The 112,824-nt window shown below is 42.0% G+C and carries 113 protein-coding genes, 3 tRNA genes, 3 pseudogenes and 1 other annotated feature; of the genes and pseudogenes, 54 read left to right on the forward strand and 65 right to left on the reverse strand.

The window, feature by feature from the left end; translation table 11 throughout:
• Positions 1-238: 238 nt before the first annotated feature.
• The 24 genes from nrdG to argR all read right to left on the reverse strand — a co-directional run bounded on the left by nrdG (position 239) and on the right by argR (position 21,710).
• A complete protein-coding gene (gene nrdG / locus E4T82_RS05890; RefSeq protein WP_135181937.1) occupies positions 239-835 on the reverse strand; it encodes an anaerobic ribonucleoside-triphosphate reductase activating protein in 597 nt (198 codons plus the stop codon).
• Positions 832-1,335, reverse strand: a complete 504-nt coding sequence (locus E4T82_RS05895) for a GNAT family N-acetyltransferase (RefSeq protein WP_135181938.1) — start codon at positions 1,333-1,335, stop codon at positions 832-834. Before E4T82_RS05895 ends, nrdG begins: the two co-directional genes overlap by 4 nt.
• Before the next feature lie 87 nt (positions 1,336-1,422).
• Positions 1,423-1,560, reverse strand: a complete 138-nt coding sequence (locus tag E4T82_RS12495) for a hypothetical protein (protein WP_167753580.1) — start codon at positions 1,558-1,560, stop codon at positions 1,423-1,425.
• Complete coding sequence (nrdD, locus tag E4T82_RS05900) at positions 1,538-3,748, reverse strand: anaerobic ribonucleoside-triphosphate reductase (RefSeq protein ID WP_135181939.1); 2,211 nt, start codon at positions 3,746-3,748, stop codon at positions 1,538-1,540. The genes E4T82_RS12495 and nrdD overlap by 23 nt, the downstream gene beginning before the upstream one ends.
• A gap of 149 nt (positions 3,749-3,897) precedes the next feature.
• Positions 3,898-5,442, reverse strand: coding sequence for a quinol oxidase (locus E4T82_RS05905; protein ID WP_135181940.1), 1,545 nt, complete (start codon positions 5,440-5,442; stop codon positions 3,898-3,900).
• 261 nt (positions 5,443-5,703) lie between these two features.
• Positions 5,704-6,954 carry a bifunctional folylpolyglutamate synthase/dihydrofolate synthase gene (locus E4T82_RS05910; RefSeq protein WP_135181941.1) on the reverse strand — a complete coding sequence of 417 codons (1,251 nt, stop codon included), beginning with the start codon at positions 6,952-6,954 and terminating at the stop codon, positions 5,704-5,706.
• 378 nt (positions 6,955-7,332) lie between these two features.
• The gene (locus E4T82_RS05915) at positions 7,333-8,262 is read right to left on the reverse strand and encodes a helix-turn-helix domain-containing protein (protein ID WP_135181942.1); all 930 of its coding nucleotides are present in this window, start codon (positions 8,260-8,262) and stop codon (positions 7,333-7,335) included.
• Positions 8,263-8,552: 290 nt separating this feature from the next.
• Complete coding sequence (locus E4T82_RS05920) at positions 8,553-8,858, reverse strand: DUF1292 domain-containing protein (RefSeq protein WP_135181943.1); 306 nt, start codon at positions 8,856-8,858, stop codon at positions 8,553-8,555.
• 10 nt (positions 8,859-8,868) lie between these two features.
• Complete coding sequence (gene ruvX, locus E4T82_RS05925; protein WP_135181944.1) at positions 8,869-9,288, reverse strand: Holliday junction resolvase RuvX; 420 nt, start codon at positions 9,286-9,288, stop codon at positions 8,869-8,871.
• Positions 9,288-9,554, reverse strand: coding sequence for an IreB family regulatory phosphoprotein (locus E4T82_RS05930; protein WP_075099514.1), 267 nt, complete (start codon positions 9,552-9,554; stop codon positions 9,288-9,290). The genes ruvX and E4T82_RS05930 overlap by 1 nt, the downstream gene beginning before the upstream one ends.
• Positions 9,555-9,732: 178 nt before the next feature.
• On the reverse strand, positions 9,733-10,131 hold the full coding sequence (gene spx, locus E4T82_RS05935) for a transcriptional regulator Spx (protein WP_135181945.1): 399 nt from the start codon (positions 10,129-10,131) through the stop codon (positions 9,733-9,735).
• 184 nt (positions 10,132-10,315) lie between these two features.
• Positions 10,316-11,461, reverse strand: a complete 1,146-nt coding sequence (gene recA / locus E4T82_RS05940) for a recombinase RecA (protein WP_135181946.1) — start codon at positions 11,459-11,461, stop codon at positions 10,316-10,318.
• A gap of 36 nt (positions 11,462-11,497) precedes the next feature.
• Complete coding sequence (locus E4T82_RS05945; protein WP_135181947.1) at positions 11,498-12,700, reverse strand: competence/damage-inducible protein A; 1,203 nt, start codon at positions 12,698-12,700, stop codon at positions 11,498-11,500.
• Between the two features lie 84 nt (positions 12,701-12,784).
• Positions 12,785-13,456: a CPBP family intramembrane glutamic endopeptidase gene (locus E4T82_RS05950; RefSeq protein ID WP_135181948.1), complete on the reverse strand. Its 672-nt coding sequence runs from the start codon at positions 13,454-13,456 to the stop codon at positions 12,785-12,787.
• Positions 13,429-13,725: a hypothetical protein gene (locus E4T82_RS12500; RefSeq protein WP_167753581.1), complete on the reverse strand. Its 297-nt coding sequence runs from the start codon at positions 13,723-13,725 to the stop codon at positions 13,429-13,431. Before E4T82_RS12500 ends, E4T82_RS05950 begins: the two co-directional genes overlap by 28 nt.
• Positions 13,686-13,826: a helix-turn-helix domain-containing protein gene (locus E4T82_RS05955; RefSeq protein ID WP_135181949.1), complete on the reverse strand. Its 141-nt coding sequence runs from the start codon at positions 13,824-13,826 to the stop codon at positions 13,686-13,688. The genes E4T82_RS12500 and E4T82_RS05955 overlap by 40 nt, the downstream gene beginning before the upstream one ends.
• A gap of 111 nt (positions 13,827-13,937) precedes the next feature.
• Positions 13,938-14,501: a GNAT family N-acetyltransferase gene (locus E4T82_RS05960; RefSeq protein ID WP_228065074.1), complete on the reverse strand. Its 564-nt coding sequence runs from the start codon at positions 14,499-14,501 to the stop codon at positions 13,938-13,940.
• The gene (locus E4T82_RS05965; protein WP_135181950.1) at positions 14,494-15,060 is read right to left on the reverse strand and encodes a DNA-3-methyladenine glycosylase I; all 567 of its coding nucleotides are present in this window, start codon (positions 15,058-15,060) and stop codon (positions 14,494-14,496) included. Before E4T82_RS05965 ends, E4T82_RS05960 begins: the two co-directional genes overlap by 8 nt.
• Before the next feature lie 11 nt (positions 15,061-15,071).
• Complete coding sequence (gene ruvA, locus E4T82_RS05970) at positions 15,072-15,662, reverse strand: Holliday junction branch migration protein RuvA (protein WP_135181951.1); 591 nt, start codon at positions 15,660-15,662, stop codon at positions 15,072-15,074.
• Positions 15,663-15,675: 13 nt separating this feature from the next.
• The gene (gene mutL, locus E4T82_RS05975; RefSeq protein ID WP_135181952.1) at positions 15,676-17,604 is read right to left on the reverse strand and encodes a DNA mismatch repair endonuclease MutL; all 1,929 of its coding nucleotides are present in this window, start codon (positions 17,602-17,604) and stop codon (positions 15,676-15,678) included.
• A gap of 102 nt (positions 17,605-17,706) precedes the next feature.
• Positions 17,707-18,153: a DUF3021 domain-containing protein gene (locus E4T82_RS05980; protein ID WP_135181953.1), complete on the reverse strand. Its 447-nt coding sequence runs from the start codon at positions 18,151-18,153 to the stop codon at positions 17,707-17,709.
• Positions 18,150-18,593, reverse strand: coding sequence for a LytTR family DNA-binding domain-containing protein (locus E4T82_RS05985; RefSeq protein WP_135181954.1), 444 nt, complete (start codon positions 18,591-18,593; stop codon positions 18,150-18,152). The genes E4T82_RS05980 and E4T82_RS05985 overlap by 4 nt, the downstream gene beginning before the upstream one ends.
• 134 nt (positions 18,594-18,727) lie before the next feature.
• Positions 18,728-21,259, reverse strand: coding sequence for a DNA mismatch repair protein MutS (gene mutS / locus E4T82_RS05990; protein WP_135181955.1), 2,532 nt, complete (start codon positions 21,257-21,259; stop codon positions 18,728-18,730).
• A gap of 10 nt (positions 21,260-21,269) precedes the next feature.
• Entirely contained in the window at positions 21,270-21,710 is a 441-nt protein-coding gene (gene argR, locus E4T82_RS05995) for an arginine repressor (RefSeq protein ID WP_135181956.1), read from the reverse strand.
• A 111-nt stretch (positions 21,711-21,821) separates the two neighbouring features.
• Here argR and argS point away from each other — a divergent pair, with 111 nt between their 5' ends.
• Positions 21,822-23,510, forward strand: a complete 1,689-nt coding sequence (gene argS, locus E4T82_RS06000) for an arginine--tRNA ligase (RefSeq protein ID WP_135181957.1) — start codon at positions 21,822-21,824, stop codon at positions 23,508-23,510.
• 39 nt (positions 23,511-23,549) lie between these two features.
• Here argS and E4T82_RS06005 read toward each other — a convergent pair whose 3' ends face one another.
• Positions 23,550-23,996, reverse strand: coding sequence for a hypothetical protein (locus E4T82_RS06005; RefSeq protein WP_135181958.1), 447 nt, complete (start codon positions 23,994-23,996; stop codon positions 23,550-23,552).
• Positions 23,997-24,113: 117 nt separating this feature from the next.
• Positions 24,114-25,658 (reverse strand): 4-alpha-glucanotransferase, encoded by a 1,545-nt coding sequence (gene malQ / locus E4T82_RS06010; RefSeq protein ID WP_135181959.1) that lies wholly within the window; start codon positions 25,656-25,658, stop codon positions 24,114-24,116.
• A 269-nt stretch (positions 25,659-25,927) separates the two neighbouring features.
• On the opposite strand from malQ, the gene E4T82_RS06015 reads away from it, so the two are divergent.
• The 6 genes from E4T82_RS06015 to pulA all read left to right on the forward strand — a co-directional run bounded on the left by E4T82_RS06015 (position 25,928) and on the right by pulA (position 33,494).
• Complete coding sequence (locus E4T82_RS06015) at positions 25,928-27,181, forward strand: extracellular solute-binding protein (RefSeq protein WP_135181960.1); 1,254 nt, start codon at positions 25,928-25,930, stop codon at positions 27,179-27,181.
• A 193-nt stretch (positions 27,182-27,374) separates the two neighbouring features.
• The gene (locus tag E4T82_RS06020; RefSeq protein ID WP_135181961.1) at positions 27,375-28,667 is read left to right on the forward strand and encodes a carbohydrate ABC transporter permease; all 1,293 of its coding nucleotides are present in this window, start codon (positions 27,375-27,377) and stop codon (positions 28,665-28,667) included.
• A 1-nt stretch (position 28,668) separates the two neighbouring features.
• Positions 28,669-29,511: a sugar ABC transporter permease gene (locus tag E4T82_RS06025; protein WP_075105145.1), complete on the forward strand. Its 843-nt coding sequence runs from the start codon at positions 28,669-28,671 to the stop codon at positions 29,509-29,511.
• A gap of 128 nt (positions 29,512-29,639) precedes the next feature.
• Positions 29,640-30,434, forward strand: a complete 795-nt coding sequence (locus tag E4T82_RS06030) for a hypothetical protein (protein WP_228065075.1) — start codon at positions 29,640-29,642, stop codon at positions 30,432-30,434.
• A gap of 9 nt (positions 30,435-30,443) precedes the next feature.
• Positions 30,444-31,427, forward strand: a complete 984-nt coding sequence (locus E4T82_RS06035) for a LacI family DNA-binding transcriptional regulator (RefSeq protein WP_135181962.1) — start codon at positions 30,444-30,446, stop codon at positions 31,425-31,427.
• An 18-nt stretch (positions 31,428-31,445) separates the two neighbouring features.
• The gene (gene pulA, locus E4T82_RS06040) at positions 31,446-33,494 is read left to right on the forward strand and encodes a type I pullulanase (RefSeq protein WP_135181963.1); all 2,049 of its coding nucleotides are present in this window, start codon (positions 31,446-31,448) and stop codon (positions 33,492-33,494) included.
• A 67-nt stretch (positions 33,495-33,561) separates the two neighbouring features.
• Here pulA and nrdI read toward each other — a convergent pair whose 3' ends face one another.
• The 8 genes and pseudogenes from nrdI to E4T82_RS06080 form a co-directional block, all read right to left on the reverse strand.
• Positions 33,562-34,026: a class Ib ribonucleoside-diphosphate reductase assembly flavoprotein NrdI gene (gene nrdI / locus E4T82_RS06045; protein WP_135181964.1), complete on the reverse strand. Its 465-nt coding sequence runs from the start codon at positions 34,024-34,026 to the stop codon at positions 33,562-33,564.
• 95 nt (positions 34,027-34,121) lie between these two features.
• Positions 34,122-34,988 (reverse strand): annotated as a pseudogene (locus E4T82_RS06050) (YitT family protein); the annotation flags it as partial.
• 61 nt (positions 34,989-35,049) lie between these two features.
• On the reverse strand, positions 35,050-36,801 hold the full coding sequence (gene aspS, locus E4T82_RS06055) for an aspartate--tRNA ligase (RefSeq protein ID WP_135181966.1): 1,752 nt from the start codon (positions 36,799-36,801) through the stop codon (positions 35,050-35,052).
• 198 nt (positions 36,802-36,999) lie between these two features.
• Positions 37,000-37,911 (reverse strand): aldo/keto reductase, encoded by a 912-nt coding sequence (locus E4T82_RS06060; protein WP_135181967.1) that lies wholly within the window; start codon positions 37,909-37,911, stop codon positions 37,000-37,002.
• A 12-nt stretch (positions 37,912-37,923) separates the two neighbouring features.
• Positions 37,924-38,937 (reverse strand): glycosyltransferase family 2 protein, encoded by a 1,014-nt coding sequence (locus E4T82_RS06065; protein ID WP_135181968.1) that lies wholly within the window; start codon positions 38,935-38,937, stop codon positions 37,924-37,926.
• Positions 38,938-39,006: 69 nt separating this feature from the next.
• Complete coding sequence (locus tag E4T82_RS06070) at positions 39,007-41,406, reverse strand: glycoside hydrolase family 3 C-terminal domain-containing protein (RefSeq protein WP_135181969.1); 2,400 nt, start codon at positions 41,404-41,406, stop codon at positions 39,007-39,009.
• A gap of 250 nt (positions 41,407-41,656) precedes the next feature.
• On the reverse strand, positions 41,657-42,136 hold the full coding sequence (locus tag E4T82_RS06075) for a GtrA family protein (protein ID WP_135181970.1): 480 nt from the start codon (positions 42,134-42,136) through the stop codon (positions 41,657-41,659).
• Positions 42,137-42,189: 53 nt separating this feature from the next.
• Complete coding sequence (locus E4T82_RS06080) at positions 42,190-45,087, reverse strand: glycoside hydrolase family 3 protein (RefSeq protein WP_135181971.1); 2,898 nt, start codon at positions 45,085-45,087, stop codon at positions 42,190-42,192.
• Positions 45,088-45,277: 190 nt separating this feature from the next.
• Between E4T82_RS06080 and E4T82_RS06085 the strand changes: the two genes are divergently transcribed.
• Both E4T82_RS06085 and E4T82_RS06090 read left to right on the forward strand, forming a co-directional pair.
• On the forward strand, positions 45,278-45,991 hold the full coding sequence (locus tag E4T82_RS06085; protein WP_135181972.1) for a LytR/AlgR family response regulator transcription factor: 714 nt from the start codon (positions 45,278-45,280) through the stop codon (positions 45,989-45,991).
• A complete protein-coding gene (locus E4T82_RS06090) occupies positions 45,988-47,298 on the forward strand; it encodes an ATP-binding protein (protein ID WP_228065076.1) in 1,311 nt (436 codons plus the stop codon). Before E4T82_RS06085 ends, E4T82_RS06090 begins: the two co-directional genes overlap by 4 nt.
• Positions 47,299-47,508: 210 nt before the next feature.
• Here E4T82_RS06090 and E4T82_RS06095 read toward each other — a convergent pair whose 3' ends face one another.
• From E4T82_RS06095 to mnmA, 12 genes are all read right to left on the reverse strand, one after another.
• On the reverse strand, positions 47,509-48,852 hold the full coding sequence (locus E4T82_RS06095) for a metallophosphoesterase (RefSeq protein ID WP_135181973.1): 1,344 nt from the start codon (positions 48,850-48,852) through the stop codon (positions 47,509-47,511).
• 239 nt (positions 48,853-49,091) lie between these two features.
• A complete protein-coding gene (locus E4T82_RS06100; RefSeq protein WP_135181974.1) occupies positions 49,092-50,606 on the reverse strand; it encodes a flavocytochrome c in 1,515 nt (504 codons plus the stop codon).
• A 190-nt stretch (positions 50,607-50,796) separates the two neighbouring features.
• Positions 50,797-51,408: a 30S ribosomal protein S4 gene (gene rpsD / locus E4T82_RS06105; protein ID WP_075099233.1), complete on the reverse strand. Its 612-nt coding sequence runs from the start codon at positions 51,406-51,408 to the stop codon at positions 50,797-50,799.
• A gap of 221 nt (positions 51,409-51,629) precedes the next feature.
• Positions 51,630-52,070 (reverse strand): hypothetical protein, encoded by a 441-nt coding sequence (locus E4T82_RS06110; protein ID WP_135181975.1) that lies wholly within the window; start codon positions 52,068-52,070, stop codon positions 51,630-51,632.
• A gap of 28 nt (positions 52,071-52,098) precedes the next feature.
• A complete protein-coding gene (locus E4T82_RS06115; RefSeq protein WP_135181976.1) occupies positions 52,099-52,350 on the reverse strand; it encodes a Veg family protein in 252 nt (83 codons plus the stop codon).
• A gap of 2 nt (positions 52,351-52,352) precedes the next feature.
• Positions 52,353-53,708, reverse strand: a complete 1,356-nt coding sequence (gene dnaB, locus E4T82_RS06120; protein WP_135181977.1) for a replicative DNA helicase — start codon at positions 53,706-53,708, stop codon at positions 52,353-52,355.
• A gap of 32 nt (positions 53,709-53,740) precedes the next feature.
• The gene (gene rplI, locus E4T82_RS06125) at positions 53,741-54,193 is read right to left on the reverse strand and encodes a 50S ribosomal protein L9 (RefSeq protein WP_075105124.1); all 453 of its coding nucleotides are present in this window, start codon (positions 54,191-54,193) and stop codon (positions 53,741-53,743) included.
• Positions 54,194-54,204: 11 nt separating this feature from the next.
• Positions 54,205-56,166 carry a DHH family phosphoesterase gene (locus E4T82_RS06130; protein WP_135181978.1) on the reverse strand — a complete coding sequence of 654 codons (1,962 nt, stop codon included), beginning with the start codon at positions 56,164-56,166 and terminating at the stop codon, positions 54,205-54,207.
• Between the two features lie 98 nt (positions 56,167-56,264).
• Positions 56,265-58,181: a tRNA uridine-5-carboxymethylaminomethyl(34) synthesis enzyme MnmG gene (mnmG, locus tag E4T82_RS06135; protein ID WP_135181979.1), complete on the reverse strand. Its 1,917-nt coding sequence runs from the start codon at positions 58,179-58,181 to the stop codon at positions 56,265-56,267.
• Positions 58,178-58,651: an NUDIX hydrolase gene (locus E4T82_RS06140; RefSeq protein WP_135181980.1), complete on the reverse strand. Its 474-nt coding sequence runs from the start codon at positions 58,649-58,651 to the stop codon at positions 58,178-58,180. The genes mnmG and E4T82_RS06140 overlap by 4 nt, the downstream gene beginning before the upstream one ends.
• A gap of 129 nt (positions 58,652-58,780) precedes the next feature.
• Positions 58,781-59,413 carry an RpiB/LacA/LacB family sugar-phosphate isomerase gene (locus E4T82_RS06145; protein ID WP_135181981.1) on the reverse strand — a complete coding sequence of 211 codons (633 nt, stop codon included), beginning with the start codon at positions 59,411-59,413 and terminating at the stop codon, positions 58,781-58,783.
• Positions 59,414-59,448: 35 nt separating this feature from the next.
• Positions 59,449-60,570: a tRNA 2-thiouridine(34) synthase MnmA gene (gene mnmA, locus E4T82_RS06150; protein ID WP_135181982.1), complete on the reverse strand. Its 1,122-nt coding sequence runs from the start codon at positions 60,568-60,570 to the stop codon at positions 59,449-59,451.
• Positions 60,571-60,779: 209 nt separating this feature from the next.
• Between mnmA and sdaAB the strand changes: the two genes are divergently transcribed.
• The 3 genes from sdaAB to E4T82_RS06165 are packed head-to-tail and all read left to right on the forward strand — an operon-like array spanning position 60,780 to position 62,896.
• Positions 60,780-61,451, forward strand: coding sequence for an L-serine ammonia-lyase, iron-sulfur-dependent subunit beta (sdaAB, locus tag E4T82_RS06155; RefSeq protein WP_135181983.1), 672 nt, complete (start codon positions 60,780-60,782; stop codon positions 61,449-61,451).
• A 12-nt stretch (positions 61,452-61,463) separates the two neighbouring features.
• Positions 61,464-62,336: an L-serine ammonia-lyase, iron-sulfur-dependent, subunit alpha gene (sdaAA, locus tag E4T82_RS06160; RefSeq protein WP_135181984.1), complete on the forward strand. Its 873-nt coding sequence runs from the start codon at positions 61,464-61,466 to the stop codon at positions 62,334-62,336.
• Positions 62,333-62,896: a histidine phosphatase family protein gene (locus E4T82_RS06165; RefSeq protein WP_135181985.1), complete on the forward strand. Its 564-nt coding sequence runs from the start codon at positions 62,333-62,335 to the stop codon at positions 62,894-62,896. Before sdaAA ends, E4T82_RS06165 begins: the two co-directional genes overlap by 4 nt.
• Before the next feature lie 44 nt (positions 62,897-62,940).
• On the opposite strand, the gene E4T82_RS06170 is transcribed toward E4T82_RS06165, so the two are convergent.
• From E4T82_RS06170 to yfmF, 8 genes are all read right to left on the reverse strand, one after another.
• A complete protein-coding gene (locus E4T82_RS06170) occupies positions 62,941-63,648 on the reverse strand; it encodes a LysM peptidoglycan-binding domain-containing protein (protein ID WP_135181986.1) in 708 nt (235 codons plus the stop codon).
• A 144-nt stretch (positions 63,649-63,792) separates the two neighbouring features.
• The gene (locus tag E4T82_RS06175; RefSeq protein WP_135181987.1) at positions 63,793-64,587 is read right to left on the reverse strand and encodes an energy-coupling factor transporter transmembrane component T family protein; all 795 of its coding nucleotides are present in this window, start codon (positions 64,585-64,587) and stop codon (positions 63,793-63,795) included.
• Entirely contained in the window at positions 64,580-65,422 is an 843-nt protein-coding gene (locus E4T82_RS06180; protein ID WP_135181988.1) for an energy-coupling factor transporter ATPase, read from the reverse strand. The genes E4T82_RS06175 and E4T82_RS06180 overlap by 8 nt, the downstream gene beginning before the upstream one ends.
• A complete protein-coding gene (locus E4T82_RS06185; protein WP_135181989.1) occupies positions 65,398-66,234 on the reverse strand; it encodes an energy-coupling factor ABC transporter ATP-binding protein in 837 nt (278 codons plus the stop codon). Before E4T82_RS06185 ends, E4T82_RS06180 begins: the two co-directional genes overlap by 25 nt.
• Positions 66,234-66,773, reverse strand: a complete 540-nt coding sequence (gene pgsA / locus E4T82_RS06190) for a CDP-diacylglycerol--glycerol-3-phosphate 3-phosphatidyltransferase (RefSeq protein ID WP_135181990.1) — start codon at positions 66,771-66,773, stop codon at positions 66,234-66,236. Before pgsA ends, E4T82_RS06185 begins: the two co-directional genes overlap by 1 nt.
• An 8-nt stretch (positions 66,774-66,781) precedes the next feature.
• Entirely contained in the window at positions 66,782-67,642 is an 861-nt protein-coding gene (gene rodZ, locus E4T82_RS06195; RefSeq protein ID WP_135181991.1) for a cytoskeleton protein RodZ, read from the reverse strand.
• 78 nt (positions 67,643-67,720) lie between these two features.
• Positions 67,721-69,001, reverse strand: coding sequence for an EF-P 5-aminopentanol modification-associated protein YfmH (gene yfmH / locus E4T82_RS06200; protein ID WP_135181992.1), 1,281 nt, complete (start codon positions 68,999-69,001; stop codon positions 67,721-67,723).
• 5 nt (positions 69,002-69,006) lie between these two features.
• Complete coding sequence (gene yfmF, locus E4T82_RS06205; RefSeq protein WP_135181993.1) at positions 69,007-70,257, reverse strand: EF-P 5-aminopentanol modification-associated protein YfmF; 1,251 nt, start codon at positions 70,255-70,257, stop codon at positions 69,007-69,009.
• 73 nt (positions 70,258-70,330) lie between these two features.
• On the opposite strand from yfmF, the gene E4T82_RS06210 reads away from it, so the two are divergent.
• Positions 70,331-70,717 carry an RNA-binding S4 domain-containing protein gene (locus E4T82_RS06210; RefSeq protein WP_135181994.1) on the forward strand — a complete coding sequence of 129 codons (387 nt, stop codon included), beginning with the start codon at positions 70,331-70,333 and terminating at the stop codon, positions 70,715-70,717.
• A 2-nt stretch (positions 70,718-70,719) separates the two neighbouring features.
• Complete coding sequence (recF, locus tag E4T82_RS06215; RefSeq protein WP_135181995.1) at positions 70,720-71,811, forward strand: DNA replication/repair protein RecF; 1,092 nt, start codon at positions 70,720-70,722, stop codon at positions 71,809-71,811.
• A gap of 119 nt (positions 71,812-71,930) precedes the next feature.
• On the opposite strand, the gene E4T82_RS06220 is transcribed toward recF, so the two are convergent.
• The 5 genes from E4T82_RS06220 to E4T82_RS06240 all read right to left on the reverse strand — a co-directional run bounded on the left by E4T82_RS06220 (position 71,931) and on the right by E4T82_RS06240 (position 77,748).
• Complete coding sequence (locus E4T82_RS06220; RefSeq protein WP_135181996.1) at positions 71,931-72,794, reverse strand: GRP family sugar transporter; 864 nt, start codon at positions 72,792-72,794, stop codon at positions 71,931-71,933.
• Between the two features lie 290 nt (positions 72,795-73,084).
• On the reverse strand, positions 73,085-74,566 hold the full coding sequence (guaB, locus tag E4T82_RS06225; protein WP_135181997.1) for an IMP dehydrogenase: 1,482 nt from the start codon (positions 74,564-74,566) through the stop codon (positions 73,085-73,087).
• Between the two features lie 212 nt (positions 74,567-74,778).
• The gene (gene trpS, locus E4T82_RS06230) at positions 74,779-75,825 is read right to left on the reverse strand and encodes a tryptophan--tRNA ligase (RefSeq protein ID WP_135181998.1); all 1,047 of its coding nucleotides are present in this window, start codon (positions 75,823-75,825) and stop codon (positions 74,779-74,781) included.
• A 94-nt stretch (positions 75,826-75,919) separates the two neighbouring features.
• Positions 75,920-77,065, reverse strand: a complete 1,146-nt coding sequence (locus tag E4T82_RS06235) for a tyrosine-type recombinase/integrase (RefSeq protein WP_135181999.1) — start codon at positions 77,063-77,065, stop codon at positions 75,920-75,922.
• A 179-nt stretch (positions 77,066-77,244) separates the two neighbouring features.
• The gene (locus tag E4T82_RS06240) at positions 77,245-77,748 is read right to left on the reverse strand and encodes a helix-turn-helix transcriptional regulator (protein ID WP_135182000.1); all 504 of its coding nucleotides are present in this window, start codon (positions 77,746-77,748) and stop codon (positions 77,245-77,247) included.
• Positions 77,749-77,970: 222 nt separating this feature from the next.
• Here E4T82_RS06240 and E4T82_RS06245 point away from each other — a divergent pair, with 222 nt between their 5' ends.
• From E4T82_RS06245 to E4T82_RS06330, 18 genes are all read left to right on the forward strand, one after another.
• Positions 77,971-78,156: a transcriptional regulator gene (locus E4T82_RS06245; RefSeq protein ID WP_135182001.1), complete on the forward strand. Its 186-nt coding sequence runs from the start codon at positions 77,971-77,973 to the stop codon at positions 78,154-78,156.
• A 36-nt stretch (positions 78,157-78,192) separates the two neighbouring features.
• Positions 78,193-78,849 (forward strand): BRO family protein, encoded by a 657-nt coding sequence (locus E4T82_RS06250; protein WP_135182002.1) that lies wholly within the window; start codon positions 78,193-78,195, stop codon positions 78,847-78,849.
• A 43-nt stretch (positions 78,850-78,892) separates the two neighbouring features.
• On the forward strand, positions 78,893-79,357 hold the full coding sequence (locus E4T82_RS06255) for a hypothetical protein (protein WP_135182003.1): 465 nt from the start codon (positions 78,893-78,895) through the stop codon (positions 79,355-79,357).
• Positions 79,350-79,535, forward strand: coding sequence for a hypothetical protein (locus tag E4T82_RS06260; RefSeq protein WP_135182004.1), 186 nt, complete (start codon positions 79,350-79,352; stop codon positions 79,533-79,535). Before E4T82_RS06255 ends, E4T82_RS06260 begins: the two co-directional genes overlap by 8 nt.
• A 141-nt stretch (positions 79,536-79,676) precedes the next feature.
• Positions 79,677-79,895: a hypothetical protein gene (locus E4T82_RS06265; protein WP_135182005.1), complete on the forward strand. Its 219-nt coding sequence runs from the start codon at positions 79,677-79,679 to the stop codon at positions 79,893-79,895.
• Entirely contained in the window at positions 79,892-80,104 is a 213-nt protein-coding gene (locus E4T82_RS06270; RefSeq protein WP_135182006.1) for a hypothetical protein, read from the forward strand. The genes E4T82_RS06265 and E4T82_RS06270 overlap by 4 nt, the downstream gene beginning before the upstream one ends.
• A complete protein-coding gene (locus tag E4T82_RS06275; RefSeq protein WP_135182007.1) occupies positions 80,094-80,333 on the forward strand; it encodes a hypothetical protein in 240 nt (79 codons plus the stop codon). Before E4T82_RS06270 ends, E4T82_RS06275 begins: the two co-directional genes overlap by 11 nt.
• Complete coding sequence (locus E4T82_RS06280; protein ID WP_135182008.1) at positions 80,323-80,517, forward strand: hypothetical protein; 195 nt, start codon at positions 80,323-80,325, stop codon at positions 80,515-80,517. The genes E4T82_RS06275 and E4T82_RS06280 overlap by 11 nt, the downstream gene beginning before the upstream one ends.
• Before the next feature lie 11 nt (positions 80,518-80,528).
• Positions 80,529-80,807: a helix-turn-helix transcriptional regulator gene (locus E4T82_RS06285; RefSeq protein ID WP_135182009.1), complete on the forward strand. Its 279-nt coding sequence runs from the start codon at positions 80,529-80,531 to the stop codon at positions 80,805-80,807.
• Positions 80,800-81,315 carry a hypothetical protein gene (locus E4T82_RS06290; protein WP_135182010.1) on the forward strand — a complete coding sequence of 172 codons (516 nt, stop codon included), beginning with the start codon at positions 80,800-80,802 and terminating at the stop codon, positions 81,313-81,315. Before E4T82_RS06285 ends, E4T82_RS06290 begins: the two co-directional genes overlap by 8 nt.
• Positions 81,308-82,726, forward strand: a complete 1,419-nt coding sequence (locus tag E4T82_RS06295) for a virulence-associated E family protein (protein WP_228065077.1) — start codon at positions 81,308-81,310, stop codon at positions 82,724-82,726. Before E4T82_RS06290 ends, E4T82_RS06295 begins: the two co-directional genes overlap by 8 nt.
• A gap of 289 nt (positions 82,727-83,015) precedes the next feature.
• A complete protein-coding gene (locus tag E4T82_RS06300) occupies positions 83,016-83,261 on the forward strand; it encodes a hypothetical protein (RefSeq protein ID WP_135182011.1) in 246 nt (81 codons plus the stop codon).
• 11 nt (positions 83,262-83,272) lie between these two features.
• Positions 83,273-83,509: a hypothetical protein gene (locus E4T82_RS06305; protein WP_135182012.1), complete on the forward strand. Its 237-nt coding sequence runs from the start codon at positions 83,273-83,275 to the stop codon at positions 83,507-83,509.
• Positions 83,510-83,656: 147 nt separating this feature from the next.
• On the forward strand, positions 83,657-83,827 hold the full coding sequence (locus E4T82_RS06310; protein WP_135182013.1) for a DUF2292 domain-containing protein: 171 nt from the start codon (positions 83,657-83,659) through the stop codon (positions 83,825-83,827).
• Between the two features lie 165 nt (positions 83,828-83,992).
• Entirely contained in the window at positions 83,993-84,568 is a 576-nt protein-coding gene (locus E4T82_RS06315; RefSeq protein WP_135182014.1) for a hypothetical protein, read from the forward strand.
• A complete protein-coding gene (locus E4T82_RS06320; RefSeq protein WP_135182015.1) occupies positions 84,565-84,996 on the forward strand; it encodes a hypothetical protein in 432 nt (143 codons plus the stop codon). Before E4T82_RS06315 ends, E4T82_RS06320 begins: the two co-directional genes overlap by 4 nt.
• 309 nt (positions 84,997-85,305) lie before the next feature.
• The gene (locus tag E4T82_RS06325; RefSeq protein WP_135182016.1) at positions 85,306-85,527 is read left to right on the forward strand and encodes a hypothetical protein; all 222 of its coding nucleotides are present in this window, start codon (positions 85,306-85,308) and stop codon (positions 85,525-85,527) included.
• Between the two features lie 167 nt (positions 85,528-85,694).
• Entirely contained in the window at positions 85,695-86,033 is a 339-nt protein-coding gene (locus tag E4T82_RS06330) for a hypothetical protein (protein ID WP_135182017.1), read from the forward strand.
• A 58-nt stretch (positions 86,034-86,091) separates the two neighbouring features.
• Here the strand turns inward: E4T82_RS06330 and E4T82_RS12505 are convergent, their stop codons facing one another.
• Positions 86,092-86,268, reverse strand: a complete 177-nt coding sequence (locus E4T82_RS12505; RefSeq protein WP_167753582.1) for a hypothetical protein — start codon at positions 86,266-86,268, stop codon at positions 86,092-86,094.
• Positions 86,269-86,605: 337 nt separating this feature from the next.
• Positions 86,606-86,805: a binding site (T-box leader), on the reverse strand.
• 97 nt (positions 86,806-86,902) lie between these two features.
• On the opposite strand from E4T82_RS12505, the gene E4T82_RS06335 reads away from it, so the two are divergent.
• The 3 genes from E4T82_RS06335 to E4T82_RS06345 all read left to right on the forward strand — a co-directional run bounded on the left by E4T82_RS06335 (position 86,903) and on the right by E4T82_RS06345 (position 92,110).
• A complete protein-coding gene (locus E4T82_RS06335; RefSeq protein ID WP_135182018.1) occupies positions 86,903-87,775 on the forward strand; it encodes a YitT family protein in 873 nt (290 codons plus the stop codon).
• A gap of 65 nt (positions 87,776-87,840) precedes the next feature.
• Positions 87,841-89,463, forward strand: coding sequence for an ATP-binding cassette domain-containing protein (locus tag E4T82_RS06340; RefSeq protein WP_135182019.1), 1,623 nt, complete (start codon positions 87,841-87,843; stop codon positions 89,461-89,463).
• Positions 89,464-89,515: 52 nt separating this feature from the next.
• Positions 89,516-92,110 (forward strand): YfhO family protein, encoded by a 2,595-nt coding sequence (locus E4T82_RS06345; RefSeq protein ID WP_135182020.1) that lies wholly within the window; start codon positions 89,516-89,518, stop codon positions 92,108-92,110.
• A gap of 58 nt (positions 92,111-92,168) precedes the next feature.
• On the opposite strand, the gene E4T82_RS06350 is transcribed toward E4T82_RS06345, so the two are convergent.
• Both E4T82_RS06350 and E4T82_RS06355 read right to left on the reverse strand, forming a co-directional pair.
• A tRNA-Asn gene (locus tag E4T82_RS06350) sits at positions 92,169-92,242 on the reverse strand.
• A gap of 5 nt (positions 92,243-92,247) precedes the next feature.
• Positions 92,248-92,319: transfer RNA gene (locus tag E4T82_RS06355), tRNA-Glu, on the reverse strand.
• A gap of 302 nt (positions 92,320-92,621) precedes the next feature.
• Between E4T82_RS06355 and E4T82_RS06360 the strand changes: the two genes are divergently transcribed.
• A tRNA-Arg gene (locus tag E4T82_RS06360) sits at positions 92,622-92,695 on the forward strand.
• 18 nt (positions 92,696-92,713) lie between these two features.
• Here E4T82_RS06360 and E4T82_RS12960 read toward each other — a convergent pair.
• Genes E4T82_RS12960 through rlmH form a run of 3 tightly spaced genes read right to left on the reverse strand, consistent with a single transcriptional unit; the run spans position 92,714 to position 93,890 of the window.
• Positions 92,714-93,088, reverse strand: coding sequence for a DUF1275 family protein (locus E4T82_RS12960; RefSeq protein ID WP_265588310.1), 375 nt, complete (start codon positions 93,086-93,088; stop codon positions 92,714-92,716).
• A gap of 7 nt (positions 93,089-93,095) precedes the next feature.
• The gene (locus tag E4T82_RS12965) at positions 93,096-93,386 is read right to left on the reverse strand and encodes a DUF1275 family protein (RefSeq protein ID WP_265588311.1); all 291 of its coding nucleotides are present in this window, start codon (positions 93,384-93,386) and stop codon (positions 93,096-93,098) included.
• A gap of 24 nt (positions 93,387-93,410) precedes the next feature.
• Positions 93,411-93,890, reverse strand: coding sequence for a 23S rRNA (pseudouridine(1915)-N(3))-methyltransferase RlmH (rlmH, locus tag E4T82_RS06370; RefSeq protein ID WP_135182021.1), 480 nt, complete (start codon positions 93,888-93,890; stop codon positions 93,411-93,413).
• 174 nt (positions 93,891-94,064) lie between these two features.
• On the opposite strand from rlmH, the gene E4T82_RS06375 reads away from it, so the two are divergent.
• The 18 genes and pseudogenes from E4T82_RS06375 to E4T82_RS06460 all read left to right on the forward strand — a co-directional run.
• Positions 94,065-95,264, forward strand: a complete 1,200-nt coding sequence (locus E4T82_RS06375) for a S1C family serine protease (protein WP_135182022.1) — start codon at positions 94,065-94,067, stop codon at positions 95,262-95,264.
• A 56-nt stretch (positions 95,265-95,320) separates the two neighbouring features.
• Positions 95,321-96,085, forward strand: a complete 765-nt coding sequence (locus E4T82_RS06380; RefSeq protein WP_135182023.1) for a ParB/RepB/Spo0J family partition protein — start codon at positions 95,321-95,323, stop codon at positions 96,083-96,085.
• Between the two features lie 202 nt (positions 96,086-96,287).
• Positions 96,288-97,625 (forward strand): chromosomal replication initiator protein DnaA, encoded by a 1,338-nt coding sequence (gene dnaA / locus E4T82_RS06385; protein ID WP_135182024.1) that lies wholly within the window; start codon positions 96,288-96,290, stop codon positions 97,623-97,625.
• 184 nt (positions 97,626-97,809) lie between these two features.
• Entirely contained in the window at positions 97,810-98,946 is a 1,137-nt protein-coding gene (dnaN, locus tag E4T82_RS06390; protein WP_075105097.1) for a DNA polymerase III subunit beta, read from the forward strand.
• Positions 98,947-99,015: 69 nt separating this feature from the next.
• Positions 99,016-99,921, forward strand: a complete 906-nt coding sequence (locus tag E4T82_RS06395; RefSeq protein WP_135182025.1) for a diacylglycerol/lipid kinase family protein — start codon at positions 99,016-99,018, stop codon at positions 99,919-99,921.
• Positions 99,909-100,103 (forward strand): DUF951 domain-containing protein, encoded by a 195-nt coding sequence (locus E4T82_RS06400; RefSeq protein WP_135182026.1) that lies wholly within the window; start codon positions 99,909-99,911, stop codon positions 100,101-100,103. The genes E4T82_RS06395 and E4T82_RS06400 overlap by 13 nt, the downstream gene beginning before the upstream one ends.
• Positions 100,104-100,240: 137 nt before the next feature.
• Positions 100,241-100,608: pseudogene (locus E4T82_RS06405) on the forward strand (helix-turn-helix domain-containing protein).
• A 120-nt stretch (positions 100,609-100,728) separates the two neighbouring features.
• Positions 100,729-101,844: a redox-regulated ATPase YchF gene (gene ychF, locus E4T82_RS06410; RefSeq protein ID WP_135182027.1), complete on the forward strand. Its 1,116-nt coding sequence runs from the start codon at positions 100,729-100,731 to the stop codon at positions 101,842-101,844.
• A 70-nt stretch (positions 101,845-101,914) separates the two neighbouring features.
• Positions 101,915-102,484, forward strand: coding sequence for an aminoacyl-tRNA hydrolase (gene pth / locus E4T82_RS06415; RefSeq protein ID WP_135182028.1), 570 nt, complete (start codon positions 101,915-101,917; stop codon positions 102,482-102,484).
• Between the two features lies 1 nt (position 102,485).
• Positions 102,486-105,980: a transcription-repair coupling factor gene (gene mfd / locus E4T82_RS06420; RefSeq protein ID WP_135182029.1), complete on the forward strand. Its 3,495-nt coding sequence runs from the start codon at positions 102,486-102,488 to the stop codon at positions 105,978-105,980.
• A gap of 50 nt (positions 105,981-106,030) precedes the next feature.
• Complete coding sequence (locus E4T82_RS06425) at positions 106,031-106,321, forward strand: RNA-binding S4 domain-containing protein (protein ID WP_135182030.1); 291 nt, start codon at positions 106,031-106,033, stop codon at positions 106,319-106,321.
• Positions 106,290-106,661, forward strand: a complete 372-nt coding sequence (locus tag E4T82_RS06430) for an FtsB family cell division protein (RefSeq protein ID WP_135182031.1) — start codon at positions 106,290-106,292, stop codon at positions 106,659-106,661. Before E4T82_RS06425 ends, E4T82_RS06430 begins: the two co-directional genes overlap by 32 nt.
• Positions 106,658-106,777: an SP_0009 family protein gene (locus E4T82_RS06435; protein ID WP_135182032.1), complete on the forward strand. Its 120-nt coding sequence runs from the start codon at positions 106,658-106,660 to the stop codon at positions 106,775-106,777. The genes E4T82_RS06430 and E4T82_RS06435 overlap by 4 nt, the downstream gene beginning before the upstream one ends.
• Positions 106,778-106,790: 13 nt before the next feature.
• Positions 106,791-108,071, forward strand: coding sequence for a serine hydrolase (locus E4T82_RS06440; RefSeq protein ID WP_135182033.1), 1,281 nt, complete (start codon positions 106,791-106,793; stop codon positions 108,069-108,071).
• 2 nt (positions 108,072-108,073) lie between these two features.
• On the forward strand, positions 108,074-109,342 hold the full coding sequence (tilS, locus tag E4T82_RS06445; RefSeq protein WP_135182039.1) for a tRNA lysidine(34) synthetase TilS: 1,269 nt from the start codon (positions 108,074-108,076) through the stop codon (positions 109,340-109,342).
• 6 nt (positions 109,343-109,348) lie between these two features.
• A complete protein-coding gene (gene hpt / locus E4T82_RS06450; protein ID WP_135182040.1) occupies positions 109,349-109,891 on the forward strand; it encodes a hypoxanthine phosphoribosyltransferase in 543 nt (180 codons plus the stop codon).
• 21 nt (positions 109,892-109,912) lie between these two features.
• Positions 109,913-111,886 carry an ATP-dependent zinc metalloprotease FtsH gene (gene ftsH / locus E4T82_RS06455; protein WP_135182034.1) on the forward strand — a complete coding sequence of 658 codons (1,974 nt, stop codon included), beginning with the start codon at positions 109,913-109,915 and terminating at the stop codon, positions 111,884-111,886.
• A gap of 175 nt (positions 111,887-112,061) precedes the next feature.
• Positions 112,062-112,663: pseudogene (locus tag E4T82_RS06460) on the forward strand (transposase); the annotation flags it as partial.
• Positions 112,664-112,824: the final 161 nt, after the last annotated feature.

A 112,824-nucleotide genomic window follows, 5' to 3' on the forward strand; every position in this document is an offset into this window, starting at 1 on the left:
TTAAGGATACGCTGTTTGACCTTACCATCTTTACGATAGCCTTCTACAAGGTAAACATGCGTCCTACCTTCTTTGTTTGTTGTTGTTTTAATAAAAGCCATAGTTCATTATACCATACATAACCATATACAACAAGATAAGACGTTGAAATTTATTAAAAAACCTTACTCTACCAAGGGGGAGCAAGGTGGGGGGAAAAAACAAGTGATAAAGTCGGGATTATAGCATAATTTGGAGGCTATGGTTCATCCCGTTTGATTTGTTCATACTGATTCGTTCCGTCCTGCAATTTCTCCCAAATCACGACTTGATTTTGCGCTAAAGATTGCTGCACATCGATGATGCGCTGGTTGGACGATCCACGAAATTGCAACATGAGATTGCGTTTTGTGCGGTCGTAACGTCCATCAACTAGGATGTCAATATGGCGCAGTAATTCCAACTTATCAGGCGTCTCCAGCATCATTTCCTCCCAAGTATAGCCCGTCCAAGACCAAATGTCCTTATCAGGCAACTCTCTTCGAATCCGCTTGACCAAGGGAAGCAAAATCCCCGTATTCAAAAACGGCTCACCGCCTAGCAGGGTCAGCCCCTGTACATAGGGCTGGGCAAGGTCTTGCATGATTTGCTCCTCAAGCTCTTTGGTGTAAGGAATGCCCGCCTTAAAAGACCAAGTAGCCACATTATAACAACCCTCACAATGAAACATACAACCCGCGACATAAAGGGAATTGCGCACCCCTTCACCATCCACAAAGTTAAAGGCCTTGTAGTCAATAATCCTGCCTTGACTCAATTCTTCACTTTTCCACTCTTGTGGTTTGGGATTATTCATAGCTCCTCCATCTCAACCCAATACCGCTCCGTCTCCCCAACTTGATTTTCCAGCTGTCCACCTTGGGAGAGAATGGTTCTGCGACTAGCTTCATTGCCGACATGACAGGTCAAAAGCACCCGAGAAATATTTTTTCTCTTCGCTTCTAATAATCCTAGATGCAACTGCTCCTTAGCATACCCCTTTCCCCGCTCGCTGGGACGGATACTGTAGCCAAGGTGACCGCCGTGATTAAGCAAGTGTTCATTGAGCCGCAAGCGCAGATTAACAAAGCCCAGCGCTCTGCCTGTAGCATCAAAGGAGACATACTGGATATAGGGCATAAATCCAGCTGGAAGTCCCAAGCCCATCTCAGCAGTAGCGTTGGTTTCAAGCCACTCTTCATACTCAAACTTCTCTCCACCAAAAAAGCCATCCGTGGCACTCTTAGCCGTACGAAAGTCTCCCATCATCTCAAGAATCGCCACCTTATCTGCCAAGGTCGGTCGTCTCAATTCCATAGCCTACTCCTTGCTTATGATGTAAAGGCTGGGACAATCCCCAGCCTCATTTATATTGATCGTTCAGACAGATTGCCCCATCTCGTCTTATTTCCCTTGTTTTTTTAAAAATTGTTCCCGCAACTGGGCAATCTTGTCTGTTTTTTTGAAGCCACCTTTGGAATATTTCTCGTGGTAGCGTGTTACAAGGGCTCTACCCTTATCATCGAGTTGATACTTTCCCATTTTCATCTCCTTTTACATGTATCGTTGAGCCATTCATGTGTTTGACACGCGCAGCAATTTCCTTGTGACGGCCATTGACCATAGGTCTAGCCTGCGGATTGCCCAAATAGCCACAGGTCCGCTTGACCACATCGACAGTCTTTGGATCCGTATTGCCACAGTTTGGACACTTAAAGCCCCGTTCAGTCGGTGTAAAATCCCCCTCAAAATGACATTCATAGCAGCGATCAATTGGAGTATTGGTTCCCAAATACCCCACACGGTCATAGGCAAAGTCCCAGACAGCTTCCAAAGCCTTCGGATTTTGCTGCAAAACAGGATATTCACAATAATGGATAAATCCACCTGTCGCACCCGCTTCTGGATACTCTTTTTCAAATTCTAATTTTTCAAACGGAGTTGGATTCTTGCGCACATCATAATGGAAGGAATTGGTATAGTATTCCTTATCCGTAATATCCTTGACCAACCCAAACTTTTCTCGGTCTAAACGGCAGAAACGGTCTGTCAGACTTTCAGATGGTGTTGAATAAAGCGAAAAATGCACATCATACTCATCTGACCAAGCTCCAACACGCTCTTTCATCACCCGAATAATGTCCAAGGTAAACTCTTTGGCCGCTGGCTCGGTCTCCCAATCGCTACCATAAAAGACGGTTGCGACTTCATAGAGACCAATGTAGCCAAGAGAAATCGTCGCACGGCGGTTGGTGAAAAGTTGCCCTACCTCATCATCCTTGCCCAAGCGCTTGCCGAAAGCACCATACTGGTACAGAATCGGTGCATTGGCTGGACGTGCCTCCATGACACGATGCATACGATAAACCAAGGCGTCCTTGGCAATTCCCATCCGTTCCTCAAAAAGATCCCAAAACTTGAGCATATCTCCGCCAGATTCCATGGCAATCCGCGGAAGATTGAGGGTCACGACACCGAGATTCATTCGGCCAGAATTGACTTCTTCGCCATTTTCATCCAGCCATCCCTGTAAGAAAGAGCGACACCCCATCGGTGCCTTAAAAGAGCCCGTCAAGTCAATAATCTTGTCATAAGACAAGACATCAGGATACATCCGCTTGGTCGCGCATTCCAAGGCCAGTTGCTTGATGTCGTAGTTAGGACTACCTTCTTCCAGGTTCAAACCTCGTTTGAGGGTGAAAATCAATTTTGGAAAAATAGCCGTTCGCTCTTCGCTCCCCAAGCCCTTGATCCGAATCTGTAAAATCGCTTTTTGAATCTCCTGCTCAAACCATGATATTCCTAGACCAAATCCTAAGGAAGTAAAAGGCGTCTGGCCATTTGAGGTAAATAAGGTGTTAATCTCATACTCCAAGGACTGCATGGCATCATAGATGTCTTTTTGGGTCTTTTCACGGGCATACTCTTCCTGCTTTTCAGACAAGACCCACTGACTTGCATCCTTCAAATGCTTTTGATAATTCAACTCAGCATAAGGCGCCAGCAACTCATCCACACGGTCTGCCGTACAACCACCATATTGGCTTGAGGCGACATTGGCAATGATTTGTGAAATCTGCGCCGTCGCTGTCTGAATTGACTTAGGACTTTCTACCTCAGCATTCCCAATCTTAAAGCCATTTGCCAGCATACCCTTGAAATCAATCAAACAGCAATTGGTCATGGGCGTATAGGGACTGTAATCCAAGTCATGGAAATGAAGATCCCCCTTCTGGTGGGCGTTTGCCACATGGGCTGGCAAGAGCTTGAGCCCAATGGATTTGCCTACAATCCCCGCCGTCAAATCACGCTGGGTATTAAAAACATCACTATCCTTGTTAGCATTTTCATTGACCACCGTCTGATCTTTTGTCAAAAGCTTTTCAATCGTAAAATTGATGTCCATGGCTTGATGGCGCTCAAAATCCCGCTTGGTACGATACTGAATATACAGTTCTGCTAATTCATACAAGTGGGCTTTCAGCAATTCCTGCTCGACAATGGTCTGGATTTCATAAATCTGAATATCCTGATGAAAACGCCGACCAATCTCCGCTAGCACTGTCTGAGTCACTTGATCAAGGGCCGCTTGCGAACAAGGGTGTGCCATCTCATCATTGGCCCGACCAAGCGCCGCCAAAATCTTCTCCGCCTCAAAGGCTACTGTCCGCCCGTCTCGTTTTAATACTAAAATTTCTGGTACAATAACCCGTTCTGTTTGTACTACCATTTCACATTCTCTCCTTTCTCTGTCTTTCTATAGTGTATCACTTCGCTATCATAAAATCAACATCTAGTAGCAAAATTGTAATTTTTTTTAAAAAAACACAATATATAGATTGTTTTTATAATAAAAAATGACTGCTTACACAATCATTTTCATTCTTTTTTCTCGTATAAAGTCAACTGACTAGTTCCCAAATCTACTTTTTCGTAATTGCTTTCTATGTTCGATTTTACTCTATTCAACAGATCTACCTGCGTATTCACAACGATATACCGCGCCTTGTTCTTGTTCAAATCAAATGTCAGACCATCCTGATTGGCTTTAGAATCTAGGTAAGGCGTAGCTGTTAAAATTTCTCCTGCTGAAAGACGCTCGCTCTGGAGATAGATATGAGCGCTATCATCCCATGCATAGATTGTATCTGAACTTTCAGAACTCTCCTTGATATAGCGAGACACTTCTTGACGTTCCTGCATCACATCGTTCGTCATAACATAGGTAACAACTGGCTTCACTATTAAGAGGAGCAGCACAGCAAGTAATGGTAGATAGATATGAGATTGGAGGTAGGAATAATGCGCCATTTTTTTCGCTAAAAGTTCTTCATTGGAAACGCTAGAAGATAGCTCAATCAAGCCCATGATAAAGCCGTAGGGCAAGATGATAACCAAATGGCTCAACTCAAAGTGTCCATCTGCTATTAAAAATAGGAGCTGGACTGCAAAAGCCATCACAACAAGGACCTTGAAATACACCCATTTCCCCTGTCCCATTGACACGAGTAGCTGCAAGAGATTCTTTAAAAATCCTGATAGGAGCAAGAACAAAAAGATTTGAGCCAGCGTCCAAAGGATACCGCTATATGAAATATTCAAGGCAAACTCATAGAAGAAAGTCTGTTGAATAGCCGCTCCCAACACTTGCTCTACAAAGGTGTAATACCCTACAGAATAAACGATTAGAAGAAAACCAAAGATGGTCGCTAAGGCCTGATAGACCCCCCTTGCGAACTGTCGCTGGTTCGTATTATAAATGGTCAATACAAGGGTGGAAACTACCCACAACAAGATGCTCTTAGAATAGATTAAAAAAGCAATCGCGCCGTATACTCCATATAAAATGAACCCTTCATCCCGAGTCGCTCGTTCAAAATACCGTAACAAAAACCATAGACCTGCTAGTACAAACGGTAATGCAAACAAGCTGGCTTGAACACCGCCAACGCTCAAAGCTAGAATAAACAAGTAAAACCAGGTTTGTAATCTCGAGCTGACACGGCCTGATTGGCTGAAGTAACTGCAGATTTTATAAAAATAAATTCCTGCTGCCGAAAGCACAAGCCAGTGCAAGAAAACCAGCCCAAGTGTTGTCCCAAATGAAGAACCAACATATACTAATAAATAATAGAGCACTCCACTCGTACCAAAAAATTGACCGTAAGGACTCTGACCTGCGTGCATCGCGAATCCTGCATACAAATCCTGTGATTGCATGTTTGTCGCAAAGGAGGTCAACAAGGGATTGGCAACACTAAGCAAACTCAAAACTAAGCTCCACGATAAAGAAGGCATCATCTTGGTCTTTGGCATCTGGCGCTGAAATTCTTCATTAAATAGCGGTTGTCTACTCTTGCGAACACGACGACTGCGTCTTGAATAGCTCTCTGAACGACTGTATGTCACTTCTGTCTCTGTCATTGGATTCTCCTTACACAATTCATTTTATTATAACAAAAAGTATACCGTCTGTCATTTCTTATTTCGCTGGTTTACGATTCGAGCATACTGCTCTAATTCTCGAAAACGATGATAGGCTTGCTGTCAGAACCCCTCTAAAAAGAGAGCTATTCTTGATTTGTCATACCTATCCTATTCGTAAAAGAATTCTCTCACGCGAAACCGAACACTTTCCAGTCCTTTAAATATGGGTGGTTATCCTAACAACAGTACCCACTTTTTCTAACTAGCGAAAACGTCTTTCCACTGACGCCGAACCTCTGAAATAAAATAGAGCGACCCTGTAATAAACAATGCCTGGTCTGATGAAGCATTCTCTTCCCATTCTTTAATAAATTGCGTATAATCTGCCTCGTAATGCAGTCCTTCGGGACAGTCCATCTCATCAATACCACCGTCATAGGCAAAGCTTGTTAGTACCAATCTAGCCTGTGGCACATTTTTTTCGAGATACTCCAACATCTCTCGAAAATCTTTTCGCTTCAAAGCTGAAAAAAGAATCGTTACCCGTTCCACTGAAAGAGACTGGATAAACGCTACCAATCGTTCAATGGCAGGAAGATTATGGGCTCCATCCAAATAGATTTGTCCCTGCTGCCCCACTTTTTCTAAACGCCCTACCCACGTCGTTGTCGCTAATGCCTGACGCACAATCTCCATGTCAATTGAAACGTTTCGCTGTTCCAACAGGAGAAAAAAGGCCTGTAAAGCAAGAGCTGCATTTTCTTCCTGATGCTGCCCAACCAAGCCTAACCTTAGTCTCTCAAGCCTTTGTGTCGCATTGGTAAAGAGGCCATTCTGAAGGGAAAAATCCAACCCCTCACAGTAGATTGGCGCTTCTTGTAGCCTAGCCTGCCTACGGCAAATCTCTACCGCAGAAGATGGCAATGGGCCAATAAGTACAGGAACGTCTGGCTTTATTATACCTGCTTTTTGCTCCGCAATCGCTTCTAAACGATGACCGAGTAAGTCCTGATGATCCAAACCAATAGAGGTAATCAAGGTCGCTAAAGGCTCCACCACATTTGTCGTGTCCAGCAATCCACCGATTCCAACTTCAACCAGGGCAAAGTCCAACCCCTGGTCCTTAAAATAAAGAAGCATGATGAGAGTTATCACTTCAAAATAGCGAAAGGGTTCATAGACCTGCTCCACCTCTTGTTCCAAAGCAAAAATCTGCTCCGCCAATTTCTGGAAAAGTGCTTCTGGAATCGGCCGACCGTTGATACAAATTCGGTCATAAATCGTGACCATATGTGGAGAAACAAATGTTCCAACCCGAAAGCCTTGAGCAATCAACAAACTGTTTAAAAAAGCTATGGTTGAGCCCTTCCCATTGGTACCTGCAACATGAACGACAGGCAAGCCTTTCTCAGGATGCCCCAGTAACTCAAGAGCATACTGAACTTTCTCCATCTTATAGCGGTAAACCTGTCCCTGCTTAGTTTGTAACCATTTCTCTAGTCTCGTCATCTCTACCTCCATCAATGCTTCCTCTACATAGTCTTTTGAATAAACTTTGATACATCGTCACTTTCGACTGACCGTACTGTATAGTGAAGTGAGTAAAAGACATCGTTAAATCGCTTTGATAAACACCCGGTCTATCTGCAGCTCCTAGTCCTGTCCTATTCCTTTCTCAATCCACTATACTGTCCGCATCTTAGTTCCTTGTCTGAAAGTCCATTCATTTGACTATAGTATCAGCTTTAACCTAAAAAATCAAAAAAGAATGGTGGGTTATTTCACCCACCAATCAGACCAATCGACTGCGACACTATAATGAACTGTCTTCAAGACTCTTACCTCCTTTTCCTTTGATGATCTTAGTATAATAGAACATCAAAAGAATCAACAGGACAAAAATGTCGCAAAGTCACTTGTATCGCGTCGCCACTGTGCCTGTAGTTGCTCCATCAAGTGTAGATTTCCCATCAATTTAGCAAATACCATCGCTTCTTTACAGTAGGTATGGGCTCGGTTGACATCGCGGTGGACCAAGAGTTCATATTTCCAACGAAGCATACTAAAAATCGGATATTTTTGAAAATCTTGTGTAATCTGCATAATCTGATCAAGCCCTTGAAACAAGGTTGGAATAGGATCATAGATTCCCTTGGCTCCCAGCACACGAATTGTTGCAAACATAACATTTCTAAGGACAAAGAGATCCTCTGGCTCCATCATCATGACTTGTTTGGGTAACTCTGCCATCAACTTTAAAAACACCTTCCTGTTATCAGACTTCTTCCTCAGATTGGACAGATAGGCATGCTCCATAAAAAGATGAATAACCAATAAATCATTCACATCATATTTTCGTTTGCGTTCAATCTGCGGGATATGTTTCTTGACAATCTCCCTACCGAATATGTCTGACTTGGTCTCTAATACATCGATAGTAGATTGCAAAGCATCCAGCGCCACTCGCTCTCTGTCTGGCAAAGAATCATAAAAGTGTTCATACACGTAAAGCAGCTTCTCATTGCGTTTTTCAATCAAATCGAACTGATCATAAGTAGGAGTACGCAAAATATCATATTTGAGCTTCACGTACTGATTTGGTAAATCAACATAATCTGGCATCAATTCAAAAAGAGACATGCCCAAGCGATGAGCGATAAAAAATATCTTAGTCAATGTAGGCTTCGATACCCCCAGCTCAATCCGCGTCAGCTGGCGCACGGTCAACTCCAGCTCGTCATCGCAAAACTGCTCTCTGGTCCAGCCACGTTCCTCTCTCAATCTCCGAACTTTCTCTCCAAATCCTTCCTTCCTCATACTTCATCACTCTCCTAGAAATATCTATATATTATACCAAAAATAATAAAGTATGACAATTTTCATCTCCAACTGATAACAGGCAATCCTTGGACAAAAAAATCTACGATTGGAATATCCAATCGTAGATATGGGTTGCTATTCATCAAGCAGATTTTTCTAGGGCAGGGTTAAAAACGTCCAACAAATTATCTGCGCTTACAATTTCGGGCGCAGAGCTAAAATAGCCCACTGGGCTACTGCTCTCTATTATTTCTAGGAGCGAGGCTAAAAACGTCCACTGGACGTTTTTACTCCTCCATAAAGCTGTTAAAGACTTCTTCAATCATATCCCATTCGGCTGTTGCATCTTCTGGGATTGGTTGGAGGTCACCTTCGGTGCCATTTTCGTTTTCAACGTATGAGTAGGCTTGGATTTCTACCTCACCGTTTTCATCTTCTTCTGCGCTGGCAGGAATCAAGAGAACGTAATTTTTACCAAACTCTTCTTGTCCGTCAATGGTTAAAAGAATTTCAAATAAGGTTTCGTTTCCATTATCGTCTACTAGGGTGATAAACTCGCGTTCATCATGGCTATGATCATGATCGTGTACCATATGTTACTCCTTAAAATGTTCTATCTAAATAATTTTGTAAAATGAGCTGTGCAGCTAACTTATCAATCACTTTCTTACGTTTGCCACGACTGATATCTGCCTGCTCAATTAACATGCGTTCTGCCGCCACTGTAGTCAGGCGTTCATCTTGATACTCAACGGGTAGCTTGAATCGCTCCACCAATTGATTACCGTAAGCTTGACTAGCCTCAACGCGTGGCCCGCTGGTATTGTTCATATTTTTCGGTAGACCGACAACGAATGTGTCCACCTTATATTCTTGGACCAGCTCTGTCAAACGTTCAAATCCAAACTCGCCCTTCTCCTCGTCAATCGGAATAATTTCCAATCCTTGCGCTGTAAAACCTAGAGGATCCGAAATCGCTACGCCAACCGTTTTGGAGCCTACATCTAATCCCATTACTCTCATCAGAGGTCAATCCCATTTCCCTTCAAATAAAAACGGACCAATTCTTCTACGATTTCATCGCGTTCATACTTACGAATCCGGTTCCGCGCATCATTGTAACGAGGGATATAAGCTGGATCTCCACTCAATACATAGCCAACGATTTGGTTAATTGGATTGTAACCTTTCTCATCGAGAGAACGGTAGACATTTGTCAAGGTTTCGCTAATTTCTTGTTTATTGACATCATCCAAACGAAAACGAACCGTTTCTTCTGTGAATCCCATACTTACACCTTCTTTCCTTATTCTATTACCTTTATTATACCATATTTAGTCTATACTATCAATGATTCGACCTTATATTATCGGCTTTTGCAGGCTCGATGTTATCCGCAACAAATTCCATTATCTGCGACAAAAAAAGTTTGACCCAAAAATCAAACTTTTCTCTCTAGTGTATCCCTTATAGAGCTGCACGCAGACGAGCTTGTGCATTCTCTACATTGCGTACAGAACGAGGTAGAAAAGCACGGATGTCGTCTTCTTTATAGCCTACCTGAAGGCGCTTCTCATCGATTAGGATGGGACTTTTTAAAATACGTGGATTTTCCGTAATCAATTCAATCACTTCACTGACACTCAAATCTTCAATATCGCAGTTGAGATTTTTAGCATAGCGATTTTTAGAGGATACAATACTTGCAATCCCGTTCTCGGTCTTCGTTAAAATATTTAAAATCTCTTCTTTGCTGATAGCTTCTTTTCCTAAATTATGCTCATTGTATGATAACTGGTGAGCATTGAGCCAGTTTTTCGCTTTTTTACAACTTGTACAGCTAGAAACTGTATAAATTTTAATCATGTAGTCTCTCCTTTGCTACATTTTCTTAAACATATTATACTCTATTATACCATAGAAATGCTTCAGTCTAAAGACCTATTTTTCACTTTTCACCTCATTATTTTGTAAAATCTGATAAAAACATTCGTAAAACGGGTGTTTTTATACAAAAAAGGCGAGAACAAATCTCAACCTTCTGTCTCTTTTACTCTTCCAGCTCAATGCCACCGTCTAAATCAAGCACCACATCTTCAATGTCTGCTGGAACTTCTGCTTTTTCAACAATTTCAGCTGGCTCTGTATCTTCAATCAGACCATAGTGAACACGGATCTTGCGGTCGATTTCAGCAAATACTTCTGGATTCTCTTCCAAGTATTTCTTAGCGTTTTCTGAACCTTGGCCGATTTTCTCATCGTTGTAGGAATACCAAGCACCGGCTTTTTTAATGATGCCAAGATTGCTACCAATCTCAATCAATTCACCCGTTTGTGAAATTCCATGACCATACATGATTTCGACAACTACTTCCTTGAAAGGAGGAGCGACCTTGTTTTTAACGATTTTAACCTTAGTCTCTTTTCCGACATTGGTGTCTTTTTTGTCACCGCTACCCTTAATCTGAGTATTTCCACGAACATCCATACGGACAGATGCGTAAAATTTCAGCGCACGTCCACCAGGCGTTGTCTCAGGATTTCCAAACATGACGCCAACTTTTTCACGCAATTGGTTGATGAAGATGGCAATGGTCTTGGTCTTATTGATAGAAGCAGATAGTTTCCGCATGGCTTGGCTCATCATACGCGCCTGCAAACCAACGTGGCTATCCCCAATCTCACCATCAATCTCCGCACGAGGTACAAGGGCTGCAACCGAGTCAATAACCACGAGGTCGACGGCACCTGAATCAATCAACTTACCAGCAATTTCAAGTCCTTGCTCACCAGAGTCTGGTTGAGATAAGAGCAATTCGTCAATATTGACACCTAGCGCTTGGGCATAGGCCGGGTCAAGTGCATGCTCAGCATCAATAAAGGCTGCAATACCACCTTCTTTTTGTGCTTGAGCAACTGCATGAAGAGCCACTGTCGTCTTACCCGAACTTTCAGGACCGTAGATTTCGATAATCCGTCCCTTTGGATAACCACCAGCACCCAAGGCAATATCAATTGACAAGCTTCCTGAACTCATGACTTGGACTTTTTGTTCAGCACGCTCTCCTAGGCGCATAATCGCACCCTTACCAAAATCTTTTTCAATCGTTTTTAGAGCATCATCTAAGGCTTTCTTGCGTTCATCACCAAATTTTTTGGTAATATCTTCTAATTTTTTACTTGGTTTCTTTGCCAATTTTCCTTCTCCTCTTAGTTGTCATCATTTTGTTCATTATAGCAAATTTTTATGGTTTAACAAAATATTACGCACGGTGTCGAGGGCATGTAAACATGCAATATGGCGCATGTGTTGTTCCGTATAGCCACCTAAATCTACCTCGTTGACAGTTAACTGATTATGTACCGTTACAGCAATGTAGTAGGTCGCCATCACATTATCTGCTTGTGATTCTGGCTTTAGTTCTCCTAGCAAAGCAAGCCCCACATCTGCCTTGGACTCTTTACAGATAGAGGCAGCCAATTCTTGAGCCTTCTGAGAATCCATCCTTTCATCGCTCACTATTAGACCTCCCTTAAAGAGTTGACGATTCTGTAAAGCAAGTGTCAAGTCTGCTTGGAGTAAGCCAGCTGTCAGATTCTCCACCATCGCAAAACGAAAACCTCGCTCTTCTAGTTCGCTTGCCACAATCTTAGAAAGGCTGTTGTCATCGCCATAGCCATAGAGACAGGTAGCGAGATGTTCTCTCGATAAAATCTCTTTTTCCAGTTGGTCGAGTTTTTGATTGGCTTTTTCCCCATTTCCTGCCTTTGTAGACAAGCGCAAGGTGACTTCACCTGTCTTGGCATAGGGTGCCAGAGTTGGGTCCGTTTGATTTTCAATTAGATCCGCCAAAATGGTCACCAACTGACTTTCGCCAACCCCAAAGAAGCGTAGCACACGCGAGTACAACTTTTGGTTTGAATGAAGCAATAAGGGCTGTACACTTTCCGCAAACATCGCCTGCAACTCGCTAGGTGGACCTGGTAGCACAACATAGGTTACACCATTCTGCTCAATCAGACCACCCACTGCTAGACCTGCTGGATTTTGAAGCGCCTTACTTCCTTCGACCAACTGCGCTTGGCGCTCGTTATTGGGAGTACGCACGCGTCCTTTTCTACTGGCGAAAAAGCGGTCTAACTTGGCCAAAGCGGTTGGATCAAAGACCAAATTTTTACCTAGAAACTTAGCTAAGGTTTGCTTGGTCAGGTCATCTTCGGTCGGACCTAACCCTCCGCAAAGAACGACCAACTCACTGCGCTTACTCGCAATATCTAGGACAGACAAAAGACGCTTTTCGTTGTCACCAACTGCGGTATGAAAAAAGACATCGATACCTAACTCGGAAAATTTTTCTGATAAAAATTGAGCATTGGTGTTGACGATTTGCCCCGTCAGAATCTCCGTTCCAACTGCAATCAACTCTGCTTTCATATAAACCTCCTCATCTTATTATTCGTAAAATATTTTCTTGATTATAACATAAAAAGAACCGGATTGGTTCTTTGATATTTATTCTTATAGCAAGAATGCCGTAACATTATTAAAGATGTGTAAACAGGAACTAAAATAAATATTTTTATTCGTTCGTAAGAAAAGAATTCCCCAGATAATTCCAGCTGGTAGATGCAACAAAATTGTCAGTAACTCAGAAGTTTGTAAACGCTGGGCATGGTTGAGTGCAAATAAGAGAGCAGACACTGCTATAGCAACTGTTTTTGAACATTTTTCTAGTAATCTACCTACTAAAAATTGTCTAAAGAAAAATTCTTCCACCAAGGGACCTGCTACTCCTAGTATTAGAATACTGATGATAGGAGAAAAATTATTAAACACAAAAGCAACAGTGTTAGAATTAGTAGAAATCCATTCTACATTGAAAACTGAAGTCAACGTCACAACCATCAGTGACAAGAGCGTATCAGCTAAACTTGTCATGATAAAACCAAGCACTAGGATTCCTAAAGATTTGGTTTTATGTGTCCTAATCCACCGCCACTTCTGCTGTAATTCTTCCCTGTAAGCAACGATTCCTAGCAAGCATAAAAGGATATAGAGGACAAATTGAAAGAAGATACGTTGTTCCGAAGTGAGAGAAAACAAACTGCCAATGACTCGATTTCCTCGCATCAGAAACATCACACTATATAAAACTGCAAAAACTATAACCGACTTTCTCTGTTTTTCCATAAGGCCACCTTTTTCTTGATGAATCTTGAAATATCCAATAGAAAAAGGATGAAAATAGTGCCCCCAATCATATAAGCGTAAAGATTGCTATCCTGACTAGATAAGAGCAGTAGGGCGAGAACGAGGCTGAGCAGGGCATATTTGAGAAGTAAGTTCTTCTTGGAATAGCTTGGCGCTTCAAGTCCAATCAAGGCATCAAAGGACATGCCATAGAGCTGACTCAGTTCTTTTAGGTAATCTGCCGCTGGAATGGTACGTGCATTTCCCAATTGGAGAGAGTTTGACGGCTGAACCCGAGTTGCTCTGCTAGATATTCCTGAGAATGACCTGCTTCTAGTCGCTTGTTTTTTATCACTTGTCCTATTGTCATATTTCCTCCTCAGTTTACAGTAGCAAGTGAAGCTTGTCGAGACCAAACCCTTTAACAAAGCACGTCAAAATGCTTTTACAATAGGACACGCTGACACACATCAGAATATATCTACACTTCATTTACAGGCTTTCGAATCTCATAGTCCAACATGGTCACGATTTCTCCACGTAAATTCTTTGCTCCCTCGCGGCGTCTCACCAGCTGCATACCTAACTTTTTCATTACTTTTTCACTGGCATTATTTCGAGAATCGCAAGATGCAGTTAAAATTTTTAAATCGGCAACTTCCCAGAATAATTCCTTCAAAGCTAGGGCCGCTTCGATAGCATAACCTTGATGGTGATAATTGACATGCAAGGTATAGCCAATGCTTGCTACGTCCTGCTCATCATTCAAATAGAGGACAATATTTCCAATCATTCGTTGATTTTCTTTTAACTCTATTGCATAACGACCAAGGGGACTTGCCATATTGTACATCACGAGACCTTCCAAACTTTCCCGCTTATCCTTATGAGCATGGTAATTATACTTCAAAAGCTCATCATCAGATGTGAACGCATGATAATCGTCCAAGTCTGCCGCTACCATTGGACGAAGTTTCAAGCGCTCGGTTTCAATATGGGTGTTCTGAGCAAAAGCCACCAAGGGTTTTACAGTTATTTCATTCATGAGAATCTCCTTTACAAAAACAACCCACTTCATGATCGTTAACAAGACCTGCCGCCTGCAGGTAGGAATAGACACAGACGGGTCCTACAAAGGTAAAGCCTCGCTTTTTCAGATCTTTAGATAGCTGTACCGACAGAGGCGTTTTGCTAGGAACTTCTCGGTAATTCTTGACAAGATTGTCAATCGGTGTAAAGTTAACCCACGACCAGAGATAGCTCGCAAAGGTACCGTACTCCTGCTGAACCTTGAGAAAGGCTTGGGCATTCTGCCGTGTAGCAAAAATCTTAGCTCTATGACGGATAATAGCTGGATTCGCTAATAGGTTTTCCAATTCACTATCTGCCATTTGTGCGACTTTAGATACATCATAGTCATCAAAAGCCTGGCGAAATGCCGACCGTTTGTTGAGAACCGTCTCCCACGATAGACCAGCCTGATAACTTTCTAGGCATAAGAGTTCAAAGAGACGCTGATCTTCCTTGACAGGTCGTCCCCACTCTTCATCATGGTAAGCTACATATAAAGGGTTATGTTCGTTGACCCAACCACACCGTTTCATGGACGTTGCTCCTATTTCATTAACATCTTGAGAGCCGACTTGATATAATTTTCAGCCGTATCTGTTGTTCCTTCAAAGAATTTCTTAATTTTCTTCAATTCTGCTGGACGATAGCCCAAGGCCTCCATGGCTTCCATGGCTTCATCAAGGGCGGTATTGTCAGATTCCTCAACAGCTAGGCTTGGCACTTCAGCCTGCTCTGACAAGACAAACTTGCCTTCCAAATCCAGCACCATTTGCTGGGCTGTTTTTTTGCCAATCTTGGGAAACTTGGTGAGGTAGGTAATGTTCTTTTGCTCAATCGCCCGTACCAAACCGTCATTATCATCCACTGCAATAATGGCAAGAGCCGTTGTCGGACCGATCCCTGAAACGGAAATCAAACTCAAAAAGACGGATTTTTCAGCCCCGGTCCGAAAGCCATATAAGAGATGTGCATCTTCTCGAATGACTTGGTGAGTATAGACCGTCACCTGCTGATTCATATCGCCTGAGTAGGCATAGGGATTGGCCACTTGCAAGATGAAGCCAATACCTCCCACCTCCACCACAATATATTTTGCAGTAATTTTTGTTAAGGTTCCTTTGATATAATCGTACATATTCTCTTTCTCTCTAATATTTACCTAATTCACGTAGACTGGTATGATTTTCTTGAATGCGACGGAACATTTTTTCCATATCGGATGTCGTAAAATGAACCAAGACTGGTCGCCCATGCGGACAATTATAGGGATTTTTACAGGTCGATAACTGACGCAATAAATGACAGGCTGAGTAATCATCCAAGGAATGATTCGCCTTAATCGAGCGTTTACAAGACATCATGATTGCCAGTTCTGCTCGGTAACGCTTAATTGATACCTCATCTGTCAACAAGAGCATGTCGCACATCTCATAGACAGCAGATTCGATCTCGTCTTCTTTCATCCAAATCGGATGTTCGCGCAGAATGAATTGATTGACACCATACTCTTCTAAGTTGACACCTACTTGACACAAGGAATCAATTTTTTGCTTAAGCGACAGGGCATCATTTGCAGGAAAATCAAAGATATAAGGAACTAAGAGCTGCTGAGAAGAATTGTCGACATTTCCAATACTGTCACGGTATTCTTCATATTTAACCCGTTCTTGGGCTGCATGCTGGTCAATAATATAAAGACCTGATTTCCCTTGTGCAAACAGATACGTGCCGTGCATTTGTCCGAAATATTCTAACTCTGGGAAGGTTGAGCTTTCTTCGTTTTCTAGGCGTTCGGCTAATTTGCCCAACTCTTTTTTTCCAATACTTGGGTGCTCTGGATCATCTGCTGAAAATTCTTCCCGCTGGGCAAATTTGATATTGACAGGTTTGTCAACTTTTTTGTCAACTAGTTTGACAGGCTCAAACTCTTTGATCTCCTCAGCAACTATTTCTGATTTGACAAAGAAATCCTGCCGAACGGTATCGTAATAAAGATTGGTTTCTTTTAATGGTAGGGTGACTTGCTCCGTCTTGACCTTGGTTCTAGTGCTTGATTTGGCTAAATTCTCCAACGCATCTGGAATCAAATCCTGCTCCTTGATCGCTGATGAAATTGCCTCACGAATGAGGGTCATCAATTCCTTTTCTTTCGAAATCCGCACCTCCTGCTTGGTCGGATGAACATTGACGTCCGCCAAATAGGGATCAATCTGAATGTCAATCACCGCAAGTGGGAAACGGCCGACCATCAGTTTGCTGCCATAACCGTCTAAAATCGCACGGTTGAGGAGGAAATTCTTGATATAACGACCGTTGATGAAAATGCTGATATAATTGCGATTGGCCCGTGTCAGCTCTGGTAACGAGACATAGCCAGACACCTGAAAGTCCAAGTCCTCCGCTGCAATCTCAACCATTTTTTTAGCGGACGTAATCCCGTAAACACCTGAAATGGCTTGGCGGAGATTCCCCGTCCCAGCCGTTTGAATCAATTCGCGCCCTTCATTTATCAAGCTAAAGGCAATCTCGGGATGGGCAAGACTCAAGCGATTGACCACATCCACAATGTGAGACAATTCTGCCTGCTGACTTTTGACATATTTGAGCCGTGCAGGTGTGTTGTAGAAGAGATCTTCCACAGAAATTCGCGTGCCAATAGGTCGGCTCATGACTTCTTCTCTCGTCACCTGCCCTGCTTCAGCTTCTAAAACAAGCCCGTGAGGTGCCGCTTCTGTGGCGGTCTCTACTCGAATCCGACTGACAGAGGCGATGGACGGTAGAGCCTCGCCGCGAAAGCCTAGTGTCCGAATGCGGAACAAGTCTGCCTGACTTTTGATTTTACTGGTTGCATGACGGCGCAAAGCAAGAGACACCTCGCTTGGTGCAATTCCTTCGCCGTTGTCACTTATTTCAATTTTTTTTAATCCTGATTCTTCGATACTGATGCTAATTTGACTAGCTCCTGCATCGATAGAATTTTCCACCAATTCTTTGACCACACTAGCAGGACGCTCAATCACCTCTCCTGCTGCAATCTGATTGGCAAGGACTTCTGGTAATTCAATAATTGTTGCCATACTGTATCCCTGTCTTTCTAATGACCCTATTATACCATAAAGGGAAACAAAAAGAGCAGGTAGAGGAAATCTACTCTGCTCCGTCTTTATCATCAAAAACTGCTATTTCTCCAATCCTTGATTGATGGCTGTGATGTGTTTTTTCATGGATTGATAATTGATCCAAAAGATTAGGGCATAGACGACGACAAAGATGCTTTCAAAAAATAGAATCCAGATGAGGTTGATCAGAAACCAGCCAGCAAGCAGACCGAGAGAGGTAAAGCCAACTGCGGTTAGGAGAAAATGCACAAATGTCATCTTAGCCAAACTCCACTCCTGCTTGAAAATGCAATCTGCTATCTGAAACAACAAACCAATCGCAGCCCAGATAAGAACGGAAATCACCATAACCTCCACAAGGTTGAAATGGCTAAGATAGTAGCGCCCCATGGTGGATAGGGGATTGAGCGGAAGATAGGTCCCGTGTCCAAAACAGGCGGACATGATGAGCGAAATGATTAGGCCAATGCTAATGCCGAGACTAGCGGAATAAAGATAGCGTTTCATAGGTGTAGAGCCTCCTTTATGGTTTTTAGATAACGACACGATGAATAGGTCACGTCTTGATTGTTTAAGACAAGTTTGACCAAGCCATTCGGGGTCAATTGCAGGTGATTTAATTGCTTTAGATTGATGATTTCTGATTGGGAGATTTGTAGGAAATGTTCCGGCAAGATCTCCTTGACCTGATACAGTCGCAGGGAAGATTGGTAGCAGATAGTCTTCGCCTTGACTTGCAGGATACGATTTTCCAGATAGAGTCTGGTAATGTCGCTCCATTCAAGGAGATAGACCTCTTCTCCCTTTTTCACCGTTAGACTGGTCGGGCGTTTATCCATCTGTTTAGCATAGCCAACCAAGTCTGAAATCGCTGGGGTCAGCTCCCTTGCTTCAATCTGTACCTGGTCTTCTGCAAAAGCTGGGTTGATAGCTACTCTTACTTTCATAGGAACTCCTTTCTTGCCTTTATTAAACATCATTTATGAACAGATTTCAATAGCAGTTGTCTATGTGGCTGAATGCGGTGTTTATGTGGTTGGTTCGAACAGCTAAAAAGCTAGGTTGCCCTAGCTTTTTGCTCTTATAATAATTTCTTCAACTCCGCTAGGGCATTCATAGCTTCCAGCGGTGTCATGGTGTAGACATCCAACTTCTCTAGTTGCTCTAGTGCTGGATGAGGCGCTGCAAAGAGGTCCAATTGCCCGACGGACTCTGGTGGAGCCGGTTTTTCAGCAATCTGGGGAACTTGAACTTGATTTTCCAGAGATTGCAAGATGGTATCTGCTCGCGCTAGCAATTCATCAGGCATGCCAGCAATTTTCGCCACGTGAATCCCGTAAGACTTGTCAGCAGGACCTACTGCAATCTTGTGCAAGAAGGTCACCTGACCATCATTTTCCATGGTTGATACATGGACATTCTCCAAATGAGAAAGTGTCTCGCTCAAGTCCGTTAGCTCGTGGTAATGGGTCGCAAAGAGGGTCTTGGCTCCAATGCGGTCATGAATGTACTCGATAATCGACTGGGCCAGGGCCATCCCATCATAGGTCGCTGTTCCGCGTCCCAACTCATCAAAGAGAATCAATGAGTGCTCGCTAGCCAAACGAACGGCCTTATTAGCCTCCATCATCTCGACCATAAAAGTGGACTGCCCGCTGACCAAATCATCTGCTGCTCCAATCCGTGTGAAAATGGCATCAAAAATCGGCAAGGTAGCTTGTTCTGCTGGCACATAAGATCCCATTTGCGCCATGATAACCATCATGCCTAGCTGACGCATATAGGTTGATTTACCGCTCATATTTGGCCCTGTAATCAGCTGCATGTTGGTTGCCTCATCAAGAACAATCGAGTTAGGAATATAGGTCTGCTTGCCCATGACCTTTTCAACAACCGCATGGCGCCCTTGTTCAATCATCACTTTCCGACTATCGGTAAACTGCGGACACATATAGCGCTGGGTTTCTGCGACAACGGCAAAGGATTGCAGGACATCAATCGTCGCAATGATTCGTGCCAAGCGTTGCAGGCGACTGATGTATTTTTCTACTTCTTGGCGGATCCGCATGAAAATTTCATACTCCAGATGAGACGATTTATCACGCGCTTCGAGCATCTGTCCTTCAATTTTTGCCAACTCCTCCGTACCATAGCGTTCTGAATTTTTCAGGGTTGCCTTACGGAAAAAATGGTCTGGGACATTGTTCAGATTGGAATTGGTCACGTGGAAATAGTAACCGTCTTTTTTATTGTAATCAATTTTCAGATTGTTGATACCAGAATTAGCTCGCTCCTTGGCTTCAATTTCAGCAATCCAGCCCGTTCCTTCTCGCATGACCAGACGGTATTGGTCCAAGGTCTCATCAAAACCTGTTTTGATAATGTCTCCGTCTGTAATCGCACCTTGGGCATCTGGGTCGATTGCCTCACTAATCAGAGCATGGAGTTCGGGAATAGAATCTAAGCCTGCAATCAAGGGAGCAAGAGCTGGTTCATCCATCTGCTCTAAAATGGCCCGAATCGCAGGAACATTTTCCAGCGTCTGAGCCAGTTGGAGCAAGTCCTTAGGCAAGGTTTTCCCAAAGGAGACACGACTAGCCAAGCGCTCAATATCATAGACGCCTTTTAAGCTCTCAATCAAGTCGCTACGCTCAAAGAAATAATCAAGAAAAACCTGTACCACGCGCTGGCGTGCTTCAATTTTCGTCCGGTCAATCAAGGGACGGTCAATCCATGAACGCAACAAGCGCAAGCCCATCGCAGTCTTGGTTTCATCAAGAAGCCAATAGAGACTGCCGTGCTTCTTGCCTGTCCGAGCATTTTCCAGTAAATCAAGACTGGACTTGGTTGCATAATCCATTTGCAGGTAGTCCTTAATCTCATAGTGCTGAACCTTTTGCAAATGCACCAGATCGCGCAACTGGGTCCGCAGGACATAGCTGAGCAGTTTTCCCGCAGCATTTTTTTCGACCTCAATCAAGGAAGAGTCGATCAATTGCACGTCATCTGCTACCGCATCCTCATAAGACAGGAGAAGATTCATCTGACTGGTCAGCACCTGCTCTTCCTCTTCTGACAACTGATAGCCAATGACCAATTCACGAGCCCGCAAATTGCGAATTTCCCCGCATAGGCTCATAAAATCATCCAGACTGGTCACAAAGAACTGACCTGTTGCCACATCCATATAGGACAAGGCATAGGTCACACCTTGGCGCTCAATTGCCACCAAGAAATTGCTCTCAGACCCGATTTTTGATGAATCTACAACCGTTCCAGGAGTAATGACTTGCACCACTTCCCGCTTGACAACGCCGACTGCTGTCTTAGGATCTTCCATTTGCTCTGCTACTGCGACCTTGTGTCCCAAATCAACCAAGGTATCAATGTATTGCTGGGCCGCATGATAAGGTACCCCTGCCATTGGAATCGGATTTTCCGCATTGCGATTACGACTGGTAAGAGCCAACTCCAAAATCTGCGCCGCCTCTACCGCATCATCATAAAATAGTTCATAGAAGTCACCCATACGAAATAGCAAAAAAGCATCCGGATAATCTGCTTTTATATCCAGATACTGTTGCATGCCGGGTGAAATTTTTTCTTTTGTCATCTCGCCCCTCTCAGTCTAAATAAGAATTGATTTCCGCTTCAACCTGCTTGGCCGCCTCTTCATCACGACAGATGACCAATAAGGTATCTGCCCCTGCTAAGGTCCCCAAAATGGTCGTAGGCTTTTCAATATCAATGATATTGGCCATTAAAGCTGCTTCTCCTAATTCTGAATGAAGCACTAAAATGAAACTTGCTCGTTCTACCTTATAGGCGTACTGGGCTAATAACTGGCTAAAAGCCATTTCTTCTTCATTTGCTGGCAAGCTATAGTAGGAACTGCCATTTTCGTGCATTTTTACAAGCCCCAATTCTCGCAAGTCCCGCGACAAGGTGGTCTGGGTCACGGAAACCCCGTGCCGTTCAAGTCCCTGCTTGATTTCTGCCTGGGTCCGAATCTTTTCTTGACGAATCATGATTTGAATTAACTGTTGTCGTTCTGCTTTATTCACTCGTCTACCTCTAACTGTATAATTATGAATATTATAACAAAATTTAGCCGTTTTCTCATGCGTAAAAGCAGAAATATGTTAAAATAGAATGAATAACTCTGGAGGTTTATTATGAATCAAAAAATGCTTGTTGCTGAAAAACTCGCAACTGCCATTCCTAGTCTCGATTTAGAAGCTATTTACGCACTATTAGAAAAACCAAAATCATCTGAAATGGGAGATATTGCTTTCCCAGCTTTTTCATTAGCAAAATTCGAGCGCAAGGCGCCTCAAGCCATTGCAGCTGACATCGTTGAAAAACTTGACACTAACGGGTTTGAAAAAGTCGTAGCAACTGGTCCTTATGTCAACTTTTTCCTAGACAAGGCGGCTATTTCACATGCAACCTTGACTCAAGTCATCGAAGAAAAAGAGCAATATGGACAACAAAAACGTGGTGAAGGACAAAACATCACGATTGACATGTCTAGTCCCAACATCGCAAAACCCTTCTCAGTTGGTCACTTGCGTTCTACGGTTATCGGAGATGCCCTTGCCAATATCTATGAAAAAATGGGCTACAAGGCGCTTCGTATCAACCATTTGGGCGACTGGGGCAAGCAGTTTGGTCTCTTAATCGTTGCCTACAAGCTATGGGGTGATAAAGCTACTGTTGAAGCCAATCCGATTTCCGAATTGCTCAAGCTCTATGTCCGCATCAATGCCGAAGCTGATGAAAATCCTGAACTAGATGAAGAAGGACGCAAATGGTTTAAGAAATTAGAAGACGGTGACGCAGAAGCCCTTGAACTCTGGCAATGGTTCCGTGATGAAAGTTTGGTTGAATTTAACCGCATCTATGACAAGTTAAACATCAACTTTGACTATATCCAAGGCGAAGCTTTCTACAATGATAAGATGGATAAGGGAATTGAGATTCTCAAGGAAAAAAATCTCCTGCAAGAATCAAAAGGTGCTATGATTGTCGACCTTGAAGACTACAATCTCCCACCAGCCCTCATCATGAAATCAGACGGTGCAACCCTCTACATTACACGTGATATTGCAACAGCCCTTTACCGTAAAGAACAGTACAACTTCGTCAAAAATATCTACGTCGTGGGGCAAGAACAAGCCAACCACTTCAAACAGTTGAAAGCTGTTCTCAAGGAAATGGGCTTTGACTGGAGCGATGATATGCTCCACATCGCCTTTGGTTTGGTGACAAAAGACAAGAAAAAATTGTCTACTCGTAAAGGAAATATCATCCTCTTAGAACCAACCCTTGACGAAGCCGTCTCTCGTGCCCTCTCTCAAATCGAGGAAAAAAATCCTAATTTGGAAAACAAAGAAGCAGTCGCAGAAGCGGTCGGAGTCGGTGCTGTGAAATTCTTTGATCTCAAAACAGACCGCGAAAACGGCTATGATTTTGACTTGGAAGCTATGGTATCCTTTGAAGGTGAGACGGGTCCTTACGTCCAATATGCTTACGCACGGATTCAATCCATTCTTCGCAAAGGCAACTTCACGCCAGCAGTAGACAATCAGTATCAGTTGACTGATGCTGAAAGCTGGGAGATTATCAAACATCTCCAAAACTTCGCAAACGTCATTGAAAAAGCAGCAGACAAGTACGATCCGTCCTTGATTGCCAAGTACGCGATTCACCTTGCCCAAGCCTTTAACAAATACTATGCACACACCCGCATTCTCGATGAAAGTCCTGAACGTGACAGCCGCCTCGCTTTGGCTTACGCAACAGGCCTTGTTCTCAAAGAAGCACTCCGCCTCCTCGGCGTTGAAGCACCCGAGAAGATGTAAACAATAAACTCCTTGGAAATCCAAGGAGTTTTACTTTATTTAAATATCCGTTGCTGTCTGTTCCATAGATGGTTTTTCTTTTGGTTTGCGAACCAAGAAGAAGACGGTCAAACCAAAGAAGATCGAAAAGAGGACGATAGCAGTGATATACTGGCTTAAAACGTGTTCCCCAATGTAAAAATAGGTTGAACGTAAGAGTGTGCCAAAGAGATAGGCAATATAGCTATAGGAAGCAAGCTCGTTTTTCTTTTGGAAAAGAAAGACAATGGTTGCAATCAGAAGTACAAACAAGATGATAACGATAGCCTTGTTCACTAGATTCGTCTCAAATGCGAAAGCTGTTTTTAGGGCACTTACTGTTGCAGGATCAAAGATTGCACCCATTTTTTCTTCTTCAAATTTGAGAAAGAATGTTGTCCATACTTTAATCAAAGTAGAAATCATTGACAACACTGCCAAAATATATAAATGAATTGGTTTTTTCATAATACATCCCCTTTGTATGATTGTTTTGTTACAACCAATTATACTCCTTTATTTTTGGCTTGTCAATCGATTTTTTGAAAAAATATCAAGCGCTCTCTCTGTTTGTTTTCCTGATGTCTACTGTTTCACATTCTGGCGGCGGTAGGTAGTCGTCAAGTCAAGCAGGTTGGTTTCAACTTCTGGGGTTAGTTGGTCGGCTGTCATGCGCCATGTCCAGTTTCCACCTAGTGTATTTGGCAGGTTCATCCGTGCTGAACCATCCAATTCGAGCAAGTCCTGCATGGTCGCAACGGCCATAAAGGCAACTGAACCAAATAGCATACGGAGCATGGCATGGTTGACAGACTCCTCAGGACGACGATTGCTGTAAGCATCTAAATAGGCCTTGGCTTCATCGCTCACTTCCTTTTCATACCAGCCACGAATGGTGCTATTATCATGCGTTCCTGTGTAGGCAACGACATTTCGGCGGTGGTTGTGAGGAATCTCAATACTGTCTCCATAAGGGTCAAAGGCAAATTGCAAGACTTTCATACCCGGGAAGCCTGTCGTTTCGCGCAACTCAATCACCTTGTCAGTCACAGAACCCAAGTCTTCTGCGATGATGTTTAGATCTCCCAAGGCTTCCTTGATGGCTGCAAACAATTCAAAGCCTGGTGCTTCGACACGGTAGCCATTGACAGCCGTTGTCTCTCCTGCTGGAATTTCCCAGAAAGAGGCGAATCCGATAAAGTGGTCAATCCGCACCATATCGTAGAGCTTAAAGCTCTCACGCAAGCGTGCAATCCACCAAGAAAAACCGTCTGCTTTCATGGCATCCCAGTCATAAATTGGATTGCCCCACAATTGACCGATCTCTGAAAAGGCATCTGGCGGGCAACCTGCAACCACGCTTGGCCGTCCCTCTTCATCCGTCTTAAAGAATTGTGGGTTGGCCCACATATCAGACGAATCGGCTGCGATATAAATCGGCATATCCCCAACAATCTCAATGCCACGGTCGTTGGCATAGGTTTTTAGAGCGCGCCATTGACGGAAGAAAAGATACTGGGTCAGGCGGTGGTAGTCAATTTGCTCTGCCAACTGCTCACGATAAGCGGCAAGGGCTGCTGGTTCTCTTCTGCGAATGGCATCGTCTTCCCATTCTGTCCATGCTTTGAGCCCAAAATGTTCCTTAATCGCCATGTATTCCGCAAAATTATCCAACCAAGAAGCCTGTGCTTCTAGGAAGGCCTGATAGTCTGCTGGCAAGCCCTGTGCTTTCATGCGAGCAACAATCTTTTCTAAGACAGGGCGGCGACCATAGAAAATCTTGGCATAATCGACCTCTGTCGGATTCTCTCCAAAATCAATGCCTTCTACTTCATGCGCTTCTAGCCAGCCCTCCTCTATCAATCGATCGAAATCAATAAAATGGGTATTTCCAGCAAAGGCTGAGAAGGACTGATAGGGAGAATCCCCATAACTCGTGGTGCCCAGAGGTAAAATCTGCCAATAACGTTGCTTGGTCCTGACCAAAAAATCCACAAAATCATAGGCCGACTGGCCAAAGGTTCCAATCCCGTATTTTCCTGGTAATGAGGAGACGTGGAGCAAGACTCCGCTTTGCCGTTCTTTCATAATGTTCACTCCTTTTGTAAATGTAGTCCTTGTTCGCCTCATATTCGAGCAAACGTTTGCTTGTTCACCTTGTTCACATTATATAATGTTAGCGCTAACAAATCAAGTCCTATTTGACAAGAATCTATGTTTTTTCTATGTTTTTATGCTGATTGACTAAATATTGGGTAGTGAGAAAATTTTTTAAAAAAATTTCAAACAAAAGACTTGCAAACGCATTCATTTTGCGATATAATAGTTTCGAAAAGCAAACGTTTGCGTTATTCGTAGACGTTTCTCACCATATTATAATTATTCTTGGAGGGGATAATATGAAACACAAATTGATCAAGAGCGTTGCTCTTCTTGCTGCTACAACAAGCGTCCTTGCGGCTTGTTCTTCAAATAAATCAGCTTCTAATGATTCATCTGCTGATGGAAAATCATTGACAGTCTATGTTGACCAAGGATACAAAGAGTACATTGAGTCAGTAGCTAAGAAATTCGAAGAAGACAACGGTGTCAAAGTTACTGTCAAAACAGGTGATGCTCTTGCAGGACTTGATAACCTTTCTCTTGACAACCAATCAGGTTCAGCTCCTGACGTTATGATGGCACCATACGACCGTGTTGGTAGCCTCGGTTCAGAAGGTCAATTGTCAGAAGTCAAACTCGCTGAAACCAGCATGACAGAAGACACAACCAAAGCGTTGGTAACAAACGGTGGAAAAGTCTACGGTTCACCAGCCGTTATTGAAACACTCGTTCTTTACTACAACAAAGACCTCATCAAAGAAGCTCCAAAAACATTTGCTGACCTAGAAGCAATGGCAAAAGACAGCAAATATGCCTTTGAGGGAGAAAACGGTAAGACAAGTGCATTCCTTGCTGACTGGACAAACTTCTACTACACTTACGGACTCCTTGCTGGATACGGCGGTTATGTCTTTGGTGACAATGGTACCAATCCAAAAGACATCGGATTGAACAACGAAGGTGCCGTCAAAGCGATTGAATACGCGAAAACATGGTACGGTCAATGGCCTCAAGGTCTTCAAGACACGTCTGCTGCTGCAAACTTGATTAAGACCCAATTCACTGAAGGTAAAACTGCAGCTATTATCGATGGACCATGGCAAGCAGCTTCTTACAAAGAAGCAAAAGTGAACTACGGTGTCGCAACGATTCCAACTCTTCCAAATGGTAAAGAGTACCAAGCATTCGGTGGTGGTAAAGCATGGGTTATCCCAGTTGGATCACAAAACCCTGACATGGCACAAAAATTTGTAGACCACTTGACAGCAACTGACCAACAAAAAGCCTTGTACGACATGACAAACGAAGTTCCTGCAAATACAGAAGCTCGTGAATATGCAGTCGGCAAAAACGATGAGTTGACAAGTGCCGTTGTTGCCCAATTCGCTGCTGCACAACCACTTCCAAACATCTCTGAAATGAGTACCGTTTGGGAACCAGCTGCAAACATGCTCTTTGAAGCTGCAAGCGGTAAAAAAGATGCTAAAACAGCTGCAAATGATGCTGTGAAATTGATTGAAGATACTATCTCACAAAAATACGGCCAATAAACAGACTGACGGATGAAACGTAAGACAACTCCTACGTCAACCTGTTCAAGTTATAACATGAACGAGGTCGGGAACTTTGATCCCAACCTCTTTTATTCAAATCTTATACTCAAGAAACAGCAGTATCAGACAGCACTATACGTGTTTATCCTGCTGTTTCTAGTGTATCGCTTACTAGAAAGGAAATTTTAGGATGTCCCAACAAAACCCTAGTAAAGCCCTGCTCTTGTCCTTGATTCCAGGTCTTGGACAAATCTATAACAAACAAAAGGCAAAAGGCTTTATTTTCCTCGGTGTAACAATTGCTTTTCTCCTTTACTTAGTCACCATTGCTTCGGGGGAAATTGCCAATCTTATCACACTTGGAAGCCAGCGTGGGCGTGATAATTCCCTCTTTATGCTGATTCGTGGTTCCTTCCACCTCATCATTATTGCGGTATATCTCTTCTTTTATGTCTTGAATTTGAAAGACGCAAAAGATACCGCAAAACGTTGGAATAGCGGCATTCCTGTCACTACAACACTAAAGGGCATGTTTCAAAATATCTATGAGAATGGTTTCCCCTATCTCTTGATTATTCCATCTTATATCGCTATGACCTTTGCGATTATCTTCCCTGTTGTGGTAACGCTCTTGATTGCCTTTACCAACTACGACTTCCAACATTTACCACCAGGTGCCTTGTTGGACTGGGTCGGTCTAGCCAACTTTTCTAATATCTGGCAATTGAGCACCTTCCGCAGTGCCTTTGGTTCTGTCTTGTCATGGACCATTATCTGGGCCCTGTGTGCTTCAACTGCGCAGATTGTCATTGGTATTTTAACCGCGATTGTTGCCAACCAACCTTTCATCAAAGGAAAACGCATCTTCGGTGTGATCTTCCTGCTTCCTTGGGCAGTTCCTGCTTTCGTGACCATCTTGACCTTTAGTAATATGTTCAACGATAGTGTCGGTGCCATCAATACGCAGGTACTCCCATTCTTGAGTAAGTTCTTGCCGTTCATCGACAACTTCCTCATTCCATGGAAAACAGATCCTTTCTGGACAAAAGTCGCTCTGATTATGATGCAGGCTTGGCTTGGTTTCCCTTATATCTACGTATTGACCTTGGGGATTTTGCAATCCATTCCAAACGATTTGTACGAAGCAGCCTATATCGATGGTGCTAGTCCTTGGCAGAAATTCCGCAGCATCACCTTCCCAATGATTTTGGCAGTTGCTGCGCCAACCCTCATCAGTCAGTACACCTTCAACTTCAACAACTTCTCCATCATCTACCTCTTTAACAACGGTGGACCTGGTAGTGTTGGCGGAGGTGCTGGTTCAACCGACATCTTGATTTCATGGATTTATAAATTGACCACAGGAACATCTCCTCAATACTCTATGGCGGCAGCCGTGACCTTGATTATTTCCATGATTGTCATCAGTATCTCCATGATTGCCTTCAAGAAATTAAATGCGTTTGAAATGGAGGATGTATAAGATGAAACTTTCCGTAAAATTTAAACGTCGCCTCAGCCAGACCTTGACCTATCTCTACTTGATTGTCTTGTCTATCGTCATCATCTATCCGCTCTTGATTACCATTACTTCTGCCTTCAAATCAGGGAACGTCGTGGCTTTCAAGTTGGATGGAAATATCAACTTTACCCTCGAGAATTTCAGCAAACTTTTCAGCGAAACCCTCTACGGCACTTGGTACCTCAATACCTTGATTATCGCCCTCTTGACAATGGTGGTCCAAACCAGTATAGTGGTACTAGCAGGATACGCTTACAGCCGTTATAATTTCCTCGCTCGTAAACAAAGTTTGGTCTTCTTCTTGATTATCCAAATGGTGCCGACCATGGCTGCCCTTACAGCTTTCTTCGTGATGGCCTTGATGCTCAATGCGCTCAACCAAAGCTGGTTCCTCATCTTCCTTTATGTCGGTGGAGGAATCCCGATGAACGCTTGGTTGATGAAAGGCTACTTTGATACGGTGCCAATCTCTCTTGATGAATCTGCAAAACTAGACGGTGCTGGACACTTCAGACGTTTCTGGCAAATCGTTCTTCCTCTCGTTCGTCCGATGATTGCGGTACAAGCACTCTGGGCGTTTATGGGACCGTTTGGCGATTACATCTTATCTAAGTTCTTGCTTCGTGAAAAAGAATACTATACTGTTGCCGTTGGTCTACAGACCTTTGTCAGCGATGCGAAAAATTTGAAAATCGCATACTTCGCAGCTGGGGCAATTCTCATTGCTTTGCCAATCTGTACCTTATTCTTCTTCCTCCAAAAGAACTTTGTATCTGGTTTAACGAGTGGTGGTGACAAGGGATAATCTTTTGTCCCACCTTTTCTTGTGGGTACGAAGTGATAGCATGATATTCAAGATTGAAGAAACGACTAGGCACTAGAAACAAACACAAGACGACTGAACGACAGAATAAAAACCGAAGAACGATAGAAATGAGGACACCCATGTTACCTTACCCCTTTTCTTATTTTTCAAGCATTGTCAAACCGCAAAAAATGTTTGCCAATCGGCATTCCATGACCCTCTGGCAACGTCTGTTTACAACGGTCTTTCTGATTGCTCTCTTGGTCATTCCCTCGTCTTTGCAGACCGTGCAATTGCGCACTTACCCGCTAGAGAACTTCATCGATGGGATTTATGCCCCTTTAACGGAGCAGATAGTAGCAGACTTGGCGGAGCACCATCAGTTTGCCGATGGACGATTGACCTACACAGGAGCGGCCCGCTATCCAGACGTAAGGTTCGGAAAAGAAATGCCTCAAGGGGCTGGTTTTACCTATCAATTTGCCACTGACAAGCTGACCATTCGTAAGGGCGACACAACCCTTGTTGAACTGTCCTATCACGGTTTTGAAGCAAGTAGCTTTAGGGATAAACAGGCCTTAACCGCTACGATTTCACAGGCTTGGTATCAGCAGAACCGTCTGCCGATTAGCCTGACCATCACCCTCATTTCCGCTCTTCTCTTGGGGGCAAATCTGCTCTTTATTGTCCTTGGAGCGACCTTCTTTCTGTATCTCACGAAAAAATCAACACTCTTTCATCTCCAGTCGGTCAAAGAGTGTTACAATCTAGTCCTCAACTGTCTCGGTTTGCCAACGATTGTGGCTTGCTTTGTCGGTCTATTTGGCCAAACGGTGACAACGGTGATGACCGTGCAAAATATCTTATTTGTTCTGGTCTTACTGTGGGTCTTTTTCACAACAAAATTTCGGGATTATGCTTAGGAGGTTTGTATGCGTGCTACGATTAAAGATGTTGCAAAACTAGCAGGGGTTTCCCCCTCAACTGTCACTCGTGTGATTCAAAACAGCTCTGCTATTAGCCAAAAGACCAAAGATAGTGTCCGCAAGGCCATGGCAGAACTCAACTACCATCCCAATCTCAATGCCCGTAGCCTGGTCAGCAGTTATACCCAGGTCATCGGCCTCGTTTTACCAGATGATTCAGATATTTTCTATCAAAATCCCTTCTTTCCAACTGCTTTGCGGGGGATCTCGCAGGTGGCAGCTGACCACAATTATGCCATTCAAATCAGCACAGGAAAAGATGAAGAACAGCGGCTGGAAGCCATTTCTCAAATGGTCTATGGCAGACGGGTAGATGGCTTGATTTTCCTCTACTCTAAACCAGATGATCCGCTGGTGCAACTAGCCATTCAACACAAGTTCCCATTTCTCATTTTGGGAAAGGCCGCATCACCTTTTATCTCACTAGTCGATAATGACAATATTCAGGCAGCCTTTGAAGCAACCAGCTACTTCATCCAAAAAGGGTATCAGAATCTCGCTTTTGTAGCCGGAAATAAAGAACTGGTCGTGTCTCAAGACCGCTATAAAGGCTATAAGAAAGCTCTTAAAGCCTACAATATCCCACTTGATGACAGCAAGGTCAAATTTAGCTCTGGTTTCCTCTTAGAAGACAGCAGTTATAAACTCATGAAAAAACTCATGAAGCAAGAACCAGATGCTATTGTCACGACCGATACCATGGTGGCAGAAGGCATTCTGCACTACCTCAATGAAATCAACGTACATCTTCCGATTATTTCCTTTGACTCTGTCAAGCCGAAACTTTCAATCGATGCCTACGTGGATGTTCATGCCATCCAACTAGGGCGTGTCGCCTGCGACACTCTTTTGCAAATTATCAATGATAGCAAGGAAGATAAGCAGATTTGCTATCGCCGTGTGATTCCACACACGATTACTGAACTTTAAGAAAGGAGCCATTGGCTCATGGCCTTACGACAATTTAAAGCCTATCTTGATGATGAGGCAACGATTCGCATTCTTCTTGAAAAACGCTTCGATCATCCAGATATGACCTTTCACATTGCCTCAAGCAATGGCGATGAAGAGCTGGTTATCCACAACCGCACTGAAGAAAATCAGACGGTGACCTACCAACTCGCTAGCCTTCATCCGCTCAGTTTGATAGGCGCTTATACCATTTACGATCAGGACCGAAACAAAACTGAACTAGCCTACGGACAGATTGTCCGCTCAAGCCTCTTTGAGCAGACCTTTACCTACGACGGACAAGACTTAGGCCCCCACTACAGCCCGACTGAAACCCAGTTCAAACTCTGGGCGCCCATTTCAAAAGCAGTCTTTCTGGTCCTTGACAGTACCCCATACGCTATGAAAAAGCAGGAAAAAGGTGTCTGGCAGGTGACGGTAGCGGGTGACTTTGACGGATCTAGCTACCACTACCTCCACAAGGTCAATGGAGAATGGCTCTCGGTCCACGATCCCTATGCCCTGTCCTCAAAAACGAACGCAGGTGACAGCTACGTCATCAATCTAGAAAAGCTCGCAACTCCTCGTCGCGCAAGTACACAGCTCCCACCCGCACAAGCCATCATCTATGAAATGAGTGTCCGTGACTTCTCACAACAAGCCGCTGCGAATTTCCAGCACGCTGGGCAATTCCTTGGCTTGATAGAATCCCCTCAATTAGAAGACATGACCCTCGGCATGGACTACATCAAAGAACTCGGTGTGACCCATATCCAACTCATGCCTCTCTATGATTTCGGTAGTGTTGATGAGAATTATCCACAGGCTGTGTATAACTGGGGCTATGACCCTGTGCAGTACAATGTCCCTGAAGGTTCTTTTGCCAGCAATCCAGACGATCCTTATGCACGGATTTGCGAATTGCAGACTGCTATCCAAGCCTACCATGATGCGGATATTAGCGTGATTATGGACGTTGTCTACAACCACGTCTACCACGCTGAAGAGTACGCCTTTGAGCGCATTGTCCCTGGCTATTTCTATCGTTATCAGGAAAACAGCCTCCGCACAGACGGTACCTTCTGTGGAAATGATGTCGCAAGCGAACGCAGTATGGTCCGCAACTACATCAAGCAATCCCTCCGCCAATGGACCAACCTCTATGGATTTGATGGCTTCCGCTTTGACCTGATGGGGATTCTTGATGTGGAAACCATGAACCAAATTGAAGCAGAGCTTCGTGCACTCCATGAAAATATCTACTTGTACGGTGAGGGCTGGAAGATGGCAACAGGTCTTGAATTTGACCAACTTGCCCACCAATACAATGCTGAAAAACTGCCGACACTAGCCTTTTTCAACGATGACTACCGCGATACCTTTAAGAAAATCCTGCTGAATCCGAAGCGCTTAGTGGACAAACAGCTTCATGAGAAGATTCAACATCTACTAACAGGAAGCCGATTCAGCCACTTCCTCAGTCCAGCCCAGTCTGTCAACTACATTGAATGCCATGACAATGCAACGGCCTTTGATTATTTCCACATCGAAAATCCTGACTGGACACCGCATCAGCAGAAACGCGCAGCCAGCTTTGGGCTCCAGCTGATTCTGATTTCCCAAGGAATGGCCTTTCTCCACAGCGGACAAGAATTTTTCCGCACCAAGGACGAAATCGACAATACCTACAATATCCCAGACAGTATCAATCGCCTCGATTGGACGCGGGCGCTCCGCTACCGTGAGCATGTCCAGTTTATCCGCGAGTTGATTGCCTTCCGTAAGGAACACCCTATATTGAGCCAGAGTGATTATGACGCGATTCAGGAAACGTTTGATTTCTATTGGCTGACAGAGTATGTCCTACGCTATACAATCACCTCCAGAGATGAAAAGATTCAGTTTATCATCAATTTCTCAACTAGTGATTTTACCTATGAAAAAGAAGCGAACCAAACCGTCCGCTTTACCTTCCCACCAATGCTAGAAGACAGCAATCAGATGACGATTGCTGGTCAGAGTATGTGTATTTTAAAAGAGAATTAAAGAAAAAGTTCTAACCAGTTTACACTCAACTGATTAGAACTTTTTTCTTATAGTGAGAGCTCTGTTTCTAGTCAACAAACATTGCCATCAAGTCCATAATCTTTTTCCCAACTCGCTCAACGTCATTATTGAGACCGCGGAGTTCAAAATTATCAAGTACTGGAAAGCTGAAACGTTCTGCGTATTGCTTGGCTGTTAGGCAATATTGGTTGTTGAAATTACGATTGCCAGAACCAACGACACCGAGACACATCTCCACATTGCTGCCATGAGCAATAAAATCTCCCAAAGGAGTTGTCAAAATCTCGACATCGCCATTGTCCACGCCATTGCCACCCTCTAAGTAGGTCGGCAAAAAGGCCACAAAAGGAGCGTCCAGTTCATAAAAAGGAATGTCCTGCTTGACCAAATCCTTGACATGGACCTGCTCCACCTGCAAATCCGACTGAAACTGTAAAAAGGTCGTCAAGCGTTTGACAAAACTCTCGGTATTGCCACTTAGGCTGATATAAACAAGGTATACTTTTTTCATCTCTTCCCCTAACAAAAAAACACAACATATAGATATATAAACCATTATATATCTATATGTTGTGTTTGTCAATCTAATCCTACACGTCAGAGGGGCTATTCATCCGCCTCGACAAATCGTCCGATAATGGTCACATTATCCGCAACAGAGACGAAGGCCGTCTTGTCTGTTTTCTTCATAATGGCCTTTAAATCATTGAACTCAGCCCGTGTAATAATGGTAATCAGGACGGTCTTTTGTTCGTGATTATAGGCTCCTTCTACACCGTTGATGATGGTCACTCCGCGGTGCAATTTCTTTTGAATCATCTTGATGACACGATTGGGATGACTGGTGATAATCATCGCCTGCATACGCTTTTGCTTGACATAAATCACATCCGTCATCTGGCTGCAGACAAAGAGAGCAATCATCGAATAGAGGGCATATTTCCAACCGAAGGTAACACCTGCAACTAGCATAATCAAAACATTGACAATCAAGGAAATACTACCGACCTGACGTCCCGTCTTTTTCCGAATCAAGATACTAACGATGTCCGTACCACCGCTTGACACATTGTTACGAAGGGCAAATCCAATTCCAGTTCCTAGCATCAGGCCCCCAAAAATCGCATTGACCAAGGGGTCTGTCGTCAAGATAATATGGGGCATAAATTGAATAAAGAAAGAGCTGAATGTAACCGTAATAAAGGTGAAAATGGTAAATTTATTACCTATCTTGTACCAGGCGATGATGAGCAAGGGAACGTTCAACCCGTAGTAGACCAGCGCAAGAGGAATTTCAACCCCCCAGTAGGTCACAGAGACCGCAGACACAATCTGCGCAATTCCTGTCACCCCTGAAGAGTAGACATTTCCCGGCTGAAAAAAGAAATTGACGGCTATACTGGATAAAATCCCGTAGATAATAGAGCCTGAGATACGCTCTGCATAGCGCTCTCTTGAAACGCTTGAAATCACAGACCAAAAGCGATTGCGTCTCGCCTTTCTCAGAAATTGAATCCGAAGTTTTCTAAAATACCTATTCATTGGTTGTTTGGATATGAAGTGCTAATTCTTCTAATTGGCTATCAGCTACTGTGCTTGGAGCTTGGGTCATCGGATCACTGGCCTTGTTATTCTTAGGAAAGGCAATGACTTCACGAATGTTGTCCTTACCTGCTAGAAGCATGGCTAAGCGATCCAAGCCAATCGCAAGACCACCATGTGGCGGGAAACCATAGTCCATCGCTTCCAACAGGAAACCGAATTGTTCATGAGCCTGTTCAGCACTAAAACCAAGTGCTTTAAACATGCGCTCTTGCATCTCTTTTTGGTTAATCCGCAGGCTTCCTCCGCCCAACTCGTAACCATTTAAGACGATATCATAAGCAACGGCACGAACACTTGCCAAATCACTCTCTAAATGATGGGCAGACTCTTCTGTCGGAAGTGTAAATGGATGGTGGGCACTCATGAAACGATTTTCTTCTTCTGACCATTCAAACATCGGCCAATCCACAATCCACAAGAAGTTAAACTTGCTTTCATCAATCAAGCCCTGTTCCTTAGCAAGACGAGTCCGAAGTGCTCCGAGTGTATTGTTGGCTACTTCTAGCCCATCAGCGACAAACAAGACCAAATCATTGTCAACCAACTGTAAACGTTCTGTCAACTTATCTGCAATAGTTGTCAAGAACTTGGCGATCGGACCAGCCAACTCTCCATTTGCAACTTTGATCCAAGCTAGACCTTTTGCACCGAATTGTTTGGCATAATCGGTTAATTTATCAATATCTTTACGTGAGTAGCTATCTGCTGCACCTTTAACGACAATAGCTTTGACGGCCACTGCTTCTGAAAAGACTTTGAAGTCAACTTCCTTGACAACTTCTGTCAAGTCTTGTAACAACATTTCAAAACGGGTGTCCGGCTTATCACTACCATAAGCATTCATGGCATGGTCATAACTCATTCTAGGAAATGGCAGACTGACTTCGATTCCCTTAGTTTCTTTCATGACACGCGCAAGCAAACCTTCCACTAGGTCTTGAATTTCTTGTTCAGATAAGAAAGAGGTTTCTAAGTCAACTTGAGTAAACTCAGGTTGACGATCCCCCCGCAGGTCTTCATCGCGGAAGCATTTCACGATTTGATAGTAGCGGTCAAATCCAGCATTCATCAACAATTGCTTGGTAATCTGTGGACTTTGTGGAAGAGCATAAAAATGTCCCTTGTTGATACGACTTGGCACCAAGTAATCACGCGCACCCTCTGGCGTAGACTTGGTCAACATCGGTGTTTCAACATCAATAAACTCCAGTTCGTCCAGATAGTTACGAATGCTGTGCGTTACCGCAGCCCGCAATTTAAAGTTTGCCAACATCTCAGGACGACGCAAGTCCAAATAACGGTAACGAAGACGCGTATCGTCACTTGCTTCAATGCCGTCTTTGATTTCAAACGGTGTTGTTTTAGCTGTATTTAAAATGGTCAAGTTAGACACTTGTAACTCGACATCTCCTGTTGGTAAAGCAAGGTTTGCCTGTTCACGGGCTACAACTTGGCCAGTCACTTCAAGGACAAACTCGCTACGCACCTTTTCAGCTTGTGCCATCACATCACCTGATACCGTCTCAGGATTGATGACCAACTGCATGATTCCTTCGCGATCACGCAAATCAATAAAAATCAAGCCTCCCAAGTCACGACGGCGACCAACCCAACCTTTCAAAGTAATTGCTTGACCGATGTGTTCCTTCCGAACACGTCCGGCATACATCGAACGTTTCATAGTTTCCTCTCTCCCTTAGTCTGGACAACCGAAGTGAACATGACCACCCCTGCACTCCACCTATTCTTGGTTTTATACCTACCTATTCTATCATAAAAGCAGGCAAAGCGGGAACAATTCGAGTAAATTTTCTCGAAAATCCTTGCTAAATAGAAAAGGAGCTAAGAATCTTGGCCTCGCTTCCTTTTTATCACCTTCTTATGGCAGACTATTTCCCGCACTCGTGTAAATCTCGTACCATTCTGGTCGCGTGAGGTTCACTTTTTCTGCTTCTGCAATCTTTGCGAGCCGTTCTGGATTCATCGACCCTACAATGGTCTGAATCTTGGCTGGATGACGCATAATCCACGCAACAATGATTGCTTCACGTGAAACATGGTATTGACTCGCTAAGCGCTCAATAGTCTGATTCAGCAGCGCATAGTTTGGATGATCGACAAAAATTCCTTTTTGCAAATCAATTAAAAATGGCGACCAAGCTTGAATAGTGATGTTTTTCAATCTGCAATAATCTAAGACACTTCCGTCTCGGACTGTTGCAGCTTCTTCTTTCATATTGACATGAAGCCCCGCATCAATCAGCGGTGTATGAGCAGGCGAAAACTGCAACTGATTGACCACCAATGGGGCTGCCAAATAGGACTGCAGCAACTCAATCTGGTAGGCATTTTGATTGCTGACACCAAAATAACGAACCTTACCAGCTTTTTTCAAGTGGGCAAAGGCTTCTGCAACCTCTTCTGGCTCCATTAGGGCATCGGGACGATGCAGGGCTAGCACATCGAGATAATCCGTCTTTAAGCGCGATAAAATCCCATCTACAGAAGCTAGAATATGCTCTTTTGAAAAATCAAAATAGCCCTTGCGAATACCGCACTTGGATTGGATCATCAGATGCTCACGCCCAATTCCTAAGTCCTTGACAGCGGTCGCAAAACGACGTTCTGACTCACCGCCACCATAAATGTCGGCATGGTCAAAAAAAGTAATACCTTGCTCCAAAGCCGTTTTGACAACTGCCTGCGCTTCCTGGTCCTCTAAATGTGCCATGCGCATACAGCCCAAGGCAATCCGTGGTACCTCTAAGCCAGTCGTTCCTAATTCCTGCATGATTGTCTCCTATCAATTAAAACCGTAAATACTCTTTGCAATCTTGTAGACAGCATTTGAAATCTTCCGTCCTGGGTAACCGTATAAGTTGGTCAATTGTCCCAGCAACCCACTACGTACAATCTTGAAGAGGGCTGGATTCTGTTCCTGAATATAGTGCCACAATTCCTGCTTTTTCATCATGTGTTCAGCTGTTCCCCCTCGATTGAGTAGGGCACACGAGATAATCGTTGTAATTTCGACATGGTTGAGCAAATAGCTGCGCAAATCTGGATGATGAATCGCATCCAAGTCCAGACTATCGACCAAGATTCGATTGACCTTAAGCTGCTGGTCAATCCGCTTAATCATGACGGATTCATTGACCGACTGGTCATTTCGCCCGATAAAGTAACGGTAAAAATCAACCGGCAGATAATACATGGTCTCAACTGCTTGGAGTGGTGTAAAGACGAAAATATTGTCCACATAAAAGGTATGCTCTGGTAAGACCAAGCCTACTTCTCTCAATAACTCGGTCCGATAGATGAGCGAGTGCATCATCATGTACTGCCCCTTTGAAAAGGCACCGACATCGTCCCAAGTGAAGACGCGGTCGGTTGGCAGGACATTCTGGTAATTCATGCTTTTTTTCCGAGATTGCCCTTCTTTTTCATAAACGAAATTCGAGATGAAGGCATCGACTGTCTGTCCTTGACTGTCTAAGTTTGCCAAGGTTTCAAGAATTTTGAGATAGGCTCTCGCATCCACCCAGTCGTCACTATCAACCACTTTGAAATAACGCCCCTTAGCTTCTCGAATACCGGTATTGACCGCGCCACCGTGGCCCTTATTTTCCTGATAAATCGCACGGACATTCGCATACTTAGCTGCCAGCTCTTCTGCGATTTCTTGCGTGCGGTCGCTTGAGCCATCATTGATAATCAATATTTCCACCTGATCGCCACCAACGACCAGTGATCCTACACAGTAATGTAGATATTCTTGCGCATTATAGCTAGGAATTGCAATACTTAATAAGGTCATTTCCTACCCCCTATCAACAAATCATCTGCCAGGCGAAACTGGCAGATTTTTTACTATTTTACCACAATTTTAGGAAAGTTGCTTTTGGTAACCTTGTTTGGCACGGAAGGCCTTCCACAATTGGCCGACACCCTTCATAAAATGACCATTGACAATCACCAAGATTGCTGCCACCATCTGCTGGTCAAGCATACCACCTGTCATTTTGGCAAGGGCCCTGAATGGCATATTATAGAGAAAGAGCAGGTTGAGGTCTGGTTTGCCTTTTTGCTCTGCTTTTTTCAGTAAATGATGTAAGAGTTTGTAAACAAGACGGGCTAAGCCACTCTTAGCATACTGCATCTTCGACAGCGGATCATTCAGACGGAGTTCTTGGCCTACCTGCCAGGATTCCACAGGTATTGGTCGACCAAGTAGACGGGCAAATTCCTCATCTGTAACCTGAAGCACCTGCCCAGCTTGATAGCTGTCAAGTCCTGTCAACTCTGGCAAGTGTTCCGTCGTGGCTTCTTGTGTGATTTCTGCAACCAGACGAATATCAGAGACGCTAGTGCCTAGATACAGCTGATAAGTGCCCCCCTCGATTTCAAAAGCATTGGTTGCCGTATTGAAATAGCGGAAGGTCTTATCATCAAAGGAAAGGTTCACCTCTTTTGACTGCCCTGATTCGAGATACACTTTGGCAAAGCCTTTTAATTCTTTTGACGGACGGAAAACATGAGTATCTTCTTTGCCAACATACAACTGCACCACTTCTGCACCCGCACGTTCACCAGTATTGGTCACCGTCATCGAAAGGCCTGTCTCATGAATGCGCAAATCGCCATAGGCAAAGGTCGTATAAGAAAGTCCGTAGCCAAATGGGTATTGGACAGCCGTCTGAGTCGTGTCAAAATAACGATAGCCAACGTACAATCCCTCACGGTAGAGAGCATAGTCCCCCTCGGCAGGGAATTCTTTTGACGATGGCACATCTGCTAAGGTAATCGGATAGGTTTCGCTCAGTTTCCCACTTGGGTTGACAAGACCAGTCAGCGCATCCAGCATGGATCTTGCACCTGCCTCACCTGACAGATAGCCATGCACCACCGCCTTGACGTGCTTCTCCCAACTCATGTCCACAACAGAACCTGCGGATAAAACAACGACAATCTTTTCGTGGATAACCGCCAGTTTTTCAAGAAGGTGGAGTTGGTTTTTCGGCAATTGTAGATGCGTGCGGTCTAGCCCCTCACTCTCACTGATTTCATCCAAGCCCATGTAATATAAGACCGTATCCGCTTGTTGAGCCAAGGCAAGGGCTTCTGTCACCAAGGCTTCATCAGGCTGGTCAATCCGCTGATAGCCCTGCGCATAGCCGACATAGGTCAGAGGATAGTCCTTCATGGCCTCGAGCGTATTGTCAACCTGCCGTGTATTGATTAAGGAAGAACCTGCACCCTGATAACGTGGATTTTTAGCAAATTCACCAATGACGGCTACCGTTTTTTCAGCTTGAAGCGGTAGCACCTGATCCTCGTTTTTCAAGAGGACAATGCTTTCTGTGGCTGCCCGTCTAGCTAGTTGATATTGCTTATTGACATCAATACTGCATTTTTCCTGTACAGCCAAGTCTAAGACGACCTGTAAGAGCTCATCGACACGCTCGTCTAGGACAGTTTCAGACAAGCAACCAGACTGCACCGCATCGATCAATTCCTTTTGTCCTACAGTAGTTGTCCCCGGCATTTCAAGATGACTACCATTTTCAACCCCTAAAACATGGTCATTTGAACCGCCCCAGTCTGACACGACAAAACCTATAAAGCCCCACTCATCCCGCAAGATGTCTCGTAACAAGCGTTTGTCTTCGTTAGCATAGATGCCGTTAATTTTGTTATAGGCAGACATGATGGCCTTCGGATTGCCCTCACGAACAGCGATTTCAAATCCTGTCAGATAGATTTCGCGCAATGTCCGTTCATCCACAATCGAGTCAGAAGCCATACGGCGGAGTTCCTGACTGTTGACTGCGAGATGTTTTGGCGTTGCTGCCACACCTTGGGATTGCAGACCCCGAATCATGGCCGCCGCCATTTTCCCTGCCTGATAGGGGTCTTCTGAGTAATATTCAAAATTGCGCCCACACAAGGGATTGCGCTTGATATTGAGACCAGGTCCCAGTACCACATGCACTCCCAGACTGCTTGCTTCAGCTCCTAGAGCTGCCCCCACTTCCTCAACGAGCGCTGGATCCCAACTGTTGGCAAGAGTGGCTGCTGTCGGAAAACAGGTCGCAGGAACAGAAGCATTCAAGCCTAGATGATCCCCGCTTCCTTCTTGCTTGCGAATCCCATGTGGTCCGTCTGATAAAAAGACGGACGGAATCCCTTTTTCTGGAAAATCCTTGGTTTCCCAGACAGACTTACCCGCCATCAAGGCCGCTTTTTCTTCTAAGGTTAGCTGCTCAATAATCGCACGATGTTTCATACATTTCCCACCTATTTCTATTCTACTAAGCCTATCATATCAAAGAACACCAAGGATTAAAACGCTTTCTTCATAAATTGACAAGTTTATGGCATAATCTGTTGGCATGGAAAGTGAAATGATATCCGAACATCTCCTCACTCATCAAAAAAGGCTCCTCGCTACTGACATAGTGAGGGGCCTTGGTATTGCTATGAGCAATCTTCCTAATATCTAAGCATAATCCAGCTGATAAACTGTGGCAAGATTCCTACTTCATAATCACAAATTTCATCATTGGGTAGTTGACAGCGACCTGAACCAGGATATTGACCCAGTTGGCAGCAGTTTGCGCCCAGCCTAGACTCAAGCCCCACGAGGTGAATACTTGGGTCGTATAAGGTGGCAAAACAATCGATAAGATGCCTGCCACGACAACGGTTAGAATATACCAATGGAGGGTTTTGGAAATATCATTTTCTGCACCGAACACTAGTTTTCGCTGAACGATATAGTTGACAATCTGCGCGACAACATAGGCTAATAGGAACGATAGAAAGCCATTTAAGCCACCATTGTCCACTGAATAATGGAAGATTAACCAATGAAAATCTAGTCCTGAAAAAGCCGTAAAGAGAAAGTTTGTTGACAACCATAAGACCGCAAAATTCGTTATCGTTGCGATATTGGACAAGACATTAAACTTAATAAATTCCCACAAATCAGGATGTTTGGCAATCCACTCTTTCATAGTTCTCCTTCTAAAAGAGAGGAGGACCACCCGTCCTCACTACTCTTATTTCATTATGCTACTTCTTTTTTCTTTGCAGTTAGCTTCACAAGACCAAGACCTACTAGAGCAATCAAGGCAATGTTTGCTGCTACAAGAACAACCAACCACCATTTTGTTTTTGGTTTGTAAATATCAAACGCAGCTGAATGTGCAATGGTATAAAGGATATTTTTGCTTGCTTGACGAAGGGCTGTAACCCCTTCTTTAGTACCTGTAGAGAGAGCTGTTGGATCATCACCTACAGGGGTCAACATCAAGTCGCCACCATTGCGAATCGCTTGGTCTGGGCTCATGTAATTCTGACCATCAAAGTCAGTAATCACCATTCCGCGGAAGCCCCACTCATCACGAAGGACAGTATTAAGCAAGTCACCATTTCCACCAGCCCAAAGGGTACCGATACGGTTGAAGGAAGACATGATAGCTGTTGCGCCACCTTCTTTGACTGGAATTTCAAAGGCTTTAAGGTAGACTTCACGAATGGCTTGTTCATTTGACCAAGTTGCCACACCTTCCCGGTTGTCTTCTTGATCGTTAAGGGCAAAGTGTTTGGTAAAGGTGTACACACCATTTTCGAGCGCTTTTTTCACCAAGGCAGAGGCCATTTTACCTGATACGACTGGATCTTCTGAATAGTATTCAAAGTTTCGACCTGAGAATGGTGAACGATGAATATTCACTGCTGGTGCATATAGTCCTACGATACCATGAGCCAAGGCTTCTTTGGCAAAGGCATCTCCCATTTCTTCAGCAAGCTCTGTGTTCCAAGTAGAGGCCACGACAACCTCAGAATTGTATTGGATTCCTTTGATTCCTTGGAAAATTCCATTGATGCCGGCAGGGCCGTCAAGGTCGACCACCGCTGGTTTGTCAACGGATTTGACCGCCACCGTTGCATAACCACCGTGACCAATCAAAGCCGTCATTTCAGCGACTGTCATTTGAGCCACTAATTTATCCCAACGCTCATCCTCATAGTCTGCCCCTACAAGGTCGACCAGACGAAGACCATTCTTTTCAGCTTCTACCTTGTCAACAGGTGTTTCAGCATCGGCATCAATACGGAAGTTGGTCCTATCAACTTCTTTTGCAATAGCATCTGTCGCTTCTTTGTCCTTAGTGCGCTCAGTCGGAAGCGTACCCTCCCAATCGTTCCGAGTGACATACTTGACGTCACCTACTGCGTATTCAAAGGCATTTGTTACTTCTGCTTTATCGGATGTCCGTTGTTTGCGGACTTCTTTTTGGGCAACCGTATAAGTCTTCGAATCAAGCACATCATGGGCATTGTTCATCAGTTTGATGTCGTAATTTCCAGCATCTAATACGTAGGCTTTTTCAGTCTTATCATCGTAAGAAGCAAGATCGTCACGGTCAAAGCGAATCGCTAATTCTTCACTCTTACCAGGCTCAAGCACTTCTGTCTTGTCAAATCCAGCAAGGACAACATGGGATTTTTCGATTCCACCAGCTGTATATGGCGCTGTATAGTAAACTTGTGCCACGTCCTTACCAGCAACATCACCTGTATTGGTCACCTTAACGGTCACTTCAATCTCATCACCATCTTCTTTCATGCCAGTAATTTCTTGCTTGAAGTTCGTGTATGATAGACCGTAACCGAATGGATACTGAACCGCTTTTTGATACGCTGCTTCATCCATTTGACCTGTCGCATTGTCTACAAAACGAGTTTCATAGTAGCGATAGCCGACATAGATACCCTCTTGGTAATTCACGAATTTATAATTAAAAGTTTGTGGCTCTTTAGCACCCCACGGAGTGTTCTCATAGGTGATATTCGTGTAAGAGAAATCTCCAGTAGTGTAGTAGGTTGGCGCAGAAGCCATATCATAGGCATAGGTATCCACCAAGCGACCTGATGGATTGACCTCACCAGATAAGATACGAGCTACACCATCAAGACCCGTTGATCCTGGTCCACCAATCCAAAGAGCTGCGTCCACCCCCTCATCTTCTAGGAAACCAAGCTCCATTGCATTAGAAGAGTTGACCAATACTACGACTTTATCAAAGTTTTTCTTGACTGTTTCAAGCATGTCTTTTTCGACATCTTGTAGTTCCAAGTAATGCTTATCTTCTTGACCATTTTCATAGTCTTTCATGGATTGTGGGAGGTCTGCTCCCTCACCACCATTACGTGAAATCACGACAAGAGCTGTATCGGAGAAGGCTTTAGCATTTTTCAACAAGTCTTCAGAATAAGCATCTTGACTTGGTTCATAGATATTATAATCCCCACCATTGAGCGAGAAGATGTTGGTTCCTTCTTTTTTAGGTAAATGCTCCTTGTAAAAATCTGTTAATTCTGCATTGACTACAAAGCCTGCATTTTCAAGTCCTTGTTGTAAGTTAATATTTTTAGACTCATCTGCCGCACCAGAACCAGATCCACCGTAGGTAACCGCTACAGAAGAAATACCAAACACGTTGACTTTTGAGGATTTTTCAAGCGGCAAGGTCTTGTTTTTATTCTCTAGAAGAACAGTTCCTTCTTCCTGAATCTTTGTAACCAATTGCTTTGAGACAGCTTCTGCGTCCTTGATTTTTCCTTCATCTGCATAGGACGGCGCAAAATAGGTGTCAATCACATTTACAAACATATTGACAGCATAATTGGCACCCACAATCGCGATACTCAGTAGCGACAGCAAGCCCATAGCAATCTTGCTCTTGAGCGTTTTCAATGGTTTATGGTTCACAATGCGATAAATCGCAACTGCCAGTAAGGCCACAACGGCAATGGCTGCGACAATCAAGGTCGTTTTTGCCATGCTTGTTGCATCCCATGATTGATAGGATTTGGCATATTCGTCAGCGGCTACTGGCGTGCTCGCCAATGTACTCGCTACCGCGAAAGCGAATCCTGTTTTCTTCCAAGTCTTCATAAGACCCTCCTACTATTGCTCGGCTTGAAAGCCTTTTCTTTTTTACACCCCTACTTTACCAAATGACACAACTTGTGAAAACCCTTTCTTCATAATCTGTCATTTTGGTTGCATAATTTGTCTGTTTTCAAATAGTATTCTCTTTGTCTAATTTTTGGTATACTAAAGAAAAAGTCAAGAAAGGACCCCTATGAAAATCGCGATTGTCGAAGACCAAAAAGTCGAACAAGAAAGATTGACCACGTATATCAAGGACTACTGCCATAGTATCCAGCGGTCTGTAGAGATTACCTGCTTCAACGACGGCATTGACATCACCAGTGATTATCATCATCGTTTTGACATCATCTACTTGGATGTGGAAATGGAAATCATGGATGGCATGACAACTGCCCAAAAGATTCGTGCCGTGGATAAAGATGTGCTACTTGTTTTTGTCACCAACCATTCTCAAGTAGCGATTCAGGGCTACGCTGTCGAAGCCATCGACTTTCTCCTCAAACCTCTCAGCAATTTTGTATTTGAAGAACACTTCAAAAAAATGCTTCGGAAGTTGCCAACCCCCGAGGAAGAGCAGCAGTATCTCTATGTCAAAAACAAGGCTTCAACCTTTAAAATCGCCCAAAAAGAGATTTACTATATTGAAAGCGAGGGGCACCAACTCCATATCCATAGCAAGCAAGAGACCATCACCATCAGCAACACCTTAAAAAACATGGAACAATTGCTGGATAAAAAGAGCTTCTTCCGCTCTAATTCAGGCTACATTGTCAATCTCGCCTATGTGGAAAAGATTGAGGGAAATCTAGCCTATATACAGGGGGAGCCTCTACAAATCAGTCGCCCACGTAGGAAAGATTTCTTGACCGCCCTCACCAACTACATCGGAGATACCCTCTTATGATAACGCATTTCCCTGATATTCCACGAGTCTATACAGCACTATCCGAATCAATTGCCTGTTGTCTGGTCTGTTTTCCGCTCATTCTGACTATGAACTGGCTGCGTAGACTCCGTTCCTTAGCGCTCATCATCGGTCTGCAACTTCTCCTCCAATGGGTAGCTGGACAATTTCCTATTCTCTTGTGGACAGTTGGGATGTTTCTCAATATCTGCTGGATGTTTGCTTCAATTTACCTCATTGGTGTTCACCAAAAAAAGACAGCTCTTTATTTGACTGCAAAGGCCTTTATTGCAGCAGAGTTAGTCGCTGCTCTCGCATGGCACCTTTACTGCCTCACGATTTATCAACAACCTGTGGATAACTTGTGGATGCAAGCAGCCTTCATGTTGATCATCACTAGCCTTGCCTTTCTTCTCTTCCATCAGCAAAATAAAAAAATCAACCTAGAAGAACTCCAACACATCACCGAAACACGAGTTGTTTGGGTGGCCATTTTCACCTCGCTGATAATCTTTATGTTGAGTAATATCGGCTTTATCCTGTCTGGAATCCTGCAATTTCAGGATTCAACCAGTATTTTTATCCTCCGAACAACGGTGAATTTCTCTGGTCTCTTGCTCCTGCTCACCCAAGAATCTCAGCAGTATGATCGCTATCTGCGTGAAGAATTAACTGCTATCCACAACATGTTTCAGTTGCAGTACAAGCAGTACCAAGCCTACCGAGAAAACAGCGACCTTATCAGTCGCAAAGCCCATGACCTCAAGCATCAGCTCTATATTATCCAGCAAGAAGCTGATAAGCAAAAACAACAACAATACCTTAAAGAAATGACCATAGCTATTCAGCATTTTGAGGCAAAGATTGAAACAGGCAATCCTGTCCTTGACACCATTCTGACACAAAAAAATCAATACTGTCTCCAAAACGGCATCAATTTTACCTGTATCGTGCAGGGGGAGTCGCTTCATTTCATGGACATCATGGACATTTCTGCCCTCTTTGGAAATGCGATTGACAATGCTATTGAAGCAGTGGAACAAATTCCCAATCCTGAACAACGCTTGATGACCTTGAAGGTTTCCCAGCACAGCCAATTTATCGTCATCCGGCTGGATAATTATGATATTTCAAATCTCGACTTATCCACAGGTCAGTTTCCTAAGACCTCCAAGGCTGATAAAGATTTCCACGGTATCGGCCTAAAAAGTATGGCCTTCATTGTCCAAAAATACGGTGGCAACCTGACCCTCACCAAGGAAGATTATTGGGTGCAACTGAAAATTTTACTGCCTCTGACTCCCTAAATGCGGGGCTGGGCTATAAAAAGTCCAAACCTAAATATAAAAAGCGGACAAAACTAGTTTTCTGGCACTCAGAATTCTGTGTTGTTCGCTTTTTGTATCTCATTTATCAATTTGAAGATTTGATGATAAAGAATCTCCCCAGACTCGCTTGTTTATAGTTCAATAAACATCACGAAATGAAGGCAGTTTTTGATGGTGGAAGAGTGTCCATCATTCTTTCCAGTCCATTTCTAAATAATCCACAGGAATTTCTTTCATTTCATCGATCATCATACCGACATACTCCACCAGCATACTTTGAGGTTCTTGTTTGAGCAAGGTTGCATAGGCTGAGTTGGTATAGACATGGTTTTCAATCCACTCCTCGCTCAAGTGCTCACCTGAAAAGAAGGCTAGATTGAGTGGCGCCATGATTTCAGCTAGTTGGTCTGCAAATTTCCTGTCATAGGCAGCTTCGTCATGTAAGGCAGTATGAACCATTATCTCACTCGCTCGATTGAAAACATCCACCAGATAGCTCTTGTGGTCAGCCAAATCGGAGTTGGCATTCTTTTTCCACAGGTCGACATCAAGTCCTGTCTGTTGATAGATGAGACGATTCTCTTTGAGAGACAAACGACCGATGGTCATTGGATACATGGAAAAAGCACCATTTACCATCTCTGTAAGCGTCGATCGCTCACCCTTAAACTGTGCGATATGCTGGGTGTGGATATGACCCGAAAAAGTCAACGGAATACCATATTGATCATACAACTCCCGCAGATCAACCGCATTGTCGAGTGTGAATCCCCGCGTCAGTGATGCATGTTGATCCAATACATTGTGGTGCATGATGGGAATCACGGAAACACCTGCGGATTGAGCACCCTCCAGTTGCTCTTTAATCCAAGCCAAGGTCTCCTTTTTGAGACGACCGTTTGTCGCAGGAGCACCTTTACCAAAACCATCCGCATAGATATTACTATCAACCATGAGCAGCCACAGATTTTCAAAAGGTTTTGCCATATAGCTAAGAGAAGCCCTATCCCGCTGACTGGCTTGAGCATATCCATAGTCGGCAAATAGGGTCTCAAAATCCTGCCTACTCACCTGATCTGTCCTAACTTGCTCCTCTCCTTTAAAACCACGCGCCCAACCGCTCGCAATATCATGGTTCCCTAGTATAACCAGTACCTCTGTTCCAGCAGCTTCCAGAGCCTTAAAATGCCCGGCCAAATCTTCCATGCTTCTCTTCTCACCGTTTAAGCTCAAATCCCCGCTAACAATCAGGAGTTTGGGCTTTTCTTTTTGGACTTGAGCCACCAAGGCCTCCATTCGCTCCTTACTGTAGCAAACATCCTTTCCTGCAGCCGTATTCTGAATAACAGAGAACGCCTTGCCATTGTCATGTAGGCTGGGTGAGAGATAGTGGATATCGGTTATCAGCCAGATTTGCTGAGAGTCTGTCCAACTATCTGCCACATAGGCATCCTTTTCTGCTGATTGCTGCGACAGGAAAAACAGCAAACCAACCCCTAGACAGACTAGATACAACCAATAGCGCTTTTTCATACAATACCCTCCATTCTCCTTCCTATTATATCACCTTTTTCCCACCTTATCAGCCTCATCATTTACTCTTTATCATCATAGGCACATCACCCTGTAAAGTTGACGACCAAAAATGAGGAGACTGTGGCTTTTTAGCTCAGCCTCTTAAAACAGAGGACACTGTATGCTTTTATAATCGCTTCCCTTTACTCCATAAAAAGAAGCTGAGGGGTCATTTCCTCAACTTCTTCATAAATGTATTAGTTTTTCACGAATTTCGCGGATTGTTCTCCAGCTTGGCGACCAAATACGATAATATCTGCAACGGCGTTCCCACCGATACGGTTTTTACCGTGCACACCACCAGTCACCTCACCGGCTGCGTAAAGACCTGGAATCGCTTGACCTTCTTTGTTCAAGACCTCAGTGTTGGTATTAATTTTCAGACCACCCATCGTGTGGTGTACCCCTGGTGCAATCTTAATTGCATAGTAAGGAGCAGTGTCTAAGGCATGGTCCATACCACTTGAACGGCCAAAGGCTGCATCGCTTTTATCCGCAACGGCTTTGTTCCATGTCTCCAAGGTTGTTTGCAAGGCATCTTCTGGAACATCGATGGCTTTTGCAAGATCCGCAACTGTTTCCCCTGATTTTACAAGGCCTTTTTTCTCATATTGAGCGATTGCTTTTACGCGATCTTTCAAGGCTGAATCAAAGACTACGTAAGCGTAGTTTGGATCTAAACCATTGATGGCTGCTGAAACTTTATCACGAGTTTCTAATTCATTGAAGAAACGCTCACCTTTTGAGTTGACCAGAATTGCACCTTCACCACGAATCGCTTCTGTAATCAAGTAAGATTTTTCCTGCTCTACAGTTGGGTGAATTTGGATTTGTTCCATGTCGACTGTTGCAGCGCCTTTTGCTTCTGCAAGGGCAATACCATCACCCGTTGATCCTGCTTGGTTGGTTGTGACATAGCCTTTTAATTTTGGATTCAACTGTGCAACCTTATCCAAGTCAGCACCGAAACCACCTGTCGCAAGTACGACCGCTTTTGCAGCAACCTTCTTCGTTTTGCCGTCAATTGTTACTTCCACACCTGAAATCTTACCGTCTTTTTCTTCAAGATTTGTCACGTCCGCATTGACAAACATTGGGATTTTACGTTCTGCCAAGTTGTGGTAAAGACCTGTTACGAGGTAACCACCAACTGCTGAACCATCTGCTGGGCGGTGAGTCCGTTTTTCACTCATCCCACCAGTAGTTGTGATATTGCTAAGGGTAATTCCCATGCCATCCAACCAATCAATAGCAGAGGCAGAATTGTCTACCAAGTAGCGAAGCAATTCTGGATCGTTTGTTCCGCCGCCACCTTTAAGAGTTTCTTCGTAGAACTTGTCGTTTGAATCTTTGATTCCTTCTTTATCTTGGAATTTTGTTTGAGAGGCATTCATACCTGCAGATGACTTAGCTGTATTTCCGCCAACTTCTCCCATTTTCTCAAGAACCGCTACGCTCGCTCCTGCATCATGAGCAGAAACTGCCGCAGCCATACCTGCACCACCTGAACCGATAACAAGGACATCATAGCTATCTTTCAATTCAGCCGGATCTGTGTAGACCTTCTCTGACGCTCCTGAAACAGCCTCTTCTTTTGAAGAGGAAGCCGGAGTTGACGATTCTACTGTATTGCTTGATTTGCTTCCACAGGCAATCAAGAAAACAGTAGCAAGCAAACTAAGTAAGGCACCGAGCCAAACTTTTTTCTTCATAATAAACCTTCTCCTTTTCTTTTGGTTACTGTCCTATTTTACCCTATTTAGTAATTGGTTGCAACTATTTTTGTAAATTTTTTCACAAGTCTGGTGCTACTCCACGGAGACAACACCTTTCCTAGAAATCATTCGTTTCTGAGCAAGACAAAAAGCCCACTGTTGCAGGCTTTTTGCAAGGTATTCAAAATTAAAGCATTTTGTTATAGAATTCAACGACAAGCGCTTCGTTAATTTCTGGGTTGATTTCGTCGCGCTCTGGAAGGCGAGTCAATGATCCTTCGAGTTTTTCAGCGTCGAATGATACGAATGCTGGACGTCCAAGAGTTGCTTCAACCGCTTCAAGGATTGCAGGCACTTTCATTGATTTTTCACGAACTGAAATCACTTGACCAACTTCAACACGGTAGCTAGGGATGTCAACGCGTTTTCCGTCAACAAGGATGTGACCGTGGTTTACAAATTGACGTGCTTGACGACGAGTAGTTGCAAGACCTAGACGGTAAACAACGTTGTCCAAACGACGCTCTAGAAGAAGCATGAAGTTGAAACCAAGGATTCCGCCTTTGATTTTAGTAGCTTGTACGAACAAGTTACGGAATTGTTTTTCACCTACGCCGTAAGAGAAACGAAGTTTTTGTTTCTCAGCCAATTGCAAACCGTATTCTGACAATTTGCTGCGGTTGTTTGGTCCGTGTTGACCTGGTACGTAGTTACGACGAGCAAGCTCTTTACCTGTACCTGTAAGTGACAAACCAAGACGACGAGCTTGTTTCCAAGATGGTCCTGTATAACGTGACATAATAATGTCCTCCATAAAATAGTTTTTATGGAAATAGTCTTTGAGAAATCCTGATTCGTGCAGATACCCTTCGCCTAAACAGCTAAGGTTACTTCTATTGCAAAGTACCTGTTGACGAGCTTCATATTCCTCTGCTGCTATTTCACACAAGGAACAGTATAACATAGAAAAAAGGCTTTGTAAAGCCTTTTGAATGGTTTAGTCCTTACTCAGTATTTTTCTTAACGACCTAGAGCTGTCCGATCAATCATCCTCACACTCTCAGGTAGACGACCCTCACTAGTTGGAGGTTCTTTGCGCTTCAACTCTCCATCTGGATGTTCTCTCGCTTCATAAGCCCAAACCTCATGTTCAGAATCTCCTATCTCATAGTCAAAACTTGGTCCACCTATTATAAATTCATGGCTGCCGTTTACTGTAATATCAAATGAATATACATGTGTTCCCAAACCAAAAGAATGGACTTCAAAATTATCATACTCGATCGACTCTATGTTTTCATAATTGTTGTAAATATAGAGGGCAGAGTCTCCAACTAAAATTTCTCGATTTTCTCTATCTTCAACGCCTTTTGAACACCTCACTAGAAATAGTGATAGCACCAAAAATAGAATCAATCCAAAACAACCGAGACAACAACCTTTTATAAATTTTAAAAACATAGCTCTTCCATTTTAAATGACTGTACAACTAATCCAAATAATGAATCAAAATCTTTTCGGTTAAGACATCAGAATACGTATAAGATTCCACAAAGGTATTGTTGGGATCTTCGTATTCGACGATGAAGACGGATTGGTAGACCTCCGTAATTCGACCTTGTTTGTTTTTCTCGCGTTTGCGACCATTTTCAAGGGTCAGCTCGACAATTTGTCCCTCGTGGTTTTTAATATCTTCTTTGATTTGCTTCATCTTCGCAACGTCTGTAAATGCATCACTCATTCTTATCCATCCTCTCTCTTGGAAATACTTGAAAACTTGTTATACTCTTTTTGGAACATTAATTCGACGGTTCCACGCGCCCCCGAACGGTTTTTTTCAATAATCACCTCAACAGTGTTATTGGGAATGCCTCCGTCTTCTTGCTCTCCGCGTTCATAGTAATCATCACGATACAAGAAAGCAACGATATCCGCATCCTGCTCGATAGAGCCTGACTCACGAATGTCGGACAAGACTGGTCGCTTATCCTGACGTTGCTCCACCCCACGCGAAAGCTGACTGAGGGCGATGACTGGTACTTTCAATTCCTTGGCTAAAATCTTTAATTGCCGTGAAATTTCAGATACCTCCTGCTGGCGGTTTTCCCGACCAGTCCCTGTAATCAACTGCAAGTAGTCAATCAAAATCAAACCAAGATTGCCAGTTTCCTGGGCTAACTTACGGGAGCGAGAACGAATCTCTGTGATCTTAATCCCTGGCGTATCATCGATGTAAATACTCGCATTGGCTAGGTTGGCCTGCGCCATGGTCAGCTTCTGCCATTCCTCATCTGTCAAATGACCTGTCCGAATGGATCGCGAATTAATCATTCCTTCGGCAGCAAGCATCCGGTCAACCAAACTTTCTGCTCCCATTTCCAGAGAAAAGATGGCGACGGTCTTACCTAATTTTGTACCAATATTTTGCGCAATATTGAGAGCGAAGGCGGTTTTTCCGACCGCAGGACGAGCCGCTAGAATAATTAGCTCCTCTTCGTGTAAACCTGTCGTCATGGCATCTAGGGCTGGATACCCCGTCGCAATTCCTGTAATATCAGAAGTTTGGCGTGAACGAATTTCAAGGTTTTCAAAGTTGAGATTCAAAATATCTTCAATCTGCTTGAAACCGCTCCGGCTAGCACCTTCGCTGACATCGATTAAGGCTTTTTCCGCACGCGCAATGATCTCATCGGACCCATCTGCCCCATCATAGGCTTGGTTGATCGAATCGGTCAATCGCGCAATCAGTTTGCGTAAATTCGATTTTTCAGCAACAATCTTGGCATAAAACTCGGCATTGGCAGAGGTTGGTACCGAATTGATGACCTCGGCTAAATAGCTCAAGCCACCAATATTTTCTAAATCACCATGGTTGGCCAAGTAGTTGCGCATGGTCGTTGCATCGATGACCTCATGCCGATCTGAAAGAGCAATCATGGCTTTAAAAATCAACTGGTGGGCATATTTGAAAAAATCATCTGCTTCAATATATTCGCGGACAAAGACCAGCTTTCCCTCGTCGATGAAAATCGCACCAAGGACCGACTGCTCCGCCAAAATATCTTGAGGTTGCACACGCAATTCATCTAATTCTGCCAAGATTCTCACCTCCTATCTCTGGTATGATTGACCTAGGCTTCTTTGATACTCAAGTTAATCACACCTGTCACATCTTGATAAATTTTAACAGGCACATCAATCAAGCCAACCGCACGAATCGGGTGGTCCAATTGAATATTGCGTTTATCCACTTTAATGCCGAATTGTTTTTCCAATTCTTCGGCAATTTTCTTGCTCGTAATGGAACCAAAAGTACGGCCATCTGGACCAACTTTTTCCACAAAGGATACAAGCGTTGCTTCTTCAGCCAATTTGGCTTTTATAGCCTTTGCTTCTGCTACCATTTCAGCATGCGCTTTTTCTTGTGATTTTTGTTTGCCACGCAATTCACCAATCGCTTGGTTGGTCGCTTCCTTGGCAAGGTTTTTCTTAATCAAGAAATTCTGGGCGTATCCTGTTGGAACTTCCTTAATTTCTCCCTTTTTCCCCTTGCCTTTCACATCTGCTAAAAAAATAACTTTCATGAGGAACTCTCCTATTCTTCTTTTAATTCTTCCTGAATCACTTGATGCAATTTCTCCTGAACCTGTTCAAGCGATTGATCATGAATCTGAGCTGCTGCGAGATTAAAATGACCGCCACCGCCCATCTCTTCCATGATTCGTTGAACATTGACCTTGCTTCTGCTCCGCGCTGAAATGGCAATGTAATCATTGACATTTTTGGTGATGACAAAGACTGCTTCAATCCCTGCCATCTCAAGAATGGTATCGGCCGCCTTACTTGGAACAACATTGTCGTAGACGGTTTCTTGTGCACCACAGACGAGGACAATATAATCGGTCAACTTCTGTCCTCTTAGAATCAATTCATTGATTTGACGGTATTCGTTGAAATCCGTAGCCGCAATCTGCTGAATTTCTGAACTATCGCTACCACGATTTCTAAGATAGCTAGCCACATCAAAGGTCCTACTGGTCACACGCGCCGTAAAATTCTTGGTATCCAGCATAATTCCCGCCATCAAAAGACTGGACTGCAGACGATTGAGTTTGTGGTGCTTATCGTTTTGGAACTGAATCAATTCTGTCACCAATTCACTAGCAGAACTTGCACCACTTTCAATATAGGTCAAGACTGCATTGTCTGGGAAATCCGCATCGCGACGATGATGATCCACTACGACCACCTGACTAAACAATTCGTAAAATTCCTTGGACAGGGTCAAGCCGATTTTCGAGTGGTCCACCATGATGAGAAGCGATTGAGCAGTTACCTGCTTTTTCGCCTCCTCAACCGTCATCAGATTAGAGCAATTTTCCTGCGTTAATTTTTCAATCGCACGCTGAATATCAGCCCCCATATCCTGATCATCATAGACTGTATAGGCATTGTTCATGATGTTTTGAGCGAAATACTGCATCCCAACAGCAGAACCTAGGGCGTCCATATCCAGATTGCGGTGTCCGACGACAAATACTGCATCAACCGTTTTTAACTTATCAGAGACAGCGGTCATCATGGCACGGGTACGGGTTCTCGTCCGCTTAACGGATGAGGCCGAACCGCCACCGAAAAAGAGGGGCTGCTTGCTCTCATCATTTTCTTTGACAACGACCTGATCCCCGCCACGAACCTCGGCCATATTGAGATTTTGCAGGGCAATCTGACCGATCTGCTGATGATTATTTGCCCCGTAAGCAATCCCCATACTCAAGGTAAGAGCTAGGTCGAGCTGTTTTGCCTCATCACGAAAACGATTGATAACCGAAAATTTGTCCTCAATCAATTTCTCCAAGACCGCATAGTCTGTAAAGAAATAAAAGCGGTCCATAGTCCCACGACGGTAGTAAATCCCATTTTCATTTGCAAAATCAGACACAAATTGCGCTAAGAAACTATTGATCTGACTAATTTGAGAATCCGAGTAAATATCTTCTAACTCATCGTAATTATCGATGGATATAATCCCAATCGCAGGTCTACTACCAATCAGATTGGAAGTCGCATAATACTCTGTTGACGCGTCAAAAAAGTAAAAAATCCCCTGCTCAAAATCGACATAGACGGCATAACGCTTATCTGCGACCGTTACGTAAGTCCGGTCCTCGTCTAAGCCTGCGTCAATGATTTCACGCAGCTTACGCTGATCAAACTCTCCGTCTTCTTTCACAAACAGCAGTTCCGCATAAGGATTAAACCACTCCACTTGATTGTCGTCTAAACGAATCTTAATGACCCCGACGGGCATATGCGCGAGCAGGCGCATCAAGCCATTATCAGCCTGGGCATTTAAATACTCAATTTGCTCTACTTCACTCACTTCGTAGGAATGCTTTTGGAAAATAAAAAGCAAGACCAGCAAAAAGAGAGCTAAAAAAATGGATAAATAGGTAATTGTCGAAGTTGGGTATAAGCCCTGTATCAAAGCCAATAATCCAAAGAGGATTACCCCAATCATCACAAAATGAATCGTTGAAAATCGAAATTTTTTCATCACTAACCTCTGCTTGCCATTTTACCATAAAACCGCTGAAAATGCTAGCTTCTATTTCCACAGAAGATTTACAAAAAGACCAGACAAATGCCCAGTCTTTAGTCATTATTTTTTGCCTTATTCTTTGAAATGGAACGGCTACGCCCTTCTAGATAAACCATGAGGATTGAAATATCTGCTGGATTGACCCCTGAGATACGGCTTGCCTGTCCAATCGTTTCAGGAGCAATCAGCTTAAATTTCTGCCGTGCTTCGGTCGCAATCGAGTCAATATCATCCCAGTCAATGTCTGCTGGAATCCGTTTTTCCTCCATCCGCTTCATCTTCTCAACCTGATCCAAGGCCTTGCTGATATACCCCTCATACTTGACCTCCGTTTCAATCAATTCAATGGTCTTGTCCGACAATTCCTCAGCAGCAGGACCTACAAATTGAACCACATCCGCATAAGTCACCTCGGGTCTGCGCATAAACTCCTTGGCGGTAAGCGCATCGGTCAAGGGTTTAAAGCCCATGGCGACAACTCGCTCATTGGTTTCCTTGATTGGTTTCAACTTAATGGCAGCAAGACGCGCCATTTCCGTTTCAAATTGATGTTTGTGAATCTGAAAGACCTGATAGCGCTCATCATTGACCAAGCCAACCTGACGACCAATCTCTGTTAAGCGCATATCTGCATTATCATGGCGTAAAATCAAACGATATTCTGCCCGACTGGTTAAGAGGCGATAAGGCTCAACCGTTCCCTTGGTCACCAAATCATCAATCATGACCCCAATGTAGCCGTCACTACGCTTCAAAATTAACTCTGGCTTGCCCTGCACTTTCAGCGCCGCATTGATACCCGCGACAATTCCCTGACCAGCAGCCTCTTCATAACCAGAAGTCCCATTGGTCTGACCAGCAGTAAAGAGTCCTGAAATTTTCTTGGTTTCAAGGGTCGCCCGCAGTTGATGTGGCATAATCATGTCATACTCAATGGCATAGCCTGTCCGCATCATCTCTGCATGTTCAAGACCTTTAATCGAGTGAACCAAGTCCTTCTGTACATCTTCTGGGAGGCTGGTTGATAGACCTTGGATATACACCTCATCCGTGTCAGCCCCTTCCGGTTCCAAGAATAATTGGTGGCGTTCCTTATCCGCAAAGCGCACGATTTTGTCTTCAATAGACGGACAATAGCGAGGACCTACCCCTTTGACTACACCTGAAAACATGGGTGCTCGGTGCAGATTGCTATTGATAATTTCATGACTGCGCGCATTGGTATAGGTCAGCCAGCATGGAATCTGGTCCTGCACATAATCCTCATCTTTTGATAAGAATGAAAAATGATTGGGCTTCGCATCTCCGGGCTGAATCTCCGTCGCAGTATAGTCAACCGTACGTGCGTTGACACGAGGCGGAGTTCCTGTTTTAAACCGCCCAATTTCAAGACCCAAGTCTTTCAAATTATCGGCCAAAGTGACAGAAGCCAGGCTGTTATTTGGACCAGATGAATATTTCAAATCCCCGATGATAATCTCACCACGCAGAGCAGTTCCAGTTGTGACCACGACTGCCTTTGCCGCAAGATACTGGTTGGTCGCTGTCCGAACACCAATCACTCGGCCGTCTTCCACCAAAATTTCATCAATCATTGTCTGACGAAGGGTCAGATTTTTCTGCTGTTCAACCGTTCGCTTCATCTCGAGGGAATACTTTGCCTTATCAGCTTGAGCCCGTAAAGCCCTTACAGCAGGACCCTTACCTGTATTCAACATCTTCATCTGAATATAGGTCTTATCAATATTGCGCCCCATTTCACCCCCAAGGGCATCAATTTCACGAACCACAATTCCCTTAGCCGATCCACCAATAGACGGATTGCAAGGCATAAAAGCCACCATATCCAAGTTAATCGTCGCAAGTAGGGTTTTACAGCCCATCCGACTGGTTGCAAGAGCTGCTTCTACCCCAGCATGTCCTGCCCCAATTACTACCACATCATATTCTTCTGCAAATGTATATGTCATCTCCTAGTCTCCTTTAATCGAATCTGTTCCACATTTCCTGACCAATTTAGCAAGTGTGTTTTCAAAAAAGCGGGAACTACATCTATGTTTACAAGATTGTCAACTTCTACTCCATAACAGGGTGACGAATCTCCTTCCTCCATCATGTGAGAAGGCACTTTTTCTAAAGGCTCAACAAGATAATGAAATTCAATATTATGAAAATCAATCACTTCTTCTTTGTCAACTGCTGTAAAATGATTTTCCACAATAAAGGCTAATTGCTTGACCGCTACCGCGATGCCCAGCTCCTCCTTAACTTCACGAACAACCGCATCTTCTGTTGATTCCCCAACTTTGACAGCTCCGCCAATCGTATAATATTTCTTAGTGTCCTCACGATAGGAAAGAAAGAGCTTTTGATTTTTCAGAATTAGCGCTGTCGCTCGAACCCCAAAAATCTGATGGTCTTTTTTTGTTCGAAAATCCACACGGTACCTCATTTCTACGCAAAAAGAGCCAAAACCCTCAGAAACTGTACGCAAAAAACGTCCAATTCCTATGAGCTTTGACCATCATAGCATTGTTATGTTTCCATTTTATCACATTTACCTAGAATGTCAATTACGGAATCCCCGCAATTTCTCCACCAACGCACGGTTCTTCGCATTTCTGTCAACATACTGATAGAAAATCGTTCGATTGGCTATTTTTCGGAGTAGGGCTTCATCCATTTCATCCACAATCTCCAAAAATGTTTTCTTGGTTAGCTGATTGATGCTGTTCAATAATGCTGTTTCTTGTTGCTTTCTAGTAGCATCTTCCTGTGGATAACCAACTCCAAATTCACCGTCAAATAACTTCTCAAGTGTGTATTTCAAGTTCAATTCCCCACACCAGCCAACATTCAGCCCCAGCGGTAAGGACACAACATTTCCATTATTGATTCTTCCAAACAAGAAAGCATCTTGCGGCGTTTGAATGAAGCCACAACGTAGACCAGGCAGACTATTGCACGCAAGCATCATCCCTTGACCAGCCGAACATCCTGTCACTACAAAGTCCAGCGATTGGGACTCGATAAGAAAGCTAATCATGACAGCAACTTCTACGTAAGAATAGCTAGCTATCTCACTCGAAAAGACACCTAAATTGACAACTTCATGCTGTCCAGCTACTGATTGTTGGACAGCTTGAACGAACACATCGTTAATGTCCGCTCTGGTACTGGCCTGTATGACTCCAATTTTCATAGTCTACCTCCCAAAATGTTGACAACTCTGTAAACCTAAATATACTGACACACTTTTCCGTCTTTAAAGGCAAGATCAATCATGCCACCACCTAGACATTCATCTCCATTGTAGAAAACAACCGCTTGACCCGGTGTAATGGCCCGTTGTGGCTCAGCAAAGATGACCTCTGCCTTATCCCCTGTCACCTTTACAGTTACTTTACTATCTGGTTGACGATAGCGGAACTTAGCCGTACATTCAAGGGTGACGTTTTCAGGCATCTCTTGTGTAAAGTGAATGTGACTAGCTGTCAAGCTAGTTGACATCAATGATTCATGGTAAAATCCTTGACCTACATACAAAATATTGTGCGCCAAATCTTTTCCAACAACGAACCATGGGGCATTGTCCCCACCGATTTGTCCACCGATGCCAAGCCCTCCACGTTGACCGATTGTATAGTACATGAGACCGGCATGCTCACCCATATCGCGACCGTCAACCGTCATCATGCGTCCTGTTTGAGCAGGCAGATACTGGCTGAGAAATTCTTTAAAATTCTTCTCACCAATAAAACAAATCCCTGTCGAATCTTTTTTCTTAGCGGTTGCAAGCCCAGCTCGTTCTGCAATTTCACGCACTTCCGACTTCTGCAAATGTCCTAGAGGAAACATGGTTTTCTGTAATTGCTCTTGTGATAATTGGCTGAGAAAGTAGGTTTGATCCTTTCCATTGTCAGCCCCCCGTAGCATATGGACCACTCCATTCTCATCTCGCTTAACCTGTGCATAGTGACCTGTCGCCACATAATCAGCACCTAAGTTCATAGCATAGTCCAAAAAGGCTTTAAATTTAATTTCTTTATTACACATCACATCAGGATTTGGTGTCCGTCCTGCACGATATTCGGCAAGGAAATATTCAAACACCCGGTCCCAATACTCTTTTTCAAAGTTGACAGAGTAGTAGGGAATCCCTAGCTGATCCGCAACAGCTGCGACATCTTTGTAGTCTTCTGTTGCTGTGCAAAAACCATTTTCGTCTGTATCGTCCCAGTTTTTCATGAAGATGCCAATCACATCATAGCCCTGCTCCTTGAGCAACAGGGCTGTGACAGAGGAATCAACCCCCCCACTCATCCCAACGACAACACGTATCTTTGAGTGTTCACCCATTGTCTATTCTCCCATCAATTTAATCTAGTGTAAACTTCCTTTACACCGTCTATTTTCAAAAAACGATTGAAGGTCGATTTTGAAGTACCTCACGGCACAGACAGTATTATACCATATCCCTACCTATTTTCTAACAAATAACATCAAGATGCGGATTTTCCGAACGTTATCTGATATAATAACAAGTAAGAGAAAATTGAGGAAAACCTATGACAAATGCAAAATTTCAATCCGTCTTCGACATCATCGGACCTGTCATGATTGGTCCGTCATCTAGCCATACTGCGGGAGCTGTCCGCATTGGTAAAATCGTCTCATCTATCTTTGGAGAGATTCCGACAGAAGTTGAATTTCAACTCTACAATTCATTTGCCAAAACCTATCGGGGACACGGTACAGATGTTGCTCTGGTAGCAGGTATCTTAGGAATGGATACCGATGATCCTCGTATTCCAGATTCTCTTGATATTGCTCGCGAAAAAGGGATTAAGGTCTACTGGAAAATCAACAAGGACAGCAATACCCCACACCCAAACACAACCCGCATTATTATCAAGAATGAGCATAAATCCATTTCTGCAACGGGTGTCTCTATTGGTGGGGGAAATATTCAAGTAACCGAGTTAAATGGCTTTGCGGTCAATCTCAATATGAACACTCCTACGATCATCATTGTTCATCAGGATGTGCCTGGAATGATTGCAAAGGTGACGGATATTCTTTCAAAATATGATATCAATATCGCACAGATGAATGTAACTCGTGAAAGTGCGGGAGAAAAGGCCATTATGATTATTGAGGTCGATTCCAGACAATGTGGTGACTCCATTGCCGAAATTGAAGGGATTCCACATTTACACAATGTCAACTTCTTTAACTAGAAAGAGAACACTATGTTTTACACCATTAACGAACTAATCACACAGGCCGATGAAGGCTTTTCAGGGAATGTTGCCGAGCTCATGATTGAAACTGAAACCGAGCTAACTGGACGCTCCCGTGAGGAAATCGTGACGATTATGTCAAGAAACTTGACAGTGATGAAATCATCTATCATCGATGGATTATCAGAGAGTAAATCGGTATCTGGGCTTACAGGAGGCGATGCGGCTAAACTCGATCGCTATATCCAATCTGGCACCACCCTATCCGATCAAACAATTCTTTCTGCTGCTCGCAACGCTATCGCTGTCAATGAGTTAAATGCCAAAATGGGACTGGTCTGCGCCACACCGACTGCTGGCTCTGCTGGTTGCCTGCCTGCTGTCCTAGGAGTAGCCATTGACAAACTTGGACTCACCGAAAAAGAGCAGCTGGACTTCCTCTTTACAGCAGGAGCTTTTGGACTTGTCATCGCAAACAATGCTTCGATTTCTGGAGCAGAAGGAGGGTGTCAAGCTGAGGTAGGATCTGCCGCTGCCATGTCTGCTGCTGCACTCACCCTAGCTGCAGGTGGGAGTGCCTTTCAAGCTAGTCAGGCTATCTGCTTCGTCATCAAAAACATGCTCGGTCTGATTTGTGACCCTGTCGCTGGGCTCGTTGAAGTTCCTTGTGTCAAACGCAATGCTATGGGGGCCAGCTATGCGCTCGTTGCAGCTGATATGGCATTAGCAGGTATCGAGTCAAAAATTCCTGTAGACGAGGTCATTCTTGCCATGTACCAAGTTGGCTCTAGCCTACCAACTGCCTTTCGCGAAACTGCAGAGGGTGGCCTTGCGATTACGCCAACTGGTCTAAAACTAAGAAATGAGGTCTTTGGACAATGACAACCGTTTATTTTGTTCGCCACTGCGAGCCAAACTACGACAATCACGACGACTTGACAAGGGAATTATCGCCAAAAGGTTTACAAGATTGTCAACTAGTGACAAACTTCCTGTCAGATAAAAATGTTGACATCGTTTTATCCAGCCCATTAAAACGGGCTATCGATACCGTAAAACCCTTTGCTCAATCTCAAAATCTTACAATTCAGACGGTTGCGGATTTTCGCGAACGTAAGATTGACGACATCTGGATTGAAGATTTTGATAGCTTTACAGCAAAACAATGGGAAGATTTTTCTTTCAAACTAGAAAATGGAGAGAGCCTTCAAGAAGTCCAAAATCGAAATATCGCTGCTTTACAGAAATGTTTACAGGATTATTCAGAAAAAACAATCGTCATCGGAAGTCATGGGACAGCACTGTCAACTATTCTCCATTACTATAGTCAACACTTTGGACTGAACGATTTTTTAAGAATCAAACCACTCATGCCCCATATCGTTTGTTTAGAATTTGACAAGTTCACATTGCTAAGTCTAAAAGAATACACATTGTTATAAGGGATAGAAAAAAAGACCGAGTTCGGTCTTTTTTCTTCATGCTCTTAATACCAACCATGTGCCAACCAAAAGTTTTTAGCTGCCACCCATGAGCCATAGCGACTTGCTACATACGCATCTGCTACACGTTCTTGATTTTCAGGGGAGTAATCTCCGTTTAAGTAGCTATCTGTCAACTGATAGCGTCCATAGTATCTACCGTTTCGAGCTGTATAACTACCGCCTGATTCTTTTTGTGCAATCCACTCTTTGGCTTCTGCTTCAGCATCTGTTACCGTAGAAGTGGTAGGAACTGGAGTTGCTGCAGGAGCAGGAGCTACCTGTGTTGTTTGGGCTGGTACAACTGAAGCTGGCGTTTCTTGGATTGGTTCCGGTTGAGCGGGAGCTACTTGACTTGGCGTATCTTGAATTGGCTCTGTTTGAACAGGGGTTTCCTGCGCGGGTGTTTCTTGAACGACTGGCTCAGAAACCACTTGTAAAGGCATATTCGCTACTGTCTCTGATAACTTATATAATTCTAATACCTGATTCACATAAATCAAATTCGGATTGTTAATCTGATTCAGAGCAACCAATTCTTCAACAGTTGTTTTGTAAGTAAGAGCGATTTGAGATAGTGTATCTCCTGATTTCACCTTGTAGGTATCGGCACTTACGACACCAGCAATCAAGATGGAACTCATGGCAATAAGCCCTGCAATCGCTAATCTTAATTTATTACTTGTACGTCGTTTGTTACGTGTACGTCTCATATGATATATATAGTCCTTTCTTTCAGTCATCTTCTATGATACAACCAAAATATTACTCTTATTTTGTAAAAATATTACAAATGTTACAAAAAAGTTTAGATTCCGTGATAAAAGCGCCATTGGCCCTTTTTCCTCATGCTTTCACTAATTTTTCGTAAAATAAAGAAGGGTTCCTAAAATCAACATGACAACTAAAACTAGACTATCTGCTAACTTCCATTCTAGCATACGGTATTTGGTCCGCCCGTCTCCACCCTGATAGCCCCTTGCTTCCATGGCTGTTGCCAAAGCGTCTGCCCGTTTAAAACTAGAAGCAAAGAGCGGGATTAAAATTGGAATGACTGATTTTACCTTTTGAATGAGACTTCCCTCTCCAAAATCAACTCCACGCGCCCGCTGGGCATTCATGATTCGTGTCGTATCATCCATTAAGGTCGGTACAAACCGCAAGCTCATCGACAACATCAAGCCAATTTCATGAACTGGTACCTTCAAATAGGTAAGAGGAGCAAGTCCTGCCTCAATACCATCTGCTAGGCTGAGTGGCATGGTGGTCAAGGTCAAGAGGGTCGACAGGAAAATAATCAAGACAAAACGAACAAAGATAATGCCTGCCTGCTGAATCCCTTCCTCTGTCACTTTCAAAATCCAAAATTGCCACAAGACCTCATGACCACCCGTAAAAAAGACTTGGAAAAAGGTTGTAAACAAGATAATTCCAATCATCGGTTTCACACCATTGATGAAAAAGCTTAATTTGATTTTGGATAAAAAGATGACAAGAAGAACAAAGGCAAACAATAAGAGATTGGTCACCAAATTATTGGCCCAGAAAATAATCAACAAAAAGCTCATCATGGCAAGCAATTTGCTACGTGGATCCAAACGATGAATCACCGAATCCCCTGGAATATAACGGCCTAAAATCAACTTATCCATGTACTATTACCTCAACAAATTCGTCAATGGTAATCGGTAAATGCTCAAAGACAAATCCTCTCCGTTCTAAATTCGCTGCAAATTTTGTAATCTTAGGTACTCCCAACTGGATGCTTTCCATAAAATCAACTTCCTGAAAAACATCTCTAGGACTGCCTGATTTGACCAATTTTCCATTGGACATAATAAAGACATAATCTGCAAAGTTCGCTACATCGTCCATTAGATGAGTCACGAGAACAACTGTCATACCCGCTTGGTGGAGCTCTTTAAAAATGGACATCAATTCCCTACGCCCTACAGGATCAAGACCTGCGGTCGGCTCATCAAGCACCAAGACTTTGGGTTCCATAGCAAGAATCCCTGCAATAGCAACCCGCCGCATTTGACCACCAGATAACTCAAAAGGACTGCGGTCAAACAGGTCTTCTGAGATACCTACCAAGGCTAGTTTTTCACGCGCAATCGCTTCTGCTTCTTCTTTTGATACTCCAAAATTCTGCGGTCCAAAAGCAACATCTTTCAATACAGTTTCTTCAAATACCTGACTTTCTGGGAACTGGAAAACAAGTCCAACTTTTTTACGCACCTGCTTGATATCCTTATTGACAGAGGTCGGTGTAATGCAAAACTCATCAATCAAAACAGCCCCTGACGTTGGAATATTAAGACCGTTTAGCAACTGTAAAATCGTTGATTTTCCTGATCCAGTATGGCCAATAAGCGCTGTGAAAGAGCCGTCTACAATCTCCAAATCGACACCAAAAAGCGCACGCCCTTCAAAAGGTGTGTTGGCCTGGTATGTATAATCTACTTGTTGGAGAGTAATGCCCATAATGTTTCTTCTAATTCCTCTTCTGTAAAATAGCGTGACGGCACATCAACCCCCTTTTCACGCAATTGCTGAACCAAGGTTGCTGTAAAGGGCTGGTCTAGATCCAAATCCTTTAAATCCTCACGCATAAACAAGTCTGCTGGACCACTAATCGATTCAATCTGACCTTTTTTCATGACCATTACCCGATCACTCAAGGCCACTTCGTCCAAATCATGCGTAATCGAAATTACTGTAATCTGATGCTTTTCCTTGATGTCCTTGACAATCCGAATCAAATCCAAGCGCCCTTCAGGGTCTAGCATACTGGTTGCCTCATCAAGGATAATAATATCTGGTCGCAAAGCAACGACTCCTGCAATCGCTACCCGCTGCTTCTGACCACCAGACAATCTCGCTGGTTCACGCGTTTTAAAATCCGTCATCCCGACCAATTCTAATGCTTCCTGTACACGCTGCTTCATTTCTTCTAGGGGAACACCTTGATTTTCTAAGCCAAAGGCAACATCATCTTCCACCGTTGCTCCGACAAACTGATTGTCGGGATTTTGAAAAACCATGCCAATCTGCCGGCGTTTTTCCCAGACATTCTTGGGTGTCAAGACATCCCCTGAGATGATAATCTCTCCAGATTCTGCCTCTAGAAGCCCATCAATTAGACGAACCGTCGTTGATTTTCCTGAACCATTGTGACCGATAATGGAAAGCCATTCTCCTTGTTTCACGTGAAACGACACATCATTCAAGGTATAATGCTCATCTTCTTGATCATATTTATAGCTTGTATGTTTTACTTCAATAATATTTGTCATTACTTAAAGGTATCCTTAAATAAATAAGAAGCACCCTTGAAATAATCATAACCTGAATAAAGGGTGAAAAAGAGGGCGATATAAAGGGTCATCGTTCCTAACAACTGCCAGTGGAACAATAGAAAGATAATGGCAAACATCTGAGAAAATGTTTTAATTTTACCGGGCATCGCTGCAGCAAGCACCGTTCCACCATTTTCCACCAAGAGCAGTCGTAAACCCGTTACAGCTAACTCTCGGCAAATAATAATCGCCACAATCCAAGCCGGAGCAACTCCTATTTCTACTAGCATGATAAAGGCTGTCATGACTAACATCTTATCTGCCATTGGGTCGGCAAATTTACCGAAATTGGTCACCACCTGCCATTTACGTGCCAAATAACCGTCAAGATAATCCGTCACACTCGCTAAGGCAAATAGTAAAGCCGCTAAGATATGACTAGCCAAGCTATCCCACACACTCAAAATAAGGATGAAGATAGGAATCACCAAGATACGACCAAATGTTAAGGCATTGGGAATATGTTCTTTTTTCATTGTAATCCTCATTGTTCAATTGTTAGAATGACATTTCCTGACTGATTTGTCAAAGCAGATGTATCCAACTTTTGCCCTGCAATCGTAATATCAACTCCACGGACAACACCTAGTACAAGAGTAGCCGTAGAGGTTCCTGCTGGAAGAGTTGCTGACACAGTAGGATTTTCTGGAGATAGGGTAAAGCCACCTGCAATTTCTGTACCTGTTAAGCTCACCCAGCTTGTGACACTTGATACAGAAAGAGCGACTGTTACAGGTTCCTTCGCACCTTTTACGGTCACAGCCAAATCATTTCCTCCACCAAACGTTACTAAACTCACGCCAGAGGTCTGACTGCTGGACGATGAAGGGGTGGTTGTAGAAGAGGGAGAACTGCTAGAAGATTGGCTCTCCTCTTCACTACTTGTGGTAGCTTGTGAAACGACACTATACGAGGTGCTTGTCTCGGTCGTACGTGCTTGATTTTGTACACGACTATAGACGATATAGGTTACAAAACACAAAATAAAGGTTGAAGCTAGTAATAAATAGATGAGCGGTAGATATGATGCTTTTTTCTTTTTCACCTTGTAACTTCTGCGTAGTTCAGACTGCAACTCTACCTCTTCTCCCGCCTCATAGTACATCACTAAACTATTTCGATCATAAGCATCAAGCAATACCGCAGCATCCAACTCCAGTACCTCAGCATAACGCTGTAAAAATGAACGAGTATAGGTCTTATCTGGTATGTAGTCAAAATCATTGTACTCTAAAGCCTGTAAATATTTTGCTTGAATCTTCGTCATCCTCTGTAAATCAGCAAAATTCCAACCACGGCTTTCTCTAGCTGCCCGCAAGACCTCTCCTATACTTTTTTGTCTCATAAATTCCTCTCTCTATCCATTCGTTTTCAATATCATATTGTACCAAAAATTTAGGAAAATTTCGATGCTCATTCACTTTTATTTTGGAAAAATCATAAAATCTGCTACATCACACTGACCCATAAATTGCCGTCCAACCATCAACACATCCTCCAGTGTCAAACTAGTCAGGAGCTCAGGAATATCAAAAATAGATTCAGTTTCTGAAAAATGGCTCACAAAATAGCCGACTGTAAACTCTGAAGAGTTGAGACCACGGATAAATTCACCGTACATCTCATTCTTAAGAATTTGGAAATGCTCCTGCGTCACATCCTCATCCCACTCAAAATTCAAAAAGGCCTTACGCAACTGACTGGAAACTGTTATTGGCTCTGCTGTGTCACCTGTCACCGCTACAAAATGATAGCCCTGCTGAACTTCAATATGAAAACTCAAAGAATGATCAATTTTATTTGTCTCATAGAGAGTCTGATAACGTTTCGAAGTCCGTCCGATTAGCATGGCAAGTAAAAAGGACAGGCAAACCCGGTAATACTGTTCCTTTCCCTTTGCAATAGAATCATTGCCTCGCAGACCGATAGCCAGTTTCGGCAACGCTACTTCCCAGCTTTCCTTACCATGATCGATGACCGCTTCTTTCTGGATAGGAATAGCTACTGGCAATTTCTCTTGTGTCACCTGATTTTCTGCTTGGTAGATATCAATCCAATCCAAAACTTGAGAAACATCTATATCCCCCATGACCACCAAAGTCATTATATTGGGCTGATAAAATTGCTGAAAATTCTCGCGCAACGTTGCAGCTGAAATCTCGTGAATGGAGGTTATTGTACCTGCGATATCCTCAGCCAAAGCAGTATTAGGATAAAGACTTTTCAAAATCCCCAGATAAAGACGATGGTCAGGATCATCTGCATACATGTCAATTTCTTGACTGATGATTTCTTTTTCCCGCTCCACACTCTCATCGGTAAAATGCGCCTCTCGCACCATTTTCTGCAATAATGCAAGTGGCTGACGCACATCTTCTGTCGTTGAAAAAAGATAGCTAGTCTGGTTAAAACTAGTATAAGCATTGGCATTTGCACCATACTTTGCAAACTCCTGCAAGATGTCCCCACCATCTTCCGTCTCAAATAGTTTATGTTCTAAAAAATGCGCAATTCCTGTCGGATAAAACTTGATACCACCACTAGATGTAAATCTATTGTCAACAGAACCAAAATCAACCGTCATAATAGCATAGGTTTCATGGAAATCTTTTTTAGGAATCAAGACGACTCTTAATCCATTTTCTGCCTGACACTCATAAATGGGATTTTTTAAGTAAGGATAGGTCTTTTCTGTCAACTTCATCTTTACTACATAACTCCTTCCATAAAATAGACTGCCTGTAGTCGGACCAATTTTGCCACACGAATAACATCCTCTCTTGACATTTGATTGACAGATTTTATCCAGTCTTGTAAATCAAGTTGACCCTCACCGAAAATAACCTTATTATAAGCTTGGTCAATCAGCTGGCTCTGCTTATCCTTAGACAGGGTAGCAGAATGAATCAGCATCATCTTTGTCAATTCTAATTCTTCATCTGTAAAGTAGCCCCTCTTTATATCCAACAATTGCTTACTAATCAGTCTCATGGCCTTTTTCCGATTATTCTTGTCAATGCCTGCGTAGACCTTCAAGAGCCCTGAAAAGATATTTAGGTGACTTCCGATTGTATAAGCAAGTCCTTCTTTTTCACGAACATTTGTAAATAATTTAGAATGAGCAAATGCGCCAAACAAGCCATTAAAGACAATTAAAGGAATATTGTTGACATTATTGTAAATATACTGTAAATGGTAGGCCAACTCTAGAATTGATTGTCCTGCTTCCTTTCGTTCCATTTTTTCTCTAACAATAGTTGAAAAGGGCTGCTGGTAAATCCATTCTAGCTTGGGATTGCGGTAAGAAAAGCGAAAATCCTGTAGTCGCTTGATGACCATTTTCTGATTAACTTCTCCTGAAACAAAGAAATCAATCCGATCCAGATGAATCATATCCTGTAAAGCCTTGTAAACGGTTTGAGCAGTCTCTTTTTCTACTAACTCCCGTTTTCCAATCCGCGGAATTTTTAAGTGTTCATCTTCAAAAAAGAGAGATGCCAATTCCACATCTGCATGATAGAAATGATCCTCAACCTCAGCATCAAGATAGTTCAATAAATTTGTCTGTTCAATCTCAAATAATTTTAACTCAAAACCATCTTTTTTTACCAAGGGCTTAAATAGGCTAGCATAGAGAAAATCAAGCAAGGAGAGTGTCAAATCTGTCTGATTCGGCAAGTAGCTGGACTTGATATACGATAGTTTTAGGTCAACATAATGAACCTTACCCTTTCTTGAGACACTGGTGGAAAACTGTGCTCCGTACAAATCCGCTAAGCGTCGTTGAAATACATGTGAAGTCGGGTAAACTTGATTGGCAGTATCAAGGAGATTTGAAACCAACACCCGTCCAGCAACAGTCTCCTTATCCATAGGCGCAGCAAAACGGACCAAAATCTGATTGGTCGTAAACTTGTCTGCGGGAATAAAATGAAGCTGGACACCTTCTTGTAATTTCATGTATAACCTCTCTAAAACATTCTAGCTTCAATTATACCATTTTATGATATAATTAACTGAAATGAGGTAATTTATGGACTACAAATTATACGAAGAATACATTCTTTTACAAGCATTGTTAAAAGAAGTTGGAGTCATCCAAAGCGGAGGAGCTATTAAGGGATTTTTACAGGAATTCCCCGTATTTTTTAATGGTGAAAAAGAAGAACGTAGACGCAAAAAAATCCATATTGGGGATATCATCAGCATTCCAAGTCACGATGTAAACATTACAATAGTCGCACCAACAGAAGCTGAACAAAGAGAATATGAGGAAGATAAGGCTGAAAAAGAACTGGTCGCTCAACTTGTCAAACAGCTCAATGCACAAAATAAAAAGAGCAAACCACAACCCACTTCTTCTCATAAGACCAATAAGAATAGACAGAAAAAAGCACCTGTCCGCTTTCCAGGTACCTAAGCATGTGGCTCGAATCATTACATTTACAGCATTTTCGCAATTACCAAGAACTGGATATTGACTTTCATAATGGATTAAATGTCTTTTTGGGACAAAATGCCCAAGGTAAAACCAATATCTTGGAAAGTATCTATTTCTTAGCCCTTACGCGTAGCCATCGCACACGGATTGACAAGGATTTAATGCAGTTTCAACAGAAACATCTTGCTATCAGCGGTTTACTCCACCGTCAATCTGGCACACTTCCACTTGACATCAACTTGACAGAAAAGGGACGGATTACCAAACTCAATCACCTCAAGCAGTCTAAATTATCGGACTATATCGGGAATATGAATGTTGTTCTTTTTGCCCCAGAAGATTTACAGCTGATTAAAGGTGCTCCTGCACTCAGAAGAAAATTCATTGATGTCGAATTGGGCCAAATCAAGCCAATCTACTTGTCTGATTTATCTAATTACAACCATATTCTCAAGCAGCGAAATACCTATCTTAAATCCTCAGATAAAATCGATGAAACCTTTCTCTCTGTCTTAGACCAGCAATTAGCTGAATACGGCAGCAAGGTCATTTTACAGCGAATAGAATTTCTAAAAAAACTAGAGTTCTTTGGCAATCAAAAAGTCCTAGAAATCTCGGAACAACGTGAGGAATTGACCGTCCAATATCAATCTTCTATCAAGTTTACAGAGATTGACAACTTGGTTGACGTATTCTTGACAGAGCTAACAAACTGTCGGAAACGAGATTTGTTCAAAAAAAATACAGGTGTGGGACCCCATCGCGATGATATTGCCTTTTTACTAAACGGTGTCAATGCCCATTATGGAAGTCAGGGACAGCATCGCAGTCTTGTCCTATCTCTCAAGTTAGCTGAGATTGAACTGATGAAAGAAGTTACTCGCGAATACCCTATCTTGTTGCTTGACGATGTGATGAGTGAACTAGACAACAATCGTCAAGTCAAATTGCTAGAAACCATTTCACATACGATCCAGACCTTTATTACAACGACCAGTCTGGATCACCTATCAAGACTCCCCGATCAAGTCAAAATCTTTACCGTCAAGCAAGGACAAATTGAGGAAACATAAAAAGCTGGATTTACCAGCTTTTTTTATTTCATTATTTGCACCTGTAGTTGCAGTAGGCGTATTGAGGGCAGACATTTAAATACCAGATTGGAATAGGACAAGGGTTTAGGGTTTAGGATTTAGGCTTTTACCATACCTAATAAGACAGCACCAATAATAAAGCACGCAATTCCGATACTCATCCAGCGCATTTCCTTTTTGGTCTTAGTCTCCCCTAAGAAAAGAATGCCGCCAATAATGGAGATAATCGTCCCGAGTTGTGAGAAACTAAAGGCGATGGCCAGGCCTGCCTTAGCGGCTGCTAAGAGTATAAAGATATTTCCAATTCCCCACATGAAACCGACCAGAGCATTTTTAAGGACAACCGCCTCCAGCGGGGTGTGGAATTTCATAAAGACCATGGCACCTAGTACCATACCGACAGCCATGGGAAGGGTGACTGCTAATACATCAAAGTGCATGATGTTATTAAATAAAATCGTATAGGATAAGTAACCTGCGGTCGAGTAAGTGAGGGCGCTGAACCCCTTTCTAAACTCAGGATTAGCAGATGCTTGACTCTTCTCCGTATCTTGCTTACTGGTGAAGTAGAAGCCAATGACAAGCAGCAACAAGGCTACAATCCCTAAGAAAAATTGAGTCGGCTGACTCCATTCTCCAAAGATGACGGCACCAACCAAGCTACCCAAAACCAGCTGGGATCCACTTGATAAGGGGTTTGCAACGGACACCCCCATATACTGCATGGCGCGAAACTGCCCATATTGCCCCATGGACCAGAGCATACCACCAATGATTCCAACCCCCCATAGGGAAACAGACATTTCTGGTTTGACAATGAGCCAAACAGCCAGCGCAAACAAGAGCGCTCCAAGCGTCATTCCAAAGGTTTGCTGGGTGGGTCTACCACCAATCTTATTACTGACAAACCCAATACTCCCCCATGCGACCATGGGAACAAGCGCATATAAAATTCCCTGCATCTCTTCTCCTTTACATCTACTTTACAACCTTGTAAACAGTCTTTACAAGGTTGTCCCTCTTTGTTATTCCAACTGATACTCTCTAACAACCCGAACCCGACTAGCTCCCATAAGGAAACGATAGCTAAGACTGCAATAGCAACTTTCTTGAAGGTAAAGACCCCATTCTAAGAAAAATAAGTCAATCGGTGGTTTGCGAGTATCAATAAAAATACGGCTCTATATTCTAACACATTGAGCTACCTTTTGTAAAGAAAACCCCTTGAAGCAGTCCAAGGGGTTATATGCTATTATTGAACAGAGTAGTTCGGTGCTTCATTGGTAATTTGAACATCGTGTGGGTGACTTTCTTTCAGACCTGCACCACTCATTTCGATAAATTGAGCATTGTCATGCAATTCTTGAATAGTCGCTGCACCAACATAGCCCATACCTGAACGAATACCTCCAAGCATTTGGAAAACAATGTCAGCTGCGGCACCTTTATAGGCTACACGACCTTCAATTCCTTCTGGAACCAATTTATTGGCTTCATTGACAGAACCTTGGAAATAACGATCACTGGAGCCTTTTTTCATTGCAGCAATTGACCCCATTCCTCGATAGGTTTTAAATTTACGTCCTTGGAAAATTTCAGTTTCTCCCGGTGCTTCATCTGTTCCTGCAAACATTGATCCAAGCATAACCGCATTTCCACCTGCAGCAAGAGCCTTGACAATATCACCAGAATACTTGATTCCACCGTCTGCGATAATGGTTTTACCATACTCACGCGCAACCTGTGCTGCATCGTAAATCGCAGTTACTTGCGGTACGCCAACACCAGCAATGACACGAGTTGTACAAATAGAACCTGGCCCGATACCAACTTTAACCACGTCAACTCCTGCATCATAGAGCGCACGAGCACCCTCTGCTGTCGCAATATTTCCCGCAATCAAGGTACGATCTGGGAAATGAGCGCGAATTTCTGCAATCTTGCGGAGAACACCTGCTGAATGTCCATGTGCCGTATCGATGACAATGGCATCTGCCCCTGCTTCAAAGAGGGCTTCAGCACGTTCAAAGGTATCAGATGTGACCCCTACTGCACCCGCCACAAGGAGGCGACCAAATTCGTCCTTGGCAGCATTTGGAAATTCGATGACTTTTTCAATGTCTTTAATCGTAATCAAACCAGACAAGCGACCATTTTCATCGACCAACGGAAGTTTTTCAATGCGATGTTCTTGGAGGATACTTTCAGCTGTTTCTAAATCAGTCCCAACTGGAGCTGTCACCAAATTTTCGCTGGTCATATTCGTTGAAATTGGCTGGTTATAATCCGAGATAAAGCGCATATCTCGATTGGTAATAATCCCGACCAATTTGCGATTTTCCATTGTTTCAACGATTGGGACACCGCTGATACGGTAGCGTCCCATTAGTTCATCTGCCTCTTTAATGGTATGGTTTGGAGTGAGGAAAAATGGATCGATGATGACGCCATTTTCAGAGCGTTTTACCTTGCGTACTTCGTCTGCTTGACGTTCAATTGACATGTTTTTATGAATGACACCAAGACCACCCGCACGCGCAATCGCAATCGCCATTTTGCTTTCTGTAACAGTATCCATGGCCGCCGTAATGATTGGGATATTGAGCGTTAGATTCTTAGCCAGTTTTGTCTGAAGATTGGCATCGTTTGGCAAAACGTGACTTTCCGCTGGAATAAGCAATACATCATCAAAGGTAAAACCTTTTTTCAAAAATTTTGTGTCCCAATTAGACATCCACAGATTCCTCTTTTCTTTTTATTTTCCAGCTCCACAAGCTGATTTTATTTTAAATATCATACCATTTTGAAATCATTTGTCAAATATTATTCGTTTTAAATTTCAATTTTTCCTGTAAATCAAATGGGTAAGGAAGAAATTTCTTTATAAAACGAACTTTTTTACTATATTTTATTATTTTGTTCAGAAAAAAGGTAGAAATCTTCTTTCTACTCTTTCGAATATTTGGATTTATCAAAATAATGCAAGCCCATGGCCGCTTTGACTTCTGATAGTGTTTGGGCAGCTACCTGCCGAGCTTTTTCACTTCCTTTCTGGAGCATCCTATACACTTCTCCCATATCCTTGGCAAACTCCAAGCGGCGCTCCCGAATCGGACCTAATTCCCGGTCTAAGATTTCTAATAAATAGCGTTTTGTCTTAACATCTCCTAGACCACCCTGCTTGTAATGCTCTTTCATCGCCTCAATTTCAGCCTTGTCTTCCTCACGACCAAAAACGTCTAGATAATGAAAGACCATATTACCCTCAACCTTACCCGGATCTTCAACCTTAATGTGGTCAGGGTCTGTATACATGCTCATGACTTTCTTCTTGAGCGTATCCATATCATCAGATAGATAAATCCCGTTATTGAGCGATTTAGACATCTTGGCATTGCCGTCTAGTCCGGGGAGCCGTCCAGCCCCCTCATGTGTCGGATAGATTCCTTCTGGCTCTACGAGAACATCTGTCTGGTAGGCATAGTTAAAACTACGGACAATTTCACGGGTCTGCTCAATCATCGGTTTTTGGTCAACCCCAACTGGTACATAATTTGCTTTAAAAGCTGTAATATCTGCTGCTTGGGCAATCGGATAAACTAAAAATCCTGTCGGAATACTTTCACCAAAACCTTTTTGAGCAATCTCAGTCTTAACGGTTGGATTCCGTTCCAAACGTCCCAGCGAAACCAAATTCATGTAATACATGGACAACTCAGCCAATTCTGGAATTTGACTTTGAATGAAAATCGTTGATTTTTCAGGATCAAGTCCCGCTGCTAGATAATCTAAAGCCACTTGACCAATTGATTCTACAATCTTTTGTGGCTCCTTGGCATGGTCTGTCAAAGCTTGCTGATCTGCCAGAAAGACAAACATGTTGTACTTTCCTTCATTTTGCAGACGAACACGATTTTGTAAACTGCCGACATAATGCCCGATATGTAGTTTCCCAGTCGGACGGTCCCCTGTTAAGATAATTGGTTTTGTCATGATGTTCTCCTTTATTGTCTATAAACGTTGATTTAATAGGCTTTTTCAGAGGTTTACACTCTAAAAAATATAAATTTGTTCACCTTTTTGTGGACTAAAGAGAATTGATAGCTTTTTCAAAATAGGAAACAGCTTCAGTTTCTTTATCTTTGGATAGGTGCGAGTAGATGTCTAATGTCATTGTTATATTAGCATGTCCTAGACGATATTGCAATTCTTTGTAGCTGATACCAGCATTCAGCAATAAACTAGCGTGAGTGTGTCGGAAAGCGTGAAAGGTAAAGCGAGGGATACCCGATTCTTTGCAACGTCTATCCAGTGCCTCTTGCCTTGTTCCCATATTTTGATACTCTTTGGTTGGTGTAGCAAATACCACGGACGGAGAACGTTCCCCAACTTCTAAAAATATTAGCCGTTGGCGGTTCTGGTACTGTTTGAGTAGGAGAGCCGTTTTTTTGTCTATGCTGATTGTCCTTACCCCTGCTTTGCTCTTTGGGCTTCCTATGTGCTTTACAATGCGGTTATAATTCTTGGTGATACTGATTGTTCCTGTCTCTAGGTCAATATCAGACCACTCAAGGGCAACCAATTCACCAAATCGACAACCAGTGGCAAGGAGAACACTGTATAGGACATAATCAAAGTAATAGCTATATTTTTGCTGAGATAACTTTTCCATATAATCCAGAAATATTTTCAAATCTTCGGGAGCAATGAACTTGATAGCCTTACGCCCCTCTTTTTGCTGAGCGGGCAGGATAATATCACGGGCTGGGTTGTATGGAATCAACTGCATAACAACGGCATACTGAAGAATGCGCCGATTGATTGAATGAATCGATTTAAAATTTACCAGCTCTTTTGACAAGCTATTTACAAAATACTGTATGAACGCTGGGGTGATACTATCTAACTTCAAACTACCAAACGTTGGCAGTAGGTGCTTTTTGAATAAAAAGTAGGTATCGTGGTAGCTTTGGGGCTTCACGGTTAGCTTGTAGCTCTCAAGCCATAGTTCGGCTAACTCTTTATAATTGGCAACTTTTACCGACTTGTAGACCGTCGCACCGTTTTTCTCAAAATCCAGTTGCACATGTCTTGCTTTTTGGTTGACCTCTTTCTTGGTTCTTCCCGATACGGTGGTTTTGACTTTCTTACCCGTTACCTGGTCTACTCCCAGATAAACGCTAGCACGGTACACAGTCGTACCGTCTTTCTTTTTTACTTCTGTTATTTTCATGATAAACCTTTCTAAACATCAGCAGGCAAGCCGTAAAGGTTTTAGGTTATATCATGTTGAGCGTTACGAGAACGCCCCTGTTTCGTTTGTTTTGGGTAAGGTGGCTATTTCAATGTGGGATAAAGCACCTTTTTGCTTTCCAAATTTGGGAGAAAGCTAGTCCTAAGTTTTATCCCTCTTTATTGGTCAGAAGAACTAGGATTATTTTGTATTTCTTTTTCTAGTCGATATTTTACACCTCTTAAGTCATCTAAGATGAAACTAATTCTTGTTGGTATTGCATTTAGTTCTATATAATCCATCGGAGGAAGATTGGACATAAATTTTTCATTAGATATTATCCTTTCTAAAATTTTTATACAGGAAGATAATTGCCCTTCACTACTCAATAGCATATCGATAGAAAATATCTCATGTTCTATTTTTTGTCTTAAAATTTCATAGTCGCTAGCACCTCTTAAAGACAGGACTTCATAAAAAACATCATCTGAAAATGTTTCATATCCTAACAATTTCCCCACACTCACTCCAAAGTAATCTGCCAGCGTTTGCGCTTTGTCGGATTTGATGTCACGTTCTCCATTTTCCCAAGCTATAATAGTCCGCTTGGTAACACCTACTATATCGGCTAGCCCTTGCTGGGTTAAGCCTTTTTCTTTGCGTAATTCTTTCAATCTATTCATAAACTCACGACCTTTCATCTATAATTATATCACTATTTTTTTTGAAAGTATAGAAAAAGTGAAAAAAAATATCACAAATCTATTGACAAAAACAACTAAGTGATATAAAATAACACCATAACTTAAAAAGTGATGAAAAAAATCACCAAAAGAGTTTAGGCAGACACTCAATCTATTCAACCTTTCACCGTCTGCCTATATTTTAGAAAAGGAGGTAAGCACATGCTGATTACAGAGGAAATGGCGGAGCGTGTACGGGTCAAGCGAGCGATTGACCGTATTACAGCTAAGGCACTATCTGAAAAGTTAGGAATTACTCACGTCACCCTTGCGAAAGTTGAGCAGGGCGACTATGACGCACCACGGCGAATCTATCAGTCTGTTATGGATTGGCTAGATGAGAAGTAACAGGAGAGCGACCAAGCAAACGAAAGGAGCCAATCAATGCAAATTATCAAAAAAGAAAAAGGCGAATTTGGAGAAATTGAAATTGACTTTTTCCTAAGCAAAGATAGAGAAATCCTAGTCACTATCGAACAATTAACGCAGGGTTTTGGGTATCAGAGCCGTAGAGCTATTGAGAAAATGCTAGAACGCAACCCATATTTAAGAGATAGTAAGTATTCCATTGTGACAAAGGTACCCTACAACACGGGCGGTACCCAAGAAACTCGCTTATTCAACAAACGAGGTATCTTTGAAATCGGTATGTTATCACGAACTGAAAAAGGGAAAATTTTCCGAGCTTGGATATACGAATATATCGAGGAATTGGAAAAAGAAAATGCCAATTTCAAGCTACAGCGTGCCTTGGAACATCCGAAGCGCAAAGAACTACATGAAGCAATCAAGAGCTGGGAACAAGCACCAAAGCATGCGCATAGCACTGTTACTAATCTACTGCTGAAAGGTGCTAGCGGATTGAATAAAAAGCAACTTATGGCTGAACGTGGCGGATATAATGGCATTGACAGCCTAACCAGTGACGAGCTAGTCAGATACCAGGCACTAGAGGATATGGCAATCGCTATGATCAACCTAGGCATGACTTATAGCGACATCAAGGCAATGACATTCAGACCAAAAGAAAAACACACCTAATAGCGTGCGAGAGCGACCAAACAAAATAGAAACGAGGTACACAATGGCAAAACAACGCAGGGAACGAGTATTCACTATCGACCGTCTTTATGAGATACAGGATATTCACGGAGAGTTGACACTCTCGGCTATTATGGAGGATTTGGATTTCCTATCCAGACGAGACATCACGCAAAAGCTGAACCGAATGAGGAGGGATGGAAATATCCACTACGACAAGGGCTATGAGAATATCAGAATTTTAGCCCCTCGGACGGTGAAAAACGATGTCGTTATTAAGGACAACGAGCTAGGACGCTTGCAATCGTGGTTCTTAGTCCGTGACTTGTACGGCTTGGAAGAAGATTTGCAATCTGGCCAGCTGAAAGCAAGTGATAGAGTTAAGGCTCGACAGTTGCGGTATAAGATTTTGAATAGCTTACAAAAGTCAGCAGTAGACTTTGCCAAACTCTACGAGGAGCAGGCAGATTTTACCCTACCATGGCAGGAGGTGACAGAAAATGGTTGAACACCTACCAAGGCTCTATCAGCGATCAGTCAGCCTCATCAGTCAATACTGGCATGGGAAGATGACTAAAGAAGATTTCATAAAGTCCTTTCACCGCTTGGAAGATAGGATACATCATGAAATAGAGGTGAAAAATCGGCAACAAAAAAAAGGCATAGAGAGCGACCAAACTACCTAGCCTTTGTACACTAACTAAAACACTATCAGCAGGCAAGCCGTAAGGGTTTTAGTATTGATTTTATTATATCACAAATTTGTGAACTATGCTACCGCAGAAAAATGATTGGATAGTAAAAGCCAAAAGAAGAGGAAAAAGAATATGACGCAACAATCACCCGTACAGGAAATATTAATTGAACTGAATGTAATTAAAAATGCACTTGGGTATGTATTAGATTATTTAGAAGTATCTATTGACACACCAGAACGCGTGCAGAGCTATTTATTAAGTCGAGATGAGACACACACATTGGCCTTTCTAGCATTTAATAACTTACATCATTTAGTTGAAACAGAGTGGAATAAGGGGAAAGAATGAAGACTACAGATAAAATCATTCACCAGTACGAAAGCCTTGCTATAGATATTACTGTACCTATTAGCGCTCTTAATATCGTTTTAGATTGGCTATTCTCTCGTAATATAGAACCTTATACTGATTTAGTTGCACTTGCAATCAATGACCTACAAAGACTTTCAGATAAACATAGCAAATACATACAGGAGGAATTATACAATGACAAATGAAGAACTGAATGAAACGATTACTGAGCTTATGGTGGTTGCAGATAGCTTGAGATTTCACCAAGTTAGCGCTGACGCAGTGTACAGTATAAGTTCTTTTAACAGAGAGCGATTTTGCTACCACGCAAAAGACTATATGGACATTGCTGTTGAGACATTAAAGAATGACATAAACTTTTTAGAAAAAATTATCAATAGATTACAGAAAGCGAGGGACAACTATGATAGATGAAATCAACCTACCAATGGAACAGAAGCTAGCTTTGGTGATTGTCCTAGCAATCGTGAACATCTTCCTATGGTGCAATCTGGGCTATTTTCAGCTTGAAACGAAGCCAGAGGGTAAAGATACTAGGAAGCTACAAAACGCCAACTACGGGGCTTATATTCAAGCTCAAGGGCGATATTACAATTAGGAGGGGCTAGTATGAGCGGTATTTTTAGCACAGGTTATGAACAACGGCTACTAGAGCAGAACCTTTCAGCGGTCAATACTTTTCTGGAACACTACAACAAGCCAAAGCCCCGCATATTGGGCTTGATAACACTTCCAGAACTAAAAGAGGATTTGAAAATAAGCTATAGCACTATACAACGTTGGGAAAAAGCGGGTTTGAAACGCTATGAACCACCAATAGAAGACGGTCGGACTGTTTTTTATAAAATCACTGATGTTTTGATATTTTTGGGGGTGGACAATGTATGATGTATTAGAATTGACCCTGCACAAGGACAAACTCAACTTTTTTGGATTTTTGAAGAACAATCCAACTAGAACGCTACGAAATGGCGAGTACTACAAATTCATCTACCTGCAACCATTGGAGGTAGGGCTGGCTAATTTTAGTTATAGAGGTATTACAGTCAAAATCGTAGACCAGGTAAAGGAAGAACATTGGCAGCTAGTCAGAGATTTACCGATTGCAGTCGCAGGCGTTGACCTTATAGAGGTACTGGAGGATTTGGAAATCCATAGGCTAGAACAAGCACGGCAGGGGCAAGGGCTGGAGTTGAGCGGTTGGGTATTTGACACAATTACCAACGGGCTTTTTACGGAGCAGGAGACGGCGTACTTTATCCGTATCATGTTCCTACATGGCTACGACTTTGACCAGCTTATCAGCCTATTCAGTGCTATTGTCAAGCGGATAGATTTAGCGGGCTATTTCTTAACAACCGCAAGAAAAATTTATAAGGGGGTAGAATTTGGATAGAAAAGAAATTGTGGATACGATTATCAAGCAAGATGAAGCCACTCATACAACACCAGAACCAGCTTATCAAGAAGTTCTACCTGCTTTTCGAACCTTTGGCAAGTCCAAGATACCAGCTAGAAGCCCCTATAATGTCATATTGGTATTTGAACAGTATCAAAGTATTTCTAAAGGGGTAAAGTACAATGCCTTTTCAAAGACCATTGAAAAGACCAAGGCAACGCCATGGGGGACAGATAAGGGCTTCTGGAGTGAAGAGGACACGAAGCTATCTATTGCCTTTATCGATGAGAAATACGGCTTTGCACCGACCCGTGACAATGTAGAAATTGCTATCCTAAAGGTCGCAAAAGAAAATACTTATCACCCAGTCAAAGACCGCATAGAGTTGCAAAAGTGGGACGGAGAAAGGAGAGCTGAGCGGTATTTTATTGACTTGCTAGGCTGTCCGGATACCAGCTACGTCCGTGAAGTAACACGGCTTTGGCTGACGGGGTTAGTTGCCCGTATTTATCGACCGGGTATCAAGTTTGAAATCGTGCCAATTTTGACAGGGGGGCAGGGACTGGGTAAAAGTACAGCTACCAAGCGCCTACTGCCAGAATTTCACTCCGATAGTGTCCGAAAGTTCGGGGATAATACTGAAGACTACCGAATCTTACAGAATAATGCCGTCATTGAGTTTGGAGAGCTAAAAGGATTTAAAAAAACAGCCATAGAAGCGGTTAAAAATTTCATCAGCGCTTCCAGTGACGATATACGGGCGCTTTACAGCAAAAGAACAGAAAAAGTAGACCGCCATTGTGTCTTTATCGGGACATCAAACGCTAAGGGGTTTCTGAAAGATGAGGGCAAGGAGCGCCGTTTTTATCCTATTCAGTGTGGGGTCAATGATGTAGCCTGTCACCCCATGGAAAAAGAGGAGAAATACTTTTTACAGGTACTAGCTGAGGCTAAGACTTGGTACGATGAGGGGCAGACCTTGACCCTATCCAAGGAACTGGAGGAGAAACTAGAACACATACAGGAAGCCTACAAGGTGGAAGATCCAGAGAAAGAGGCCATCTTGGAGTATTTGGGTTATTTCTATCCACCCATGGACTGGTACGAGCTATCCCCGTACGAACGTAGGCAGTATTTTTTAAAACACTTACAAGAGCCACTAGATGACCAGCAAAACTATAAAGATTATCCCTTACATTTTGGAGATGTACAACTTGAAGTCACTAGCCCTAATGAAATTGCTTACGTTGTATTCAATGATAATCAAAACAAGGGCAGAGGGGGGCGCTATAGTCAAAAGGCTAGAGATGTACTAGATAACCACAGGGAATGGGAACGAGCAGAAATTCAAAAAAGGCTATGGAAAAAAGGGACACCTACTACCTACTATTTTAGAAAAAAATACTAATACTACAATCCCTACAGATATTCTACAAAATTCCTACAATCGAAAAAGTCAAGTATATCAAGGCTTTTACTCTATATTGTAGAATAAGTAGATATATAAACAGTATAAATAATATATAGAGAGCTTAGAAACAGGGGCTTGTTCTGTAGAAAGTTAGTTTACTTGATTTATCCCTACATCACCTACAAAACTAACCAAATCCCTTGGGAGAGTAAGAAAGAGCCTTCGTAGGGTACCTCCCTTTCTAAAAACTCGGAGCACCTACAAAACTACAAAAAGGAGAAAACACATGGCATACAAACACGTAAAAATGAACCGCTACCACTATCAGACGGGAGCTAAGAACTTTGACACTATCGATAGAATCAAACTAGGCATACAGGGCTACATTATCGGCTTATATCCCCAGCCAGACGTTGAAATCACGATGACTAAACCACCTACAGGGTGGCGACTGGTTGCGGAGTATGAAGCAGATAGGGACTTAACCGAGAACTTGGAGAGAATCGCAAATACTTACAAGAAAAATAAATAAGGAGTATGAACATGACAGTACGGCACTATTACCGAGAATTTCAATTCGTGGCAGATATGCTGGCTTGTAAGCATGCCATTATCGGCTATCTGGTCGGTACATTTAAAGACCCGCAATACCAGGTTACCTACCGCAAGGGTCAGCTATCGGTCACGTATCAGCACAGGCTCAATCTGAACAGTGTTTTTGAGAGGATAGCTGAAGCCTGCGATACATCAAAAAATACAAGTAAAGTAAGACGATTTTAGTCATATATTTAACATATCGAGAAAATGTAAATTGAAAAACAAGAAAATACGATTATTCCTTGATAGGTAAGGGATTAAATAGGGTGTTCCAAATTTAACACAATCTAAGATATGTTAAATTCAATAGATAGAAAAATGGGGTAAAATATGGAAAAAGAAAGCAAAAACTTGCAGCCATTTTTAGATGATAATTTTGTTATTTTTCAAGAAAATGATATAATAGGTATGAAGAAATTGCCAGCCTACGGCAGTCTGATTTTTACAGTACAAGATAGTAAAATTGTTCAAATTGAGACACGGCAAAAAGAAAAAATATAGCTGACTGGAAAACCAGAGGCACGATAATTGAGTTTTAACATCTCTTTGTCGTGTCTCTTTTTCTGTCTTAGAAAGGAATATATGAAATATCAAGTACAGGCTAGAGATAAGCCTTAAATGTCACTATCTGAAACTAAAACATTACTGACATAAAGGAGTAGAGACGTGAAAACATTACAAGAAATCAAAAAAGACTTATCAGCACTTAAAGAACAAAATTTTGTAGATATTGCACACTGTCAATCAGAGATTGAAAAGAGTGATACTAAGATTGCTGTAGCTAGACAAAAGCTATTAAAAGCTCAAGAAGACGTAGACGCCAAAGCCTACAACGAGGCCAAGGACGAGTTATGGACTGCCCAAAATACAAAAGAAATGCTTGTGGAACAATTGAATAAACTGACACAAGAACCACTTATGCCAATTAATGAGTATAGACAGTTGGTCAAAGAAGTACATGAACAGCACAAGAAAACACAAAGAGGATTTTTTACAGAAGCCAAGTCCGTTCTGCCAAAACTAGAGAATATTCGTGAGAAGGCACGAGCAGAGTATGAGGACTGTAGTGAGGTTTTAAAAATCTTAAAAGTTATTATAAGCAAGGATAGGGAAGAATATACCAAGACGGAGATAGGGCATGTTGACTCGGATTTGCTTAATATGGAACCACATACAGATAAATATTTCCCACTCACGTTTGATCGTATCAAGGAAATCATGCATCAGGGAGTATCATTATGAATAAAGAGATGAAACAGTATTATAAAGAATTCGGGGAGGCTATAAAAAAATCCGCCACCCAATGTCAAAATACCCCTACCCAACAAACTCCCAAAGCGCAGACCCCCTATAGTTGGTACGATGAACTAAAGGCAGGAGCTGCAAGAAACCAAGAAGAAAAAGAGCGGCGTTTCGGAGAACAAATGGCAGTAATCAGAAAAAAGTCTGCCGATAAACAAAGAAGAGACCAGAAACTTTTTTATCAAGCTTTAGAGAAGTCGCACAATAAAAACGTGGTCAAGCGTGAAGAAGAGATTGAACAGGCAAAGGCAGAAACTACTAGACAGATTGAACAAGACTTTGAACGGAAGCATAATATATACAGTGAGAAGACTAAGAATAGTTACAGAAGTCTTATCAATGGAATTTCTAAACAGTTGAAAAAATAATTGAAAAAATGAGTTGATACTCTATCGAAAGTAACATAACAAAAAAATGTTACTTTCATTTTTTAAGAAAGAGCTTAGAGCGTTGGAAATACTAGGAATTTAAAGATAGTATCGAACGTAACAGAATGTAAGATATGTTACATTCAAAGAGTAAAAAATACTCTCTTTATGTGAGGAGATGAAAAATTAAAAATCTTGAAGTGTTATTAGGTAGAGGGGGCTACTCCCCTCCCCATGGTAATTTCCGAGGTTCACGCCGTCACTGTACATTTTTTCATGCGTGCGAGAAACAAAAAGGAGACTAAAAAAATGAAAAAGAGGTGTATCAAGTGTCATCAAGAAAAAGAATTGAATGAAACGAACTTTCCTAAAAAGAAAAACAGTAAGACAGGTTTCGATAGCCGTTGCAAGGATTGTCGTAGACAAATGGATAAACAGCGCTACGAAGCTAAACGAGATAAAATATTGGAACAGAAGAAGCGGTATTATCAACGCCGAAAAATCCGAAAGAAAATAGAGTTGATGAACTAAGAAAGATGATAAGGTTTGCCAAGTAAACAAAAAAGAGTAGCTGAAACGCCACTCTCTATATGGATTTGACAGTATGTCTTTAGAATTAGAAAAGTAAAGGAGATATCACAATATTAGCATGAGCGGGAAAAAAGGTCAATAATGAATGTGGAAAGTAGTAAAAGAAAATGGTAGAGCCGAACAAGAAAAAACTTGCCAAGCACGCTGACCGAGTTTTGAAGAACTATCGTAATTTTCAAAAGTTGGCCAATTTAAGTGGAGCATTTGCCCAATGTGCTGAAAGTCTTGTACAAGAAATTGATGATATTGTGGCAAGGTTAGATGATGTGAGTAGAGCTATTCTAGTGAATTGGTACTGCCAAAAGATAGGACAGCGTAAAACAAGGGGGCAAATGTGTAGGACTTTAGACATCACGGTTGCCGAGTATCAAAACATCAAGAATCAGGGCTTGCTTGATTTTGCCAAGCAATACAGAAACGGAGTGCTTGAGACGTTACCAGATTAAAAATAAGCTAGGTTTCAGCCGTTCTTTTAGCTTGTCCGATAAAATTACCATAGATAGACTAAAAGCCGTTAGAAGTGATTTTAGGGGCTTTTTCTGATGTTTGTAAATACCCCATCAATTTTTTAACGGGGTGGGTATTGTTCGGAACTAAAAACGCTGCCCTTTTCTGTGCGATTTTTTCCCTTTTTGAAATTTTGAAATGAAAGAAAAATGCCTTATTATTGGGCTTTTCCATACACAATTTACTAGAAAATACTAGAACGTAGCGCGTGATATATGTTATACTAGACCTATTCAGCAATCAAAAAAAAGCGTAGCTGATTACTACGCTAGTTTCTTGCCTGCTGAACTCGTTGTAAAGGAGCTGTAAAGCTCTTTTTTTGTTCACATTTTTGTGGACTTTCTAGGAAAATCTATAGAAATCTAAGGAGATATGTTTTTCTAAAAAGTCAGTATTATCAAGGGTTAAGGAGCTGTAAAGTGATGTAAAGTAACCTAATTTTTGTATAATTGGTTTTGTCATGGTATTCTCCTTTTGTTCATAAATAAAACCCACGCACAGCAAAAAGCCATGCGAGGGCGTCAAAGACACGGTGCCACCTCACTTATGAGTCATCTCATCTCATTTGCATATAAGGCCTGCAAGCCGAATCTTTATGATTTCAGATTCTTAATCCATCAGCCCATTCATCAATCGCTATTACCTGTTTTCACCGACTACAGGCTCTCTAAAAATAGCTAATTCACTACTTTTCTGATTCTTTTCAATTATATACCCTAAAAAATAGAAAGTCAAGCCATTCTTAACTTGACGGTAGGATTAGAATTAGGGATAATAGAAGCTGAACATTAACAGATAGGATACCTATATGAAACAAAAACTAAAAGATTTTGCTCTCGTTACAATCGGAGCATTTATTTCTGCTGTTGCATTTAACAGTATGCTTGTTGAAAATCATATTGCTTCTGGAGGAGTTGGAGGGCTTGCGATTAGCATGAACGCCTTATTTGGTTGGAACACCTCTAACTTTGTGCTCTATGCCAACATTCCCCTTTTGCTCCTTTGTTTTTTCTGCTTGGGTAAGGAAGTCTTCATTAAAACTGTTTACGGCGCCTGGATTTACCCAATTTTTATCAAGTTGACAGCAGTTTTACCAACCTTGACACACAATACGCTTCTAGCAGCAATCTTTGGAGGTGCTATTCTTGGATTTGGTTTAGGACTTGTCTTCATCGGACATTCATCAACGGGTGGTACTGGTATCATTGTTCAGCTATTTGAAAAATACACACCCATTCCACTTGGGACCAGCATGGCGTTTGTAGACGGGATTGTCGTAGGGCTTGGATTTGTCGCCTTTGACGCAGACACAGTTATGTACTCCATCATTGCTTTACTCTCCATTACCTACCTTGTCAACCTCGTCATGGCAGGAGCGGACTCCTCAAGGAATATCATGATTATTTCGAGACACCATGCGAAAATCAAGGACTACATCACAAGGGTTGCTGACCGTGGTGTAACAGAACTTCCCATGATCGGTGGCTTTACAGGTCAGGAAAATCGCATGCTGATGACAACTGTTTCCCGTCTCGAATATCAAAAGTTAGAAACGAATATCCTTGCTATCGATGAAACAGCCTTTATTGTCGTCATGCCTGCCACCCAAGTAAGGGGAAGAGGCTTTAGTTTACAAAAGATACATCCAAATTTAGAGAAAGATATTCTCATTCCAATGTAGTTTCAATTGAAAAATCATCTTTTTTAGAGTAGAATAAGACTAATCATAGAAATAGGAGAATTGTATTGCTTACAGTATCAGATGTATCGCTTCGTTTTAGCGATCGAAAATTATTTGACGATGTCAACATTAAGTTTACAGCAGGGAACACCTACGGCTTGATTGGAGCCAATGGTGCCGGAAAATCAACCTTCCTGAAAATTTTAGCGGGTGATATTGAACCAACGACTGGTCATATTTCCCTTGGTCCAGATGAGCGCTTATCTGTTCTGCGCCAAAATCACTTTGACTACGAAGAAGAACGCGTGATTGATGTTGTTATCATGGGAAATGAACAACTTTACAGCATCATGAAAGAAAAAGACGCCATTTACATGAAGGAAGACTTTTCAGATGAAGACGGCGTTCGTGCAGCTGAACTTGAAGGGGAATTTGCGGAATTGGGTGGCTGGGAAGCAGAAAGTGAAGCCTCTCAACTCTTGCAAAATCTAAATATTGCAGAGGATCTTCACTACCAAAACATGAGCGAATTGACCAATGGGGAAAAGGTGAAAGTTCTCTTAGCCAAGGCTCTTTTTGGCAAACCAGATGTCTTGCTCCTAGACGAGCCGACCAACGGTCTTGATATTCAATCCATTAACTGGCTCGAAGACTTTTTGATTGACTTTGAAAATACAGTCATTGTCGTGTCCCACGACCGCCATTTTCTCAACAAAGTATGTACCCACATGGCTGACCTAGACTTTGGCAAAATCAAAATCTTTGTTGGAAACTATGACTTCTGGAAACAATCAAGCGAATTGGCTGCTAAATTGCAAGCTGACCGCAATGCCAAGGCAGAAGAAAAAATCAAGGAATTGCAAGAATTCGTTGCCCGCTTTTCTGCCAACGCTTCAAAATCTAAACAAGCGACTTCCCGTAAGAAGATGCTCGACAAGATTGAATTGGAAGAAATCATTCCCTCTAGCCGTAAATACCCATTTATCAATTTCAAGGCTGAGCGGGAAATCGGAAATGATTTAGTCACCGTTGAAAACTTGAAAGTAACCATTGACGGGGAAGTGATTTTGGACAATATCAGCTTTATTCTTCGTCCAGGTGACAAGACAGCCCTTATCGGTCAAAATGATATTCAGACAACAGCGCTGATTCGTGCCCTTATGGGAGATATCGAATACGAAGGAACTATCAAATGGGGTGTGACAACTAGTCAATCTTACCTACCGAAAGATAATAGTCGCGATTTTGCAAGTGATGAATCCATTCTCGACTGGCTCCGTCAGTTTGCAAGTAAGGAAGAAGATGACAATACTTTCTTGCGTGGATTCTTAGGACGTATGCTCTTTTCTGGTGACGAGGTGAACAAGCCTGTCAATGTCCTTTCAGGAGGAGAAAAGGTGCGCGTGATGCTTTCAAAACTCATGCTTCTCAAATCAAATGTCCTTGTACTCGATGACCCAACCAATCACTTAGACTTGGAATCTATCTCTAGCTTGAATGACGGACTGAAGGCCTTCAAGGAATCTATCATCTTTGCCAGCCACGACCATGAATTCATTCAAACCCTCGCCAATCATATTATTGTTATCTCAAAAAATGGGGTCATTGACCGTATCGATGAAACCTACGATGAATTCTTGGAAAATCAAGAAGTACAAGCAAAAGTAAAAGAACTTTGGAAAGATTAAAAGAAAAAGGCGATCTGATTCGCCTTTTCTTGCAAATAGAAAAATAAGCATTATGTTCAAAAAACACTCAAAATACCTATTTTTAGCCGCCTCTTTCCTACTACCTATCCTTATCATCGCTAGTATCTTAGCCATAAAAGGAATTTGGTGGGGAAGTGAGACCACGATTTTAGCAAGCGATGCCTTCCACCAGTATGTCATTTTTAACCAAGTATTGCGAAATACTTTACACGGCGACGGCTCCTTATTCTATACCTTTACGAGTGGATTAGGCTTAAATTTTTATGCCTTATCTTCTTATTATTTGGGCTCTATCTTATCTCCCTTGACCTACTTTTTTAATTTAAAAAGCATGCCAGATGCCCTCTATCTCTTTACACTTCTGAAATTTGGCTTGACAGGACTGTCAACTTACCTTAGTCTCTCTACTATCTATAAAAAATTGCAGCCTGTACTAGCTCTACTATTAGCCACTTCTTTTTCCTTGATGAGTTTTTCGACCAGCCAACTGGAAATCAACACTTGGTTGGATACCTTTATTCTGGTGCCACTTATCCTCCTTGGACTACACCGGATTATCGAAAAAAAAGGAAGGGTACTCTACTTCGTCAGTCTGACTTTTTTGTTTATTCAAAATTATTATTTTGGATATATGATGGCCTTGTTTTTAGCCCTTTGGTTTCTTGTCCAGGTATCTTGGAATTTTAAGGAAAGAATCAGATCTTTTGTTGACTTTACAGTTGTGTCACTATTAGCAGGGCTCTCCAGCATGATTATGCTCCTACCGACCTATCTAGATTTAAAAATACATGGGGAAAGGTTGACAAAGATTGTCAACTTACAGACAGAAAACTCTTGGTATTTGGATATTTTTGCTAAAAATTTAGTTGGAAGCTATGATACAACGAAGTTTGGTGCTATTCCTATGATTTATGTAGGAATTTTTCCCCTACTCTTTACCCTTATTTTCTTCACTATAAAATCGATTAAATGGCAAGTGAAAGTCAGCTATGGTGTTCTACTTGCCTTCATCGTTGCTAGTTTTTATCTCCAGCCACTTGATCTTTTTTGGCAGGGAATGCACGCACCCAACATGTTTCTACACCGCTATGCCTGGATTTTCCCATTAGTCATCATTTACATGGCTGCAGAGACATTGACACGATTGAGAGCTATTCGTTTCCGTAACTATCTCCCTCCTATTCTCTTCTTACTGGGTGGATTTGGAGCAACATTTTTTGCCTTCAATCATTATGAATTTCTGACACCTATCCATTTTTTACTATCCTTTGAATTTTTAATAGCCTACGGAATTCTTCTATTTGCCATCAGTAAAAAGCGAATAAATCTAAAGGTATTTTCATGTGTCAGCCTATTGTTCGTCCTCTTTGAACTTGGATTGAATACCAACTTTCTAGTTGACGGTTTGTCTGCTGAATGGCACTTCCCAAGTCGTGAGAGTTACGAGCGCAACTTGACAGATATTGACAACATTGTAAAGTATGCAAAATCTACCAATGAAACATTTTATCGAACTGAGCGAAACTTTCCTCAAACAGGAAATGATGGCATGAAATACAATTACAATGGTATCTCTCAATTTTCTTCCATTCGGAATCGCGCTTCAAGCTCCACTTTAGATAAATTAGGTTTTCGTTCTGACGGTACAAATTTGAATTTACGCTATCAAAATAATACCATTCTGGCAGATAGTCTCTTTGCTGTCCAGTATAATTTAGTAGAAGGTGACCTGTCTAAATTCGGATTTTCTCCAATCCATTCAAGTGGCTCTTATTATCTCTATGAAAATGCCTATTCCCTTCCCTTAGCAGTATTAACAAGTAAGGTTTACAAAGATGTAAACTTCTCTAATCTGACACTTGATAATCAAACCCATTTCCTAAACCAGTTAGCTGGGCTTGATTTACAGTATTACTACAGCTTAGAACCTTCCAATATTGAGAATGGATCTGAATTAACGAATCGTGTAACTGTTTCTAAAACGGAAGAAGATGAGACACCTCGCATTCGGTATTCACTACTGGTCCCTGCTCATACACAATTATATGTCAACATTCCAAATATCAATTTTACAAGTGATACTAGTAAGAACGTGCAGTTTACTGTCAATAATGTCACGAAAAACTTTACCCTTGATAATACCTTCTCACTTTTTGATGCAGGAAATTTTGAAGATGAACAAGTTGTGACCTTAACAATGAGCTTCCCTAATAATTCCCAAGTCTCATTTGATAAACCGCAATTTTATCGACTGGATACAGTTGCTTATCAAGTAGCCATGGATAAACTAAGGAGTCAAGAAGTACAGGTAAAAACAAAAGGAAACAAGATTACTGTCGACTATACATCTGATACGGATGCTTCATTGCTGCTAACTCTCCCCTATGACAAGGGCTGGTCTGCCAGCCAAGATGGCAAGGCTTTACCGATTACAAAAGCGCAGAATGGCTTCATAAAAGTAGATGTCACAAAAGGCAGTGGAAGAATTGTACTCTCCTTTATTCCACAAGGATTTGTGATTGGGATTTCTTGTTTTGGAATAGGAATCTTACTCTTTAGTTTCTACAACAGGATGCGCACCAAAAAGCGAATAAGTATCATAACAAGTAAAAAGGCGGTGGAATAATTCCCCGCTTTTTTACATAATAAAAAAATCCCCTAAAACAATCAGGGAATCACTCTTACTCCGCCAGTAGGACTCGAACCTACGACATCATGATTAACAGTCATGCGCTACTACCAACTGAGCTATGGCGGATAAAATAGTCCGTACGGGATTCGAACCCGTGTTACCGCCGTGAAAAGGCGGTGTCTTAACCCCTTGACCAACGGACCATTCAAGCACTATCTAGTATAATATAGACCTTATCTCTTTGTCAAGCTATTTTTTTGCTTTTTCACGATAAAGAGGCTGAGACAAAAGTCCAACCCTAAATATAAAAAGCGAACAAAACTAGTTTTCTACCTCTCCGAATTCTGTTTTATTCGCTTTTTGTATCTAATGTATCAATTTGAAGATTTGATCATAGAGAATCTCAAAAATCAAAATCTTTTTTGTTCCGCCTCTTTGTCGTGTTGCTTTTTTCTATATCTTGACATTCTGTCTTGTTTACGATAAAATAAGATGGTTACTGAGCGGTTCCATAGCTCAGCTGGATAGAGCATTCGCCTTCTAAGCGAACGGTCGCAGGTTCGAATCCTGCTGGAATCATCTGATAAAGCCTAGCTTCTATGCTAGGCTTTTTTCTCTCCATAATTCATAATTAACATATAAGGCCGGAATGAGGACATACGCCAATGAATACTCTAAGAATCTAAACGAGAGAAGCGTTGAAACAATTACACCAACGCTAAAACTAGCTAAAATCAGAATCGTTTCCTGTCCCCTTTTACGAAGAACCTTATCATTTTCTCTCCAACCTTTAAAGCATAGGTAGGCTGCATTTTTTAAATTTCCAGTCATCATGACATTGGCATAGGGAGCACCTCGTAGTTTCTGAAAGGTTCCAATTTGAATAGAGGCTACAAAAGCTAGGGTCGCCATGGTTAAAAATGGACCTACAAAAGGAGAAATCACAATTGCCAGAATGATGAAAGCAGTCATCAACAAGCTACTGCAAAAATGCCATATCCACCGATTTTTTTTTCAATTTCCGCTTCAAGAGATAGACAATAAATTGTCCCAATACAAAGAAAAAAATAGGGTTTAGAAAGCTAAATACCTGTGATATTTCACCTTTTGCTAAGTAATAAGATAACATGATAATATTACCTGATTGAATCCCTGCAAATCGACCTCCCTGAGTAACATAGGTAAAAGCGTTTAGATAACCGCTGATAAAAGTCAAAGCCGTTGCAATTCGTAACCCTTCAAATACTTGATATTCCTTGTTTATTGACATATTACTCCTACGTTTCACGTGAAACTATTTATGGTAAGGACTTCCTTGTTGAATCATAAAGGATCGATAGATTTGCTCAACCAAAACCAAACGCATCAATTGGTGGGGGAGGGTAAGGAGTCCAAAACTCATCAAAAGATTGGCTCGTTTTTTTACCATCTCATGCAAGCCTAAACTACCACCAATGACAAAGCCAATATCAGAATAGCCCTTGACCATGGTATCTGACACTAACTGACTGAAATCCTCTGAGGCAAATTGCCGCCCTTCAATCGCTAAAGCAATCACATATTCACGTTCGTTGATTTTTGCTAAAATGCGTTCAGATTCTTTTTTTAAAATAGCCTCATTTTCAGCTAGACTGGCCTTATCAGGTGTCTTTTCATCAGCTAATTCAATCATTTCGATTTTTGCAAAACGACTCAAGCGTTTGACGTATTCAGCAATCCCATCCTTGAGGTATTTTTCCTTTAATTTTCCAACTGTGATAATTTTTATTTTCATACTATTATTGTATCATATTCACTCTAAATGTAACTGGGAAATGTTTAGTAATAGCCTGCTTTAACAGTTTTTTTCTAAGTTATCCACAACCTGTGGATTGCTTTTTTCTGGTTTTAAGTTATAATTAAGAAAATAAGGTTACGATAAACCAAAATGTCGGAGGAAAACATCTGTATGAAAAAAATCATAAAATATCTACTCATACTTGTACTTGGATTTGCTGGAGGATTATCAGGAGCCTTAGCCGCTACCGTATTTCAAACAACCAAGCAACCAGCAAAAGTTGTTGAAACCAAAAAGGATAATGAGCAAACCACGGTTAGCAAGGTACAGTACAATAATGAAAATTCCACAACAACAGCGGTTGAGAAGGCTCAAAATGCAGTAGTATCTGTTATTAACTATCAAACACCACGTGATAATAGTTATCGTTCTATTTTGGAAGAACAGGGCAATTCAGATGATTTAGCCGTTGCTGGAGAAGGTTCTGGAGTTATTTACAAAAAAACAGACAAATTTGCCTATCTTGTCACCAATACGCACGTCATTGCAGGAGCTGAAAAAATCGATATCCAACTGGCTTCAGGTGAAAAAGTAGAAGGAGAGTTGATTGGATCAGATACTTACGCAGATATTGCCGTAATTAAAATCGCAGCTGATAAGGTAAAGACAGTCGCAGAATTTGCAGACTCAGATAAGATTAAAGTCGGAGAAACAGCCATTGCCATTGGTAGTCCGCTCGGCAGTATCTACGCCAATACTGTGACCCAAGGAATCGTTTCTAGTCTCAGCCGTACAGTTACTTCAAAAGCAGAAGACGGTCAGACTATTTCAACCAATGCCATTCAAACCGATACAGCCATCAATCCTGGTAATTCAGGTGGGCCTCTTATCAATATCCAGGGACAGGTCATTGGAATCACTTCGAGTAAAATTACCTCTAGTTCCAATTCAACATCAGGAGTGGCGGTAGAGGGAATGGGATTTGCTATTCCAGCAAACGATGCGGTCAATATCATCAATCAACTAGAGAAAAATGGGAAAGTTATCCGTCCAGCGCTAGGAATTAAAATGGCTAATTTAAGCAATCTTTCGACTACACAACGCCAAAAAGCAGGTATTGAAGATGATGGCTTAAAAGCTGGTATCGTCGTTCTTTCTACTCAAAAAGGCCTACCAGCAGACGGTCAATTAGAGCAGTACGACGTCATTACCAAGATTGACGGTGAAACGGTTGAAAGCATCAGCGACCTGCAAAGTGCCCTGTATAAACATACCGTTAGTGACACCATTTCCATTACCTATTCTCGCCACGGAAAAGAAAACACAATTAACATCAAGTTGACCAATTCAACAGAAGACCTTTCAAACTAGATAATGACTCACTTTACGTCATTGTAAAGTGAGCTTTTTTTTGCTAAGATGGACGTATGGAAGAACTACGTTATATTGCAATCACTGACATCAGCCCTAATCCTTATCAACCACGGATTCATTTTGATCAAGAAAAGTTAGAAGAACTGGCCCTATCGATTAAAGAAAATGGTTTAATTCAGCCCTTGATTGTCCGAAAATCAGCCATTATTGGCTACGAATTACTAGCAGGAGAGAGGAGACTTCGAGCCAGCCAATTGGCAGGTTTGACTTCTATTCCTGTGGTCATCAAAGACTTGTCTGATGATGACTTGCTCTCTCAAGCTATTATTGAAAATCTGCAACGATCTGACCTTAATCCGATTGAAGAAGCGACATCTTATCAGCGCTTGATTGAAAAAGGCTTGACCCACGATGAAATTGCACAAATCATGGGCAAATCACGACCTTATATCACAAATATTCTGCGCCTATTGCAGCTATCCGCTCCCTTGATTCAAGCAGTGGAAGAAGGAAGACTATCACAAGGACACGCTAGACTCCTAATTCCTTATCAGGCAAAAGAGCAAGAGCAGTGGCTCCATACTATTCTTGAAAAAGAACTGAGTGTCCGCGCTTTAGAAGCAGCCCTATCCACCAAAAAAACAAAAACAATTCAACCTAGCAAAAATCTCTTTGTCAAAGAAGCAGAAGAAAATCTCCAGCAACTATTGGGAACAGTTGTTGATATTCAACAGAAAAAAAATGGCAGTGGCACCCTATCCATTTCTTTTAAAAATGCTGAAGAATTCGAACGAATTATCCACACCATTATAAACTAGTGTGGAAACAATTAATTGATGAACAGAGTTATTCACACTAAAAACTTATACAATCCTTTAGAAAAACAAGCAATTTCCCATATTATACACAACTTGTGGAAAACTATTATAAACCGTGTGGAAAAAGAATAAAGTTGTGGAAAACTTTATTCTTTTATGATACACTAGTAAGACCAAATCAAATAGAAAGAGAGGGGGAAAAGTGGACCAGAAGCAAACATTTTGGAGCAGGGTTCTTCAGCTGGCTAAAGCCAAGCTCAACCAAGGAGCCTACGATTTTTACGTTGAAAATGCCCAATTACTAGATATCGCTTCAAACCGAGCACAGATATTCTTAGACAGCCCTTATAAACAGCTCTTTTGGGATCAAAATTTAAAAGATATTCTCATCACTGCGGGATTCGAAATCTTTGATAGCCAAATTGCTATTGACTATCAATTTACCACAGATACCCCTGAACAAGCTATAGTCAGTAAGCCAGTAGCGCAACTGCAAGAAGAACAATCTCCTCACCCAGATATCAAACCTCAGTATACCTTTGCAAATTTTGTCCAAGGAATTAATAATCAGATGGCAAAGGCTGGGGCTTTAGGGGTTGCTGATAATCCAGGAATTTACTATAATCCTCTATTTATCTATGGGGGACCTGGTTTAGGAAAGACCCATCTCTTAAATGCAATTGGAAATAAGGCTTTAGAAAATAATCCAAATGCCCGTATCAAGTATGTTTCAACAGAAACCTTTATCAATGACTTTCTAGATCATCTTCGCTTAAATAAGATGGAACAATTCAAAGAAATCTATCGGAATTTAGATTTTCTACTCATTGATGATATTCAATTTTTACGAAACAAGGCCTCTACTCAGGAAGAATTTTTCCATACTTTTAATGCACTTTACGATAAAAATAAGCAAATCGTCTTAACCAGTGACCGTAATCCTGACTATTTGGATAATCTGGAAGAACGGATTGTAACGCGCTTTAAATGGGGATTAACAACGGATATTACACCGCCAGATTTAGAAACGCGTATCGCCATTTTGCGCAATAAATGTGAAGAATATCCTTATGACTTTACAGACGATACTCTCTCTTATCTAGCAGGGCAGTTTGATTCCAATGTCCGCGACCTAGAAGGCGCCTTAAAAGATATTCATCTATTAGCTAGTGTGAAACATCTGACTGAAATTACCGTTGATGTCGCAGCAGAAGCTATTCGAGCTCGAAAACAGACAAACCCTATCAATACGGTTATTGCGATTGAGACCATTCAGCATGAAGTAGGAGAATTTTACGGGGTTAGCCTCAAAGAAATCAAAGGGGCAAAACGTGTTCAAAATATTGTCCATGCTAGACAGGTGGCTATGTATCTTGCACGTGAAATGACCGACAATTCTCTCCCAAAAATCGGGAAAGAATTTGGCAATCGCGACCATACAACTGTCATGCACGCGCATAATAAAATCAAAAATATGCTCTCAGACGATGAAAATCTCGAAATTGAACTAACCACTATCAAAAACAAAATTCGAAACTGATACTCTATATCAGAATTTGATTTTTGACGAGTATGAGGATAACTTGTGAGAAACATCCACAGTTTTCCACAAGCTATGCACATCGTGTTTTTCAAAGAAACACGCGCTATCAGGCTGTTTTCCACAGAATACACAGAGCCTATTATTACTACTAATCTTATAATATATAAATAAAGGAGAATCCATGATTCAATTTTCTATCAATAAAACTGTATTTTTACAAGCTCTTACCATTACCAAGCGGGCAATCAGTAGTAAAAATGCTATTCCTATCTTATCAACTGTAAAAATGGAAGTCTCTACTGAAGGTATTACCTTGACTGGATCAAATGGTCAAATTTCAATTGAAAACTTCATTGCAACTCAAGATGAAAATGCTGGTTTGTTGATTTCTTCGCCAGGTTCTATCCTATTAGAAGCTTCTTTCTTTATCAACGTTGTTTCAAGCCTACCTGATATTGTCTTAGATGTCCGTGAAATTGAGCAGCAACAAATCGTTTTAACCAGTGGTAAATCAGAAATTACCTTGAAAGGAAAAGAGGCAGAACAATATCCTCGCTTGCAGGAAGTGTCAACTGCTGAACCGCTTATTCTCAAAACCAGCGTCTTGAAAGAGACCATTAACGAGACAGCCTTTGCAGCTTCAACCCAAGAAAGCCGTCCAATCTTGACAGGTGTTCACTTTGTTCTTACAGAAAATAAGTACTTGAAAACAGTTGCGACAGACTCTCATCGGATGAGCCAACGTAAATTAACCTTGGATAAATCTGGGGATAACTTCAATGTGGTCATTCCGAGCCGTTCTCTACGTGAATTTGTCACTGTTTTCACAGATGATATTGAGACGGTAGAAGTGTTCTTCTCAAACAACCAAATGCTCTTTAGAAGCGAGCATATCAGTTTCTATACTCGTTTGCTTGAAGGAACCTATCCTGATACTGACCGTTTGATTCCGACAGAATTTAATACAACAGCTATTTTTGATACTGCAAAACTCCGTCAAGCTATGGAGCGGGCTCGTTTGCTATCAAATGCCACTCAAAATGGTACCGTAAAACTGGAAATTACAGGCGGTCAAGTGTCAGCTCACGTGTATTCACCAGAAGTTGGTCGGGTAAACGAAGAATTAGATACGTTAGAAGTGACAGGAGAGGACTTGGTCATCAGCTTTAATCCAACCTATCTGATTGATGCCCTAAAAGCAGCTAATAGTGAACAAATCAAGATCAGCTTTATTTCACCAGTCCGTCCCTTTACCCTTGTTCCAAATACAGAAGAAATTGATTTTATCCAACTGATCACACCAGTCCGTACAAATTAGTTTTTATGAAAGAGGTCATTTGACCTCTTTTTATGTTATACTAGGGTAAAAATGAAAACGACGAGAGATATGATTGTATATATTTTAGCCAATCCTAGGGCAGGAAATGGAAAGGCTGTTACTATCATCAGAGACATTCAAGCAGCTTATCCACAGGTCGAGATAAGATCTTACCTGACGATTAGTAAAAACGACGAATATGCGCAAGTAGAAGCGATTTTATCAGTGTTTCGGAAGGAGAGTGACCGGTTCTTAATTCTGGGTGGAGATGGGACCTTGTCCAAAGTCCTTTCCATTTGGCCTAAAGATATCCCCTTTGCCTATTATCCAACTGGATCAGGAAATGATTTTGCGCGTGCGATAGGGATTACCTCCTGGCAACAGGTAATGAACAATTTATTGGAGACCCGACCGGTCCCAATCTGTCTGTTGACCATTCCCAGCGGTGTTGTGGTCAATAGTCTTGATATTGGTTATCCAGCGCGTGTTATTGCCCATTCGGAGAAATCAGCAATCAAAAAATGGTTTAACCGCCTAAAAATTGGCAAGCTGACCTACATCTTTTTTGGGATTCTTGGTTTACTCGACTCTGCTCAGTTATCGGTTCTTATCGAAACCAATCATCAAGTTATGAAGCTAGAGCATCTCTTTTTTCTGTCCATTGCCAACAATACCTATTTTGGCGGTGGCATTATGATTTGGCCAGAAGCCCATATAACTGCGTCTCAGATAGATCTGGTCTATGTATCAGCCCATTCTCTTAGCCAGCGCATCAGGGCGCTGTTAGATTTGCTTTTAAAACGTCATAAGACCTCTTCTGTCCTGCACCATGTGACAGCAGAAAGAGTGCGCCTGTGTCTACCAGATGAAATGGTTGCTCAGGTAGACGGAGAATTGCAGACGATAGATGATTGGACCATTACCTGTCAAACACGCTACTATTACCTTGGAGAGGAGCGCCGATGTACGAATTAGGAAGTATCGTTGAGATGAAAAAGCCCCATGCTTGTGTCATTAAGTCAACTGGTAAAAAGGCAAATGCTTGGGAAGTCCTGCGCCTAGGTGCAGATATTAAAATTCGCTGCACCAATTGCGATCATCTGGTTATGATGAGTCGCCACGATTTTGAGTACAAGATGAAGAAGATTCTTCACTAGTCGCACCCTTTCAATCAGCCTTGTATCAAGCCCTACAGCCCTTTGTGCAACGGTGAGTTGCCCCTAAAAGTGCTTGTTTTTTCCCCTTACTTGTCCTATACTCATCTTACGAAAATCTAAAAAAGAGGTGCAACAACATGACCATTTTTGCAGAACAGCTAAAAAAATTTCGAGTTAACAAAGTCTTGTCACAAGAGGGCTTGCTCAAAAACTGTTCATCTCGCGTCAGTCAATTTCCAAATGGGAAAATGGTGATGCGACACCAGACTTGGATAATCTTATTCAATTAGCTGAATACCTAAAAGTTAGTTTGGATGAGCTGGTACTTGGTAAACCAGAGGAAGTCCGTATTGAACGAGTAGTTGAGAAGTCGGAGCGTCCTATGAATGTCTGGGAGTTTCTGGATAAAAATTCTGAGATGAGCAAACGCGACTTTCTGTTTATTCTTGTATTTTTTATCCTATTTTTTGGAGGATTTGCTGTCGTACATTATTTTTCAAAATAGTGCTACAGGAGTATTTCATTCATTTCATTTTCGTATGATTCAGCTTGCTATTTAGCAAGCTTTTTTCAAACTTTTCTGCTATAATAGGTGTGATTGAAATTTTTGAATGGAGAATATGAAATGGCTTTAACAGCAGGTATCGTTGGGTTGCCAAACGTTGGAAAATCAACCCTATTTAATGCGATTACAAAAGCAGGAGCAGAGGCAGCAAATTACCCCTTTGCGACCATTGACCCCAATGTTGGCATGGTGGAAGTGCCAGATGAGCGTTTGCAAAAATTAACGGAGTTGATTAAGCCTAAAAAGACAGTTCCTACGACATTTGAATTTACAGATATTGCAGGAATTGTCAAAGGTGCTTCTAAAGGTGAAGGTCTGGGAAATAAATTCTTGGCCAATATCCGTGAAGTAGATGCGATTGTTCATGTTGTCCGTGCCTTTGATGATGAAAATGTCATGCGGGAACAAGGGCGTGAGTCAGCCTTTGTGGATCCTATGGCGGATATTGAAACCATTAACTTAGAATTGATTTTAGCTGACTTGGAGAGTGTTAACAAGCGCTATGCGCGTGTTGAGAAAATGGCCCGCACCCAAAAAGACAAGGATTCGGTTGCAGAATTTGCTGTCTTACAAAAAATCAAACCTGTCTTAGAGGACGGTAAGTCAGCTCGTACGATTGATTTTACAGAAGAAGAGCAAAGCGTGGTGAAAGGTCTCTTCCTCCTTACGACAAAACCTGTTCTTTACGTTGCGAATGTCAGCGAAGATGAGGTAGCAGATCCAGACAACAGTGCTTATGTGAAGCAAATCCGTGACTTTGCAGCAACAGAAAATGCAGAAGTGGTTGTGATTTCAGCGCGTGCAGAAGAAGAAATTTCTGAACTGGATGAAGCAGATAAGGCTGAATTTTTAGAAGCCATGGGCTTAACAGAGTCAGGTGTTGACAAGTTAACACGGGCTGCCTATCATTTGCTGGGGCTAGGAACTTACTTTACAGCTGGTGAAAAAGAGGTGCGGGCTTGGACCTTTAAACGCGGAATTAAAGCACCACAAGCAGCTGGTATCATTCACTCAGACTTTGAAAAGGGATTTATCCGCGCTGTGACCATGTCCTACGATGATTTGATGACCTATGGTAGTGAAAAAGCCGTCAAAGAAGCAGGACGCCTGCGTGAGGAAGGAAAAGAGTACATCGTCCAAGACGGCGATATTATGGAATTCCGCTTTAATGTATAAAGTATGTCGAGAATAGTCTAAAGGTTGGAAACGATTTTCCAACCGTTTTAGTGTTTTAAAAGGAGATATCATGACAAAATTGATTGTGGGTCTAGGAAATCCTGGGGATCGCTATGAAGATACCAAGCACAATGTTGGCTTTATGTTCATCGATCGCATCGCTAAAAAAGCAAATCTGTCCTTTAACCATGATAAGATTTTTCAGGCAGACACTGCCTCAACCTTCATAGATGGTGAAAAGGTCTATCTGGTTAAGCCAACGACCTTTATGAATGAATCAGGAAAGGCTGTTCATGCTTTATTGACTTACTATGGACTGGATAAAGAAGATTTAGTTGTGATTTATGATGACTTGGATATGACGGTTGGGAAAGTACGCTTTCGTCAAAAAGGTTCTGCAGGCGGTCACAATGGAATCAAGAGTATCATCAAACATCTTGGCAGTCAGGAATTTGATCGTATTAAAATTGGGATTGGTCGCCCTAAAAATGGTATGACAGTTGTTCAGCATGTCCTGTCACACTTTGAGACAGATGACCGCATTCAGATTGAATTGACCTTAGACAAACTTGACGATTTTGTAAACTTTTATTTACAGGAAAATGACGTTGAAAAAATCATGAGAAAGTATAATAACTAAGATGAATATTATTGAATTAGTCAATCGGAGTACACAGATTAACAAGTGGCAGGCTGGTTTAAGCAAATCGACTCGTCAGCTGATGATGGGATTATCAGGCACCATGAAGGCCCTTGTCATGGCCTCAGCATTTGATGTTCTAGATGAGAAGTGTTTGATTGTGACACCGACTCAGAATGAGGCTGAAAAATTAACCCAAGAACTGACGGGGATTTTAGGGAGCGATTATGTTTACAACTTCTTTACAGATGACAATCCTGTAGCAGAATTTGTTTTTACTTCAAATGACCGTACTCAATCTCGATTGGAAAGTTTAAACTTTTTGTTAGATAAAAAGAAATCTGGAATCCTTGTTGCTAGTATGGCTGCTTGTAGAGTTTTATTGCCAAGTCCAGATACTTATCAAAATGCCATGATGCAGTTTACAGTGGGGGAAGAATTTGAAGTTGGCAATCTTGTAAAGAGCTTACAAGCAGTTGGCTATAAAAAAGTTTCTCGTGTGTTAAGTCCTGGAGAATTTAGCCAACGGGGAGATATTCTGGATATTTTTGAAATTAGCAGTGAAAATCCTTATCGGTTGGAATTCTTTGGCGATGAGATTGACGGTATTCGCCAGTTTGATAGTGACAGCCAATTGTCCATTGAAAATGTTGAGAGTATTTTGATAGGAGCTGCTTCTGATATGATTTTCTACTCAGAAGACTTTTTACGTGTGGAACAAATATTGACAGAAAGTTTACAAAAATTACAACAACCAGAGCACATTTCCTATATTGAGGAAGTGCTGGCAGATGTAAAACAGTCCTATCGTCATCCTGATATCCGCAAGTTTCTTTCCTATTTTTATGAAAAAGAATGGACCTTGCTAGATTATCTTCCAGCTCATACGCCCGTATTTTTTGATGATTTTCATAAAATTGTTGACCGTCATGCCCAGTTTGATAAAGAAGTTGCTGAATTATTGACACAGGATTTACAACATTATAAATCGATGTCAACTTTAAATTATTTTGCTTCAGCCTATCAATCATTTAGAGCTTATAAGCCTGCTACTTATTTTTCAATCTTTCAAAAAGGACTAGGTAATCTGAAATTCGGTGCCATGTACCAGTTCAATCAGCATTCTATGCAGGAATTTTTCAACCAAATTCCCTTATTGCAAGATGAAGTACGCCACTATGCCAAATCGAACTATACAGTTATCATTCAGGCTGAATCACCATCCTCTTTACAACGTTTACAGAAGACTTTACAGGAATATGACATCGAGCTACCTTTTTGTGCACCAAATCAGCTCCAAATCGGTCAGCAGCAACTAACGATTGGCCAATTATCTGCTGGATTTCATTTCTTAGATGAAAAAATTGCCCTGATTACAGAGCATGAAATTTTCCATAAAAAGATTAAACGGAAAGCCCGACGCAAAAACATTTCAAATGCGGAGCGTTTAAAAGATTATAGTGAGCTGGCTGTCGGAGATTATGTGGTTCACCATGTTCACGGTGTGGGTCAATACCTCGGAATTGAAACGATTAAAGTATCAGGAATTCATCGGGATTATCTGAGCATTCAATATCAGAATAATGACCGTATCTCTCTGCCTGTCGAGCAAATTGATGTCCTGTCAAAATACCTTGCTTCAGACGGTAAAACACCAAAACTCAACAAGTTAAATGACGGTCGTTTCCAGCGGACCAAGCAAAAAGTAGTCAAGCAGGTCGAAGATATTGCAGATAATCTGATTCGTCTCTATGCCGAACGCAGTCAACTAGAGGGCTTTGCCTTTTCACTAGACGACGCCAATCAAGCAGAATTTGACCAACATTTTGCCTATGTTGAAACAGAAGATCAGCTCCGCTCTATCAAAGAAATCAAAAAAGACATGGAAAAGTCGTCTCCAATGGACCGTTTATTGGTCGGCGATGTAGGCTTTGGTAAGACAGAAGTTGCCATGCGCGCAGCTTTTAAGGCTGTCAATGATGGTAAGCAAGTGGCGATTTTAGTGCCGACAACTGTCTTGGCCCAGCAGCATTTTACCAATTTCCAAAGTCGTTTTGCAGAATTTCCTGTCAATGTCGATGTTATAAGCCGGTTTAAGACCAAGGTAGAGCAAGAAACGACGCTCGAAAAACTCAAAAAAGGTCAGGTGGATATTATTATCGGTACCCACCGTTTGCTCTCAAAAGATGTGGAATTTGCCGACTTGGGACTTTTGGTGATTGACGAGGAACAGCGCTTTGGAGTGAAACATAAGGAACGCTTGAAGGAGTTGAAGACCAAGATTGATGTGCTGACTTTGACGGCAACACCGATTCCACGGACCTTGCAGATGTCTATGTTAGGGATTCGTGATTTGTCAGTTATTGAGACACCTCCGACCAATCGTTACCCTGTTCAAACATATGTGCTAGAGACCAATCCCTCAATTATTCGTGATGCCATTTTACGAGAAATGGATAGGGGTGGTCAGGTTTACTACCTTTACAATAAAGTTGACACAATCGAACAAAAAGTATCTGAAATACGAGAATTAGTACCTGAAGCAGAGGTTGGCTACGTCCATGGTCAAATGTCAGAAATCCAATTAGAAAATACACTTCTAGCATTTATTGAGGGGGAATATGATATCTTAGTGACAACGACGATTATTGAAACAGGAGTCGATATTCCAAATGCCAACACTCTTTTTATCGAAAATGCAGACCACATGGGGCTGTCAACCCTCTATCAACTAAGAGGTCGTGTTGGTCGCTCCAATCGTATTGCCTATGCCTATTTGATGTATAGACCAGACAAAAATCTGACAGAGGTTGCTGAAAAGCGTCTTGAAGCCATTAAAGGTTTTACAGAACTAGGTTCCGGCTTTAAAATTGCTATGCAGGATTTATCCATTCGAGGGGCTGGAAATATTTTGGGAGCAGCCCAGAGTGGCTTTATTGATTCAGTCGGCTATGAATTATATTCACAATTACTAGAAAATGCCATTCTTGAAAAGCAAGGCAAGCAGGTTAAACGGGAAAAAAGCAATACTGAAATCAATCTCTTTATTGATGCGTATTTGCCAAGTGAATACATCTCTGACCAACGTCAAAAAATTGAGATTTATAAGCGGATTAAGCAGATTGAAACTCGGGTAGATTATGAAGAATTACAAAATGAGTTAATGGATCGCTTTGGAGAATACCCAGATGTGGTGGCTTATCTTCTTGAAATTGGTCTTTTGAAATCCTCTTTTGATCAAATATTTGCACGGAAAGTAGAACGAAATCAAGATCAGCTTGTGGTCAGCTTTGAAGAACTATCAGGTCAAATCTTCCTGATGCAAGATTACTTTGAGGCTTTGTCTGTGATAGATTTAAAAGCCCGTATTTCGGAAAATAAGGGACGTGTGGAGTTAGTCTTTAATATTGCTAAGAAAAAAGACTATGAAATCCTCGAAGAACTCCTGTATTTTGCTGAAAAAATGGTTGAAATTAAGGCACGAAAGGTTCTATAAAGTTTTAAAACGAATCAAAAAGTGATACAATAAAGAAATGAGGTGAAAATATGAGACTAGATAAGTATTTAAAAGTTTCCCGTATTATCAAACGTCGCACAGTTGCAAAAGAGGTAGCGGATAAGGGAAGAATCAAGGTCAATGGTATTTTGGCCAAATCATCGACTGATTTGAAAGAAAATGACCAGATTGAAATCCGTTTTGGCAACAAGTTGCTGGTTGTCAAAGTGCTGGAAATGAAAGATAGTACGAAGAAAGAAGATGCGCTCAAGATGTATGAAATCATTAGTGAAATAAGGATTGAAGCAGATGAAAAAATCGAACATTCTCCAAATCAATAACCAATACATTCAAGAAGAACTACAAAAAAGCCAAGCTTATCGGCAGGAAAAAAAGCAGAAGAATCGCTTTATGGGTTCCATCTTGATTCTAGTTGTCTTTCTCTTCGTCTTGCCGACCTACAATTTGGTTGCTAGTTACGAAAATTTACAAAAGCGTGAGGTCCAATTGAATGATTTGCAAAAGCGTTATAAAGACTTAGAAAAGCAGCAAAAAATTGAGACTTCCTTAGTGAAAAAACTAGAAGATGAAGAATATGTGACCAAGTATATTCGAGCAAAACTTCAATATTCAAAAGATGGGGAATTTATTTATAACATTCCAGGATTATTACCACGATGACAGAAACGATTGTAGAAATTCTAGAAAAATTCTTGGCCTATTCTGATGAAAAATTAGAGGAATTGGCTGAGAAAAATCAAGCCTTAAAAATTGAGGAAAAGGATACTAAAAATTAGGAAAGGAGGGACCATGAAAAAACAGTTATTATGGCTTATTAGTCCAGTCTTATTCGCAGCGACACCCGTTGGAAGTACCGAAATTCCATTTGAATTATCCAATCAGATGAATTATCAGTTGAACTACAAAGAGTATAGTACTGATTTTCAAAGTGTTCCAGCCAATCCCAATGTCTTTGAAGAAGTTGACAGCTACCTTGACAAAGAGTTGACAACTCTTTACAAAAAAATCAAACCCAATCAATCCTTTTCAATCATTGGTGTCGATAGTAATAGCCAAAACCAGCTAGTCTTCCAATTAAAGGATAAGAGTTATGTAGTGGCTGATCAGACCCGTATCTATGATGATATTATCCTATCGCAAAAGGTTGTTGCAGAAAAAGCCTGGCTCAAGAAAGATTTTACCCTCTACTCTAGTCCTATCGCTAATCAAGCGAAAAAAATAGATATTGGTGTTAAGCCCTACAAAGAAGTGACGGTATCAGAAATTGTTGAAACTCATAGAGGTTTCTTTGCAAAAGTAAACTCTAAAGCGTGGGTAAATGTGTCTGATTTATCTGGAACAGATAACCGTATAGATGCTGTTCAGGAGTTACTTACGACAAAATATCATTCTAAGAATATAGCTGTCTATGTCAAGAAGTTGTCAACTGGGGAGACAGCAGGTGTCAATCAAGACAAGATGATGTATGCAGCAAGTGTGACCAAACTCCCTGCCTTATACTATGTTCAAGAAAATATCAATCAGAAAAAAATAAAATTGACAGATGGTGTAAAGTATGTCAAGGAAACAGAAGATTTTGATGGTGCCTATGAACCAGAAGGAAGTGGCTCAATCCCTAAGATACCTGATAATCAGGACTACAATATTGATGACTTGATTAGTCGAACCGCAAAGGAATCAGATAATGTGGCTAGTAATCTCCTTGGCTACTATGCAGCTGATAAATTCGATAAGCGTTTCTATCAAGAAACGACTAGAATTGCAGGTCAAAAATGGGACATGGTCTCGCGCATGGCATCAGCTGAAATGGCAGGATTGATGATGGAAGCAATCTATCATCAGAATGGTTATGTTCTAGAAAGTCTGTCTACTACTAACTTTGACGATCAACGGATTGCGAGAGATATCGATGTCAAAGTCGCCCACAAAATTGGAGACGCCTATGACTTGAAGCATGACGTAGCGATTGTCTATGCCAAAGAACCATTTGTTCTCTCGATTTTTACAGATCAGATGACGTATGATGATATTTCACAGATTGCAAATGATGTATACGGGATTTTAAAATGATCATGGAAGAAAAATTTTTAAAAGTGACACAAGAAGGTCACTTTTTTGATAAGCATGAGGCTGTTCTTATCGCAGTTTCAGGTGGAAAAGATTCAATGAATTTGCTTCATCTTCTTTATAAATATAGAGCTGTTCTTGGTATCCGAATTGGGATTGCTCATGTCAATCATCAGCAACGACCAGAAGCATTGGAGGAAGAAGCCTATCTTAAAGAATGGGCTCAACAACAGGGGATTCCCTTTTATGTTTCCTATTTTGAAGGAACGTTCTCTGAAGAAGCAGCTCGCACCATGCGCTATGATTTTTTTGTAGAAGTGATGAAACAGCATGATTATACAGCTCTTGTCACGGCTCATCACGCTGATGATCAGGCAGAGACGATTTTCATGCGTTTGATTCGAGGCAGTCGTTTAGCTCACCTTTCTGGTATGAGAGTTGTTCAACCTTTTGCAAGTGGAGAGTTGATTCGTCCCTTGTTGGCTTTTCGTAAGAGCGAATTGATGAATGTGCCTCACTTTGAAGATGAGAGTAACTATTCTTCGCTTTATTTCAGAAATCGCATTCGTAATGACTATCTTCCTCTATTACTTAATGAAAATCCCCAGTTTACATCTGCTTTATTGCATGTAGGAAAAGAGTCGGAGTTGTTGCATCAGGCTTTTAGGGAATTGATCTGTCATATTGATGTGACAAATTTGCAGGATTTTCAAGCGCAAACGCCTGCTGTTCGTTATTTTTTACTGCAACACTATCTGGAAGAATTTCCAGAACTTCAGTTGACACGAGCTCAATTTGACCAAGTGTTAAATATCCTTGAAAAAAGGGCCAATTACCAGCACCATTTAAAAGGTGACTATTACCTTATCAAAGATTATCAGCGCTTTGCTATTACAAAAATCCAACCTAAGACGGATAGGCAAGAGGAAGAATACGTGATAGAATCAGAAGGTGTTTTTCAGCATGGGTCGTTTATTTTTTCATTAAATGAGCCATTTGAGCAACCAGATCAGATTCTTTATCTTCAAGTTCATCAACCGATTCTCCTACGAGGGAGAAAGGCTGGTGATCGTATTTTGCTTCATTCGATTCATAAAAAAATTCACCGTTATTTTATTGACCAAAAAATCCCTCAAAAGTTGCGGGATACGGCTATCGTGATTGAACAAGAAGGAAAAATTTACGGAATCGCAAATATGGTTGCCAGTGATTTGAGTAAATCAGCAAAAAATGATATAATCAAAGCGGTCTTATATATAAAAATGAAAGAGTGAATGGAAATGTTGGAAAAAGACATCAAAAAAATCCTTATTTCAGAAGAGGAGATTGTTGCAAAAAGCAAGGAATTGGGGAAGATTTTAACAGAAGATTATGCTGGAAAAAATCCCCTCTTGGTTGGTATTTTAAAGGGTTCTATTCCATTTATGGCGGAACTCGTCAAACATATCGACACTCATATCGAAATGGACTTTATGGTGGTTTCTAGCTACCATGGTGCTACTGAAAGTAGCGGTACTGTCAAGATTATCAAGGATCTGGATACAGATGTTGCGGGGCGTGATATCCTCTTTATCGAAGATATTATTGATACAGGGCGTACATTAAAAGAAGTGAAGGAGTTGTTTGCTCTACGCCAAGCAGCTTCTATTAAAATTGTAACCCTCCTTGATAAACCAGAGGGCCGTGTCGTGGAGATTGAACCAGATTATACTTGCTTTACAATTCCAAATGAATTTGTTGTAGGATTTGGTCTAGATTATGATGAAAACTACCGCAATATTCCTTACGTAGGAGTATTGAAAGAGGCAGTTTATTCGAATTAGAAAAAGGTTACTATAGTATTTATGAACAATCAAAACAATAAAGGATTTATCCGAAATCCTTTTCTCCTTATTTTAATTATTGCTACTTTAGTTACGGCGTATCAATTTTTTAAAGCAGGTAGCCAAGTTTCAACTCATGAAATCAGCTACTCACAAGTTGTAAAAGAATTAAAAGACGGTAACGTGACAGATGTCACTTACCAACCAAATGGTAGTGTTGTTGAAATTTCCGGAACCTATAAAAATAAAAAAGTAGCAGATAGCAAGGCTGCAGAATCGATTAAATTATTCCAAGTTTCAGATAAGACGAGTTATCAAAAATTTACATCGACTATGTTGCCAGCTGATTCAGCACTAGCTGATTTGCAGGCACTGGCGAAAGAAAACGATGTAAAAGTGACCGTCAAGCCAGAAAGTTCCAATAGCCTGTGGCTCAATATTCTGATTAACATTTTTCCACTCGTGATTTTTGGTATTTTCTTCGTCATGATGATGAACCAAGGTGGTGGTGCCCGCGGTGCTATGAACTTTGGCCGGAATAAAGCCAAGGCACTAGAAAAAAGCAACGTGAAAGTTCGCTTTTCTGATGTAGCGGGTGCTGAGGAAGAAAAACAAGAATTAGTTGAAGTTGTTGAATTTCTTAAAGATCCAAAACGCTTCACTAAATTAGGCGCACGCATTCCTGCAGGTGTCCTGCTCGAAGGGCCTCCGGGAACAGGGAAGACTCTCCTTGCCAAGGCAGTGGCTGGAGAAGCAAGAGTACCATTCTTTAGCATTTCTGGTTCGGATTTCGTCGAAATGTTTGTCGGAGTTGGTGCTAGCCGTGTCCGCTCTCTCTTTGAAGATGCTAAAAAAGCAGCACCAGCAATTATTTTCATCGATGAAATTGATGCTGTTGGTCGCCAACGTGGTGTTGGCATGGGTGGCGGAAACGATGAACGTGAGCAAACCCTCAACCAATTATTGATTGAGATGGATGGTTTTGCTGGAAACGAAGGTATTATTGTAATTGCTGCAACGAACCGTAGTGATGTATTGGATCCAGCCCTTCTTCGTCCAGGACGTTTTGACCGCAAAGTCTTAGTTGGCCGACCAGATGTAAAAGGTCGCGAAGCTATTTTGAAAGTTCATGCTAAAAATAAACCGTTGGCGGATGATGTTGATTTGAAATTAGTTGCGCAGCAAACACCAGGCTTTGTTGGTGCGGATCTAGAAAATGTCTTGAATGAGGCAGCTCTTGTGGCAGCTCGTCAGAACAAAGTAGCGATTGATGCTTCTGATATTGATGAAGCAGAAGATCGTGTCATTGCGGGTCCGTCTAAGAAAGATCGTCAGATTTCAAAACGTGAACGGGAAATGGTGGCCTATCATGAAGCAGGGCATACTATCGTAGGACTTGTTCTTTCAAATGCACGTGAGGTTCATAAAGTAACCATTGTTCCTCGTGGTCGTGCAGGTGGCTATATGATTGCGTTGCCAAAAGAAGATCAAATGCTTCTATCTAAGGAAGATATGAAAGAGCAGTTGGCAGGACTTATGGGTGGTCGCGTGGCAGAAGAAATTATTTTCAATGCTCAAACGACTGGAGCTGCTAATGACTTTGAACAAGCAACTCAGATGGCACGGGCGATGGTTGCGGAATATGGAATGAGTGACAAGATGGGACCAATGCAGTATGAAGGAAATCATGCAATGTTTGGTGGCTATACTACTCAGAAACATATTTCAGAGCAAACTGCTTATGAATTGGATAATGAAGTTCGCAATTTATTGAATGAGGCGCGTGATAGAGCGGCTGAAATCATCCAATCAAATCGCGAAACGCATAAACTGATTGCAGAAGCCCTGTTGAAATATGAAACATTGGACAGCGTTCAAATCAAATCACTCTATGAAACAGGACAGATGCCAACAGATTCTGAACACCATGATGAGGAAGATGTTCATCCACTTTCATATGATGAAATTAAAGAAAAAATGCAAGATGAGAAGTAGATTTACTTCTCATTTTTTGATAGGTAGATGCTTAAGGCAAAAGTTTTAATTTTCCCCCGCGTTGTAAAATGAAGTGCCACAAGAAAGACATGTTCGTCTGATATACTGGAATTCCCCAACTCAGTATAGAAAGCAGATGAACATGTCCAAGTATCGTTCTATCAAAAAATAAACCTATTCACACCTATCAGCCTCTGAACGCAGAGAAATCAGTGCCTATCTCAAGATGGGAAAGAAAACAGCTGAGATTGCTCGTCTGATTGGTCATCATCGCTCGACCATCAGTCGTGAACTTAAGCGAGGAACGGTGACACAAGTTCAAGATAAAGATAAAATGGAAAACGGACCTATTATACGACTTATTTCGCAGATAGTGTTCAACGTGGTTATGAGACCAACCGTCGCAAAAGTGTCTATCATAAACTGAACGACTGCTCTGGGTTCTTCTTCAAGGAACTTGAGAAAGCCCTATAAACGAAACCTCGCTACCGCAGCGTTTCAAACTTACCGAGAAGAACATCTACTGGAAGTCATCCCTTCAACCAGGAAAGTGTATGGTTATACCAAAGCTGGGCTATTGGCGCTTAAACCGATTGAGTTACCTAAGATGGTGAGCATCAGGAAACGCTCTAAAGCAAGCTCTAAAACCGCAAAGAAGATTCTAGGAAAGTCCATTGAAGAACGTCGAGAAACCATTACGAAACGTTCTGAGTTTGGGCATTGGAGATTGATTTAATTCTCGGTAAAAAACCAAAGGTGAGGCTGTTGCACTTGACTCGGCAACTGGCGAGCAAGAAAAAACACGAAAAAAATCCCGCGTTGTAAAATAAAGTGCAACAGAAAAGACATGTTCATCTGATATACTAGAATTCCCCAACTCAGTATAGAAAGACGATGAACATGTCCCACACTCATTCTACCAAAAAATCTCGTTATTC

This window comes from Streptococcus cuniculi (assembly GCF_004570575.1).
Taxonomy (GTDB): Bacteria; Bacillota; Bacilli; order Lactobacillales; family Streptococcaceae; genus Streptococcus; species Streptococcus cuniculi_A.

What these genes read in the sequence shown, in the direction of transcription:
- nrdG (WP_135181937.1), bottom strand. Translation starts at nt 835, where the DNA reads ATGAATAATCCCAAACCACAAGAGTGGAAAAGTGAAGAATTGAGTCAA.
- E4T82_RS05895 (WP_135181938.1), bottom strand. Translation starts at nt 1,335, where the DNA reads ATGGAATTGAGACGACCGACCTTGGCAGATAAGGTGGCGATTCTTGAG.
- E4T82_RS12495 (WP_167753580.1), bottom strand. Translation starts at nt 1,560, where the DNA reads ATGGGAAAGTATCAACTCGATGATAAGGGTAGAGCCCTTGTAACACGC.
- nrdD (WP_135181939.1), bottom strand. Translation starts at nt 3,748, where the DNA reads ATGGTAGTACAAACAGAACGGGTTATTGTACCAGAAATTTTAGTATTA.
- E4T82_RS05905 (WP_135181940.1), bottom strand. Translation starts at nt 5,442, where the DNA reads ATGACAGAGACAGAAGTGACATACAGTCGTTCAGAGAGCTATTCAAGA.
- E4T82_RS05910 (WP_135181941.1), bottom strand. Translation starts at nt 6,954, where the DNA reads ATGACGAGACTAGAGAAATGGTTACAAACTAAGCAGGGACAGGTTTAC.
- E4T82_RS05915 (WP_135181942.1), bottom strand. Translation starts at nt 8,262, where the DNA reads ATGAGGAAGGAAGGATTTGGAGAGAAAGTTCGGAGATTGAGAGAGGAA.
- E4T82_RS05920 (WP_135181943.1), bottom strand. Translation starts at nt 8,858, where the DNA reads ATGGTACACGATCATGATCATAGCCATGATGAACGCGAGTTTATCACC.
- ruvX (WP_135181944.1), bottom strand. Translation starts at nt 9,288, where the DNA reads ATGAGAGTAATGGGATTAGATGTAGGCTCCAAAACGGTTGGCGTAGCG.
- E4T82_RS05930 (WP_075099514.1), bottom strand. Translation starts at nt 9,554, where the DNA reads ATGGGATTCACAGAAGAAACGGTTCGTTTTCGTTTGGATGATGTCAAT.
- spx (WP_135181945.1), bottom strand. Translation starts at nt 10,131, where the DNA reads ATGATTAAAATTTATACAGTTTCTAGCTGTACAAGTTGTAAAAAAGCG.
- E4T82_RS05945 (WP_135181947.1), bottom strand. Translation starts at nt 12,700, where the DNA reads ATGAAAGCAGAGTTGATTGCAGTTGGAACGGAGATTCTGACGGGGCAA.
- E4T82_RS05950 (WP_135181948.1), bottom strand. Translation starts at nt 13,456, where the DNA reads ATGGAAAAACAGAGAAAGTCGGTTATAGTTTTTGCAGTTTTATATAGT.
- E4T82_RS05955 (WP_135181949.1), bottom strand. Translation starts at nt 13,826, where the DNA reads ATGACAATAGGACAAGTGATAAAAAACAAGCGACTAGAAGCAGGTCAT.
- E4T82_RS05960 (WP_228065074.1), bottom strand. Translation starts at nt 14,501, where the DNA reads ATGAATGAAATAACTGTAAAACCCTTGGTGGCTTTTGCTCAGAACACC.
- E4T82_RS05965 (WP_135181950.1), bottom strand. Translation starts at nt 15,060, where the DNA reads ATGAAACGGTGTGGTTGGGTCAACGAACATAACCCTTTATATGTAGCT.
- ruvA (WP_135181951.1), bottom strand. Translation starts at nt 15,662, where the DNA reads ATGTACGATTATATCAAAGGAACCTTAACAAAAATTACTGCAAAATAT.
- mutL (WP_135181952.1), bottom strand. Translation starts at nt 17,604, where the DNA reads ATGGCAACAATTATTGAATTACCAGAAGTCCTTGCCAATCAGATTGCA.
- E4T82_RS05980 (WP_135181953.1), bottom strand. Translation starts at nt 18,153, where the DNA reads ATGAAACGCTATCTTTATTCCGCTAGTCTCGGCATTAGCATTGGCCTA.
- E4T82_RS05985 (WP_135181954.1), bottom strand. Translation starts at nt 18,593, where the DNA reads ATGAAAGTAAGAGTAGCTATCAACCCAGCTTTTGCAGAAGACCAGGTA.
- mutS (WP_135181955.1), bottom strand. Translation starts at nt 21,259, where the DNA reads ATGACAAAAGAAAAAATTTCACCCGGCATGCAACAGTATCTGGATATA.
- argS (WP_135181957.1), top strand. Translation starts at nt 21,822, where the DNA reads ATGAATCAAAAAATGCTTGTTGCTGAAAAACTCGCAACTGCCATTCCT.
- E4T82_RS06005 (WP_135181958.1), bottom strand. Translation starts at nt 23,996, where the DNA reads ATGAAAAAACCAATTCATTTATATATTTTGGCAGTGTTGTCAATGATT.
- malQ (WP_135181959.1), bottom strand. Translation starts at nt 25,658, where the DNA reads ATGAGGCGAACAAGGACTACATTTACAAAAGGAGTGAACATTATGAAA.
- E4T82_RS06015 (WP_135181960.1), top strand. Translation starts at nt 25,928, where the DNA reads ATGAAACACAAATTGATCAAGAGCGTTGCTCTTCTTGCTGCTACAACA.
- E4T82_RS06020 (WP_135181961.1), top strand. Translation starts at nt 27,375, where the DNA reads ATGTCCCAACAAAACCCTAGTAAAGCCCTGCTCTTGTCCTTGATTCCA.
- E4T82_RS06025 (WP_075105145.1), top strand. Translation starts at nt 28,669, where the DNA reads ATGAAACTTTCCGTAAAATTTAAACGTCGCCTCAGCCAGACCTTGACC.
- E4T82_RS06030 (WP_228065075.1), top strand. Translation starts at nt 29,640, where the DNA reads ATGAGGACACCCATGTTACCTTACCCCTTTTCTTATTTTTCAAGCATT.
- E4T82_RS06035 (WP_135181962.1), top strand. Translation starts at nt 30,444, where the DNA reads ATGCGTGCTACGATTAAAGATGTTGCAAAACTAGCAGGGGTTTCCCCC.
- pulA (WP_135181963.1), top strand. Translation starts at nt 31,446, where the DNA reads ATGGCCTTACGACAATTTAAAGCCTATCTTGATGATGAGGCAACGATT.
- nrdI (WP_135181964.1), bottom strand. Translation starts at nt 34,026, where the DNA reads ATGAAAAAAGTATACCTTGTTTATATCAGCCTAAGTGGCAATACCGAG.
- aspS (WP_135181966.1), bottom strand. Translation starts at nt 36,801, where the DNA reads ATGAAACGTTCGATGTATGCCGGACGTGTTCGGAAGGAACACATCGGT.
- E4T82_RS06060 (WP_135181967.1), bottom strand. Translation starts at nt 37,911, where the DNA reads ATGCAGGAATTAGGAACGACTGGCTTAGAGGTACCACGGATTGCCTTG.
- E4T82_RS06065 (WP_135181968.1), bottom strand. Translation starts at nt 38,937, where the DNA reads ATGACCTTATTAAGTATTGCAATTCCTAGCTATAATGCGCAAGAATAT.
- E4T82_RS06070 (WP_135181969.1), bottom strand. Translation starts at nt 41,406, where the DNA reads ATGAAACATCGTGCGATTATTGAGCAGCTAACCTTAGAAGAAAAAGCG.
- E4T82_RS06075 (WP_135181970.1), bottom strand. Translation starts at nt 42,136, where the DNA reads ATGAAAGAGTGGATTGCCAAACATCCTGATTTGTGGGAATTTATTAAG.
- E4T82_RS06080 (WP_135181971.1), bottom strand. Translation starts at nt 45,087, where the DNA reads ATGAAGACTTGGAAGAAAACAGGATTCGCTTTCGCGGTAGCGAGTACA.
- E4T82_RS06085 (WP_135181972.1), top strand. Translation starts at nt 45,278, where the DNA reads ATGAAAATCGCGATTGTCGAAGACCAAAAAGTCGAACAAGAAAGATTG.
- E4T82_RS06090 (WP_228065076.1), top strand. Translation starts at nt 45,988, where the DNA reads ATGATAACGCATTTCCCTGATATTCCACGAGTCTATACAGCACTATCC.
- E4T82_RS06095 (WP_135181973.1), bottom strand. Translation starts at nt 48,852, where the DNA reads ATGAAAAAGCGCTATTGGTTGTATCTAGTCTGTCTAGGGGTTGGTTTG.
- E4T82_RS06100 (WP_135181974.1), bottom strand. Translation starts at nt 50,606, where the DNA reads ATGAAGAAAAAAGTTTGGCTCGGTGCCTTACTTAGTTTGCTTGCTACT.
- rpsD (WP_075099233.1), bottom strand. Translation starts at nt 51,408, where the DNA reads ATGTCACGTTATACAGGACCATCTTGGAAACAAGCTCGTCGTCTTGGT.
- E4T82_RS06110 (WP_135181975.1), bottom strand. Translation starts at nt 52,070, where the DNA reads ATGTTTTTAAAATTTATAAAAGGTTGTTGTCTCGGTTGTTTTGGATTG.
- E4T82_RS06115 (WP_135181976.1), bottom strand. Translation starts at nt 52,350, where the DNA reads ATGAGTGATGCATTTACAGACGTTGCGAAGATGAAGCAAATCAAAGAA.
- rplI (WP_075105124.1), bottom strand. Translation starts at nt 54,193, where the DNA reads ATGAAAGTTATTTTTTTAGCAGATGTGAAAGGCAAGGGGAAAAAGGGA.
- E4T82_RS06130 (WP_135181978.1), bottom strand. Translation starts at nt 56,166, where the DNA reads ATGAAAAAATTTCGATTTTCAACGATTCATTTTGTGATGATTGGGGTA.
- mnmG (WP_135181979.1), bottom strand. Translation starts at nt 58,181, where the DNA reads ATGACATATACATTTGCAGAAGAATATGATGTGGTAGTAATTGGGGCA.
- E4T82_RS06145 (WP_135181981.1), bottom strand. Translation starts at nt 59,413, where the DNA reads ATGAAAATTGGAGTCATACAGGCCAGTACCAGAGCGGACATTAACGAT.
- mnmA (WP_135181982.1), bottom strand. Translation starts at nt 60,570, where the DNA reads ATGGGTGAACACTCAAAGATACGTGTTGTCGTTGGGATGAGTGGGGGG.
- sdaAB (WP_135181983.1), top strand. Translation starts at nt 60,780, where the DNA reads ATGACAAATGCAAAATTTCAATCCGTCTTCGACATCATCGGACCTGTC.
- sdaAA (WP_135181984.1), top strand. Translation starts at nt 61,464, where the DNA reads ATGTTTTACACCATTAACGAACTAATCACACAGGCCGATGAAGGCTTT.
- E4T82_RS06165 (WP_135181985.1), top strand. Translation starts at nt 62,333, where the DNA reads ATGACAACCGTTTATTTTGTTCGCCACTGCGAGCCAAACTACGACAAT.
- E4T82_RS06170 (WP_135181986.1), bottom strand. Translation starts at nt 63,648, where the DNA reads ATGAGACGTACACGTAACAAACGACGTACAAGTAATAAATTAAGATTA.
- E4T82_RS06175 (WP_135181987.1), bottom strand. Translation starts at nt 64,587, where the DNA reads ATGGATAAGTTGATTTTAGGCCGTTATATTCCAGGGGATTCGGTGATT.
- E4T82_RS06180 (WP_135181988.1), bottom strand. Translation starts at nt 65,422, where the DNA reads ATGGGCATTACTCTCCAACAAGTAGATTATACATACCAGGCCAACACA.
- E4T82_RS06185 (WP_135181989.1), bottom strand. Translation starts at nt 66,234, where the DNA reads ATGACAAATATTATTGAAGTAAAACATACAAGCTATAAATATGATCAA.
- pgsA (WP_135181990.1), bottom strand. Translation starts at nt 66,773, where the DNA reads ATGAAAAAAGAACATATTCCCAATGCCTTAACATTTGGTCGTATCTTG.
- rodZ (WP_135181991.1), bottom strand. Translation starts at nt 67,642, where the DNA reads ATGAGACAAAAAAGTATAGGAGAGGTCTTGCGGGCAGCTAGAGAAAGC.
- yfmH (WP_135181992.1), bottom strand. Translation starts at nt 69,001, where the DNA reads ATGAAGTTGACAGAAAAGACCTATCCTTACTTAAAAAATCCCATTTAT.
- yfmF (WP_135181993.1), bottom strand. Translation starts at nt 70,257, where the DNA reads ATGAAATTACAAGAAGGTGTCCAGCTTCATTTTATTCCCGCAGACAAG.
- E4T82_RS06210 (WP_135181994.1), top strand. Translation starts at nt 70,331, where the DNA reads ATGGACTACAAATTATACGAAGAATACATTCTTTTACAAGCATTGTTA.
- recF (WP_135181995.1), top strand. Translation starts at nt 70,720, where the DNA reads ATGTGGCTCGAATCATTACATTTACAGCATTTTCGCAATTACCAAGAA.
- E4T82_RS06220 (WP_135181996.1), bottom strand. Translation starts at nt 72,794, where the DNA reads ATGCAGGGAATTTTATATGCGCTTGTTCCCATGGTCGCATGGGGGAGT.
- guaB (WP_135181997.1), bottom strand. Translation starts at nt 74,566, where the DNA reads ATGTCTAATTGGGACACAAAATTTTTGAAAAAAGGTTTTACCTTTGAT.
- trpS (WP_135181998.1), bottom strand. Translation starts at nt 75,825, where the DNA reads ATGACAAAACCAATTATCTTAACAGGGGACCGTCCGACTGGGAAACTA.
- E4T82_RS06235 (WP_135181999.1), bottom strand. Translation starts at nt 77,065, where the DNA reads ATGAAAATAACAGAAGTAAAAAAGAAAGACGGTACGACTGTGTACCGT.
- E4T82_RS06240 (WP_135182000.1), bottom strand. Translation starts at nt 77,748, where the DNA reads ATGAATAGATTGAAAGAATTACGCAAAGAAAAAGGCTTAACCCAGCAA.
- E4T82_RS06245 (WP_135182001.1), top strand. Translation starts at nt 77,971, where the DNA reads ATGCTGATTACAGAGGAAATGGCGGAGCGTGTACGGGTCAAGCGAGCG.
- E4T82_RS06250 (WP_135182002.1), top strand. Translation starts at nt 78,193, where the DNA reads ATGCAAATTATCAAAAAAGAAAAAGGCGAATTTGGAGAAATTGAAATT.
- E4T82_RS06255 (WP_135182003.1), top strand. Translation starts at nt 78,893, where the DNA reads ATGGCAAAACAACGCAGGGAACGAGTATTCACTATCGACCGTCTTTAT.
- E4T82_RS06260 (WP_135182004.1), top strand. Translation starts at nt 79,350, where the DNA reads ATGGTTGAACACCTACCAAGGCTCTATCAGCGATCAGTCAGCCTCATC.
- E4T82_RS06265 (WP_135182005.1), top strand. Translation starts at nt 79,677, where the DNA reads ATGACGCAACAATCACCCGTACAGGAAATATTAATTGAACTGAATGTA.
- E4T82_RS06270 (WP_135182006.1), top strand. Translation starts at nt 79,892, where the DNA reads ATGAAGACTACAGATAAAATCATTCACCAGTACGAAAGCCTTGCTATA.
- E4T82_RS06275 (WP_135182007.1), top strand. Translation starts at nt 80,094, where the DNA reads ATGACAAATGAAGAACTGAATGAAACGATTACTGAGCTTATGGTGGTT.
- E4T82_RS06280 (WP_135182008.1), top strand. Translation starts at nt 80,323, where the DNA reads ATGATAGATGAAATCAACCTACCAATGGAACAGAAGCTAGCTTTGGTG.
- E4T82_RS06285 (WP_135182009.1), top strand. Translation starts at nt 80,529, where the DNA reads ATGAGCGGTATTTTTAGCACAGGTTATGAACAACGGCTACTAGAGCAG.
- E4T82_RS06290 (WP_135182010.1), top strand. Translation starts at nt 80,800, where the DNA reads ATGTATGATGTATTAGAATTGACCCTGCACAAGGACAAACTCAACTTT.
- E4T82_RS06300 (WP_135182011.1), top strand. Translation starts at nt 83,016, where the DNA reads ATGGCATACAAACACGTAAAAATGAACCGCTACCACTATCAGACGGGA.
- E4T82_RS06305 (WP_135182012.1), top strand. Translation starts at nt 83,273, where the DNA reads ATGACAGTACGGCACTATTACCGAGAATTTCAATTCGTGGCAGATATG.
- E4T82_RS06310 (WP_135182013.1), top strand. Translation starts at nt 83,657, where the DNA reads ATGGAAAAAGAAAGCAAAAACTTGCAGCCATTTTTAGATGATAATTTT.
- E4T82_RS06320 (WP_135182015.1), top strand. Translation starts at nt 84,565, where the DNA reads ATGAATAAAGAGATGAAACAGTATTATAAAGAATTCGGGGAGGCTATA.
- E4T82_RS06325 (WP_135182016.1), top strand. Translation starts at nt 85,306, where the DNA reads ATGAAAAAGAGGTGTATCAAGTGTCATCAAGAAAAAGAATTGAATGAA.
- E4T82_RS06330 (WP_135182017.1), top strand. Translation starts at nt 85,695, where the DNA reads ATGGTAGAGCCGAACAAGAAAAAACTTGCCAAGCACGCTGACCGAGTT.
- E4T82_RS12505 (WP_167753582.1), bottom strand. Translation starts at nt 86,268, where the DNA reads ATGGAAAAGCCCAATAATAAGGCATTTTTCTTTCATTTCAAAATTTCA.
- E4T82_RS06335 (WP_135182018.1), top strand. Translation starts at nt 86,903, where the DNA reads ATGAAACAAAAACTAAAAGATTTTGCTCTCGTTACAATCGGAGCATTT.
- E4T82_RS06345 (WP_135182020.1), top strand. Translation starts at nt 89,516, where the DNA reads ATGTTCAAAAAACACTCAAAATACCTATTTTTAGCCGCCTCTTTCCTA.
- E4T82_RS12960 (WP_265588310.1), bottom strand. Translation starts at nt 93,088, where the DNA reads ATGACTGCTTTCATCATTCTGGCAATTGTGATTTCTCCTTTTGTAGGT.
- E4T82_RS12965 (WP_265588311.1), bottom strand. Translation starts at nt 93,386, where the DNA reads ATGTCAATAAACAAGGAATATCAAGTATTTGAAGGGTTACGAATTGCA.
- rlmH (WP_135182021.1), bottom strand. Translation starts at nt 93,890, where the DNA reads ATGAAAATAAAAATTATCACAGTTGGAAAATTAAAGGAAAAATACCTC.
- E4T82_RS06375 (WP_135182022.1), top strand. Translation starts at nt 94,065, where the DNA reads ATGAAAAAAATCATAAAATATCTACTCATACTTGTACTTGGATTTGCT.
- E4T82_RS06380 (WP_135182023.1), top strand. Translation starts at nt 95,321, where the DNA reads ATGGAAGAACTACGTTATATTGCAATCACTGACATCAGCCCTAATCCT.
- dnaN (WP_075105097.1), top strand. Translation starts at nt 97,810, where the DNA reads ATGATTCAATTTTCTATCAATAAAACTGTATTTTTACAAGCTCTTACC.
- E4T82_RS06395 (WP_135182025.1), top strand. Translation starts at nt 99,016, where the DNA reads ATGATTGTATATATTTTAGCCAATCCTAGGGCAGGAAATGGAAAGGCT.
- E4T82_RS06400 (WP_135182026.1), top strand. Translation starts at nt 99,909, where the DNA reads ATGTACGAATTAGGAAGTATCGTTGAGATGAAAAAGCCCCATGCTTGT.
- ychF (WP_135182027.1), top strand. Translation starts at nt 100,729, where the DNA reads ATGGCTTTAACAGCAGGTATCGTTGGGTTGCCAAACGTTGGAAAATCA.
- pth (WP_135182028.1), top strand. Translation starts at nt 101,915, where the DNA reads ATGACAAAATTGATTGTGGGTCTAGGAAATCCTGGGGATCGCTATGAA.
- mfd (WP_135182029.1), top strand. Translation starts at nt 102,486, where the DNA reads ATGAATATTATTGAATTAGTCAATCGGAGTACACAGATTAACAAGTGG.
- E4T82_RS06425 (WP_135182030.1), top strand. Translation starts at nt 106,031, where the DNA reads ATGAGACTAGATAAGTATTTAAAAGTTTCCCGTATTATCAAACGTCGC.
- E4T82_RS06430 (WP_135182031.1), top strand. Translation starts at nt 106,290, where the DNA reads ATGAAAAAATCGAACATTCTCCAAATCAATAACCAATACATTCAAGAA.
- E4T82_RS06435 (WP_135182032.1), top strand. Translation starts at nt 106,658, where the DNA reads ATGACAGAAACGATTGTAGAAATTCTAGAAAAATTCTTGGCCTATTCT.
- E4T82_RS06440 (WP_135182033.1), top strand. Translation starts at nt 106,791, where the DNA reads ATGAAAAAACAGTTATTATGGCTTATTAGTCCAGTCTTATTCGCAGCG.
- tilS (WP_135182039.1), top strand. Translation starts at nt 108,074, where the DNA reads ATGGAAGAAAAATTTTTAAAAGTGACACAAGAAGGTCACTTTTTTGAT.
- hpt (WP_135182040.1), top strand. Translation starts at nt 109,349, where the DNA reads ATGTTGGAAAAAGACATCAAAAAAATCCTTATTTCAGAAGAGGAGATT.
- ftsH (WP_135182034.1), top strand. Translation starts at nt 109,913, where the DNA reads ATGAACAATCAAAACAATAAAGGATTTATCCGAAATCCTTTTCTCCTT.